The organism is Nocardia colli (assembly GCF_008704205.1).
Lineage (GTDB): Bacteria > Actinomycetota > Actinomycetes > Mycobacteriales > Mycobacteriaceae > Nocardia > Nocardia colli.
Map to the genome: position 1 here is coordinate 1 of NZ_VXLC01000037.1, position 93,959 is coordinate 93,959.

General features: G+C 68.0%; 91 protein-coding genes and 2 pseudogenes. 39 read left to right on the plus strand and 54 right to left on the minus strand.

Going from position 1 to position 93,959, the window contains the following annotated elements:
- Positions 1-285: pseudogene (locus F3087_RS47010) on the plus strand (hypothetical protein); the annotation flags it as partial.
- Positions 286-542: 257 nt separating this feature from the next.
- Here F3087_RS47010 and F3087_RS42250 read toward each other — a convergent pair.
- Positions 543-1,259 (minus strand): LppP/LprE family lipoprotein, encoded by a 717-nt coding sequence (locus F3087_RS42250; RefSeq protein ID WP_191094422.1) that lies wholly within the window; start codon positions 1,257-1,259, stop codon positions 543-545.
- 344 nt (positions 1,260-1,603) lie between these two features.
- On the opposite strand from F3087_RS42250, the gene F3087_RS42255 reads away from it, so the two are divergent.
- Complete coding sequence (locus F3087_RS42255) at positions 1,604-2,503, plus strand: serine hydrolase (RefSeq protein ID WP_223885770.1); 900 nt, start codon at positions 1,604-1,606, stop codon at positions 2,501-2,503.
- A 1-nt stretch (position 2,504) separates the two neighbouring features.
- Here the strand turns inward: F3087_RS42255 and F3087_RS42260 are convergent, their stop codons facing one another.
- The 6 genes from F3087_RS42260 to F3087_RS42285 all read right to left on the minus strand — a co-directional run bounded on the left by F3087_RS42260 (position 2,505) and on the right by F3087_RS42285 (position 5,704).
- On the minus strand, positions 2,505-2,969 hold the full coding sequence (locus tag F3087_RS42260; RefSeq protein ID WP_150407822.1) for a group II truncated hemoglobin: 465 nt from the start codon (positions 2,967-2,969) through the stop codon (positions 2,505-2,507).
- A 143-nt stretch (positions 2,970-3,112) separates the two neighbouring features.
- The gene (locus F3087_RS42265; protein ID WP_150407823.1) at positions 3,113-3,688 is read right to left on the minus strand and encodes a F0F1 ATP synthase subunit B family protein; all 576 of its coding nucleotides are present in this window, start codon (positions 3,686-3,688) and stop codon (positions 3,113-3,115) included.
- Positions 3,685-4,197, minus strand: coding sequence for a F0F1 ATP synthase subunit B (locus F3087_RS42270; RefSeq protein WP_150407824.1), 513 nt, complete (start codon positions 4,195-4,197; stop codon positions 3,685-3,687). The genes F3087_RS42265 and F3087_RS42270 overlap by 4 nt, the downstream gene beginning before the upstream one ends.
- 6 nt (positions 4,198-4,203) lie before the next feature.
- Complete coding sequence (locus F3087_RS42275) at positions 4,204-4,461, minus strand: F0F1 ATP synthase subunit C (RefSeq protein WP_040742384.1); 258 nt, start codon at positions 4,459-4,461, stop codon at positions 4,204-4,206.
- A gap of 47 nt (positions 4,462-4,508) precedes the next feature.
- Positions 4,509-5,306 carry a F0F1 ATP synthase subunit A gene (gene atpB, locus F3087_RS42280; protein ID WP_223885771.1) on the minus strand — a complete coding sequence of 266 codons (798 nt, stop codon included), beginning with the start codon at positions 5,304-5,306 and terminating at the stop codon, positions 4,509-4,511.
- A complete protein-coding gene (locus tag F3087_RS42285) occupies positions 5,303-5,704 on the minus strand; it encodes a hypothetical protein (protein WP_150407825.1) in 402 nt (133 codons plus the stop codon). The genes atpB and F3087_RS42285 overlap by 4 nt, the downstream gene beginning before the upstream one ends.
- A gap of 660 nt (positions 5,705-6,364) precedes the next feature.
- On the opposite strand from F3087_RS42285, the gene F3087_RS42290 reads away from it, so the two are divergent.
- From F3087_RS42290 to F3087_RS42305, 4 genes are read left to right on the plus strand one after another with little or no spacing between them, the layout of a single operon-like run.
- Positions 6,365-8,209, plus strand: a complete 1,845-nt coding sequence (locus F3087_RS42290) for a hypothetical protein (protein ID WP_150407826.1) — start codon at positions 6,365-6,367, stop codon at positions 8,207-8,209.
- On the plus strand, positions 8,206-8,406 hold the full coding sequence (locus tag F3087_RS42295; RefSeq protein ID WP_150407827.1) for a hypothetical protein: 201 nt from the start codon (positions 8,206-8,208) through the stop codon (positions 8,404-8,406). Before F3087_RS42290 ends, F3087_RS42295 begins: the two co-directional genes overlap by 4 nt.
- Positions 8,403-8,801: a hypothetical protein gene (locus tag F3087_RS42300; RefSeq protein ID WP_150407828.1), complete on the plus strand. Its 399-nt coding sequence runs from the start codon at positions 8,403-8,405 to the stop codon at positions 8,799-8,801. The genes F3087_RS42295 and F3087_RS42300 overlap by 4 nt, the downstream gene beginning before the upstream one ends.
- Positions 8,798-10,135 (plus strand): hypothetical protein, encoded by a 1,338-nt coding sequence (locus tag F3087_RS42305; protein ID WP_150407829.1) that lies wholly within the window; start codon positions 8,798-8,800, stop codon positions 10,133-10,135. Before F3087_RS42300 ends, F3087_RS42305 begins: the two co-directional genes overlap by 4 nt.
- On the opposite strand, the gene F3087_RS42310 is transcribed toward F3087_RS42305, so the two are convergent.
- The 6 genes from F3087_RS42310 to F3087_RS42335 form a co-directional block, all read right to left on the minus strand.
- The gene (locus F3087_RS42310) at positions 10,136-11,413 is read right to left on the minus strand and encodes an ABC transporter permease (protein ID WP_223885772.1); all 1,278 of its coding nucleotides are present in this window, start codon (positions 11,411-11,413) and stop codon (positions 10,136-10,138) included.
- Positions 11,413-12,597, minus strand: a complete 1,185-nt coding sequence (locus F3087_RS42315) for an ABC transporter permease (RefSeq protein ID WP_223885773.1) — start codon at positions 12,595-12,597, stop codon at positions 11,413-11,415. Before F3087_RS42315 ends, F3087_RS42310 begins: the two co-directional genes overlap by 1 nt.
- Positions 12,590-14,104, minus strand: a complete 1,515-nt coding sequence (locus F3087_RS42320) for an ABC transporter ATP-binding protein (protein WP_150407831.1) — start codon at positions 14,102-14,104, stop codon at positions 12,590-12,592. The genes F3087_RS42315 and F3087_RS42320 overlap by 8 nt, the downstream gene beginning before the upstream one ends.
- Positions 14,105-14,129: 25 nt before the next feature.
- Positions 14,130-15,224 carry a BMP family lipoprotein gene (locus F3087_RS42325; protein ID WP_150407832.1) on the minus strand — a complete coding sequence of 365 codons (1,095 nt, stop codon included), beginning with the start codon at positions 15,222-15,224 and terminating at the stop codon, positions 14,130-14,132.
- A gap of 135 nt (positions 15,225-15,359) precedes the next feature.
- Positions 15,360-16,502: a metallophosphoesterase gene (locus F3087_RS42330; RefSeq protein WP_150407833.1), complete on the minus strand. Its 1,143-nt coding sequence runs from the start codon at positions 16,500-16,502 to the stop codon at positions 15,360-15,362.
- A 126-nt stretch (positions 16,503-16,628) separates the two neighbouring features.
- On the minus strand, positions 16,629-17,546 hold the full coding sequence (locus tag F3087_RS42335) for an aldose 1-epimerase family protein (RefSeq protein ID WP_150407834.1): 918 nt from the start codon (positions 17,544-17,546) through the stop codon (positions 16,629-16,631).
- A gap of 183 nt (positions 17,547-17,729) precedes the next feature.
- Here F3087_RS42335 and F3087_RS42340 point away from each other — a divergent pair, with 183 nt between their 5' ends.
- Positions 17,730-18,416 carry a TetR/AcrR family transcriptional regulator C-terminal domain-containing protein gene (locus tag F3087_RS42340; protein ID WP_150407835.1) on the plus strand — a complete coding sequence of 229 codons (687 nt, stop codon included), beginning with the start codon at positions 17,730-17,732 and terminating at the stop codon, positions 18,414-18,416.
- Between the two features lie 269 nt (positions 18,417-18,685).
- Positions 18,686-19,915, plus strand: a complete 1,230-nt coding sequence (locus tag F3087_RS42345) for a fatty acid desaturase family protein (protein WP_150407836.1) — start codon at positions 18,686-18,688, stop codon at positions 19,913-19,915.
- On the opposite strand, the gene F3087_RS42350 is transcribed toward F3087_RS42345, so the two are convergent.
- Positions 19,916-20,725 carry an SAM-dependent methyltransferase gene (locus F3087_RS42350; RefSeq protein WP_150407837.1) on the minus strand — a complete coding sequence of 270 codons (810 nt, stop codon included), beginning with the start codon at positions 20,723-20,725 and terminating at the stop codon, positions 19,916-19,918.
- 178 nt (positions 20,726-20,903) lie between these two features.
- On the opposite strand from F3087_RS42350, the gene F3087_RS42355 reads away from it, so the two are divergent.
- The 5 genes from F3087_RS42355 to F3087_RS42375 all read left to right on the plus strand — a co-directional run bounded on the left by F3087_RS42355 (position 20,904) and on the right by F3087_RS42375 (position 25,271).
- Positions 20,904-22,001, plus strand: coding sequence for a cytochrome P450 (locus tag F3087_RS42355; RefSeq protein WP_223885774.1), 1,098 nt, complete (start codon positions 20,904-20,906; stop codon positions 21,999-22,001).
- Positions 22,002-22,064: 63 nt separating this feature from the next.
- A complete protein-coding gene (locus tag F3087_RS42360; RefSeq protein ID WP_150407839.1) occupies positions 22,065-22,670 on the plus strand; it encodes a M23 family metallopeptidase in 606 nt (201 codons plus the stop codon).
- A gap of 31 nt (positions 22,671-22,701) precedes the next feature.
- Positions 22,702-23,670 carry a DNA polymerase domain-containing protein gene (locus tag F3087_RS42365; protein ID WP_150407840.1) on the plus strand — a complete coding sequence of 323 codons (969 nt, stop codon included), beginning with the start codon at positions 22,702-22,704 and terminating at the stop codon, positions 23,668-23,670.
- A 105-nt stretch (positions 23,671-23,775) separates the two neighbouring features.
- Positions 23,776-24,258 carry a hypothetical protein gene (locus tag F3087_RS42370; RefSeq protein WP_150407841.1) on the plus strand — a complete coding sequence of 161 codons (483 nt, stop codon included), beginning with the start codon at positions 23,776-23,778 and terminating at the stop codon, positions 24,256-24,258.
- Between the two features lie 137 nt (positions 24,259-24,395).
- On the plus strand, positions 24,396-25,271 hold the full coding sequence (locus tag F3087_RS42375; protein WP_150407842.1) for an alpha/beta fold hydrolase: 876 nt from the start codon (positions 24,396-24,398) through the stop codon (positions 25,269-25,271).
- On the opposite strand, the gene F3087_RS42380 is transcribed toward F3087_RS42375, so the two are convergent.
- From F3087_RS42380 to F3087_RS42410, 7 genes are all read right to left on the minus strand, one after another.
- Complete coding sequence (locus F3087_RS42380; protein WP_150407843.1) at positions 25,268-26,749, minus strand: alpha/beta hydrolase; 1,482 nt, start codon at positions 26,747-26,749, stop codon at positions 25,268-25,270. The genes F3087_RS42375 and F3087_RS42380 overlap by 4 nt on opposite strands.
- Positions 26,750-26,782: 33 nt before the next feature.
- Positions 26,783-27,346, minus strand: coding sequence for a phospholipase D-like domain-containing protein (locus F3087_RS42385; protein WP_150407844.1), 564 nt, complete (start codon positions 27,344-27,346; stop codon positions 26,783-26,785).
- A 62-nt stretch (positions 27,347-27,408) separates the two neighbouring features.
- Positions 27,409-28,311 (minus strand): N-acetylmuramic acid 6-phosphate etherase, encoded by a 903-nt coding sequence (gene murQ, locus F3087_RS42390; RefSeq protein ID WP_150407845.1) that lies wholly within the window; start codon positions 28,309-28,311, stop codon positions 27,409-27,411.
- 130 nt (positions 28,312-28,441) lie between these two features.
- Positions 28,442-29,317 carry a MurR/RpiR family transcriptional regulator gene (locus F3087_RS42395; protein WP_150407846.1) on the minus strand — a complete coding sequence of 292 codons (876 nt, stop codon included), beginning with the start codon at positions 29,315-29,317 and terminating at the stop codon, positions 28,442-28,444.
- Positions 29,304-30,476: an anhydro-N-acetylmuramic acid kinase gene (locus tag F3087_RS42400; RefSeq protein WP_150407847.1), complete on the minus strand. Its 1,173-nt coding sequence runs from the start codon at positions 30,474-30,476 to the stop codon at positions 29,304-29,306. Before F3087_RS42400 ends, F3087_RS42395 begins: the two co-directional genes overlap by 14 nt.
- Positions 30,476-32,005 (minus strand): sodium:solute symporter, encoded by a 1,530-nt coding sequence (locus tag F3087_RS42405; protein ID WP_150407848.1) that lies wholly within the window; start codon positions 32,003-32,005, stop codon positions 30,476-30,478. Before F3087_RS42405 ends, F3087_RS42400 begins: the two co-directional genes overlap by 1 nt.
- A 73-nt stretch (positions 32,006-32,078) precedes the next feature.
- A complete protein-coding gene (locus F3087_RS42410; protein WP_150407849.1) occupies positions 32,079-33,005 on the minus strand; it encodes a BadF/BadG/BcrA/BcrD ATPase family protein in 927 nt (308 codons plus the stop codon).
- 93 nt (positions 33,006-33,098) lie between these two features.
- On the opposite strand from F3087_RS42410, the gene F3087_RS42415 reads away from it, so the two are divergent.
- Positions 33,099-33,461: a cupin domain-containing protein gene (locus tag F3087_RS42415; RefSeq protein ID WP_150407850.1), complete on the plus strand. Its 363-nt coding sequence runs from the start codon at positions 33,099-33,101 to the stop codon at positions 33,459-33,461.
- Between the two features lie 18 nt (positions 33,462-33,479).
- Positions 33,480-34,235 carry a helix-turn-helix domain-containing protein gene (locus F3087_RS42420; protein WP_150407851.1) on the plus strand — a complete coding sequence of 252 codons (756 nt, stop codon included), beginning with the start codon at positions 33,480-33,482 and terminating at the stop codon, positions 34,233-34,235.
- 44 nt (positions 34,236-34,279) lie between these two features.
- On the opposite strand, the gene F3087_RS42425 is transcribed toward F3087_RS42420, so the two are convergent.
- The 3 genes from F3087_RS42425 to F3087_RS42435 all read right to left on the minus strand — a co-directional run bounded on the left by F3087_RS42425 (position 34,280) and on the right by F3087_RS42435 (position 36,471).
- Entirely contained in the window at positions 34,280-34,834 is a 555-nt protein-coding gene (locus F3087_RS42425; protein WP_150407852.1) for a hypothetical protein, read from the minus strand.
- Positions 34,835-35,005: 171 nt separating this feature from the next.
- Complete coding sequence (locus F3087_RS42430; RefSeq protein ID WP_150407853.1) at positions 35,006-35,611, minus strand: NADPH-dependent F420 reductase; 606 nt, start codon at positions 35,609-35,611, stop codon at positions 35,006-35,008.
- A 41-nt stretch (positions 35,612-35,652) separates the two neighbouring features.
- On the minus strand, positions 35,653-36,471 hold the full coding sequence (locus F3087_RS42435; RefSeq protein WP_150407854.1) for an inositol monophosphatase family protein: 819 nt from the start codon (positions 36,469-36,471) through the stop codon (positions 35,653-35,655).
- A gap of 116 nt (positions 36,472-36,587) precedes the next feature.
- Between F3087_RS42435 and F3087_RS42440 the strand changes: the two genes are divergently transcribed.
- The 5 genes from F3087_RS42440 to F3087_RS42460 all read left to right on the plus strand — a co-directional run bounded on the left by F3087_RS42440 (position 36,588) and on the right by F3087_RS42460 (position 41,382).
- The gene (locus tag F3087_RS42440; RefSeq protein WP_150407855.1) at positions 36,588-37,523 is read left to right on the plus strand and encodes a LysR family transcriptional regulator; all 936 of its coding nucleotides are present in this window, start codon (positions 36,588-36,590) and stop codon (positions 37,521-37,523) included.
- 115 nt (positions 37,524-37,638) lie between these two features.
- Complete coding sequence (locus F3087_RS42445) at positions 37,639-39,246, plus strand: peptide ABC transporter substrate-binding protein (protein ID WP_223885775.1); 1,608 nt, start codon at positions 37,639-37,641, stop codon at positions 39,244-39,246.
- A 131-nt stretch (positions 39,247-39,377) separates the two neighbouring features.
- A complete protein-coding gene (locus tag F3087_RS42450) occupies positions 39,378-39,809 on the plus strand; it encodes an ATP-binding protein (protein ID WP_150407856.1) in 432 nt (143 codons plus the stop codon).
- Positions 39,799-40,614 (plus strand): RNA polymerase sigma factor SigF, encoded by an 816-nt coding sequence (locus F3087_RS42455; RefSeq protein ID WP_150407857.1) that lies wholly within the window; start codon positions 39,799-39,801, stop codon positions 40,612-40,614. Before F3087_RS42450 ends, F3087_RS42455 begins: the two co-directional genes overlap by 11 nt.
- A 12-nt stretch (positions 40,615-40,626) precedes the next feature.
- Positions 40,627-41,382, plus strand: a complete 756-nt coding sequence (locus F3087_RS42460) for an NYN domain-containing protein (protein WP_150407858.1) — start codon at positions 40,627-40,629, stop codon at positions 41,380-41,382.
- 6 nt (positions 41,383-41,388) lie between these two features.
- Here F3087_RS42460 and F3087_RS42465 read toward each other — a convergent pair whose 3' ends face one another.
- Positions 41,389-42,876: a multicopper oxidase family protein gene (locus tag F3087_RS42465; RefSeq protein WP_223885776.1), complete on the minus strand. Its 1,488-nt coding sequence runs from the start codon at positions 42,874-42,876 to the stop codon at positions 41,389-41,391.
- Between the two features lie 197 nt (positions 42,877-43,073).
- Here F3087_RS42465 and F3087_RS42470 point away from each other — a divergent pair, with 197 nt between their 5' ends.
- The 3 genes from F3087_RS42470 to F3087_RS42480 all read left to right on the plus strand — a co-directional run bounded on the left by F3087_RS42470 (position 43,074) and on the right by F3087_RS42480 (position 46,799).
- Entirely contained in the window at positions 43,074-44,252 is a 1,179-nt protein-coding gene (locus F3087_RS42470; protein ID WP_150407901.1) for a sensor histidine kinase, read from the plus strand.
- The gene (locus F3087_RS42475) at positions 44,249-44,884 is read left to right on the plus strand and encodes a response regulator (protein ID WP_150407860.1); all 636 of its coding nucleotides are present in this window, start codon (positions 44,249-44,251) and stop codon (positions 44,882-44,884) included. Before F3087_RS42470 ends, F3087_RS42475 begins: the two co-directional genes overlap by 4 nt.
- Positions 44,885-45,032: 148 nt before the next feature.
- Positions 45,033-46,799, plus strand: a complete 1,767-nt coding sequence (locus F3087_RS42480; protein ID WP_150407861.1) for a gamma-glutamyltransferase family protein — start codon at positions 45,033-45,035, stop codon at positions 46,797-46,799.
- Here F3087_RS42480 and F3087_RS42485 read toward each other — a convergent pair.
- The 3 genes from F3087_RS42485 to F3087_RS42495 all read right to left on the minus strand — a co-directional run bounded on the left by F3087_RS42485 (position 46,781) and on the right by F3087_RS42495 (position 51,526).
- Positions 46,781-47,665: a hypothetical protein gene (locus tag F3087_RS42485; RefSeq protein ID WP_150407862.1), complete on the minus strand. Its 885-nt coding sequence runs from the start codon at positions 47,663-47,665 to the stop codon at positions 46,781-46,783. The genes F3087_RS42480 and F3087_RS42485 overlap by 19 nt on opposite strands.
- A 63-nt stretch (positions 47,666-47,728) precedes the next feature.
- Positions 47,729-50,425 (minus strand): discoidin domain-containing protein, encoded by a 2,697-nt coding sequence (locus F3087_RS42490; RefSeq protein WP_150407863.1) that lies wholly within the window; start codon positions 50,423-50,425, stop codon positions 47,729-47,731.
- Positions 50,426-50,578: 153 nt separating this feature from the next.
- Complete coding sequence (locus tag F3087_RS42495; RefSeq protein ID WP_223885777.1) at positions 50,579-51,526, minus strand: SMP-30/gluconolactonase/LRE family protein; 948 nt, start codon at positions 51,524-51,526, stop codon at positions 50,579-50,581.
- Positions 51,527-51,655: 129 nt separating this feature from the next.
- Between F3087_RS42495 and F3087_RS47015 the strand changes: the two genes are divergently transcribed.
- From F3087_RS47015 to F3087_RS42510, 3 genes and pseudogenes are all read left to right on the plus strand, one after another.
- Positions 51,656-51,820: a hypothetical protein gene (locus F3087_RS47015; protein WP_223885778.1), complete on the plus strand. Its 165-nt coding sequence runs from the start codon at positions 51,656-51,658 to the stop codon at positions 51,818-51,820.
- Between the two features lie 423 nt (positions 51,821-52,243).
- Positions 52,244-52,570, plus strand: a pseudogene (locus F3087_RS42505) (transglycosylase family protein); the annotation flags it as partial.
- A 317-nt stretch (positions 52,571-52,887) separates the two neighbouring features.
- Positions 52,888-54,834, plus strand: a complete 1,947-nt coding sequence (locus F3087_RS42510) for an MFS transporter (RefSeq protein WP_150407865.1) — start codon at positions 52,888-52,890, stop codon at positions 54,832-54,834.
- Between the two features lie 8 nt (positions 54,835-54,842).
- On the opposite strand, the gene F3087_RS42515 is transcribed toward F3087_RS42510, so the two are convergent.
- From F3087_RS42515 to F3087_RS42560, 10 genes are all read right to left on the minus strand, one after another.
- Positions 54,843-55,052 (minus strand): TOBE domain-containing protein, encoded by a 210-nt coding sequence (locus tag F3087_RS42515; protein ID WP_150407866.1) that lies wholly within the window; start codon positions 55,050-55,052, stop codon positions 54,843-54,845.
- 53 nt (positions 55,053-55,105) lie between these two features.
- Positions 55,106-55,684: a pyridoxamine 5'-phosphate oxidase family protein gene (locus F3087_RS42520; protein WP_150407867.1), complete on the minus strand. Its 579-nt coding sequence runs from the start codon at positions 55,682-55,684 to the stop codon at positions 55,106-55,108.
- 89 nt (positions 55,685-55,773) lie between these two features.
- The gene (locus F3087_RS42525; protein ID WP_150407868.1) at positions 55,774-56,514 is read right to left on the minus strand and encodes an SDR family NAD(P)-dependent oxidoreductase; all 741 of its coding nucleotides are present in this window, start codon (positions 56,512-56,514) and stop codon (positions 55,774-55,776) included.
- Positions 56,511-57,530 (minus strand): phosphotransferase family protein, encoded by a 1,020-nt coding sequence (locus F3087_RS42530; protein ID WP_150407869.1) that lies wholly within the window; start codon positions 57,528-57,530, stop codon positions 56,511-56,513. The genes F3087_RS42525 and F3087_RS42530 overlap by 4 nt, the downstream gene beginning before the upstream one ends.
- Positions 57,527-58,696: a thiolase family protein gene (locus F3087_RS42535; RefSeq protein WP_150407870.1), complete on the minus strand. Its 1,170-nt coding sequence runs from the start codon at positions 58,694-58,696 to the stop codon at positions 57,527-57,529. Before F3087_RS42535 ends, F3087_RS42530 begins: the two co-directional genes overlap by 4 nt.
- 126 nt (positions 58,697-58,822) lie before the next feature.
- The gene (locus F3087_RS42540; RefSeq protein WP_150407871.1) at positions 58,823-59,872 is read right to left on the minus strand and encodes an ABC transporter ATP-binding protein; all 1,050 of its coding nucleotides are present in this window, start codon (positions 59,870-59,872) and stop codon (positions 58,823-58,825) included.
- Positions 59,869-60,681, minus strand: a complete 813-nt coding sequence (gene modB, locus F3087_RS42545) for a molybdate ABC transporter permease subunit (protein WP_150407872.1) — start codon at positions 60,679-60,681, stop codon at positions 59,869-59,871. The genes F3087_RS42540 and modB overlap by 4 nt, the downstream gene beginning before the upstream one ends.
- Positions 60,678-61,457, minus strand: a complete 780-nt coding sequence (gene modA, locus F3087_RS42550; RefSeq protein WP_150407873.1) for a molybdate ABC transporter substrate-binding protein — start codon at positions 61,455-61,457, stop codon at positions 60,678-60,680. Before modA ends, modB begins: the two co-directional genes overlap by 4 nt.
- Positions 61,458-61,468: 11 nt before the next feature.
- Positions 61,469-61,867: a TOBE domain-containing protein gene (locus tag F3087_RS42555; protein WP_150407874.1), complete on the minus strand. Its 399-nt coding sequence runs from the start codon at positions 61,865-61,867 to the stop codon at positions 61,469-61,471.
- A gap of 476 nt (positions 61,868-62,343) precedes the next feature.
- Complete coding sequence (locus F3087_RS42560; protein ID WP_150407875.1) at positions 62,344-63,609, minus strand: PucR family transcriptional regulator; 1,266 nt, start codon at positions 63,607-63,609, stop codon at positions 62,344-62,346.
- A 267-nt stretch (positions 63,610-63,876) separates the two neighbouring features.
- On the opposite strand from F3087_RS42560, the gene F3087_RS42565 reads away from it, so the two are divergent.
- From F3087_RS42565 to F3087_RS42600, 8 genes are all read left to right on the plus strand, one after another.
- A complete protein-coding gene (locus tag F3087_RS42565; RefSeq protein WP_150407876.1) occupies positions 63,877-65,010 on the plus strand; it encodes an esterase/lipase family protein in 1,134 nt (377 codons plus the stop codon).
- A 145-nt stretch (positions 65,011-65,155) separates the two neighbouring features.
- On the plus strand, positions 65,156-66,508 hold the full coding sequence (locus F3087_RS42570; RefSeq protein ID WP_150407877.1) for a lipase family protein: 1,353 nt from the start codon (positions 65,156-65,158) through the stop codon (positions 66,506-66,508).
- A gap of 223 nt (positions 66,509-66,731) precedes the next feature.
- Entirely contained in the window at positions 66,732-68,666 is a 1,935-nt protein-coding gene (locus F3087_RS42575; RefSeq protein ID WP_150407878.1) for a hypothetical protein, read from the plus strand.
- Positions 68,667-68,692: 26 nt separating this feature from the next.
- Positions 68,693-70,291 carry an ABC transporter substrate-binding protein gene (locus F3087_RS42580; RefSeq protein WP_223885779.1) on the plus strand — a complete coding sequence of 533 codons (1,599 nt, stop codon included), beginning with the start codon at positions 68,693-68,695 and terminating at the stop codon, positions 70,289-70,291.
- Positions 70,292-70,365: 74 nt separating this feature from the next.
- Positions 70,366-71,730: a glutamine synthetase family protein gene (locus tag F3087_RS42585; protein WP_150407879.1), complete on the plus strand. Its 1,365-nt coding sequence runs from the start codon at positions 70,366-70,368 to the stop codon at positions 71,728-71,730.
- The gene (locus F3087_RS42590; protein ID WP_223885780.1) at positions 71,711-72,475 is read left to right on the plus strand and encodes a gamma-glutamyl-gamma-aminobutyrate hydrolase family protein; all 765 of its coding nucleotides are present in this window, start codon (positions 71,711-71,713) and stop codon (positions 72,473-72,475) included. Before F3087_RS42585 ends, F3087_RS42590 begins: the two co-directional genes overlap by 20 nt.
- A complete protein-coding gene (locus F3087_RS42595; protein ID WP_150407881.1) occupies positions 72,472-73,833 on the plus strand; it encodes an aldehyde dehydrogenase family protein in 1,362 nt (453 codons plus the stop codon). Before F3087_RS42590 ends, F3087_RS42595 begins: the two co-directional genes overlap by 4 nt.
- Positions 73,834-73,847: 14 nt before the next feature.
- A complete protein-coding gene (locus F3087_RS42600; RefSeq protein ID WP_150407882.1) occupies positions 73,848-74,627 on the plus strand; it encodes a 3-oxoacyl-ACP reductase in 780 nt (259 codons plus the stop codon).
- 117 nt (positions 74,628-74,744) lie between these two features.
- Here the strand turns inward: F3087_RS42600 and F3087_RS46340 are convergent, their stop codons facing one another.
- The 8 genes from F3087_RS46340 to F3087_RS42640 all read right to left on the minus strand — a co-directional run bounded on the left by F3087_RS46340 (position 74,745) and on the right by F3087_RS42640 (position 83,303).
- Positions 74,745-75,257, minus strand: a complete 513-nt coding sequence (locus F3087_RS46340) for a hypothetical protein (RefSeq protein WP_191094424.1) — start codon at positions 75,255-75,257, stop codon at positions 74,745-74,747.
- A gap of 400 nt (positions 75,258-75,657) precedes the next feature.
- Positions 75,658-76,239 (minus strand): hypothetical protein, encoded by a 582-nt coding sequence (locus F3087_RS42610; RefSeq protein WP_150407883.1) that lies wholly within the window; start codon positions 76,237-76,239, stop codon positions 75,658-75,660.
- Positions 76,240-76,662: 423 nt separating this feature from the next.
- Positions 76,663-77,232, minus strand: a complete 570-nt coding sequence (locus tag F3087_RS42615; protein WP_150407884.1) for a hypothetical protein — start codon at positions 77,230-77,232, stop codon at positions 76,663-76,665.
- A gap of 294 nt (positions 77,233-77,526) precedes the next feature.
- Positions 77,527-78,828: an MFS transporter gene (locus F3087_RS42620; protein WP_150407904.1), complete on the minus strand. Its 1,302-nt coding sequence runs from the start codon at positions 78,826-78,828 to the stop codon at positions 77,527-77,529.
- A 301-nt stretch (positions 78,829-79,129) separates the two neighbouring features.
- Entirely contained in the window at positions 79,130-80,551 is a 1,422-nt protein-coding gene (locus F3087_RS42625; protein WP_150407885.1) for a nitrilase-related carbon-nitrogen hydrolase, read from the minus strand.
- 75 nt (positions 80,552-80,626) lie between these two features.
- Positions 80,627-81,292 (minus strand): response regulator, encoded by a 666-nt coding sequence (locus tag F3087_RS42630; RefSeq protein ID WP_150407886.1) that lies wholly within the window; start codon positions 81,290-81,292, stop codon positions 80,627-80,629.
- Positions 81,289-82,437 carry a sensor histidine kinase gene (locus F3087_RS42635; protein WP_223885781.1) on the minus strand — a complete coding sequence of 383 codons (1,149 nt, stop codon included), beginning with the start codon at positions 82,435-82,437 and terminating at the stop codon, positions 81,289-81,291. The genes F3087_RS42630 and F3087_RS42635 overlap by 4 nt, the downstream gene beginning before the upstream one ends.
- A 104-nt stretch (positions 82,438-82,541) precedes the next feature.
- Positions 82,542-83,303 (minus strand): SDR family oxidoreductase, encoded by a 762-nt coding sequence (locus tag F3087_RS42640; RefSeq protein ID WP_150407887.1) that lies wholly within the window; start codon positions 83,301-83,303, stop codon positions 82,542-82,544.
- 217 nt (positions 83,304-83,520) lie between these two features.
- Here F3087_RS42640 and F3087_RS47580 point away from each other — a divergent pair, with 217 nt between their 5' ends.
- The gene (locus F3087_RS47580) at positions 83,521-83,763 is read left to right on the plus strand and encodes a hypothetical protein (protein WP_191094425.1); all 243 of its coding nucleotides are present in this window, start codon (positions 83,521-83,523) and stop codon (positions 83,761-83,763) included.
- Here F3087_RS47580 and F3087_RS42645 read toward each other — a convergent pair.
- Complete coding sequence (locus F3087_RS42645) at positions 83,673-84,065, minus strand: hypothetical protein (RefSeq protein WP_150407888.1); 393 nt, start codon at positions 84,063-84,065, stop codon at positions 83,673-83,675. The genes F3087_RS47580 and F3087_RS42645 overlap by 91 nt on opposite strands.
- A gap of 95 nt (positions 84,066-84,160) precedes the next feature.
- Positions 84,161-84,727 (minus strand): TetR/AcrR family transcriptional regulator, encoded by a 567-nt coding sequence (locus F3087_RS42650; protein ID WP_150407889.1) that lies wholly within the window; start codon positions 84,725-84,727, stop codon positions 84,161-84,163.
- 98 nt (positions 84,728-84,825) lie between these two features.
- Between F3087_RS42650 and F3087_RS42655 the strand changes: the two genes are divergently transcribed.
- A complete protein-coding gene (locus tag F3087_RS42655; protein WP_150407890.1) occupies positions 84,826-85,263 on the plus strand; it encodes a DoxX family protein in 438 nt (145 codons plus the stop codon).
- Between the two features lie 133 nt (positions 85,264-85,396).
- Positions 85,397-86,608 carry an MAB_1171c family putative transporter gene (locus tag F3087_RS42660; RefSeq protein ID WP_150407891.1) on the plus strand — a complete coding sequence of 404 codons (1,212 nt, stop codon included), beginning with the start codon at positions 85,397-85,399 and terminating at the stop codon, positions 86,606-86,608.
- Here F3087_RS42660 and F3087_RS42665 read toward each other — a convergent pair.
- The 6 genes from F3087_RS42665 to F3087_RS42690 all read right to left on the minus strand — a co-directional run bounded on the left by F3087_RS42665 (position 86,529) and on the right by F3087_RS42690 (position 91,866).
- A complete protein-coding gene (locus F3087_RS42665) occupies positions 86,529-86,930 on the minus strand; it encodes a PaaI family thioesterase (RefSeq protein ID WP_150407892.1) in 402 nt (133 codons plus the stop codon). The two genes, F3087_RS42660 and F3087_RS42665, sit on opposite strands and share 80 nt — an antisense overlap.
- A gap of 54 nt (positions 86,931-86,984) precedes the next feature.
- Positions 86,985-88,184, minus strand: coding sequence for an MFS transporter (locus tag F3087_RS42670; RefSeq protein WP_223885783.1), 1,200 nt, complete (start codon positions 88,182-88,184; stop codon positions 86,985-86,987).
- Positions 88,185-88,260: 76 nt separating this feature from the next.
- Complete coding sequence (locus F3087_RS42675) at positions 88,261-89,427, minus strand: transcription termination factor Rho, short form (RefSeq protein WP_150407893.1); 1,167 nt, start codon at positions 89,425-89,427, stop codon at positions 88,261-88,263.
- Between the two features lie 334 nt (positions 89,428-89,761).
- Positions 89,762-90,454, minus strand: coding sequence for a hypothetical protein (locus F3087_RS42680; RefSeq protein WP_150407907.1), 693 nt, complete (start codon positions 90,452-90,454; stop codon positions 89,762-89,764).
- Positions 90,455-90,716: 262 nt separating this feature from the next.
- Positions 90,717-91,466: an SDR family oxidoreductase gene (locus F3087_RS42685; protein ID WP_150407894.1), complete on the minus strand. Its 750-nt coding sequence runs from the start codon at positions 91,464-91,466 to the stop codon at positions 90,717-90,719.
- A 28-nt stretch (positions 91,467-91,494) separates the two neighbouring features.
- The gene (locus F3087_RS42690; protein WP_150407895.1) at positions 91,495-91,866 is read right to left on the minus strand and encodes a hypothetical protein; all 372 of its coding nucleotides are present in this window, start codon (positions 91,864-91,866) and stop codon (positions 91,495-91,497) included.
- Positions 91,867-92,055: 189 nt separating this feature from the next.
- On the opposite strand from F3087_RS42690, the gene F3087_RS42695 reads away from it, so the two are divergent.
- Positions 92,056-92,634, plus strand: coding sequence for a sigma-70 family RNA polymerase sigma factor (locus F3087_RS42695; protein ID WP_191094426.1), 579 nt, complete (start codon positions 92,056-92,058; stop codon positions 92,632-92,634).
- A 143-nt stretch (positions 92,635-92,777) separates the two neighbouring features.
- Positions 92,778-93,959, plus strand: a 1,182-nt coding sequence (locus F3087_RS42700; protein WP_150407896.1) for an N-acetylmuramoyl-L-alanine amidase, incomplete at its 3' end; no start/stop codon positions are given.

Consider the following 93,959-nt stretch of genomic DNA (forward strand, 5'->3'; position numbering starts at 1 on the left):
TGCGTTGACCGCCTGAGCCCGCACCGCGACCCGCGCGTTGGTCATCGGTCCAAGCCGTCTCGTCGACAGCACATCCCAACGCATGCCTATGCTTTGGCCGAGCGGCTCCGGGCGCGCTGCCCCGCGGCGGATGTCGAGACCGGGACTGCGGAGTCCGTGCCGCTGGCGGTCGCAACCTTCGATCTCGCGGTCGCGGCGACGGCGGTGCACTGGATCGCGCACTGGCGCCCGGCGGCTATTTTGTGGTGTGGCGCAACGCCTTCGGTGATCCGTCGATGGCGTTGACGCCGTTTCGGGAACGGGTCGCCGAGATCACGGCCCGCCGTATCGAACAATCGCCGCGGTCCGCTCCCGGCGAACTCGACACCGACAGATGGGTGGATCGCCTGACCCGCGACGGGCACTTCGCCGCTATCCAGGTCGAAGAGTTCGCGTGGTCGATCACTATGTCACTCCGCTGATCGTGCTGAGACGTGTACCGCAGTGACCGAAAGCCCCTGCCCTTCGAACATGAAGGGACAGGGGCGTTTTCGTAGCTGGGATTACTTGTCCGGGTCGGGCGGGAACTCGCCCTTGGCGGTCACGGTGTTGCCTTTCAGGGTGTACGTGACGACGTTCGGCCCGCCGGACGGGCAGCAGAGCGCATCCTGGGGCAGTGCCCAGCGGTACTGGACCGAGACGGTGTTCTTGGTCTTGCCGAGGACCGTTGTGTAGCCATAGTACTTGGACGTCGCTGTGCCGAGGTAGGTGCCGTTGGTGAAGAACAGGACGTGGTAGCCGGGGTGGCTGCCGTTCCAGTCGACCAGCATCCAGGACAGGACGCCGGAGCAGCCCGCGTCGATCGGGTCATTGCTCGCCTCGAGGATCACCCACGGGTAGCCCTCTTTGTTCGGCGCCAATCGGCCCAAAGCGTTATGGGCGAGCTGGGAGTTCGAGTCGAAGCACAGGCCGTGGCCGCTGCCGTTGGGCGGCTGATTCGCGGGCGGCTGCGGGGCGGGCGCGGGGTCTTTCTGCTCGACCGGCACGCTGACCGGCGGTGCGTTGTCGCTCCCCGGTGCGTTGGGTTGGGCCTGCGGCGGATTGGCGGGCCGATCGGTGTCGCCGGGCTGGGCCGGCGCCGACGCACCGGGTGACGCGGGCGCGGCCGACGGGATCGGCGTCCTGGACGCCACCTGCGGCGTCGAGCTGGAACCGCAGCCGGTGGCGCCGAGGACGACGCTGGCGGCTAGTGCGGCAAAAGCCCATGACTTGACGTTCATTGAACCCCCGGAATCGGTATGGTCGGTTGTCGTTTTCCGTACTGCTGCGTCCTCGCGACGGCTTTGGTCTCCCGAAGCCCGGACACGGTCCTCCATCCGTGAACCCGCGACGACACAGTGGTCATCGGGCGGATTCCGGTGCGTGTTACTAAGTTTCACGTAAGTTGAGGCATCGAAAAAATAGTGCCCCTACTGTCGGGGGCACCGCGCGCACGAGTTCGAATTGACGCCGCCTCCGAGTGTCGGGTTGCTCCCGCGCCGTCCGCTGGGAAAGATGCAGAACACCGAGCACTACCGGTGACCTGCGTTTTTCCGTCTAGCGACACAGCGAGGGATGGGCGTTCATGCGGAAGTCGAGGGTGCCGTTCGTGCTATCCGGTCTACTGGTGGCCGGCTCATTGGTCGCGGCCGCGCTGATGTACGAACCGCGGGGGACCGAGCATCCCGGGCCGGTACGGGAAAGTCCGGCGCGAGAGGAGCCGAGCGTGGCGCGTGGTTTCGATGCCGCGTTCAAGTCGCGGATCGCCCAGGCCGAGGCGTATGCGAAGAGCCGTCCGGGGTTCACCGGGATCGTGGTGCGCGACCGCCGCACGGGGGCGGTGTGGCGCAACGCGGATGCGGCGACACCGATCTGGGCCTGTTCCACCCCGAAATTGGCGATGGCCACCGACCTGCTGCTGCGCGACGACCTGGGCGCGATCACGCTCGGCGCCGAGGACCGCGAGCTGATGCACCGGATGCTGCACTCCAGCGACAACGACGCGGCGACCACCCTGTGGGACCGCTACGGCGGGGAGAAGACATTCGCGCCGCGGTTCCGATCGTTCGGCATGGCGGGCATCAGATTTGCCGACCGGCACCCGGATTCCTGGGGCTGGATCCTGGCCACCGCGAACGATCTCGAGCAACTCGTCGACTTCATCCTGGAGAAGATGCCCGCCCGGCACCGCAACTATCTGGTCGGCGAGATGCGCTCGGTCGACGGCGGGGATTCCCTGGACACCAATCAGCAATGGGGCGTGTGGGGTGCGGGGGATCGGGCGGCGCCGGGGAACAAGAACGGCTGGTCCGATGACAACGACGACGGCTCGTGGCTGATGAACTCCGTGGGGTTCGTCGGTCCGCGTGAGCAATTCACCGTTGCCATCATGAACAACACCCAGGTGGTCGACGATGGCTACCAGGTCGGCAAGGAGACCGTCACCAAGGTCAGCGAAATCCTGTTCAAGGACTACTTCAGCTAGCTCAGGGCTGATACGGCGGCGCTTCGCCCCAACCCCAGTGCGGCATCGGCGCTTTCAGCGGCGGCGTGGCATCGGGCTGGGAGTTCGAGTGGGCGAGGCGGGTGCCCCATTCGATGTAGGCGAAGAACGCGGAGCGGAACTCGGGGTCGTCCGGCATGCCCACCTCGTCGGCGGCGTCCATGAGCAGATTGATCCAGCGGCGGCGCTGCGGTTCGGTGATCGCCTTGCCGAGGTGCTGGCGCACCATGTGCGCGTAACCGCCGCGGTCGGTGCTGTAGGCCTCCGGTCCGCGGAAGACTTCGGCCAGCCACATCGCGACGTATTTCGGATGTCCCGGATCCATGCCGGCGAACAGCGGGCCGACCAGCTCGTCCTTCAGGACCTCGCGATAGAAAACTTCGGTGAGCGCCTCGAAAGCCGCTGTGCCCCCGGCCCATTCGTAGAGAGTGGGCGTTGCCTCCGTCATTGTTGAACTCCGATCCATAACGGCATGGCGCCAATCGAACATGCGTCAGCATAATGGCCGCAGCCGGAGGAGGCCGAGCGATTTTCTTGCCGGAGGGCCCCGCTCGAATGCGGTGAGTAGGGCTCAGGTCCGTCGAGGGTCTATCAGTTCCACTGGGACTGCGTGTGGGTCCGGCCGGAGGAGCCGGTGTTCGCCATCGCCTGCAGGTCGTCCAGGAACCGCTCGACCGCGTCGGACTTGATCTGCGGCGATTGGACCTGCTCGCGCACGCTCTCGGTGGTGTGCGCCATGACCTGCTTGGAGAAGTCGGCCTTGAGGTCGCGGATCAGCTGCCTGCGCATCAGCTCGATCTGGTCGCGGCCCTGCTTGCCGACGCGTTCGACCTCGGCGGCGGCGGCTTCCCGCATCTTCACCACGATGTCCTCGGCGTCGGCGTGCGCGTCCTCGAGCAGTTGGGCCAGTTCGGCTTTCGCTTCCGCCATGCCCTCGTCGTAAACCTGCTTGGCCTTGCTCAGCCGGGCGGCCGCCTGCTCGTTCTCTTCGATCTGTTTGCGGATGTCGTTCTGCGCCTTGACCATCATCTTCTTGACCGGCGGCGCAACGTATTTGACGATGACCCAGATGATGACGGCGAAGCCGAACAACTGGCTGAAGAACACCTGCCATTCGAAATGGATCTGGTAGATGCCCTCGGCAAGGATGTCGCTGCTAGGAGTCATGACGACGCCCGTCCTGTCTGCCGGCCTCGACTTGTCTCGGCCCGCCGCTCATCATCGACACCGACCACGCGGTCGGCCAGCGATCGAGCCAGCGGCTCGACCGTCTCGCGCAACTCCGCGGCGATCTGATCCGCTTGTGCCCGCAATTGCGCCTCGGCTTCGGCCACGATGCCGTTGGCTTCCTGCTGCGCCTGTCCGCGCATCTCCTCGAGAATTTCCCGGCCCTCGGCGCGTGCCTTGCTCCGGATCGCGGCCGCCTCCGACCGCGTCTTCTCGACTGCCGCGTGATGCTTGGCTTCGGCCTCGGCGAACAATTGCCTCGCCTCTTTGGTCGTCGCCAGGGTCTCTGCGGCCCGCTCTTCGCGTTCCTCCAGAACCTTGCGGATCGGCGGAACCACGAAGAACCAGATGACGCCGAGCACGATCAGGAAGATCAGCAACTCGACGAAAAAGGTGCCGTTGGGGATGAGGAAGTTCTCCGCGGCAACTACATCGGTTCTCGGAGACATGCCCGGTTACTTGCCGGGAGTCGCGAATACGAAAAGCGCCATGAAGGCTAGATTGATGAAGTACGCCGCCTCGACCAGACCGACGGTCAGGAAGAAGATGCCGCGCAACCGACCCTCGGCCTCCGGCTGACGGGTTACACCATTGATCAGCGCCGCGCCGGCCAGGCCGTCACCGATGCCTGCGCCGATGGCGCCGCCGGCCATGATGATGCCGCCGCCGATGAGGGCGCCCTGGATGATGGACGCGGTGGTTGGGTCTGCCATTTTCTACTTCCTATTCTCGGATGTGGACTCGATCGGCACCTCGCCGATCAGTGGTGTTCGTCTTCCAACGACATCGACTGACTGAAGTACAGGACGGTCAGCAGCGAGAAGATGAAAGCCTGAATTGCGCCGACGAACAAGTCGAACAGTTTCCAGACGGCATTGGGGCCCCAGCTGATCCAGAAGGGGAACAACGTGATCACGGAGAGCATCACGCCGCCCGCGAACATGTTTCCGAACAATCGCAGCGACAGCGACAGCGGCTTGGCGATTTCCTCGATGACGTTGATGAACACCATCGGGCCCCAGCCCGTATGTCCCTTGAGCAACTGCTTCACGTGCCCGAACGGGCCGCGCCGCGCGATGCCCGCGGACTGATAGGCAATGAAGACGAACAGGGCCAGCGCGTAGACGAAGTTGACGTCCGAGGCCGGCGGGGCGAGCAACTCGCCGTCACCGATCTGCACCGGCAGCACCGACAACCAGTTCGACAGCAAGATATAGACGAACAGGGTGACCGCGAGCGGCAGCGCGAACGGCGCGACCTTCATGCCGATGGCGCTTTCCACCTGACCGCGCATCTGGACCGTCACGGCTTCGAAGAACAGCTGCACGCCGTTCGGTACCCCGGAGGTGATCTTCAGGCGCAGGAAGAACGCCAGGCCGAGCACGATGAGCGCGGCGACCGAGGTCGACACGATGGTGTCGACATTGAAGGCCATGCCGAAGACGTGCGCGACCGCGTGGTGACCAACTTTGATCTTCGGTTCTTCCGCGGGGGCCTCTTGGGCGAGCAACGTGACGCTCGAGGCCAGCTGGGCAAATGAAATGGCTGGGATCGTCATGGCGTCTGGCGAAGCCCTTTCAATTCAGGCAGGACAGTGTTGAGGACCAGGGCGACTTGAAAGAGGGCCAAGCCGAAGAAGATACCGACGCCATTGGGGCGAGCAAGGAATGCCACCAGGAGAGCGACGGCGGTTATGCCGAGCAGTCGTAGCGCGGAGGAACCTACCAAACGCTGCTTGCTCGGCGCTTCGGAACTGGCAATTCGGGTGATGGCCCACAACGTGAGTTGGGCATTCAACCAACCGACCGCGAGTCCGGCGCAGATGAAGGTACCGAGCAACAGTCGGTCGATCAGCCCGGTAATCCCCAGGGCCAGCACACCCAGAGCGATCGCGGCAATGGCCGCGCGCCGTATTTGGATCTTATTCACGTCCACACCGACACCGCCCTCGCCCATACCCCCACCTCATAGTGGGGGACGTGATGAATCGATAGCATACACATGCCAACCACCCTGCGTGGCAAGGTTTTTGATCTTTCTTGACTTGATCTTGAAATTGGTTACAGACATCATCTGGTTACTCTTGCAAACCGTTCTTCGCACACGCGCGGCACCATTCCTGAAGTGCCGCATGGGCTTTTCGGAACGGGCTGACGTGGGAAAACTCTGGTGCCCATGGAATCTACTCGGAGGCGACCGAGGGGGCGGGGTTCTGCGTGCGAGGAGTATAGTCACAGGTGCGGTGAATCGGCGGCAACATACCGACTTTCGGCAAAGGGCTTGACAATGACGCGTCACCACCGACTTTCGATTTGTCCCAACTTATGTAATTTGTCCGATTTGTCCGAATTAAGGATGCTGATTACTTGCTACCGGTAACCGGTTGATCGACCGATCACGTAAGTCCTGCTCGGGCAAGTGCACAAGAATGCCCGGCGACCGTTCTGTGCCGAAACCGTCGGCAAGATCGACAAACTGGGGAACCGGCACCATTTCGGGGCTGGTCGCGCTGTGAGTCCTCCCAGATCTGCGCATGTCCCGTATCCCGCCGCATACCTGCGCGTTCGATGGGCATTCGAAGTTGAAGAGACTTCGAGTAACAGAGAGAAGTTCGCGATGAGGGCTCAGTTCGCGGTGCTGGCAAAGGGTTCGGAGGGCGGCGGGGCCGCGTTGAATCAGGTCATCGGCCTGACCGCCGCCGCGCTAGTGATCGCGGCGGGCCTGTTCTGGCTGGCCTATCTCCATCGCACCAGACGGATCACCTGGCTGAAGAACGCGGCGGATCGGCTCGGGCAGTGGGGAAACCGGCCCGGCTGGGTCGCATTGCCGCTCGCGCTGTTCATCACGACCATCCTCACCGCGCTGTTCGGCTTCATCTGGGATGTGAGCCTGCACATCGGCAAAGGGCGCGACCCCGGGCCACTGGCCAATCCGGCGCACTACTTCATCCTGATCGGACTGTTCTTCCTCTTCATCGCGGGGATGCTGGCGGTGATCCTGCCGCTGGACGGGCAGCCGGGCCCGGCGGCGATCCGGATCACCCGCACATGGCACGCACCGGTGGGCGGGGTACTGATGGCGGCGGTCGGCCTGTACGCCCTGATCGGCTTTCCGCTGGACGACATCTGGCATCGGCTGTTCGGCCAGGACGTCACGCTGTGGGGACCGACGCATCTGATGCTGATCGGCGGCGCCGGGCTCTCGCTGGTCGCGGTGCTGCTGCTGGAATTCGAGGGGCGGCTCGATCGGCCTGACCCGGATCGGGTCGACGGTCCGTTCCTGTGGGTGTTCCGCTCGCTCGCCTTCGGCGGCCTGTTGATCGGATTGTCGGTCTTCCAGGTCGAATTCGACTTCGGCGTGCAGCAGTTCCGGCTGGTTTTCCAGCCGATGCTGATCGTCGCCGCGAGCACGATCGCGCTGGTCTCGGCGCGGTACACACTCGGGCGGGGGAGTGCGCTGGTCGCGGTGGTGTTCGCGTTCCTGGTCCGCGGGGTGGTCGCGGTGCTGGTCGGGCCGATCCTCGGCGAGCCGCACAACGTGTTCCCGCTGTATCTGGGCATCGCGGTAGTGGTCGAGCTGATGGCGCTGCTGCCGTTCATCGATAAGCCGCTCCGGTGGGGCGCGCTCACCGGGCTGGTCGCCGCCACCGGCGGGCTCTGGCTCGAATCGCTGTGGGTCGACGCGATGTCCGTCGATCGATGGCCGGCGAGCATGTGGCCGGAGCTGCTGGTCACGACGGTGCCGGTGGGTATCGCCGGCGGCGCGCTCGGTGGGTTGCTCGGCCTGGTTCTGCGGGGTGAGCCGTTGCCGCGGCCTGCGCTGCGGCGTGGTCTGGTCATCGCGACGGTGCTGATCGCCGCCGCGGCGACCGCGAACGGCTTGCGCATCCATGTCCCCGAGAATGCTTCCGCGGCAGTCCGGTTGCAGGATGCCGAATCGGTGCACGGTGGCCGGATGGTGACCGCCGATGTCACGCTGAGCCCGGCGGACCTGGTGCGCGATGACCCGGAGTGGGTGCAGTTGCTCGCCTGGCAGGGCGGTGTCGGTTCCGGGCGGCCGGGTCGCGGGCTGGTGATCGATCAGTTGCAGCGGGTCGGAGCGGGGCACTATGTCAGCACGAAACCCGTCCCGGCGGACGGCAACTGGAAGACGGTGCTGCGGTTGCAGGACGGCCGCATGCTGACCGGGTTGCCGGTGTACCTGCCCAGCGACCCGGGCATCGACGCCCGGGAGGTGCCCGCGCTTGCCGAGTTCACCCGTCCGTTCGTCTTGGAAACCACCGTGCTGCAACGGGAACGTTCGTCCGACTATCCGTCGTGGCTGTTCACTCTGGCGTCGTTGATCGTGCTGGTCTGCTCGCTGGCGATCATCTGGGCGCTGGCCTGGGGCGCGGCCCGGATCGACCTGGCCTATCGCGCCGACGTGCGCGCGGAGCGGATGGCGCGGGCGGTGCGCCGGTGAGCTACGCGCAGGACGTTGACGTGCTCGCCAGTCACTCCATGCTGCTGGCGATCCCGGCGTTCGTGCCCGCGCTGGCGGTGGTCGGCGTCATCGTCGGCATAGCTATGCGTGATCGGCGGGCCGAGCGGCGCGAGGCCGAGCAGTCGGGGAGCGACGCCGCGGTATCCGATCCGCTCGATCGGGAGGAGAACCGATGATCCGTGCAGCCCGAACCAGTGCGCTTGCCGCGCTGCTCGTCGTGTCGGGGACGATGACCGCGTGTGGCTCGTCGGTCGATGCGCCGGCCGCGCGCACGTCGGCGAGTGCGTCGGTCGATGTCCCTGCCGAGGTCATCCTCTCGGTGCGGATCGCGAACGGGTCGGTCACGCCGACCAATACCAGGACCGATGCCAGGCAGTTCCAGCCGATCGTCATCAAGGTCGACAGCGATGTGGCCGACGAGTTGCATGTGCATTCCGAGCCGAGCCAGACCTTCGCCGTCGAACCCAAGGCGGGGCAGGAGTTCCGGTTCATCGTCACCGTGCCGGGACGGGTCGATGTCGAGCTCCATCACGCCGGCAAGACGGTGACCACGCTGCTGATCCGGCAGTGAGTCCGCCGCTCGCGCACGGGCTCAACGGCTCGGCGGATCTGCCGATTCCGCTGACCTACGCGCTGATCGGCGCGGCGTGGGCGTTGACGTTCTCGTTCGCGATACTGCTGGTGGCGTGGCGGCGGCCGCGGTTGGATCCGGACTCGCCCGGTCTGCTGCTGCCGTCCGGGCTGCGGGCGGTGATCGATTCCCGCGCGGTCCGGATCGTGCTTGCCGTAGCCGGTGTCGCGGCCGCGATGGTGGTCGGTCTGGTCCTCGTGTTCGGATCTGCTTCGCCGCAACGCAATCCGATCCCCGGAGTGTTCTATATCTACATCTGGGTCGGGGTGATGCTCGCGTCGCTCGTGGTCGGTCCGGTCTGGAAGGTCATCTCGCCGATGCGAGCGCTGCATCGGTTCGGCTGCTCGATCCTGCGCCGCAATCCCGAAGACGGCGTTCGCGAGTATCCGTCCGGCTGGGGATGCAGGCCCGCGGTGCTGGGCTTGTTCGCCTTCGTCTGGCTCGAGCTCGCGTCGCCCGATCCGGGTTCCATTGCGGCGGTGGGCTATTGGCTGCTCGGGTATTCGGTGGTGACGCTGACCGGCCTGGTTGTGTTCGGCACGACCTGGGCCGAGCGTGGCGACCCGTTCGAGGTCTACAGCAGTCTGCTGGCGCGGCTCAGCCCCCTCGGCCGCCGCCCTTCGGGTGAGCTGGTGCTGCGCGCACCGCTGCACAATCTGGCGGGGACGCCGGTGCGGCCCGGATCGGTGGCGCTCGCAGCGACGCTGCTCGGCTCCACCGCCTTCGACAGTCTGTCCGCGCTACCCGGTTGGCGCGATCTCGTCGATTCACTCGGCGGTGGTTCGGTTTTCGGCGCGACGCTGGTGCGCAGTGCCGGCCTGTTCGTCGTCATCCTGATTGTCGGCACGGTCTTCACGATCGCCGCGCGGGCCACCGGCGGTCTCGACCGTGACGAACGAGCCGAACTCCCAGGGTTGTTGGCGCACAGCGTCACGCCGATCATCGCCGGATACATCGTCGCGCACTATCTGACCTTCCTGGTGGAGAAGGGACAGTCCACGCTGGTGCTGTTCGCCGATCCGTTCCAACGCCGTTGGGACATCGGTGGATTGGCGAGCTACCAGGTGCATTACCTGCTGTCCGAGCATCCGACGGTGCTCGCCACCACCAAGGTGCTCGCGGTGCTCACCGGCCACGTGCTCGGCGTGACCGCCGCGCACGACAGGTGCTTACGGCTCCTGCCGCCCGCGCATCGCGCCACCGGCCAGCTCGCCCTCATGCTGACCATGGTCGGTTACACCTTCACCGGCCTGTACCTGCTGTTCGGTGGCTGATCACCCGGGAACGTACGGTTCGCCGTCGGCCTTCGGCGGCCGCACCTGCCCGACCGCGCCCGCCACGGCGATCACCGTCAGCAGGTACGGCGTCATCTGCAACACCTCGGTCGGAATCGGCGTTGCCAGCACCTGCAACTGACCCTGGAGGGCCTTGGTGAAACCGAAAAACAGTGCCGCACAGGTCGCGCCGAGCGGATGCCAGCGACCCATGATCACCGCGGCCAGCGCGATGAACCCGTTGCCCGCGGTCATCTCCTTGGTGAAACCGCCGGTCGAGCCGATGGTGAAGTACGCGCCGCCGAGCCCGGCGATCGCCCCCGCGAGCAGCACGGCCTGATACCGGACGCGCAGCACCTTGATCCCGACGGTCGCGGCGGCGCGCGGATGCTCGCCGACCGCCCGCACCCGCAACCCCCACCGGGTCCGGTACAACACGAACGCGAGCGCGACGACCGCGACGACCATCGCGTACACCAGCGCGGTCTGATCGAACACCGTCGGTCCGATGATCGGGATGGACGACAGCACCGGAATCGCCAGCGGCTGCATGGTTCCGGGGTTGTTGAACCGGGCCGGTCCGTCGGTCAGATTGGTGAACTGATCGAAGAGGAACCCGGTGATGCCGGTGGCGAACACCACGAGCACCACGCCGAGCACGATCTGATTCACCAGATAGCGGATGGAGAACACGGCGAGCAGCCAGGCGACGAACACACCCGCCACCACCGCGGCCACCGCGCCGACGAAGAAGCTGCCGCTGACCGTCGCGATGATCGCGGCCGCGAACGCGCCGGCCAGCAGCTGACCCTCGATGGCGATATTGATGACACCCGCGCGTTCACACAGCACGCCCGCGAGCGCGCCCAGAATCAGCGGCGTCGACAGGGCGAGGGTGCCTTGAATCTGGTTGGTGAGCGGGAAGATCTTGCCCGAGGCCGCCCAGCACACGAACGTCACCACGAACGCGACGCCGAACACGGTGAACAGCACGGCCGCCCACCGTCCGGTCAGGCCGCGCCACAGATGGGCGATCGCGATCGCGAGGGCGACCACCGACAGCAGCAACGCCGCCGGTTTGGCGGGCACGTCGAGATCGGACGGACTCGCGGCATCCGGTGCGCCCAAACGGAAGTCGACGGTGCCCGACTTGGTGAACACCGCGAGGGCGACCGCGGTGACCGCCAGGACCAGCAGCAGGATCCCCAGGCGGAGTCGTTGCTGATGCTTCTCCGGTGATTCGAGCCCGCGGGCGGCACCGGTCGTGGTCGTCACCATCAGTTCCACCCCTTCGCGAGAACCGCGTCCGCGCGCTCGGCCCGGATCCGGAAGACGGTGCGCACCAGGGCCGGCGCCGCGACCAGCACGACGATCACCGCCTGCAGCACGGTCACCAGGGTCAGCGGTGTGCCGGTCGCCGCCTGCATCTCGTTGCCGCCCGCGTTCAGCGCGCCGAACAGCAGCGCCGCGTACACCGTGCCGATCGGACTACCGCGGCCGAGCAATGCCACGGTGATGCCGTCGAAGCCGAACGATCCGGCGATTCCGTTGGTCAGCGGCAGATCGGTGCCGAGCACCTGCTGCGCGCCGGCGAGTCCGGCCAGCCCGCCCGCGATGAGCATCGCCAGCACATACGCCCGGCCGACGTTCATTCCGGCCGTGCGCGCCGCATCGTGATTGGCGCCGACCGCGCGCAACTGGAAACCCAGCGTCGATCGCGAGAGCAGCCACCACACGAACACGGCCGCGCCGAGGGCGACCAGCAGTCCGAGATTCAGCCGGGTGTCGCCGAATCGGGGGAGCTGCGCGGTCTCGTCGACCACCGGGCTGATCGGCTCGTTGCGGCCCGGCCGCTGCAACCACGAGGTGGTGAGCAGCCAGGTGAGCGCGTACAGCGCGACGTAGTTGCCCATGATCGTCGTGATGACCTCGTGCGCGCCGGTGCGCGCCTTCAACAGCCCGACGATCCCGCCCCACAGCGCGCCACCGGCGATCCCGGCCACCAGCGCGACCGCCACGTGCAGCACCGGCGGCAGATGCACCGCGAAACCGACCCAGCCGGCGAACAGCGCGCCGGCGATGAGCTGGCCCTGCGCGCCGATATTGAACAGACCGGTGCGGAACGCGAGCGTGACCGCCAGCCCGGTGCAGATCAATGGTGTTGCCGCGACCAGGGTTTCGGCGATCTGATGCTTGCCGCCGAACGCGCCGAGGAACAGCGCCCTATACGTATCGCCCACCGCGGTGGCGGCCGCCGACACCGTATCCATCGGCCGCGCGAAGAAATAGCCGAACGCACCCGTCACGTTCGGATCGCTGACGATGATGAGCAGCGCGCCGACCACGAGCGCGAGCACCACGGCCAGCGCGCTGACGATCAGTTCGCGCACCCACGGCCGGTCGAGCGCACCCGGCACCCGGCCACCACCCCGCGGCGAATCGCTGCGCGCTGCCTCAGTCACGGTCCCCTCCCGGATGCGCGCCGGCCATCATCAGGCCGAGCTGGTCACGCGGGGTGTCCGGGCCGACGATGCCGACGACCCGGCCGCGGTACATGACGATGATGCGGTCCGAGAGCGCGTAGATCTCGTCGAGCTCGGTCGAGACGATCAGCACCGCGGTGCCCTGATCCCGTTCGCGGACAATGCGTTTGTGCACGAACTCGATCGATCCGACGTCGAGGCCGCGGGTGGGCTGACCGGCGATCAGCACCTCCAGCGGACGCGACAGCTCCCGGGCCAGGACGACCTTCTGCTGGTTGCCGCCGGACAGGGTGCTCACTGGATCCGCGCTGGAGCGAGTGCGGATGTCGAACTCCTCGATCCGTTGTGCGGCATTGCGTTTCACCGCGGACGGGGACAGCACGCCGTGGCGGGAGAATTCGGGTCGATCGATCAGGTCCAGTACGAGGTTCTCGGCGACGCTGAACGTGCCGATGCAGCCGTCGTGCGAACGATCCTCGGGCACATAGCCGATGCCCGCGTCCAGGTGCTGGCGCGGCGACCGGCCGACCACCTCCCAGCCGCCGACCGTAATGGCGCCCGCCACCGGCGTCCGCAGCCCGAGCAGCGCGCTGACCAGTTCGGACTGCCCGTTGCCGACCACGCCGGCGATGCCGACGATCTCGCCGCCGTCGACCCGGAAGGACACCTTGTCGACCACCACCGCTCCGGCCGCGTCCACCACGGTCAGATCGGTGACCACCAAGGTCGGTCCGGTCGGCGCGGCCGGGGTCTTGGCGACCACGAGCTCGACCGACCGGCCGACCATCAGTTCGGCGAGTTCGGCTTCGGGAGTGGCGGGTTCGACTGTGCCGACCACCGCGCCGCGGCGGATGACGGTGATCCGGTCGGCGATCCGGGTGACTTCCTTCAGCTTGTGCGTGATGAAGATGATCGAGGTGCCGTTCGCGGCGATGGCGCGCAAGACCTCGATCAGCTCGTCGATCTCCTGCGGGGTGAGCACGGCGGTCGGCTCGTCCAGGATCAGCACCTCGACGTTGTTGGCCAGTGCCTTCAGGATCTCCACCCGCTGTTGCTCGCCCACCGAGAGGTCGGCCACCAGGGCGTCCGGATCCACCGGAAACCCGTAGCGCTGGGACAATTCGCGCACCTGCGTGCGCGCCGCGGCCCGATCGAGCACGGCGAAACCCTTGGTCGGTTCCCGGCCGAGGATGATGTTCTCCGCGACGCTGAACACCGGCACCAGCATGAAATGCTGGTGCACCATGCCGATTCCGGCGGCGATGGCGTCGCTGGGCGACAGGCAGGTGACCGCCTTGCCGTCCAGCAGGATCTCGCCGTCGTCGGGCTGCAACAGCCCGTAGAGCATGTTCATCAGCGTGCTCTTGCCCGCGCCGTTTTCGCCGAGCAGGCAATGGATTTCGCCAGGCTCGACCACCAGGTCGATCTGGTCGTTGGCCAGTAAGGTGCCGAATCGTTTGGTCAGACCGCGTAATTCGAGCCGCATAGCGCTCCCGTGTGACGGCCGCGGCTCACTTGGCTGCGGGCTGGGCCTTCGACGTGAGGGTGATCTTCCCGCTCGCGATATCGGCGGCGAGCGCGGTGATCTCGGTCTTCAGCTCGGCCGGGATCTTGTCGTCGAACTCGTGGTACGGCGCGAGACTGACCCCCTTGTTCGCCAGCGTGCCGACGTAGGCCTGGTTGCTGAACTGCTTGTGGTAGGCGTCGGTGATCGACTTCGTCACCGCGACATCCATCAGCTTCTCCACGCTGCTCAACAGGGACGAGCAGTATTCGGCGGCGCTCACGCAGCCGTCGGTGTCGACCCAGATCGCGGTGACCTTGCCGCCGGAGGAGTGCGCCGCCTCCAGCGCGCCGAGGCCCGCCGGACCGGCCACCGGGAGAATGATGTCGGCGCCCTGGCTGATCAGATCGTTGGCCTTGGTCTTGCCGATGTTCTTGTCCTGGAAGTCGTTGGTGATGACGCCCTGCTGGGTGGCCTCGTCCCAGCCGAGCAGCTGGACCTGCTTGTTCTTGGCCTTGTTGTAGTACGCGATGCCCTCGGCGAAGCCGTCCATGAAGATGGCGACGGTGGGAATGTTGATCCCGCCGAACGTGCCGACCTTGCCGGTCTTCGTCTGCGCCGCGGCCAGGTAGCCGGCCAGGAACGACGGCTGGGCCGAATTGAATGTCAGCCCCTGCAGGTTCGGCAGCGGCGGGTTCTTCGCGGTGTCGGTATAGGCGTAGTCGACGATGGCGAAGTTGATGTCCGGGTTGGCCTTCGCCGCGGCGTAGGTGGCGTCGCCCTGCTTGAAGCCGATCGTGACGATGATGTCGCACTTCTGCCGGACCATCGTGTTGATGTTGGTCGGATAGTCGTTGTCCGACTTCGACTCCAGCTGGGCCTTCGAGATGCCGAGTGCGGCGACCGCGTCCGTGACCCCCTTGAAGGAGGTCTGGTTGAACGACTTGTCGTCGAACCGGCCGGAGTCCGACACCATGCAGGCCTTGAAGTCCTTGGCGCCCGCGTCGCCGTTCTTGCCCTGCTCGGACGGCGGACTACCGCACGCCGCCACGGTCAGCACGAGCACACCGGCAGCGGTGAGGGTCTGCGACAACCTACCCATTTTTGCCTCCTGAAACGCGATACCCCGCAACCCAACTCACCGAACCTGCCGAAGAGAGTGCAGTGGTGGTGGGAGTTTAGGACGCGGAACCGATCTTGGCTCGGTTTCCGCGTCATCGGGACAATCGGGACAGGGTCAGGCGCGGGCGGGGGCCGATCGCAGGACCAGGACGGTGACCTCGCTGGGGGCGAAGACCCGCAGCTGGGGACCCCAGAAGCCGGTGCCGCGGCTGGTGTAGAGCTGGGTGTGCTCGCCGTGGCGGCTGAGGCCGGCGACGACCGGCTGGTCGAGGCGGACCAGGTAGTGGAACGGCCAGATCTGGCCGCCGTGGGTGTGGCCGGAGATCTGCAACGCGACCCCGGCGGCCGCGGCGGCGGTGATCTGCTTGGGCTGGTGGGCCAGCAGCACGACCGGCAGCTGCGGGTCGGCGCCGGCCAGGGCGGTGGGCAGGTCGGGTCCGTGGCCGGGCAGGCCGACGCCGGTCGGGTCGTCGATGCCGGCGATGACGAGCCGGTCGCCGCCGCGGGTCACCGTCTGGTGCTGGTTGTGCAGCGGCTGCCAGCCGATCGAGGCCATGTGGTCGATCCAGCCCTGCGCGTCGCCGAAGTATTCGTGGTTGCCGGTGATGTAGAACCGGCCGAGCGCGGCCTCGACCTTGCCGAGCGGGTCGACCTGCGGGTGCCGCTTCGCGACCGAACCGTCCGCCAGATCGCCTGCGTGGCAGGCGATGTCGGGGCGCTGCTCGTTGACGACCGCGACCACCTTCTCCGACCAGCGCAGCCGATCCAGCGCCGCGAAATGGGTGTCGGTGACGATCACCATGCGCAGTCCGTCCAGGCCCTGGCCGAGTCCGGGGATCGACACATCGACCGTGCGTACGCGAGGTATCCGCCGCGCCTCGATAATGCCCCAGACCACCAGGGCGACGGACACCACGAGCACGCCCGTCGCGACGATGCGCGAGCGGTCCGGGTCGTGCACGCCGCCGACCGCCAGGGCCAACCCGGCGATGTTGCCGATCACCGACCAGCTGAACACCACCCACGCGATGCCGAGCAGGGTGTCGCCGACGATGGACGCGGCATCCGACTGCGCGGGGCCGTGTCCGAGGAACATCGACGCGGGCAGGGCGACGAAGGCCAGCGCGAATGTCGCGGTGCCGAGCCAGAACAGCGGGCCGGTGCCCTCGGTGGGCGCGCCGACCAGGGTCCACCACGGGACCAGGAACAGGATGGCGGGGATCGCCAGGAACAGAGCAACGCGGGGCACGTATTTCAAGAGACCATCCTCGTCGGCGCGGGTGTGCTTCGCGCGGTCCCTCCGCCCGGCGCGGGCGCTATCGACGATAACAGCGCCTACGAGGAAGTCCGGCGACGAACCACACCACTCGGTCTGTGCGGGTGGTCAGCGAGTCAGCCGGGCACCCCACCGGGTCTGCACGGTAGCGCCCGGAGTCAACTGGATCAGGCGGTCGCCGCTCTGAAAAGCGTTGGGCGGGCAGGTCATCGGCTCGGCGGCGAGACTCGTCCGCTGCCGGGACGGGGCCAGGGTATCGGCGGTGAACAGCTGGAGCACCGGATAGGAGTCGTCGACCCACAGTTCGGCCACGGCACCGTCGGTGCCCCGCAGCCGAACCCAGGCCCGTCCGTCGTCGTCGCGGGCGAGATCGGTGAAGGGATGGTCCATCGTCAACTCGCCCAACGGCTTCGGCGTCGCGAAGTCGAACGGCGTGCCGCGCACGGCTTCGGTGCCGATCGGAAGTTGCCGCTCCGGATCGGTGACGATGCGCGTCGCGGCGTCGAACTGGAGGACCGCGTCGTCGATGCGGCCGGCACCCGGAGAGAGATAGGGATGGTGACCGCAGCCGTACGGCGCCGCGGTATCGCCGAGATTGGTCGCGGTGGTGGTGACCGTCAGGCCGGCGTCGGACAGCGCGTAACCGATGGCGACGTCGAGGTAGAACGGGTAGCCCTTGCGCGGGTGCAACGTGGTCCGCATGGTGACCTCGTTCTCCTGCGCGTCGGTCGCCCGCCACGGCCGCCAGCGCAGCAGCCCATGAATAGCGGTGTTCTTCGCCGGCTCGGTCAGCGCCAGCTGATGCTCGACGCCGTTGAACCGATACTTGCCGTCCGCCAACCGATTCGGCCACGGAATCAGCGCGGCGCCGCGTCCGCTGTCGGCCATCATCTGCACGTCGTACGGCTCGAGCACGTCGCGGCCACCCACCCGGAACTCCCGGATGCCGCCGCCGACCTCGACGATCACGGCCCGCTGGTCGCCGTGGCTGATCGAGAACTGCTGTCCGGACGGTGGCGGAGTCATAACCGACGACGCTACCGTCGCCCGCTCGGCCACCCTCGGCCACCGTGCGGTTCCCGGATCCGTCACCGGATTCGAGAACTCAGAGCTCGGCAAGGCCCTGGTCACCGTGTGTGGCATAGTGTCAACATCGTAGGTCTACACTCGCGACCTGCTGGCGACGCTGACGGAATGAGGCCTGCTGGTATGACTGAGCCGCCCGCTAAGCGCGGTAAAGGCGAGAGTCCGGTCACCAGGGCGGCCGTGCTGGACGCGGCGTTGGAGATCGTCGACGGTGACGGGGTCGACGGGTTGTCCATGCGGCGGCTGGCCGATGCGGTCGGGCGGGATCCGATGGTGATCTATCGGCATGTGCCGAACAAGGCCGCGGTGCTGGACGGGGTCGCGGAGATCGTGTTCGCGCAGCTGTCGGTCGATGCGACCGACGCCGACTGGCAGCGTCAGTTGCGCGCCGTCGCGCGGGACTTCCGCGGACTGGCGCTGGCGCATCCGAAGGTGGTGCCGCTGTTGGTGACTCGGCCGCTGGCGACGCCGCTCGGGATGCGGCCGACCTCGGTGGTCCGGCCGTTGGAGGACATACTGGCCCTGCTCACCCGGGCCGGGTTCGCAGGGGCGGACGCGCTGCATATCTATCGGGCGCTGTTCGGGTTCCTGTACGGGCATGTGCTCAACGAGTTGCAGGAGATCGTCGAACGGCCGGAGGAGACCGACGAGGTGCTGCGCCTCGGGCTGCATCGGCTGCCGATCGCCGAGTTCCCGCTGCTGCGCGAGCTCGCGCCGGTGCTGGCCGCCTATGACGGCGCGGCCGAACTCGAACGCGGACTGGATATCTTGCTGTCCGGCCTAACCGCGACCTTGCCCGGTCCGGCTTAGCCGGCTCGCCTTCCGGGCCCCAACGCTCCTGTGCGGCAATCGATTCCGCATTTTCGCCGATCGGGACACGGTGGTGGTGAGACCGTTGATCAGGATGTCGAGCCCGAGTTCGGGTTCGGCGCGGCCGTCGTAGGCGGCGAGGTCCGAGGCGAGGCCGTGGAGCAGGGGAATTCGCCGATGGGAAGCAGCGGAACCATATTCGGTGCGTTGTCAACGATGTCCGCCTACGCTGTAGACAGGCGCTGCGGCAGAACTCGAGGGCACCAAGCATGGCAATCACCGAAGTCGCGGCCTACGCGCACCTGAGCGCGGCGGATGTCGAGGCGCTCGGACTCGAACTCGAGCTGATCCGCCGGGACATCCAGGAGCAGCGCGGCGCCCGCGACGCGGGCTATATCCGGCGCACGATCGCGTTCCAGCGTGCGCTCGACGCCGTCGCCCGGCTGACCATCGGGCTCAGCCGCGGCCGGACCGGCTGGCTCGCCGGCACCGCCGGACTGGCCCTGGCGAAGAGCATCGAGAACATGGAGATCGGCCACAACGTCTGCCACGGCCAGTGGGATTGGATGAACGACCCGGAGATCCACTCCAGCACCTGGGAGTGGGACATGGCCGGGGTGTCGGCGCAGTGGCGGTATTCGCACAACTATCGCCACCACGTGTACACCAACGTGCTCGGCATGGACGACGACATCGGATTCGGTGTCATGCGGGTGACCCGCGACGAACGGTGGAAGCCAGGGCATTTGCTGCAACCGCTGCGAAACCTGTTGCTGGCGGCCACTTTCGAGTGGGGAATCGCGCTGCATGGGCTGTATTCCGAGCGCGATCGGGCACAGGGCGCGGCGGAGAAGGCCGCGCAGACCAGGCTGTTCCTCGGCAAGATCGCCAGGCAGGCCGGCAAGGACTACCTGCTGTTCCCCGCGATGAGCGGACGCCGCTGGCGTCGCACGCTCACCGCGGACGCGAGCGCGAACGTGCTCCGCAATCTCTGGGCCTACGTGGTGATCTTCTGCGGCCACTTCCCGGATGGCGCGGAGAAATTCGAGCCGGCGGCGGTGGCGAACGAGACCAAGGGTGAGTGGTATCTGCGGCAGATGCTCGGCACCGCGAACTTCGACGCGGGCCCGATGCTGGCCTTCCTCAGCGGCAACCTCTGCTACCAGATCGAGCATCACCTGTTCCCCGACCTGCCGAGCAATCGGTACGCCGAGATCGCGCTGCGGGTGCGCGCGCTGTGCGACAAATACGACTTGCCTTACACCAATGGGTCATTGCTGCATCAGTACCTGCTGACCCTGCGCACTATCCACAAGCTGGCGCTGCCGGACAGCTTGCTGACCGCCACCTCCGACGACGCGCCGGAAACCGCCTCGGAACGAAAGTTCCACGGTGACAAGACCTTCGATGTGCCCGACACCGGCCGCCCGCTGGGCCGCGCCGGTTTGCGCACCGCGCTGCGCCGCGCCGAGAAATCGCGCGTGGACCGGTTCAGCTGATCAGGGGATGCGGGCCACGCCGCTGAGCATGGAGACCGCTTCCGGGCGCGGGTGCGGGCGCCACTCGCCCGGACGCCAGGTCATCACCGAGCCGATGCCCGGCGGGATCAGTTCGAGGTCGGTGAAGAAGCGGGTGAATTCCTCGGTGGTCCGTAATCGGAACGGCACGCCGCTGCGCTGATTGGCCGCGTTGTTCTCCGCGAGTTCCTCGGCGGAGAGATGGTCGCTGGTGGCGTGGGTCATCACCAGGTAGCTGCCGGAGGGCAGCGCGTCGCACAGCTTGCGCACCAGCTCGTACGGGCTGTCGTCGTCGGTCATGAAGTGCATGATCGCCACCAGCATCAGCGCCACCGGCTGGTTCATGTCCAGCACCCGGGCCAGGTCGGGGTGGCCGAGGATGCGGTCGGGTTCGCGGATGTCCGCGTCGAGGTAGGCGGTCGCGCCCTCGGGGGAGCTGTTGAGCAGTTCCCGGGCGTGGGCCAGCACGATCGGGTCGTTGTCCACGTAGACGACGCGCGACTCGGGGGCGATGTTCTGCGCGATCTCGTGCACATTGCCCGCCGTGGGCAGCCCGGCGCCGATGTCGAGGAACTGCCGGACACCCTCGTCGGCGAGGTAGGCCACGGCCCGGCGCAGGAAGCTGCGATTCTCCAGCGCGGCCAGGCGAACGGTCGGAAAAGCCTCCGCGACCATGTCGGCCGATTCCCGATCCGACGGGAAATTGTCCTTGCCGCCCAGCCAGTAGTCGTAGCGGCGCGCCGGATGCGGCTTCGACACATCGATCTTCCCGACCGGCGGTTCCGAGTTCACTACGCCCTCAATTCATCTCGTCTATTGTCATCATGTCAGTTCGAGTTGCGAACCGGTAGCGATGGTGATGTCGCACCGCCCGGAAGGCTCCGCCATGTCACTGCAGTACAGCCCATACGATTTTGACGTACACCGCGACCCATACCCGTACTACGCCCGGCTGCGTAGCGAGTCGCCGGTGTATCGCAACGATACCGACGACTTCTGGGCGCTGTCGCGGCACGCGGATGTCCTTGCCGCGCTCCGTGATTCGGATCGATTCTCCAGCGCGAACGGGGCGATCCGGATGGAACCGGCGTTCTGGGGACCGCAGGCGGAGCAGATGTTCTCCTTCGTCGCGATGGACCCGCCGCGACACACCCGGCTGCGTGGGCTGGTGACGCGGGCCTTCACCCAGCACCGGGTGCAGGGCCTGGAACCCCGGCTGCGGGAGATCGCTCGCCGGCTGCTGGACCCCCTGCTCGAGCGCGGCAGCTTCGATTTCATGGCCGATTTCGCCGGGCCGTACCCGACCGAGGTGATCGCCGAACTGGTCGGCGTGCCCGAGCGCGACCGCGACATGCTGCGCAAGCTCGGCATGGAAATCATGTACAACGACGAGCAGTCCACCGACCTGCGCCCGGAGGCGATCCAGGCGATCGGCGCGATCATCGGCTACTACACCGAACTGACCATCGAACGGGCCAACGACCGGCGCGACGACCTGCTCTCCGGCCTGCTCGACGCGGCCGACGGCGACGACCGGCTCACCCCCGAGGAAATCGTCAGCGTGCTCATCCTGCTGATCGGCGCGGGCATCGAGACCGTCATGCTGACCCTCGGCAACCTCTGGCACACCGCGTGGCTGCACCCCGAACAGCGCCGCAAGGCGTTCGACGGGCGGATCGAGGACTGGATCGCCGAGTCGATGCGCTACGAACCGTCCTCGCAGACCTCGCTGCGCACGGCCACCGAGGAATTCGAGCTGCACGGGGTGACCGTTCCGGCCGGTGCGCGGATGCTGCTGCTGATCGGCTCGGCCAACCGCGACCCCGAGGTCTTCACCGACCCGGACACCTTCGACCTGGACCGGGACACCAGCGCGTCGCTGGTCTTCGGCAGCGGCCGCCACCACTGCCTGGGCGCCAACCTCGGCCAGCTGGAGCTGCGCGTCGCGCTCGAGGAGATCGTCGGCCGGATCGCCGACTACGACCTCGACGCCGACGGCATCCGCCGCATCCACGCGTCCAACAACCGCGGCTTCGCCGCCCTGCCCACGACCGTCACGGCCCGCTGAGCGGACCGCAACCGCACGTCCGGCGCCCTCCTGCCGATGTATCTGTCGGAGAGGAGGGCACCCATGACCCGATACTGGCCCATAGCCCGAGACATACTCACGATCGGTTCGCCGTTCGGCCCGCGCGCGGGCGGATTCCATTCCGGACAGGACTTTCCGGCACCCGACGGGACCCCGATCTACGCCTGCGCCGGCGGCACCGTGCTGTACCTGGGACCCGCCGCGGGGTACGGCGAATGGATCGTCATCGACCATCCGGCCGCGGACGGCGGCGGGGTGAGCGAATACGGGCACATGTGGGACGCGAGCGCCACCGGACTGTCGGTCGGTGACCGCGTCGAGGCGGGACAGCTGATCGCCTACGTCGGCAACAACGGCGGATCCACCGGACCGCATCTCCATCTGAGCGTCATGCCGTTCGGATACGACCCCGGGGCCAAGACCGACCCGATGGCCTGGCTGAGCGATGCCGACTTTCCCGACGACTTCCTGTGCGCACTCGACGCCGCCGAACAGCGCGAACTGCTCGACCGGACCCGCGCGGTCTGGACCCAGCTGTGCGGCCCGCACGGCCGGGGCTGGCCACAACTCGGCCGCAACGCCGACGGCGAGTACCGCACCGTCGTCGATGCGCTTGCGACGCTGCCGCCGGTGAAACAGCCGGGTTGACCATGCTGTCCGCGGCGGGCAAGGTGAGCCGATGGGCAGTGCAGAGGTCCGCGCCGGGGTGACGCTGACCAATCTCGACAAGCCGTTGTTCGACGGCGCCGAGGCGACCAAGCGCGATCTGGTCGACTACCTCGAGGCGGTCGGCGACCGGATGGTGCGGCACCTGCGCGACCGGCCGCTCTCGGTGCTCCGGGTCCGGCCGGGGCAGCAGCCGTTCATGCAGAAGAACCTGCCCAAGTTCACGCCGGACTGGATGCACCGGGTGACGGTGTGGGCCGAGAGTTCGCACCGCGAGGTGACGTACGCGCTGTGCGACGACGTGCGCACGCTGCTGTGGTTCGGCAATCAGCGCGCGGTCGAATACCACCCGACGCTGCTGCTCGCCGATCGCAGCCAGGGTCCGACGCATCTGATCCTCGACCTCGACCCGCCGCCGGATCAGCCGTTCCGGCAGGCGGTGCTGGCCGCGAAGCTGATCCGCGAGGCGCTGGCCGGCGACGGACTCGCCGGTGCGGTGAAAACCAGTGGGGCGAAGGGCGTGCACGTGTTCGTGCCGCTGCGGCCCGGCCTCGCGATCGATGACGTGGCGGCGGCGACCCGTGCGATCGCCGCCCGCGCCGAGCGGCTCGACCCGGACCTCGCCACCACCGCCTTCATCGTCGAGGACCGGGGCGGTCGCGTCTTCCTCGATTCCACCCGGGCGGGCGGTGCGACCGTGGCCGCCGTCTACAGTCCCCGGATCCGGCCGGGTACCACGGTGTCCTTCCCGGTCGCCTGGAGCGACCTCGACAACATCACGCCCAAGGATTTCACCGTGCGCACCGCCGTCGATCAATTGGGCGGCCGTGATCCATGGACCGAGGAAATGCCCGAGCCGCAGGATCTGCCCGCTGATCTGGTTGCCGAAGGGCACACCATTCCGATTGCCCGCGTCCAAGCAATGCACGAGGGTAAACGCCGGGCGCGGGCGCGGCGGGAAAATCCGGAACCGGAATCATAAATCGCTGGTTATCCGGTCCGCGTGCCCGCTGCGGAAAACATGAATTCCCTTGCCATACTGGCTGGTCGCCTATATCGACCACCGGAAATGGAAGGATTCGAAACAGTGCTACCTGGAAATATTCTGAGGTCCGGCAAGGGCTCGGTGCTGGTGTTCGCGGGTGTGTTCGGCGTGGCAATGCTGGTCGGGGTCACCCCCGCGGCCAATGCGGCAACCTGCACCGCGGTCTCGGATCGCAACGCTTATGACGGGGGTTGGAAAGGGGGCGAGGGCAATACGCTGGTGACCGGATTCAATGGTCACATCGGTTTCGGGGAGACGAAGTACACCAGGGCGGGGACGGAGCCGGTGGTCTGGCTCGGCCAATTCACGACGGACGCGAAGAATGTGCTGACGAAATGGAGCGGAACGCAGTACATCGGTGACGGCAGCACCGTGGACGCCATCGTCTCGACGGTGACCTGCGACGCGAACAACGTGCCGACCAGCTTTACCGCCAGCGTCGTCAATACGACCACCGACCACAAGAAGACCGATCTGGGCACGTTCACCCTGAATCGGGTCGCGATGGGTTCGTCGGCGCGGTAACCGCTTCGGCGATCGGCCCCAGCCGGCGTGCGACATCGAGGTGGCTGGGGCCTCGGGAATGTCCGGGTATCTCCGGAGGTTTCACCAACGCCAGCGCTGCGGCGCCGGCTGTGAGCCATCGGGAGATAGGGGCAGCGATGCCGGTTAATGACTTACCTCGGGTCGAGCACAGGTTCGTCGAGGTCGACGGCGTCCGGGTGTTCTACCGGCAGGCCGGACCCGACGACGCGCCGGTGCTGTTGCTGCTGCACGGTTTCCCGTCGGCGTCGCACCAGTTCCGCCGGCTGATCGACGCGCTCGGTGGCAGCTACCGGCTCATCGCGCCCGACTATCCGGGCTTCGGGCACACCGAAGCGCCCGACTCCTTCACCTACTCCTTCGAGCGGCTGGCCGACATCGTCGAAGGCTTCCTGGAGCAGTTGGAGCTCACCCGGTTCTTCCTGTACGCCTTCGACTTCGGCGCGCCGGTCGGCTTCCGCATCGCGACCCGGCACCCCGAATGGGTCGCGGGCCTGGTGATCCAGAACGGAAACGCGTACGAGGACGGGCTTTCCGACGGTGCTCGTGACTTCGTCGCACTGCGCCCGGACCAGCCGGAGGCCGAGCCCGCGATCCGCGACCTGCTCACCCTCCCCGGCACCCGCGGCCAGTACGAACACGGCGTCTTCGACCCCGACCTGCTCGCACCCGACGGCTGGACCCTCGACCAGCACTTCCTCGACCTACCCGGCCGCAAGGAAGCCCAAGTGGCCCTCGCCTTCGACTACCACTCCAACGTCGCGCAGTACCCGCAGTGGCAGGAATGGCTACGCACCGCGACCCCGCCGACCCTGATCATCTGGGGCCGCAACGACCCCTTCTTCCCGGAACCCGGCGCACACGCCTACCTCTACGACGTCCCCGACGCCGAACTGCACATCTTCGACACCGGCCACTTCGCCCTCGAGGAAAACCTGCCCGACATCGCCCCCCTCATCGCCGACTTCCTGGATCGGCACTGGCCGAAGGACTAGTCCGGTAGCACCAGACCGGCGGCCGGTGCGGTGCCGTCGAGGAGATAGCGGGCGATGGCGTCCTGCGTGCGGCCCGGGCGGAAGAAGGACGTGTGCCCGTCACCGTCCCGGGTCAGCAGGACGGCGCCGCGGATCTGGGTCGACAGGAGTTTTGCCCAGCTGTACGGCGTCGACGGATCATGGGTCGCGTTGACGATCAGCGGGGCGATGGTCGGTTCGGCGCTGGTTTCCCTTGGGGGATTGGTGAATTCGGTCGGCCAGCCCTGGCAACGGGTGATGTAGCTGTAGGACTGGCTGATGCCGCGGGTGTGCGGTGCGACGGTGGCCAGCAGGGTCTGCTGGGTCTTCAACGCCGGATAGGTGTCGAACTCGGCCCGCGAGTCCGCGCATCCGACGGCCAGGTCGGCATAGTTGTGCACTTCCGCGGCCAGGCCGCTGGCGTCACCGTTGCGGGCTTGGTCGAGCAGCCTGGCCAGGCCGGGCCAACCCTCGAAGCCCTCGCCGGGGAGGGGGTCCGGGAACATCAGTTGCGCCTGGAGGTTGGTCAGCAGGTCCACGGCGTCGGCCACGTGGCGGCACGCGTCGGCGGGCCGGCAGTTCGGCGCGGGAATCAGCTGATGCTCGGCCCGGGTGATCAGATCGTCCAGAATCTTGGTGGGATCCTGTTCGCGCAGAACGCATTCGGCGGTGGTTCGGCACCATTGCGCGAAGCGGTTCCAGCTGTCCTCGAAGGCGACGGATTCGTCGTAGCTCATGGTGCCGGCCGGTTGCGAATGGACGAGGGCGCTGTCCAAGGCCAGGGTGCGGCTCTTGTCCGGGAACAGGCGGGCGTACTCCGCGCCGATCGCGGTGCCGTAGGACAGGCCGAGATAGTTCAGTGGCGCCCCGCCGAGCCGTTGGCGTAGCGCCTCGAGATCGCGGGCGACCTGCCCGGTGTCGACATGTTCGAGCAGGTCACCGGTCTTTTGCCAGCACGATATGCCGAATGCTCTGTTCGCTTCCCGCAGATCGTCGAATTCCTTTTGACTGCTCGGAAATTGGTTCAGATGGTGAGGGAAGGTCGAATCGCAGCCGATGGCCGGTCGGCTGGCGCCGACGCCGCGCGGGTCGTAACCGATGAGGTCGAAGCGCTGCCGGATGCTCGCCGGAAACACACCGGGGTGGGCGGCTTCGGCCGCCACGTATTCGGTGCCCGCGATACCCGGGCCGCCGGGGTTGAAGACCAGGTCGCCGATCTTCCGGGCCTGGTCGGTCGCGGGCAGCCGGTTGATGCCGAGCCGAATCTTCTTGCCGCCCGGGTCGTTCCAGTCGAGTGGCACGTCGACGATCGCGCACTGCACAGCGGCGCTGTACCTCGGTGGGCAAGCGCCCCAGTCGATGGGCCGGGCCTCGTCCTTCTCGTCGGAGCCGCAGCCGGTGCAGTAAGCGACGGCAGCCAGCGCGCAGAGCGTCAGACGTGCCGCGTTCTTGATCCCCATCCCGGAACCCCCTCCGAGAATATTGTGCCGCGCTCAGACGGAGAGGGGAAGCATGGGGAGGGACTCGTCGCTGAAATCGACCGGTGGGGCGGGCATGAGCTGGATTTCGCGTTCTTCGGTCCAGGCGTAGTGGCGCAGGGTGTTGAACTGGGCGACGAAGTGGTCGCGCCAGATCTGCGCGCCGAAGTTCATCGCGGTGTTGACCTGTAACCAGCCGGTGGTGCTGAAGTTGACCGAACCCTCCCAGCATTGCGGGCCGCTGGGCGTGTCCACAACCAGACCCTTGGTGTGGCAGATGTATTTTCGGCCACTGGTGCTGGTGCCGATGGTGACCTCGACGCCGGCGTCGACGAGGCGCTGCACGATCGGCTTCTGCGTCTTGCCGGAGGACTGGGTGTGATCCAGGTAGATATGCAGCGGGACGCCGCGCCGGTGCGCGGCGATCAGGTTGTCGGCGGCATCGGTGAGGGTGAAACCGTAGGCGATGAGCCAGGTTTCGCCCGGCGCCGCGACCAGCTCCAGGAACCGTTGCTCGGCTTCCGCGTGGTCGTCGGGCATCAGGTAGCACGTCATCGGACCATCGATCACGAAGGGCATGGCTGCACCGTACCGGCGCGGACGGGCGCGGAGCCGGAGGCGGCGGGCAAGTTGCTGCTGTTCTAGCCTTCGCCTCGAACGGCGGCGCGGACGAAACCGTCGGTGCCGGCCAGCAGCCGCCGGGCCGCCGCCACGTCGACGCCGGCCAGCTGCATGACGATGGCGGTCTTCGGATGTCCGTCGGCGGCGTCCAGCAGCGCGGCCGCGATGACCAGGTCCACGCCGGTGGCGTCGGCGATGATGCGCCGGGCCCGGTCGACGAGCTTGGCGTTGGTCACCTTCACGTCCACCATGCGGTTGCCGTAGACCTTGCCGGACTGCACCATGGTCGCGGTCGAGAGCATGTTGCAGACCATCTTCTGCGCCGTGCCCGCCTTCAACCGGGTGGACCCGGTCAAAACCTCGGGGCCCGTTTCGATTTCGATGCCGACGTCGGCGTAGCGGCTCAACTCGGCGTTGCGATTGCAGGAGACGCCGACGGTGGCGGCGCCGATGGACCGGCCGTGCTGCAACGCGCCGATCGCGTAGGGGGTGCGTCCGCTCGCGGCCAGCGCGACGATCACGTCGTCGGCGGTCAAGTCGATGCGGGTCAGATCGTCGACCGCGCGGGACGGGTCGTCCTCGGCGCCCTCGACCGCGTGCGCGAACGCGACCGAGCCGCCCGCGATGAGCCCGATCACCTCGTCCGGCGCGGTGCCGAAGGTCGGCGGGCACTCGACCGCGTCCAGCACGCCGAGCCGGCCGCTGGTGCCCGCGCCGACGTAGATCAAGCGGCCGCCGTGCCTGCGCGCGGCGACGATCAGCTCGACCGCCCTGGCGATCTCCGGGATCGCCTGCGCCACCGCCGAAGCCACCCCCGCGTCCTCGGAGTTCATGGTGCGCAACAACTCATCGACCGACATGGAGTCGAGCGCGGCGGTCCGCGGATTCGCTTCCTCGGTGGTCAAAGTGCCGATGTCGCTCATGACTCCACCTCGCTGGCGCTCGGCTCCGTCATGCCCGACGGCGCGCTGTGTCTTTGGTTCATTCGCTGACGCTCATTCACTTCGCCTCCTGTAGCCGTACAGGAACGCCGGTCGAACGAGAATGCAGTGGTCACGGTGCCTTTCGTGCGCCGCGGGAGATCCGTCGATCCGCGACAGCGTCATAAGTTCGGCGCAATGCGACGGCGGCCGATGGTGTGCGTTGCAGGACGCCGATGTAGAGCGCGTCGACGATGAGCAGCTGGCTCATCCGGCTGGCCATTGCGGCCGAACGGAATCCGTCCTCGCGCCCGGCCACCAGCACCGTGTGCGCGGCCGCCCGGGCGAGCCTGGACTGCGCGCCCGCGGTGACGGCGACGGTTGTCGTCTGCCTGCCGACGGCCCGGTCGACGGCGTCGATGATCGCGGCGGTCTCGCCGGAGTGGGAGAACGCGATGATCACGTCGCCGGCCTCGAGCAGGCTGGCCTGGACCAGCGCGTCGTCCTCGGAAGTGCAAGCGTTGCACCACATTCCGATTCGGGTCAGCTTCTGCGCCATGTCCATCGCGACCAGCCCGGACGCGCCGATCCCGATGAGTTCCACCCGCCGGGCGCGGACCAGGGCGTCGACCACCGCGGCCATCGTCGCCGGATCGGCCAGGTCGGCGGTCGCCACCATGCCCTCTGTTTCGAACGCGGTGAGCTTGTGCAGCACCTTCGACAGCGGGTCGTCGGCGTCGATGTCGGTGGCGAAGACCGGCGAACCGTCGTCCTTGCTGGTCGCCGCCAGAGCCAGCCGCAACTGCGGATAGCCCTCGTAGCCAAGGGCTTTGGACAGCCGGACCACCGCGGACGTGCTGGTCGAGGCGCGCTCGGCCAGCTCGCTGACGGTCAATTGCGCTGCGGCGGCGGGATCGTCGCGAATGACCTGGGCCACCCGCAGTCCGGTCGGTGTGAGCCGCGGGATCGCCCCGAGCAGCCGCGTGCGTACGTCGTCACCCTCGGACATGGCTCACCAGCCTCAGCTGTCGCGGTGCCGCGGTGGGGGATTCGGGCAGTGTGAGCCGCCCGGCACCCGGCGTGATCGAGCCGAGGACCGACGCTTTGGTCGCGCCGGTGCACCCCGCATCGCTACCCGCGAGCCCGTGCACGGTGAGGAAGCCGAGCACGGCGAACGCCGCGGCTTCCTTGGCGGCCGAGGGCAACCCGAGCTCGTCGGAGGTGCATAGGGTCGCGGTACCCAATCGCGCGCCGAGCATGCTCATCAGCGTCGGATTTCGGGTCCCGCCGCCGGAGGCGATGACTTCGTCCGGCTCGAAGGGGGCCAGTGCGTCGGCGATCGTATGAGCGGTCAGCGCGGTCATGGTGGCGACGATATCGTCAGCGGGCAACCGGTAGTCCGGCAACACCCGTTCGATATAAGCGCGGTTGAACAGCTCTTTGCCGGTCGTTTTCGGTGGCGGCGCGGAGTAGTAGCTATCGCCGAGAAGCGCTTTCAGCAGCGGCTCGTGCACCGTTGCGCGGGCCGCGCGCACGCCGTCCCGGTCGAAATGCTCCGCGCCGCCGGTCGCCAGTTCGACGGCCGCATCGATCAGCGTGTTGCCGGGGCCGGTATCGAAGGCGACGGGGGAGTCGCCGGTGACGGTCGCGTTGGCGATGCCGCCGATGTTCAACGCGGCCGAACGGCCGGGGCGTCCGGCGAGCCACAGCAGGTCGAACAGCGCGACCAGCGGGGCGCCCTGCCCGCCCGCGGCGATGTCGCGCGAACGGAAGTCGCTGACCACCGGGAGCCCGGTCAGTTCGGCGATCCAGGCCGGTTGGCCGAGTTGCAGTGTGCCGTAGGTCTTTCCGTCGGCCACCCAGTGGTACACCGTCTGACCGTGCGACGCGACGAGATCGGCTGTGCCGTCGAACAACTCGCGTGCCGCGGCCTCGGCGGCCGCCGCGAATTCCTGCCCGATCGCGGTATCGAGCCGGCACACCGCCGCCATGTCGATCCGGCCCGGCGGCAGCGCGGCGATGAGTTCGGCGCGCAACGGATCCGGGTAGGCCCGGCTCAGCTGACCGACCACCTCGACATGAATAGTGCTGTCCCGCAGCTGAATATCCGCGCCGACCGCATCGATCGCGTCGTGCGACGTGCCGGACATCAATCCGATGACGCGCACTAGGCCACCGCCTCGACCGGCTCGGCCGGAATCGGCTCGGGCGCCGGATGGAAGAAGCTGGACACCCCGCCGACGACCAGCGTGACCAGTACGCCGATCGGCACCAGCCACTGTGCGGCGATGCCTTTCTCGGTCACCTTGCCCGCGACGGTCACGTCGATCTTGATCACCCGGACGATGACGGTCATCACGATCACCGTGACCACGAACGCCAGCACCGCGTCGAACTGGTTGGCGCGCTTGATGAGTCGCCCGAGCAGGAACGCGCCGAGCAACGCGCCGTAGGTGTACCCGGCGATGGTCAGCGCGGTCAGGTAGACGTTGCCGGTCGTCGCGCTGAAGCCCATGGCGAACAGCGCCATCAGCACCGCCCAGACCAGGGTCATGTAGCGGGCCAGCTTTAGCAGCGCGTCGTCGGAGATCTCCCGGCGGGAGAAGCTGCGGATGATGTCGGCGACGGTCGAGTTGGCCATCGAGTTCAGCGCCGAGGACAGCGATCCCATGGCGGCGCCCAGGATGCCGGCCACCAGCAGCCCGGAGATCACCACCGGCAACCCGTGCAGGATGAAGTTCGGGTACAGGTTGTCCGAGGTGGCCAGGCCGAGTTCCTTCGGCGACTTGCCGCCGTTGTAGGACCACAGCAGCGCGCCGACCAGCGAGAACGCGGCGAACTGGATGGCGACGAAGATGCCGGAGCCGATCATCGCCTTCTGGCTGTCGCGCAACGATCGGGTGGACAGAATGCGCTGCACGATCAGCTGATCCGAGCCGTGCGAGGCCATCGCGAAGATCGCGCCGCCGATGATCGCCGTCGGCAGGGCGAACGTGCTGGTGAGCACGTGGGCCAGGCCGAAGTCGGTATCGAAGATGTGGAACTTGCCGTTGTGCAGCGCGTCCGACCAGCCCTTGGCCCCGACGTGACCGGTGAGCACGCCGATCGCGATGATCGCGCCGGACAGGTACAGGCCCATCTGCAACGCGTCGGTCCAGATGACCGCCTTGATGCCGCCGAGGTAGGTGTAGACGACGGTCAGCAGCGTCAGCACGATGATGATGATGTCGTAGCCGAGATCGAGGCCGAACTCGGCGAGCAGCAGCTTGATCGGGATGGCCGAGGCGAACAGGCGCACGCCCTCGGCCAGCAGCCGGGTGAACACGAACGTCACCGACGCGACGCCTTGCAGGTAGCGCCCGAAGCGCAACTCGAGATACTGGTAGGCGCTGACGAACCCGCCGCGCTTGTACAGCGGGATGAGCGCGGTGGCCACTATGGTGCGGCCGATGATGTAGCCGATGGCCAGCTCGACATTGCCGAACGCCTGGTCGGTGTACGCGCCGCCGGGCACCGAGATGACCGTGAGCACGCTGGTCTCGGTGGCCACGACGGAGAAGCACACCGTCCACCACGGCATCTTGCCCTCGCCGACGAAGTAGTCGTTGCTCGACTTCTGCTTGCCGGAAAGGCGCAGGCCGATCCATGCGACAACGACGAGGTAGACGACGATGACGGCGACGTTGAGTGCGTTCATCGCAGCTCCTCGGTAACGCGACTGGCGGATTGAAAGTAAGTGTCAGGGTCGATGTAAGTTCTGTCAATGAGTGTCACGTGATTCGCACCACTAACGTTTCCAGCACCGTGGTGGGGTCGACGGCCAGTAACGCGGCACCGTCGATCGGCCCGCCGAGCGCGGTCCGGCGATCGATGACCTGGCCTATTGCCGCGTCCAGCGGATCGAGCAGCGCCGGTCCGAGGTTGGCCAGCCCGCCGGTGATCGCGTAGGGGACCGGCGGGGTGATGCCGGAGCGGTCGATCGTGGCGAGGACGGTGCGCGCGAGGGCGCGCCCCGCGGCGGTCATGATGGCGGCCGCGGTGTCGTCGGTCGCGGCGGACGCGGCGACGACCGGGGCGAAGCGCGCCGCGAGCAGGGCCGGATTCTCATGCTGGCCAAGGTGTTTCGGCAATTCATCGAGCTGTACCCCGTACTGCTCGACGGCTTTCTCGGCGAGTTCGGTGTGTGTGCCGCGGCCGTCGAAGCAGCGCAGTGCGGCGCGCAGGCCCTCGGTCCCGATCCACGCGCCGCCGCCCTCGTCGCCGAGCAGCGGACCCCAGCCATCGGTCCTGGTGAACCGTCCCGCTGAGTCGACCGCGGTGGCCACGGCCCCGGTCCCGGCGGCCAGGACCACGCCCGGTGCGCCGCCGAGCGCTCCGGCGTGCGCGGTGACCGCGTCGGAGGTGACGGCAACCGATTGCGCGCCGGGGATATCGGCCAGTTGCCGCGCGAGCAGCTCCGCCGCGTCCGGCGCGGCGGCAGCGCCCGCGGCCCCGACGAACAGCGTGAACGTGGTCCCGGACAGCGCGAGTCGATCGACGACGACGCGGATCGCCCGGTCCGCCGCCGCGACACCGCCCGCATTGGCCAGCCCGGGCGCCCCTGGCCCGTCGGCGGATCGCGTCTCGCGTCCGTCGAGCCGAAGGGAACCCCGGCAGCCGGTTTTACCGAGGTCGATCGCGAGAACGTGGTCGGTCATCCGACCATCCTCGCGCGGTTGCCCGCGTTCCGGTGTCCTACGCCGGGAACATTCGTTCAAGACGGAACTGGGGAAGACGGCGACAGTGTGGGCATGCACAGTTATGACCCGCTCGCCATCGCGAAGCGCCTCGACCTGTTCGACTTCCACGAGTTCGCCGGCTTCAACGGCGCGTCGTTCGCCGTCTTCCACGGCAGCGACCTGGCCAGTTCCGACTGGGAGTTGCATCCGGACACCGATGAACTGCTGATGGTGCTCGACGGCAGCGTCACCGTGGAGATCCTCACCGACATCGACAGCCATCGCATCCCACTCACCGCAGGCCAGTTCGCGATCGTGCCGAAGGGGCACTGGCACCGGCACACCGAGGTGCGCGACCTGGTCGAGATGTTCTTCACGCCGGGCGCGACCGAGGAATCCACCGCGGTCGATCCGCGCGTGCGGACCGGCGCCTGAAGGTCGTAGCCTGGGCAGATGAGCGACTGGGAGGCGGTGCGCTCGGTCGCGGGGCAGCGGATCGACGGCGTCGAAGTACTCGGGTTTCGCGATCGGGGCGGGGTCGGCTTGGACCTGCGGGTGATCCCGCGACCGGTGGTGATCGTGGTGATCGAGTTCGGCGACGGGCTGACCGTCGAGGGTTCGACCGAGCGAGTGCTGGGGAGTCTGGTCGCGGGGCTGTCGCCCGGTGCGGCACGCATCCGAGGCGAGCGGGTCCAATGTGTCGAGCTGCAATTGTCGCCGGTGGCGGCGTATTCGCTGCTCGGCGTCGCGCTGTCGGATCTCGACGACGCGGTGGTCGATCTGGACGAGGTGTGCGGCGGCGATGCGCGGCGGTTGCGCGAGCAATTGGCCGCCAGCACAACGTGGTCCGAGGCGTTCGCGTTGACCGACGCGTTCCTGGTGCGCAGATTCGGTGTGGCCGAAGTGGATCCGGAGGTGGCGATCAGCTGGGACCGGATCGTCGCGAGCCGCGGCCTGGTCCGGATCGGCGAACTGGCCGCCGACTGCGGATGGAGCCGAAAACGGTTGTGGGCCAGGTTTTCCGCGCAACTCGGCCTGACGCCCAAGCGCGCGGCGATGCTGGTCCGCTTCGATCACGCGGTCGCCGGGCTGACCGCGGGCGCGGACACCGCCGAGGTCGCCTTCGCGTGCGGATACGCGGATCAGTCGCACCTGCATCGCGATGTGCTGAGCTTCACCGGGCGCACCCCGGCGGCGCTGCTCGGCTGACGCGGGCAGTCTGCGGGTGCCCGCGCCAGCCGAGGTTCAGCGAATCACGGTGTGGAGTAACCGATCAGGGCGCCGATGCCCGCGCCGATCGGAATGGTGACCAGCGCGCCGACGCCGCCGAGGAAGAAGCCGATCACCGCGCCGATGCCGGCCCCGATCAAGGCGCCGATGCCCGCGTTGTACTGCTTGCGGGCGATCGTGTCATCCTGCTGATCGACGAGTTGGGCCAGGTGTGAACTGATTTCCGGGGCGCTGACGGGGGTCATGGTCAGGGTGCGCCCGGTGTCGCTGATTTGTGGCCGCAGGCCGAAGGTTTGGCCGTTGGCGGTGATGGACGTGGGTAATGTCGCGATGACATTGCCCGCGTGATCGGTGAGCGTGACCGCGGCGGCGTCGCTGGTCAGGGCGAAGGCACCCGCGTCGATGGTGGTGATCACCCCGCGCCCGTCCGTCGCCGTGGTGTATCCGATTCCGTGATCGACGCTGTGCACGCTGACCTCGGCCGATGGCTCGATTACTGGTTGGGCGTTGACCACGCCCGCAGTGATTCCGGTGGCCCCTACTGCGAGAAGGGCGGTGGCAAATCCTTTGACTTTCATCGTGTTTCCCCACATGTTCGGTCGGCCACGACAGCCGATACGTCCCCGTGAAGCCGGATCAGGCCACTTCCATTCTCACTCCGCGACCCGCATCGAGTGATCGATTCCGCGAATTCCGCGCAACGAATTCCGGCGAAATTGGCTGTCGTAATTCACCACGGCGCAAGGTATTCAGGCCGCGACGGTGAGCGCGAATGGGACGAATCCCCGATTTCGAATCAGCGAGGGGACAAGCAGCATCAGGGCTTCCGGGCCGCGGGCGGTGGTGATGTCGCCGAGGTCTTCGATCCAGTCGGCGGGCCAGCCAAGGTCGGCGAGTAGTGCGGTGACCACTGCTTTCGCCGAATCGTCGTTACCGGACAGGAATGCGGTGGGTGGGATGCGCAGACTGTGCGGATCGGTCATCACTGTAAAGAACATGGTGTTGAGCGTCTTCACCACGCGGGTTCCCGGCAGCGCGGATTGGAGTCGCTCGGCGAGGCTGGGTTCGGATCCGCTGGGGCTGTGCGGGTTCGAGACATCGATGAGGAGCTTGCCGTCCAGTGCCGCGGCGAGCGCGCCGAGTCGTTCGAGCGCGCCGTCGCCGGGAGTGGCGTTGATGACGATCTGTGCGGTGCGCGCCGCCGACTCGTAGTCGGCGATGGTGACCGGTGCGCCGGTCCAATTCAACGCGGCGGGGTTTCTGGTTCCGAGGGTGACCTCGTGTCCGGCGGTGGCCAGTTTGTTGGCCAGCGCGCTCGCTACGCGGCCGGAGCCCAGGATTCCGATGGTGCTCATGGTGTCTTCCTCAGTGCTTGTGGGACAAAAGGTTTCGGTGATCAACGGATTTCGGCGAGCACCCGTTGCGCCGCCGCGTGCACTCCGGGGGCGGCCGCGAGGAAGTCCTGGCTGCCCAGTTGCCATGGGGCGCCGAGGATGTCGGTGACGATGCCGCCCGCCTCGCCGATCAACAGCGCACCGGCCACCAAGCCCGACCGGACATCGCTGAACTGCCAGAACACATCCGAGCGTCCGGCGGCGATCTGGATCAACTGCAGGGTCGACGGCACCGAGACCTTGGTGACGAGCGCGGCGTCGAGCATGGCGGCGACCGATTCGCCGATGCGGCGGAACGTATTTCGGTCCTCGCCCGGCTTCGCCTGCCCGGTGCCGACGAGGGCGGCGTCGAGGTTCGTCTTGGCCGAGGCGTGCATCGCGACTCCGTTGCGGAAGGCGCCGCCGCCGCGCACCGCGGTGAAGGTCTCGTCCAGCAGCGGCAGGTACACCGCGGTCAGGACCGGCTGGTTGTCGCGGACGAGGGTGGCGGTCACCGCCCAGTCGGCCATGCCGTGGATGTAGTTGATGTTGCCCTCGACCGCGTCGGCGACCCACCATTCGCCGGCCGGCAGGTCGCCCGCGGACTGTTCGTCATCGATCCACCCGGAGCCCGGCCGGGCCGCCAGCAGCGGTTCGCGCAGGTACCGGAGGGATTCCGCGTCGGCGGCGTGGATCGCGGTGACCACGGCGTCGAGGCTGTCCAGCTCGGTCCGTGGCACGAAACGTTCGCGCAGGTGGGCCCCGGCGGAGCGCACCGTGGATACCACCGCGGGCAGCAGTTCGAGGTCCGCTTCGACGGTGGCGTTCAGCAAGTTCGACATGATGATCCTGTTCGAAAGAGATATCGGGATAAGTGTTTTCGTGAGTTGCTGCCTCAACGCTAGAAACCTGGACCGTTGTCGTCAAATGCATTCCAGTAAGTAATAGAATTACCCACATGCAATTGGATTTGAACCTGCTGACCGCGCTGGACGCGCTGCTCGAGGAGGGCAGCGTGGCCGGCGCGGCGGATCGGCTGCATCTCACCGCGCCCGCGGTGAGCCGGGCGCTCGGCCGGATCCGCCGGGTGATGGGCGACGAGATCCTGGTCCGCACCGGACGGACGATGACGCCGACGCCGCGCGCGCTCGCGGTCCGCGAACAGGTGCACGCGCTGGTGCAGCAGGCGCAGTTGGTGCTGTCCGCCGAACACGATCTCGACCTGGCCACGCTCGAACGGACGTTCACGCTGAAATGGCATGACGCCGTGGTCAATACGATCGGGCCCGACCTGCTCGCCGCGGTCCGCGCGCAAGCGCCCGGCGTCCGGCTGCGCCTGCTGGCCGAGGCGGACGCCGACACCGACGAACTGCGGCACGGTCACGTCGATCTCGAGATCGGTTCGAATCCGCCTGCGTCGGCCGACATCCGGCACGAGATCATGGCCAGTGACCGGCTCGTGGTCGCCGTGCCCGCGGACCATCCGGCGCAGCCCTTCGCTATCGAGGATTACGTTGCGGCGGAACACATCACGGTATCCAGGCGCGGCCGCCTGCACGATCCGATCGACGACCTCCTGCACGCGCGCGGGCTGTCCCGCCGGGTCGTCGCCACCGTGCCGACCGTCACGGCGGCCCTGCGGTTCGTCGCGCGCGGCGACCTGGTCGCCACCATTCCGGAACGCATGACCGGCGCGATGGCCACCGATCTCGGCCTGCGCCTGGCGCCGCTGCCGCTCGACCCGATCTCGATTCCGGTGATCGCGGCCTGGCACCAGCGCTACGACGGCGACCGGGCGCACAGCTGGCTGCGCGAGCGGATTCGCACCGCCATCCACGCGGCCATCACCGGTCCGGACAAAGCCGACACCGGCCCGGAGCCGTCGATCTCATGACAGCGCTCGGCGGAATCGCTACTGTCCGAGGAAATCAAGGCAGATCTTGTCGGCACGCGCTGGTGACCTCACGCATGTCGCGGGTTCTGCCCCTTCTCTATCTGGGGAGAACGCAGTGAGATTCACAAGAGCTGGTGCGTTGACGGCGGCGGTGTTACTGGCCACGAGCCTGGGCCTGGCCGGGTGTTCGTCCGATGACAGCACCGACGCGAGCATCGTCACGACCAATATCACCGAGCCGCAGAACCCGCTGCTGCCGGCCAACAACAACGACAACAACGGCAGCCGCATCGTCGACCGGCTCTTCGCCGGGCTGAAGTACTACGACGCCGACGGCGTCGCCCACGACGACATGGCGCAGTCGATCGAGTCGTCGGACCGGAAGAACTACAAGATCACGCTCAAGCCGGACTGGAAGTTCACCGACGGCACCGCGGTGACCTCGAAGTCCTACGTCGACGCGTGGAACTACGCGGCGCTCGGCAGCAACACGCAGTTGCAGGGCTACGTCTTCTCCAACATCGTCGGCTACGACGAGGTGGCGGCGGAAAAGCCGACGGCACAGACGATGTCGGGGCTGAAGGTGGTCGACGACCGCACCTTCACCATCGCGCTGAAGAGCCCGTCGATCGACTTCGAACTCGCGCTCGGCTTCACCCCGTTCTATCCGCTGCCCGAGGCCGCGTTCAAGGACATCAAGGCGTTCGGCGAGAACCCGATCGGCAACGGCCCGTACAAGCTGGCGCGGACCGGCGCGTGGGAGCACAACGTCAAGGTCGATCTGGTGCCCAACCCGGACTACAAGGGCGCGCGCCCGGCCAAGAACAAGGGCCTGCGGTTCACCATGTACCAGTCGTTCGACACGGCGTACGCGGATCTGCTGGCCGGCAACCTGGACGCGCTCGACACGATCCCGGACAGCGCGGTGTCGTCCTACAAGAAGGACCTCGGCGACCGGGCGATCACCAAGCCGACCGCGCAGAACCAGCACATCAGCAGTCAGACCAACATCCCGCACTTCGCCGGCGCCGAGGGCGTGCTGCGGCGCAAGGCGCTCTCGATGGCGATCAACCGGGAACAGATCTGCGAGAACATCTTCCACGGCACCAGGGTGCCGTCGAAGGACTTCACCGCGATCACGCTGCCGGGCTTCAAGGCGGATCTGCCCGGCGCCGAGGTATTGAAGTTCAACCCGGAAGAGGCCAAGAAGGTGTGGGCGCAGGCCGACGCGATCTCGCCCTGGTCGGGTCGGTACGAGATCGCCTACAACTCCGACGGCGGGCACCAGGCCTGGATCGAGGCGGTGGCCAACAGCATCAAGAACACCCTCGGCATCGAGGCGATCGGCGCGCCGTACCCGACGTTCAAGGACATCCGGACCGCGATCACCGCGCGGACCATCGGTAAGGCGTTCCGCTACGGCTGGCAGGGCGACTACCCGACGATGCTCCAGTTCCTCACCGCGTTGTACTACACCGGCGCCGGGACCAACAACGTCGACTACGCGAACCCCGAGTTCGACAAGCTGATCGACGCCGCGCTGGCCGCGCCGTCGCTGGAGGAGTCCTACAAGCTGGTCGGGCAGGCGCAAGGCCTGCTGTTCCGGGACATGGCCGACATCCCGGTGATCGATTTCATCGCCACCGCGGGGCTGGGCGAGAAGGTGAAAAAGGGCGAATTGACCTGGAACGGCCAGTTCGATTTCGAGAATATCGAGAAGTGATCGCGGGTGCCCGCCGCGCCGTCGCCGCCGGCGGCGCGGCGGGCACGGGTGTGCCAGCTCCCGGGTCCGGCTCGGTCCGGGTAGGCTGACCCGTCGATCGGACACGCGCACGTAAATGAGGTGGTGGCGGAATGAGTGAACGGGTATCCGAATCCGTGACGGGGACAACCACGGTCGCCGTCACGGTGCCCGCGTCACCGGAGCAGTTGACGATGCTGCGCGCGCTCGCCGAGACGGTGCTGCTGATCGCCGATTTCGGGCTCGACGAGGTGACCGATATCCGGCTCGCGCTCGACGAGATCGCGACCGTGCTGTTGCAGGACGCGGCGCCCGGGTCGACGATCGATTGCGCGTTCTCCTATCGCGAAGGCGTGCTGAACGCCAACGTCCGCGCGGTGGTCACGTCCGAAACCGAGGTCGGCTCAGGCAGTTTCGGCTGGCACATCGTGCAGACCCTGACCGACTCGGTCACGGCGACCAAGGCGCCGTTCGACGCCGCCGTGTCCGGCTACCCGACTGTCGTCGACTTCGTGTGGGTCCGGGGCGACCTCGATGAACAATGAGGCAACGACGTCCGGCGTAGGCCACGAGCCGCGCCGACGTGGTGGGGACAGCTATGACAACATCGAGCCGCTGTTCCTCGAGCTGAGCCGGCTCGACGCCGACGATCCGCAGCGGGCCGTCGTGCGGGACGAGCTGATCAGTCGCTGCTTGCCGCTGGCCGAGCACATCGCGCGCAAGTTCACCGGGCGCGGCGAGAACTTCGACGACCTGCTGCAGATCGCCCGCGTCGGCATGGTGGCCGCGGTGGACCGGTTCGACGCCTCGCACGGGTCGCCGTTCCTGGCGTTCGCGGTGCCGACCATCATGGGCGAGGTGCGCAGGCACTTCCGCGACTACACCTGGTCGGTGCGAGTTCCGCGGCGGCTCAAGGAGATTCAGCAGACCATCGCGCCGACCATCGAGACGCTGGCGCAGCGGCTCGGCCGGATGCCCAAGGCGCGCGAGATCGCCGAGGAGCTCGGCGCCGACCTGGTCGAGGTCACTCAGGCCTTGATCGCCCGTAACGCCTACCAGACCTCCTCCATCGACGTGGGCCTGGACAGCGACGACGACAACGCGCCGCGCTCGCCGCTGGACACCCTCGGCGCCGAGGAGCCGGAATACCAGACCGTCGAGGACTATCTCGCGGTCAAACCGCTCATCGCCGCGCTGCCCGAACGCGAACGTCAGGTGCTGGTCATGCGATTCTTCGAGTCGAAGACCCAGGACCAGATCGCCGCGCAGCTGGGCGTGTCGCAGATGCAAGTCTCCCGGATTCTCGCCAAAACATTGAGTACGCTGCGGGAACAGGCTCTGCGCGACTGAACGGGGAATGGCTTGAGCAGCGACAACGCTACGCGGCTCGCGGTGCTGATCGATGCCGACAACGCGCAGCCCGGGATCGCCGACGGGCTGCTGGCCGAGGTGGCCAAGTACGGGACGGCGCACGTCAAGCGGGCCTATGGTGACTGGACCAGTACCAATCTGAAGGGGTGGAAGGATCAGCTGCTCGCGCAGTCGATTCAGCCGATCCAGCAGTTCGGTTACACCACCGGCAAGAACGCCACCGACTCGGCGATGATCATCGACGCGATGGATCTGCTGTACACCGGCAACCTCGACGGGTTCGTGATCGTGTCCAGCGACAGCGATTTCACCCGGTTGGCCAGTCGCATTCGCGAATCCGGTTTGACCGTCTACGGATTCGGTCAGCACAAGACGCCGAAGCCGTTCGTCGCCGCGTGCGACAAGTTCATCTATACCGAAAACCTCACCGGCACAACGGATGAGTCGCCGACGCCGACTCGGCGGCCGGCCGCCAATCAGCTCAAGGGTGACGCCAAGCTGATGAACCTGCTGCGGAACGCGGTCGACGCGGCCTCCGACGACTCGGGGTGGGCGACCCTGTCCAGCGTCGGGTCGATCATCAACAAACAGCGTCCCGACTTCGATCCGCGCACCTATGGATACAGCAAGCTCGGTGAACTATTCGCGGCCACAACACTTTTCGATTTGGATACGCGTAGTCCGGGCGAAGGTAAGCAGGCCGTCACCTATGTCCGCGACGTTCGGAATCGGCCCGCTGCCAAGTAAGGCGGCTCAGCCGTGGTGGCCCATGCCCGGCATGTCCATTCGCATCGGCGCGGGTTGCTCGCCGGGGGCGAGGACCAGGAATTGGCCCATCATGCCGTGGTCTTCGTGCAGCAATAGGTGGCAGTGGAACATGTACGGGTAGGTCGGATCGCTGTGCTGCGCGAACCGCATGGCCAGCCGGTAGGTGTATTGCGGCTCGGTGTAGAGGGTGTCCTTCCAGCCGGCCAGGGCGGGCGGCGGGGCCTGGCCGTCGATGTCGACCACTTGGAACTGGACGTCGTGCACGTGGAAGTTGTGCGGCCAGTTGTCGTTGTTACGGACCGACCACACCTGGGTGGTGTCGACCGGGATGGTCATGTCGATGCGGTTCATGTCCATGCGCTTTCCGTTGATCATGAACCACTTCAGTTCGAAGGTGTAATCCGGTTTCGCGCCCGCGGGGGCGAGGGCGGGGATAGTGGCGAGTGAGTTCGGCACGGGTGCAGCGGGTTTCAGGGTGTTCGCGGCCCGCAGCTGGAGGATGTCGAAAGTGTCGTCGAAGCCGAACGCGGCGGCGCGATCGATGTCCCGGCGCTGCTCGATCGGCAGTGAGCGCAACCTGATTCGCTCGTTGCCGCGCAGGTCCACCACCAGTTCGACGCGCTCGCCCGGGCTCACCTGGATCGTGCGCAGGGTGACCGGTGCGGTGAGCAGGCCGCCGTCGGTGGCGATGAGCTGGAAGGTGCGCTGGTCGTCGAAGGCCAGGTTGTAGATTCGGCCCGACGATCCGTTGAGAATGCGCAGGCGGACCCGGTCGGTGCGCACGTCCAGATGCGCACCCGTGATGCCGTTCACGACTATGGTGTCGCCGAGCAGACCGACGTCGGTCGGATCCGATTCGTCCAGTGCGCCGTCGGCGGTGAAGCGCCGGTCCTGGATGACGAGCGGAATGTCGTCGACCCCATACTCTTTCGGGAGATCGAGGGCGTCTGTCGTCTCGTCGTCGACGATGAACAGGCCCGAAAGTCCGCGGTAGACATGCTTTTCGGTCGCGCCGTGCGGATGCGGGTGGTACCAGAGCATGGCGGCCTGCTGGTCGATGGTCCACGCCGGTGACCAGGTGCCGCCGGCCTCGATCGTCTGATGCGGGCCGCCGTCGAACCGAGCGGGCAGGTGCATGCCGTGCCAGTGCACCGTGGTCGACTCCGGCAGAGAGTTCCGGATGGTGAAGGCCACCGATTCGTGGCGCGCGGCGCGCACGGTCGGTCCGAGGATCGCGCCGTTGTAGCCCCAGGTGGGGGTGTGCGTGCCCGCGCGGATTTCCGAGGTGCCCTGCTGGATGTCGAGGGTGAAGTGGCGCACGCCGTCGGCTCCGACCGTCGAGGAAGCGAGCGGCGGTATCGGGAGGGGCCTGGTCGTCGCCGACCCGGGGATCGGTGCGCCCGGTCGCGCCACACATCCTGCGGCCAGCGGCACTATGGCCAGTCCGGCGAGGAAGCCTCGTCTCGAGACCACGTTTCTACTCCTTCGATCGACGTCCTCTCCAGCTTCGATTGCCGATGGGTTGCGGAGATCGTCCGCAGAGCCGCCTTTCGGCGGGTGTGACTCCGCCCGCGGACCCTTGTGGCGGAGGATTCGAGGTGCTAGTAGAGCTCGCGGCATCGGGAGTGTCCGGTCGCGGTGAATCCGCCGTCCCCTACCGTTGACGTGTGATGGAGATCCAGTTGCGGCGTGATGTGCGGCTGGTCGTGCGTTGCCTGCCGCTCGTGCTGGTCCCGGTGCTGCTGGTGGCGAGCACGTTCCCCGGGCAGTATCGGGTGCCGTGGAGTTACTGGGTGCTTGCCATGGTGGCGAGCGGGCTGTTCGTGGTGGGGAATCGGTGGCCGCTGGCCGTCTCGGTCGCGCTGTCGGTGCTCGCCGTTCCGATGTTCCGCACGCCCGCGTGGGGGCTGTCGGGGCTGGTGCCGTTCCTTGGCGCGGTCGCCTTGGTCGAGGTGGCGATGCGGACTCGGCAGAACGGGCGGGTGGCGTTCGCGGCGGGGTGCTGGGCGCTGGCCGTCGTGCTCGGGCGGTGGGGTATTCACGACGCGTCGCTGTGGGGTGCGGCGACCGTGGTCGAGGCGGGGACCTACGTCGGTGTGCCGTTGTTGCTCGGGCTGTACCTGCGCGGGCAACGCGATCTGGCGGCGAGCCTGTACCTGCGCGCCGCCGACGCCGAAACCCGCAGGGCCGAAGCGGAATCGCGCACCCGGGCGGCCGAGCGCAGTGCCATGGCGCGCGAGTTGCACGACCTGATCGCGCATCACATGGCCTCGATCGTGCTGCGTGTCGGCATCGCCCGCCACGTGGTGGCCGATCAGGATCCGCGGGTGAACGCGGTGCTCGACGACGTGCGGGACACCGCCGCCGACGCGCTCGCCGACATCCGCCGGCTGCTCGCCGCACTGCGCGATCCCGCGCTCGGCGAGGTCGCGCTGGTGGACGCGGACGCCGTGCGCACCGAGATCTCGGCGGCGGTGCGCCGGGTCGAGGTGGCCGGGTTCACCGTCGAGGCCGACCTCGCGCCGGATCTGGGCGGACTGGACGCGATCGGCAGGCTCACCCTGCTGCGGTTGGTGCAGGAATCGCTCACCAACGTGATGAAGCATGCCGACCGCGAGGTATCGGTCCAGGTCAGCGTGGTTCGTCGGAGCGGGGGGATCGCCGTCCAGGTGCGCAGCGGCGTCGGCCGGTCGGGCTCGAACCCGGCCGGGCACGGCATCATCGGCATGCGCGAACGAGTCGAACTCGCGGGCGGCACCTTCGCCGTCGGCGCCACCGCGCGAGGATGGGAAGTCGACGCCTGGCTACCCGGCGTCGCCACCCTGACCGAAGCGGAGGCCGCGCAGTGATCACCGTCTTGCTGGTCGACGATCAACGCCTGGTCCGCGCCGGCCTGCGCATGCTCATCGAATCCACCCCCGATTTCGCGGTCGTCGGCGAGGCCGCCAACGGCATCGAGGCCATCCGCCTGAACGCCGAACTGACCCCCGACCTGATCCTGATGGATCTGCGCATGCCCGGACTCGACGGCGTCGCCGCCACCGAGCAGATCGTCGCCGCCCGGCCGAGCGCAAAAGTCTTGGTACTCACCACCTTCGACGACGATGACCACCTCTTCCCCGCCCTGGCCGCGGGCGCCACCGGCTACCTCGTCAAAGACACCGCCCCCACCGACCTGCTCACCGCCATCCGCCGCACCGCCGACGGCGACCTCCTCTTCTCCCCAACCCTCATGCGCCGCTTGGTCTCCCGCGCCATCGAAACCCGCCCCACCCCGAAACCCCCAGCCCCCCAACCCACCCTCACCCCCCGCGAACACGAAGTCCTCACCCTCATCGGCGAAGGCCTCAGCAACCAAGAAATCGCCACCCACCTCCACCTCGGCGTAACCACCATCAAAACCCACGTAGCCAACCTGATGGACAAAACCGCCTGCGACAACCGAGTCCGCCTAGCCGTCTACGCCCACAAACTCCACTGAGACCTATTCGTTAACGGTTTATTTGCTGGGGTTGGGGCGGCGCTCCGGGGGATGGCGGGTGCGGGGGGAGTGGGGGTGGGGTCTGTAGGTTTTCGGGGGATCCGTGCTGGTTGGGGTGCGGAGGGACTTCGGGGATGGAGGCGTTGACGTGTTCACTACCAGGCCGACATTGCGGGGGGCGTTCGGGATGGTGTCGTCTACGCATTGGCTTGCTTCGCAGGCGGCGATGGCGGTGCTGGAGGGTGGGGGGAACGCGTATGACGCGGCGGTGGCCGCGGGGTTTGTGCTGCATGTGGTGGAGCCGCATCTGAATGGGCCTGCGGGGGAGGTGCCGATGATTCTCGCGCCGGTGGGGGCGCCGGTGCGGGTGTTGTGTGGGCAGGGGCCGGCTCCGGCGGGGGCGAGTGCGGCGCACTATCGGGGGCTCGGGCTGGAATTCGTTCCCGGGACCGGTCCGCTGGCGGCGGCGGTGCCCGGTGCGTTCGACGCCTGGATGGTGTTGCTGCGGGATTACGGGACAAGGTCTTTGGCGGAGTTGCTCCGCTTCGCGATCGGGTATGCGGAGGACGGGCATCCGCCGGTTCCGCGACTTCAGCAGCAGGTGGAGAGCGTCCGGGAACTCTTCACCACCGAGTGGACGTCCTCTGCGGAGGTCTATCTGCGTGACGGCACGCCGCCGACACCCGGTGTGCTGTTTCGCAATCCGGCTCTGGCCCGGACTTGGCGGCGACTGATCGAGGAGTCCGTCGCCGAGGGTGGTGGCGATCGGGTCGCCGAAATCGAAGCGGCACGCCGTATCTGGCGCTCGGGGTTCATCGCCGAGGCGATGCTGCGGCAGTCGGCCCGGCCCACCCTCGACACCAGCGGCGAGCGGCACGTCGGCACGCTGACGGCGGCGGACCTGGCCGACTGGTCGGCGACCTACGAGGAGCCGACCACCTACGACTGGCGTGGCTGGACGATCTGCAAGGTGGGCCCGTGGAGTCAGGGGCCGGTCTTCCTGCAACAGCTCGCCCTGCTGCCCGAGGACCTGCCCGCCTACGACTCCGCGGACTACGTTCATCTGCTCATCGAGGGCTGCAAGCTGGCAATGGCCGACCGCGAGGCCTGGTACGGCGACGTCCCCGATGTGCCGGTGTCCGTACTGCTTTCGCCGTCGTACAACGCGCAACGCCGCGCGCTGATCGACGCGAAGGCGTCCTACGCACTGCGCCCCGGCAGCCCGGACGGGCGCCCGCCACTCCTCAGCTCCCACATCGCCGGCTCGGCTCCGGCGTCCGAAGCGACCGGCGCCGGCGAACCCGCACTCGCGAGCGCCGGTGAAACACGAGGCGACACCTGCCATTTCGACATCGTCGACCAGTGGGGCAACATGATCTCGGCGACCCCGAGCGGCGGTTGGCTGCAATCCAACCCGGTCATCCCCGAGCTCGGCTTCCCACTCGGCACCCGCCTGCAGATGGCCTGGCTGGACGAGGGATTGCCGAATACCCTTGTGCCAGGCCGCCGTCCGCGCACCACCTTGACGCCCACGCTGGCGCTGCGCGACGGCGTTCCGGTCCTGGCCTTCGGCACCCCCGGCGGCGATCAGCAGGACCAGTGGCAACTGCACTTCTTCCTGTCCGTCGCCTACGGCGGCCTGGACCTGCAAGCCGCGATCGACGCGCCGAACTGGCACAACTCGTCGTTCCCCGGCTCGTTCTATCCGCGGGACATGGAACCGGGCCACGTCGTGGTGGAGTCGAGGATGGACGAGTCGGTCATCGACGACCTGCGTAGTCGCGGCCACGACGTCACCGTCGGCGGCGCCTGGTCGGAGGGCCGCCTGTGCGCGGTCGCCCGCGATCCGGAGTCGGGTCTGCTGTCCGCGGCGGCGAATCCCCGTGGCATGCAGGGTTACGCGGTCGGCCGCTGATCCCGCGACCGCACGGTGCGGGCGGTCCGGATCCGGCGATCCCCACGAGCCCGGGTCGCGGCCGCCATCACCCGGGTCAACGCGTCGGCCTCGAGCAGCGTCGGGTCCACGCTCGGTCCGCCGTACCGGAACAGGTCACCCGCGACCAGCGTCGCGATGCGCGGTTCACCCAGGCTGGCCGCGGCGAACGCGTAGACCGGGACCCGTTTCGGCAGGATCAGGCCGAAGTCGATGGCCCGGGCCGCACGCCCTTCGTCGGCGAGCAACTGCTGAATCGAGTAGCCGTGCAACGGATATCGCCGCGGGAAGACATTGCGCAGATCCAGGAACAGCCCGACCGAACTGCCGCGCGGATCGGCGACGCGCGGACCGAGCCGGGCGAAGCGGCCGAGCGCCAGGCCGGGGCATTCGATCAGGGCGTGGGTGAACAGCACCCGGGCCAGCGTCACATTGATCATGAGTCGTTCGACATCCAGCTCGGCCTCGGCCAGCGACTGGTTCTCCAGGTAGCCGGAGACGATGCTGAGGTTGTGCGCGCGGTACCAGGTGATCGGCGACGGCGCGGCGAGAAACCGCTGCCATAGTCGCGCACCGGGTGTCGAGGCGTCGCCGTTTCCGTCGAGCAGCTTGGCTTCGAGTTGGTCGTGCAGGAGGCGATCGTTGATCGCGCGCCACCAGGGGCTGCCGGAGGTGGGGTGCAGGACGCCGCGGGTCAGTTCCCAGCGCAGAAAGGTCGATTCGGCGCGGGCATAGGCGCTGAGCTGTGGCGGGTAGCAGCTCTCGGTGAGCGTCAACCGGTGATCGGGGTCCGCGTGCGCGGCGCCGACCTGTTGCGCGGCAAGCTCGCTGGCACGATCGGGGTTCATCGTCGCTCACTGTACCGACGCGGCGCGGAGTCGGCTGGGCACGCGAACGCGGTCGGTGTTGGCTTACTTCTGCGGGGCCGAGATCTCCAGTTCGCGCAGGCCGGGATGTGCGGCCGGGTCCGCGGCGGCGATGTCGAGCCGGATGTAGCGGGCGGCGATCGGACTCGCGGTAGTGCCGGTTGCCGGGTCGATGGCGACGGTCGTCCAGGTCTGGTTGTCGCGGGACACCGAGACGGTGGCCGCCGGCGCGGGATCCGACCAGCGCGGAAGTATCCGGCCCACTGAGGTTTCCGCGCCCAGATCGACGGTGAGGGTGCCGCGGTCCGCGTCGGGCGCCCAGCCGGTGGCAATGCTGCCGTCGACGGCGGCCTCGGCGTATCGACCGGGCTCGGCCGAACTCGCGGAGACGGACTTGCAGCGGGCGAGGTTGTCGGTGGGTGCCAGGTCCGGCCGGCGGGTCTTGACGATCAGCGGATGGTCACGGCTGACCAGCTGCGTGCCTGCGGGGGTCCGGACCTGCATCGCCGCCCCGTCTTTCAGCGTGATCGTGGTGTTGTCGAGTCCCAGCTCTGCGTCGAAAGTCCTTCCCTGCCAGTGCATGCCGCGAATGTTCAACCCGGAGCTCAGTTCCGGCGGCAGGGTCGGATCGATGCGCACCTCGTCGGCCCGCAACCGCAACCCGAGCAACCCGTTGGTGAACGTTTGCAGGAATCCGCCCGCCGCGGTGACGAAGGTGAAGGCAGGCGCTCCGGCCAGCGCGTCCTTGACGCCCGCCTTATTGCCGCGGGCCTCCGCGAACTGGCCGAACGGCGCACGCTCGAACGGCCGGACCGCTCGTTCGAGGTAGGTATCCGTCGCGCAGCCGGGTGCGTCGATCGCCGCGGCGTCGATGGCGTGCACCGAGTCGGTCATCGCGGGGCCGTCCGGATCGGTGCGCTCGGCGTAGTAGCTGAGCGTGTTGCTCGAAACTGCTTGCGACATAGGCCATTCCAGCGGATAGATCAGCAACACGGTGTCCGCCTGCTTGATCGGCGTCCCCGCGTAGCCGTCGTACTGGGCGAAGATCTGCCGCGCCGGATCGAAGGGCATGCGCAGGTGGTCGGCGATCGCGGTCCACTCGGGCGGGGCTGGCTCGCCGAGGATTTCGGCGGCGCGGGCCGCATTGCGCAGTGCCAGTGCGGCTACCGCGTTGGTGTAGACCCCGTCCTTGACGCCATTGCTGTATTCGTCCGGGCCCGCGACATTCTCGATCGAGTAGCTGCCGTCCGGATTCGGCGTCACCCGGGATGCCCAGAATTGGGCCAGGTTCCGCATGATCGGCCAGCTGCGGCCGCGCAGGTAACCGGTGTCGCCGGTGGCGAGGAAGTACTGCCAGGCGGCGAGGGAGATGTCGCCTTGCAGATGGATCTGGGTGAGGCAGTGCGGCGGATCCCAGCTGTGGCATTCCGCAAGGGCGCCACGGCTTTCGCTGGTCCAGGGATAGAACGCGCCACGGTAGCCGAGCTGTTGGGCGTTCGCCTGCGCGGCGGGAAGGGTCTTGAACCGGTACTCCACCACGGATTTGGCGAGATCGGGCGCCATCTGGAGCAGGCCGGGGAACATCCAGATGTCCGCGTCCCAGAACACCGCTCCCGCATAGTTGTCGCTGCTGAGGCCGACGGGCGAAATGCTGTTGTCCTGTTGGGAATTCGTGCTCGAGTAGAGCGAGTAGAGCGCGCCGCGCGCCCAGGTCTGCAAGTCCGCGTTGCCGGGCGCCTCGATGTCGCCGCGCCACAGCGCGCGCCAGGCCGCCGCGGTGCCCGCCAGCAGTTCCGGCCAGCCCTTGCTCGCCGCCCGCTGCGCCGCGTCGTGCGCCGCGGCCACCGGATCGCGGGCGGTGAGCGCGGTGTCGACGCCGACGAATTTGGTTACCTCGTAAGTCCTTCCGTCGCGCACGGAGAGGTGGTTCTGCTGGCTGATGGTGAGATCGCGCGCCGGGGCGGGCTGCTGCGAATTCCCGGTGCTCAGCACCGAAGCCACCGAGCCGACGACGCCGGTGCCCTCGGTGCGGAACCCGACCTGGATATCGCCGTCGCTCGCGCCGCCCTCGGTCTGCGTCATCCGGCGGGCGCCCGCGCCGTCGAGCAGGTCGGTCACGGTCAGCTCGCCGGACCAGTGCGGCACCAGCGTCAGATGCACCGCGCCCACATGCTGATCGACGCGATCGGTGACGACGTCGTACACCAGGTCAGTGGCCTTGCCATCGCGGCTGGTCCAAGTGAGCTCGGTGCGCACCAGCCCACAGCGCAGGTACTGCGTCTGCTTGAAGTTGGTGATCCGATCCGCCGGCGTACTCGCGGAGTACGTGTCGTCACCGACGCCGACGGAGAGCGCGGACCAGTTCGGGATCGCAGCGGCGACCTCACGATCGTCGGCCAGCCCCGGCGTGTGCCCGTACAGCCCGGCGACGAACGCGCCGTCATAACGCGGCGTGTACAACGGCCAGCCGCTCATCTCGCCGGTCAGCGCGTAGCCCATACCGCGCGGCGGCACCCGCAGCCCGAGATAGCCGTTGCCGACGAACGGATGCTGCTCGAACGCGGCGTCCACGTCGGTATTCGACGCCGACCATCCCGGCGCGGACGCGGCATCGTCGTCCGGGCACACCGGCGCGGCCGCGTCCCGCGAAGCATGCCGGACGGCGAACACGACCCCGCCGGCCACCAGGGCGACGGCCACGACGAACGCGATGCCGATCAGGACTTCGGTGCGAGAACGCAAGCCGTACCTCCATGTGACGCATGGACGATCGTGTCGTGCTCGGCTACCCGGCCCGACTTCCATGCGACCACGACCCGGGACGGTCCACCAGAAGCCATCCTAAGATCGACTGCGATAACCGCAGCTATGGCGTTGTCCGAGCGCGCGCGAGCATCACGGCGTGGCGGTGCGGGCGTTCGGGTCGAAGCCGCCGGGGATTTCGTAGACCACACCGGTGAAGGTGGCGCCGAAGAGGCGGCCCGCAGAGAATCCGGTAGTACCGCGGCCGTAGGTGAGCACGCTGGTCATCGGGTTGCCGCCGCCGAGAACGCAGTACTGGTTCGGGGCGTCGATCCGGATGACCTGGCCGGCCGTATTGAGCGGGACCACCGGGCGATCCAGCGAGTCCAGGGTCAGGCCGTCCGGTGCGGCGAGCGCATCCGCGCCGCCGAGGTCGAGCAGCGACTGCGGCGCGCCCGGGTTGGCGGTGGGGATCCGGCTCACTCCCGGGTTGACGAATGTCCTGCTGACGTACAGGTATTCGTCATCCCTGCCGAGGACCGCGCCGTTCGCGCTGGGGAACGAGGTCCAGTCGGCCTGGACCGCGCCGTTCGGGTAGACGCGGCCGACCAGACTGCCGAAGTCGTTGGTGGCGTAGATAGTTCCGTCCTGCGCGACATCCATGCCGTTGGCGGCGCTGAGCCCCGCGGCGACGGGGCGGACCGCGCCGGTGTCCGGGTCGAGCTCGATGATCCCGGCGTGGCGCAGCGAGTCGCCGACGAACGACCGCGCGTCCGCGCCGTAGCCGACCAGCAGCTTGTCGTCCGGGGTCCAGGCCAGCGCGCCGCCACCGCCGCTCGGCACGGTCGCGATCGGGACCGGCGCCGCGCCCGGCGCGTCGATCCGATACACCCGGCCGCTCGCCAGGTCCGTTGTATAGGCCCGCCCCCGGGCATCGACGGTGAGCCCTTCCAGCGCGCCCGGCAGGGTCGCGGCCACCAGCGTCGGCTGGCCCGCGCCGCCGCACACCGGCGCGGCGCTCGCCGCGGGCGCGGCAACCGCCGACAATGCGGCGAAGGTCAGTGCCGCCACGGCGACCGTGGCCTTGTCCATGCTGGTCATTGCACACCTCGGCTGTCTCTGGTGGGTGCGATTCACCGGGAATCGCCGAATCGGGGGCTGAGCCTGTGCAGTATGCGCTCGTAGCGGGGGAGAACGAGGCAACATCGGTGGTGCTGGCGTGGCCGACCGGTGAGACGATCAGCGGCGCACCGGTTTGCGCTCGGCCGGATCGCCGAAGAAGCCGCGCGCAACGGAAAATCGAACTTCACCGTGCACGCCGTTGTCACCGATTCCGCCGGCGTCGTGGTCACGGAGACCGAGGGGCTTTATCAACTGCGGGCGCTCGGTAAGTAGCGCATTGCCGCCTGGTCGATCACGAATGATTGACGCTTGAATCGAGGCGTGCACAGCGAAGTTCTCATTCCTGTCCCGCTCAGTGGGACGTCGACGGGTCCGCATGCGACCGATGACACAATTCGAGAGTGATCTCGGGCACATAACGTAACAATTACCGTTTGCCTGGACGATTCTTTTTGCCTGCTCGAGATGCATAAACGGCATAACCCTCGACTATCGGTTAAGCAATGGCTCCGTGATCACGGCGTGATTCGTGGCGACTTCTTCGCTACCGTCGCCGGAGCCCGATCGATGACGGGCTCGAACTCGAACCGCTGAATGCCGGCGACCCTGTCCCGCGGTTGGAGGATCCCCGACACACCTGGGGGCAGGGACACGGCGAGCAGGTGCCGTGCCGGTGGGCGCAGGCAGGAATCCCACATGTCGCATAACCGCAAGTTCAGCACCCGCGTCCTCGGCTTCACCGCCGCCCTGGGCGCCCTCGTGGCCGTCCCGTTCGGCCTGTCCACCGCCACCGCGTCGGCCCACGACTGGGACGCCGTCGCGCAGTGCGAGAGCGGTGGCAACTGGGGCATCGAGACCGGCAACGGGTTCTCCGGCGGTCTGCAGTTCACCCAGAGCACCTGGTCCGCCAACGGCGGCACCGGCAGCCCGAGCAACGCCAGCCGCGCCGAGCAGATCCGCGTCGCGGAGAACGTGCTCGCCACCCAGGGCCCCGGCGCCTGGCCGGTCTGCGGCGCATACCTCTAAAGCGCCACCGGCGCCTACCGTGAATCACGGTAGGCGCCGGGCTATTTCGGGGCGACCGATCGATCGATGCAATGGCTTGATTTCGATACGGTCAACTCCCGATGGCAGCCTTTTTCGTAGTACCCGAATTCAATGCGCCCAGCGAGCGCGCAGGAATTTCATCCCACGAATCCGAACTAGAACACGTTTCGGTCTCGTGTCGCGAAATGCCTGCGGGTGGTGATGCCGATCACTAGCCTGTTGCCACCCGGCTCGTTCGTGCCGGCTCGCTGTTGAGCCGGACGAGATGCCGTGGCTAGAAAGGCATCTCGACCATGAGTTCGACCACGACCGCAGCCCCGCCGACTATTCTCACCGGGCTGTGGCAGCGCAAGCTTCCGCACTACCCCGATACCCCCGCCCGATCCTGGTATCTGACCGTTGTCGTCATCGCCTCGATCGCGCTCTACTACCAGTTGTTCGTCACCGGCGCGGTGGGCAATGAGCTGATCGCCTATTTCCACCTGTCGTTCGCCTACTTCGTCTGGATCTTCATCATCGGCGCCGCGTTCGGCGCGGCCGCCTCGGTGCTGGCCGGGGTGCTCGACCGGTGGGGCCGGGCCAACATCGTCGCCTACGGCGTGGTGATCTGCTCGCTGCTGACCCTGTTCGCGGTCCCGGCGACCACCACGAAGGAGCAGTACCTCTTCGTCTACGTCGTGGTCAGCATCGTCGAGGGCGCGGTGCTGGTGGCCACGCCCGCGCTGATCCGCGACTTCTCCCCGCAACTCGGCCGGGCCTCCGCGATGGGCTTCTGGACCCTCGGCCCGGTGATCGGCGCGCTGGTCACCACCGGCATCTCCACCCGTACGCTGGATTCGCACCCGGACTGGCAGTACCACTACCGGCTGTGCGGGGTGATCTGCCTGGTCATCGCGGTGATCGCGGTGATCGGCCTGCGCGAGCTCAGCCCGCGGCTGCGCGACCAGATCATGGTGTCGCTGCGCGATCGCGCGTTGATCGAAGCACGGGCCCGCGGACTGAACGTGAGCGAGCTGGAAAAGGGCCAGTGGCGGCAGATGCTGCGGCTCAACATCGTCGGCTCGGCGCTGGCGATCAGCCTGTTCCTGGCCTTCTTCTACACCATCGTGTCCTTTCTGCCGGTCTACATGGCGACGAACTTCGGCTTCAGCCCGGCCAAGGCCAACGCGCTCGGCAACTGGTACTGGACCGCCAACGCGGTCGCGCTGGTCGCGGCCGGGATCGCCTCGGACTATCTGAAGGTGCGCAAGCCGTTCATGATCGCCGGGGCGCTGATCAGCATCGTCGGCATGTATCTGTTCATCGGGTACACCGATGAGCCGGGCACGGACTACTACACCTTCGCCTGGGTGTTCGTCATCATCGCGGTCGGCACGGGCATCGCCTACTCGACCTGGATGGCCAGCTTCACCGAGACCGTGGAGGAGCGCAATCCGGCGGCGACCGCGGTGGGGCTCGCGGTGTGGGGCGGCACGTTGCGCAGTGTGGTGACCGTCGTGTTGTTCGGCTTGCTGGTGGTTGTGAACGCGGCGGGCCCCCTGGTCAACTTCGGTCCGCGACTGCAAGAGATCCAGGCGCAGTACGGGCCGCAGCTGGCGACGATTCAGCAGGTCGGGCCGGAAACCCTTGCGGCACTGGGCAAGAACCCGAACGATCCGGTCGCTCAGGTGACCGCGCTGAACAAGCTGACCGGAGCGTCACCGGCCGAGATCCAGACGGCGTTCGGGCTCACCACCCGCTACCGCGAGGAACTCGCGACCTTGCAGGCCATCGAACCGGCCACCCAGGCGGCGCTCGCCGCGAACCCCAGCGACGGGAACGCCGGGCTGGCGGCGGTCGGGCAGGTCGCCAAGAAGTTCGGCATCCCGGTGGATCAGGCGATCGCCCGGCTGACCGCCGTGCAGCAGATCCCGCCCGCCGACCTCGCGATCCTCGGCACCGTCGGCCCGAAACTCGCGCAGGCGGGTGCGCAACTCCAGGCGGTCGGCACCATCCCGGCCGAGGATCAGGCATACCTCGCCGAACACGGCAAAGAGGTGCAGCAGGCCAAGGCCGACTCGCCGCAGCAGTGGGAGCGCTGGTGGTGGATCTGCCTGCTCGGCCAGGTCGCGTTCCTGCCGTTCGTCTTCCTGATGGCCGGGCACTGGAACCCGAAGAAGGCGGCGGCCGAGGCCGCGGCGCACGACCGGCTGGTGCAGCAGGAGCTGGCGGAACTGACGCCGCTGCCGGCCGAGCGGTAACCGGCGGGCTACTCGATGCCGAGGGTGACCTCGGTCGACTTGATCAGCACCTGCACCCGCACGCCGTCGGCGAGTTCGAGGTCGTCGACGGCGTCGCGGGTGATCGAGGAGGTGATCTCGTCGCCGCCCGCCAGGCGCACGCGGACCACGGCCATGGCCTCGCCGCGGGTGACCGAGATGACGGTGCCGTCCATTTGATTGCGGGTGCTCAGTCGCATGTCGGCGAGCATACGCAGGGCAAACCCGGCACCGCGGGATCGGCGCGCGGCGTCTACCGGGGAATGGCGGACGGCAGCGGGTGGTCCGGCTCGAGCGCGGGCAGGCCGTCGAGGCTGGCCGAGTTGTCGCCGGCGATGCGCCGGGCGAAGTCGTCGTCGGTGCGGCGGCGGTGCAGCGCGTCGAGCACCGGGCGTTCGTCGACGAGTTCGAGGTAGGGCACCGAGTAGCCGCAGGAGTCGGCGATGCGGTCGATCTCGACCACGATGGCCGCCCGGATGCCGGGGTGTTGCAGGCCGAAATGCGGTCGCAGCGCGTCGAACTCGGCGGAGTCGGGGCGGATCACGCGGCCGGTGCCGAACAGGCGCAGGATCTTCGAGGTGCGGGTGAACGAGCAGAACATGATCGTGATGCGCCCGTTTTCGCGCAGGTGGGCAATGGTTTCCGCGCCGCTGCCGTACAGGTCGAGGTAGGCGATGGTGCGGTCGTCGAGGATCGCGAAGGTGTCGCGATACCCCTTGGGGGACAGGTTGACTCGTCCGCCTTCGACCGGTGCGGTCGCCACGAAGAACATCGACTGCTCCTCGATGAACTTGCGTAGCGCCTCATCGAGGTGCGGGAAGACCTTCGCCATCAGGGCCCCTTTCTCGGTCGTCCCATGACAGGACTCCTGAGGGGAGCGTAACTCCGGGGAGGCGTCGCGATGGGCGGCTGAGGCTCAGATCACGCGCGCCAGAGTTGGTCGCCCGCGCGGGAGATCACGATGTTCGGCACCACCGCGTTGCGGGACAGGCGGGTGAGAGCGAGGACGAGTTCGGCGATGTCGCCGGTGCTCAGCATGGCCGACTGGTCGAGGACGTCGCGCTTCCAGGCGGTCATGTCGGTGTCGACGTAGCCGGGGGAGATGGCGGTCGCGCTGACGCCGTTGGCCGACTCCTCCAGCGAGACGGTTTCGCACAGCGAGATCAAGGCGGCCTTGGTCGCGCCGTACGCGGCCAGACCCGCCTCGCCGGCGACGCCGGTGATGGAGGCGAGGGCGATGATCTTCGCGCCGCGCCGCGGATCGTCCTGGGCGCTCTTGCGCAGCAACGGAAGTGCGGCCTGGATGAGGGTGATGGGGGCGCGGAAGTTGACGTCGAGCATGCGCTCATAGGTCTTCACCGGCATGTCGGCGACGGCGCCCGCGGTGCCGGTGCCCGCGCTGAGGACGAGGGCGTGCAGGCCGTCGAACCGATCGGCGTGGGCCTGGACCAGGGCGCGGACCTGGTCCAGGTCGTTCATCTGGGCGACAACGGGATTCACCTCGACGCCGGTCTCGTCGCGCAGGCGGGCCGCGGTCTCGTCGAGCACGTCCTGGTTACGGGCGGCGATGGTCAGCTGGAAGCCCTCCTCCGCCAGCCGACGGGCCACCTCGGCGCCGATGCCGCGCGAGCCGCCGGTGACGAGGGCGCTGCGGATCGTCATGCGAGGCTTTCCAACCCGGCGTCCAGCAGCAGCGGGACGGCCGCGCCGATGGTGGCGAATCCGTCGCCGACCGTCTTGCCGGCGAGGAAGCGCTGGTGGATGCCCTCCGCGATGACCGCCAGCTTGAAGTAGCCGAGCGCGCGATAGAACGACAGGTGGTCCAGGGGGTAACCCGTTGCGGCGGCGTAGCGTTCGGCGATCGCGTCGACGGACAGGAAGCCCGGATTCGCGCTCGGTGCGTGCCGGACGCCGAGCACCGGCTCGCAGCGGTCGTCCCAATAGACCTGGAGCAAGCCGAGATCGGCGAGCGGGTCACCGAGAGTGGCCATCTCCCAGTCGACTACGGCGGCGATCGTGCCGAAGTCGTGGCGGTCGACGATCGTGTTGTCCAGGCGGTAGTCGCCGTGCACGATGGTCTCGGCCACCTGGTCCGGCAGTGCGGTGCGCAGTGCGCCGGTGAGCTGGTCGAGGGCGGCGAGTTCACGGGTGGCGACCCGGTCCCACTGGCCGCGCCAGCGTTTGACCTGGCGGGCGAGATATCCGGCGGGACGGCCGAATTCGGCGAGCCCGACCGCGGTGTAGTCCACCGCGTGCAGCGCGGCCAGGGTGTCGATGAGCGCTTCCGAGCAGGCGCGCGCCTGCTCGGTGGTGAGGGCGGCGGTCTGGTCGCCGTCCTGGAGGACGTGGCCGTCGACGAAGGAGACGACGGCGAACGGCACGCCGATCACCGCGGTGTCCTCGCACAGCGCGATCGCCTGCGCGACCGGGACATTCGTGTCCTGCAACGCCGCGACGATGCGGTATTCGCGGGCCATGTCGTGCGCGGTGGGGGTGAGCGGGCCGAGCGGCGGGCGGCGCAGCACCCAGTCGTTCGTCCCGTCGTTCAGCCGGTAGGTGAGGTTGGATTTGCCGCCCTTCAACAGCGCGGCCGTCAGCGGGCCCGCGGTCTGCGGGACGTGTGCCTCGAAATACCGTTGCAGCGCGGGGAGATCGAGGCCGGCCAGGGCCGCCGTCATCCGAGGCGCTCGATGATGGTGGCGTTGGCCAATCCGCCTGCCTCACACATGGTTTGCAGGCCGTAGCGGCCACCGGTCTGCTCGAGATGATTGACCATGGTGGCCAGGATACGGGTGCCGGAGGCGCCGAGGGGGTGACCGAGGGCGATCGCGCCGCCGCGCGGGTTCAGTTTGGCGAGATCCGCGCCGAGTTCGTGCTGCCACACCAGCGGCACCGGGGCGAACGCCTCGTTCACCTCATAGGCGTCGATGTCGTCGATGCTCAGCCCCGCGCGTTCCAGGACCTTGCGGGTCGCCGGGATGACGGCGGTGAGCATGAGCAGCGGATCGTCGCCGACCACGGAGAAGGAATGGAAGCGGGCGCGGGGACGCAGGCCCAGCTTGTTCGCCGCCTCCTCGCTCATGATCAGTGCGGCCGAGGCGCCGTCGGTGAGCGGAGAGGAGTTGCCCGGCGTGATCGACCATTCGATCTCCGGGAATCGTTCGGTGAACTGATCATCCACGAACGCGGGCTTCAGCCCCGCCAATCCCTCGGCGGTCGTCGCCGGGCGAATGGTCTCGTCCGCGGTCAGGGTGCCTGCCGCGACCAGCTCGTTCGAGAACCCGCTTGCCGCAGCCGTTTCCGCGGCCAGCCGATGCGAGCGAGCGGCGAACTCGTCGAGCGCGACCCGGTCGAACTTCCACCGGGCGCTGATCACCTCGGCCGCGATCCCTTGCTGCACAAGCCCTTCCGGATACCGATGGGCCAGCGGCCCCTGATTCGCGTCCTTGCCCTGCGCGTTGGAGAACATCGGCGCCCGGCTCATCGACTCCACACCGCAGGCGATGGCGATGTCATAAGCCCCCGAGATCACGCCCTGCGCCGCGAAATGCGCCGCCTGCTGGCTCGACCCGCACTGCCGATCCACCGTCGTCGCCGGCACCGACTCCGGGAAGCCCGCCGCCAGCGCGGCCGTCCGGCTGATATTGAACGCCTGCTCCCCGGCCTGCGTCACGCACCCGCCGACCACGTCGTCGACCAGCGCCGGATCCAGCTCGCTGCGCGCCACCAACTCCGACAACACCCCGGCGAGCAGGGTGGCCGGATGCACCCCCGACAACCCACCCCCGGCCTTCCCCTTGCCCGCCGGGGTACGAACGACATCGACGATGACGGCGGACCTCATAGCCCTCTCCGATCAGCTAAGTTAGTTGCGATTCTCATCTAAGTTAACACGGATTCGCTACCGGGCGGCACGGGAATGCCCGGTCCACCCCGAGACCGTGCATTCGTACTGAACCCGGGGCGCGAGTCAGGCCGGATAGGTATGCGTTTCCGTGGCTTTCACGGCGGCCCACAGTCGCAGGCCCGGCCGGAGGCGTAGATCGGCGACGGTGGCGGGGGTGACGTCGGCCAGGACCGGCGGGGCGCCGTCGAGGCGGAGGCGGATGGTGTGGGCGTGCTGCTCGATGCCGGCGATGGTGACCGGCCAGGTGTTGCGCGGGCTGCCGGTGGGGTGCTCGAGGTGCAGGCCGACGGCGGTGGGGGAGAACGCGATGTGCACCGGGCCTTCGGCGGGTTCGGCGGCGGTGAGGGTGCCGCCGGTGTCGAGTTCGACGGTGGTGCCGTGCGCGGTGCCGCGATAGAGGTTGAGGCCCACCAGGTTTGCCACGTAGTCGGAGCGGGGGCGGTGGGCGACCTCGCTCGGGGAACCCTGCTGGACGACGACGCCGTTTTCCAGGATGACGAGGCGGTCGGCCAGCACCATGGCATCGAGCGGGTCGTGGGTGACCAGCACGGTGTGGCCGGGGTAGTCGGCGAGGTGATGGGCAAGGTCGGAGCGCACGCGCAGGCGGGTGCTGGCGTCGAGCGCGGCCAGCGGCTCGTCCAGGAGCAGCAGGGCTGGGTCGGTGGCGAGGGCGCGGGCGAGGGCGACGCGCTGGGCTTGGCCGCCGGACAGGGCTCGCGGTTTGGCGTGCGCGTGGTCGGCGAGCCCGACCTGATCCAGCCATTCGGCGGCGCGCGCTCGGGCGGCGGTGCGGCGCTGTCCGCGGGCGCGCAGGCCGAACGCGACGTTGTCCAGCGCGCTCAGGTGGCCGAACAGCAGGTAGTCCTGGAAGACGACGCCGACCTCGCGCTGTTCGGCGGGCACGAACACCTTCGGCGGTGCGTCCCAGGTCTTTTCGCCGATCCGCAAGCTGCCGCCGGTCAGCGGCGTGAGCCCGGCGAGCGTGCGCAGCGCCGTGGTCTTGCCCGCGCCATTGGGTCCGAGCAAGGCGACGACTTCACCCGCCGCCACGGACAGTTGGATATCGAGCTCGAATCGACCTCGGGTAACGCGCAATTCCGCGTCGAGGGTCATACCGCGCCCCGAATCCACCGCTCGCGCAAGGCGACCAGAACCGCGACCGACACCGTGAGCAATACCAGGCTGAGCACGATCGCATCCTCCGGATCGGCTTCGAGCGCCAGGTAGACCGCCAGCGGCATGGTCGTCGTCTTGCCGGGAAAGTTGCCCGCGAACGTGATGGTGGCCCCGAATTCGCCGAGCGCCCGGGCCCAGCACAGCACCCCGCCCGCCACCACGCCGGGCAACACGGAGGGCAAGGTCACCCGCCGGAAGGTGAGCCACCGCGACGCCCCCAGCGTCGCCGCCGCCTCCTCGAACCGCGGATCCGCCGCTCGCAGCGCGCCTTCCACCGAGATCACCAGAAATGGCATCGCCACAAAGGCTTCCGCGACCACCACACCGGCCGTCGTGAACGGCAGTGAGACGCCGAACCATTCGTACAGATACCGGCCGAACAACCCGCGCCGGCCGAGCACCAGCAGCAGCGCCACGCCGCCGACCACCGGCGGCAACACCAGCGGCACGGTGACCAGCGCGCGCAACACCCCGCGCCCCGGCACGTCGCCGCGCGCGAGCAGCCACGCCAGCGGCACCCCGAATATCAGGCAGAGCACCGTCGCGAGACTCGCGCACTCCAGCGAAAGCCGCAGCGCCTGACCGACTTCGGCGTTCAGCAGCCGATCCGGCAGGCCCCGCCACGGCGCCCGCCACAGCAGCCCGATCAGCGGCACGAGCAGAAACGCCAGCGCGCACAGCGCGGGCAGCACCAGAACGAGCGGTCGCCTTCCCTGTGCTGCCCGTCGCCGCGGCACCCGGGTCACGGGGCGTCGAATCCCGCCTTGGCGAACACCGTCTTCGCCTGATCGGACTTCACGAACTCGACGAACGTGGCGGCCGCGGCCGAGTTCGGCGCGTGCGCCAGCGGCGCGACCGGGTAGTCGTTGATCGCCTTGGCCGCCTCGGGGAAGTCGATGCCCTCCACCTGGGCGCCGGCCGACAGCACGTCGGTGCGGTACACCAGCGCGGCGTCGACCTCGCCGAGCTTGACCTTGGTCAGCACCGCCTTCACGTCGGCCTCCCTGGTATCGGGCTGCGGGTTGACGCCCGCGACCTCGAACACCGTCTTGGCGGCGGCGCCGCACGGCACCTGCTCGGCGCACAGCGCGATCTTCGGCTCGGTCTTGCCGAAGTCGGCCAGGCCGGTGATGTGGCCGGGGTTGCCCTTGGGCACCGCGATCTCCAGCCGGTTGCGCACGAAGGTGACCGGTGCGCCGGTCACCTCGCCCTTGTCCTGCACCTGCTGCATGTTCTTCGGCGCGGCGGAGGCGAACACGTCGGCGGGGGCGCCCTGGTTGATCTGCTCGGCCAGCGCCGAGCTGGCGCCGAAGCTGTAGACCACCTTGACGCCGGGGTGCGCGGCCTCGAACTGCTTGCCGAGTTCGGTGAAGGTCTCGGTCAGCGAGGCCGCGGCGAACACCGTGACGGTGCCGCCGAGCCTGTCCGTGCCCGCGGGCGCCGCTTTGTCGTCGGAGCCGCAGCCGACCAGGGTCAGCGCGGCCACGCCGGCCAGGGCGGCGGCACTCAGCGAACGAATCATTTTCGACCTCATCAACTTTCCGGAATCTCGACTACGACATGTGTCGACTTGACCGACGCCACCGCGACGCTGCCGACCTCGAGCCCGAGCTCGTCGACCGACTCCCGGCTCAGCAGCGAGACCAGCCGGAACGGTCCGGCCTGCATCTCGACCTGCGCCATCACGGTGTCCTTGAGCACCCGCGTCACGATGCCGCGCATCCGATTGCGGGCGGACGCGGCCACGGTGACGCCCGGTTCCGGGGTCTCCGCGGTGGCCTGGAGGAATTCGGCCAGCTCCCGGCCGCGCACGCCCTTGCGCCCGTTGCCGAGCTGGATCGCGGTGAGCTTGCCCTGATCGATCCATCGCCGCACGGTGTCGTCGCTGACTCCCGCCAGCACCGCCACCTCACTGATCCGCAAATTCGACACGATTGGCAGTTTATTGCCGTATCTGCGGAAAGCAAGGGGCGATCGTCGGGCGGCGCGGCGGGGCGTCGCCGGCCGCGCAGGGCTTGCGGCGGTCGGGTGGAGGTGACCGTCAGACGCGGGGCCGCCGGATTCTTCCGGTCTGTGCCTGCTGTGATTGCTGGGGCGGAATTTCCGGTGAACTCTCTCACAACGAGCGCACGCCGAAGCATGGGCAAAATTCCATCGGGAAGCACATAAATGCCTGCTGGCCATAACTTTTCGCGCCGAATCCGGGGAATCGGGCCGTGCCGTATTTCACCGATCGAACAGTTGAGCACGCTCCGCGATCACTACATTGGAAGGGATTTCGCAGTCCCATCTGATGGAGGAATTTCGGTGCCGATTATCGATCTGGGTTCGTCAGCGTTGAATCTCGCGAACGTCGTGACGTCCATTGCCGCCAACATCACCTACCTGTTGCAGGCCTGGCACGTCATCTAGTCGACCCCGTGACCCGGCGGCGTCGCGGCCTTCGCGTCGGCCGCCGGGCACAGGCGATGGATCGTCAACGCCGCCGCGAGCAGCCGGGAATCATGCGGCTCGGTGGGATCGATACCGGTGAGTTCCGCGATGCGGCGCAGGCGATAGCTGAACGTATTGGGGTGGACGTGGATCTCGGCGGCGGCCGCTTTGCGGTCGGATCCGTGGCGCAGATGCGCGTCGAGCGCTTCGATCAGATGGGGGCTCGGCAGGATCGGCGCGATCCGTTCGACCAGTCGCTCCCGCGCGGGGCCCGGCCGGGTGAGCTGGTGTTCCAGTAATAGATCGTCGAGCCGGTAGACGCCCGGCGGTTTGCCGAGCAGGCGGGCCAGTTCGGCCAGATCGGTCGCCTCGTGCGCGGTCTGTGGCACGGATTCCCTGGTGACCGAACGATATTCGGCGATGAACACCGCGACGCCGAACTGTTCGGCGAGTTCGGCGGCCAGTTGTTCGTAGCGCTGCTCGGCCGGGTCCGCGTCGGCGACGTCCGGCAGCAACGCGATCCCGGTCGAGCCGTCGAACGTGGCCAGCGCGGTGGTGCCGGTGCGGCCGTCCAGGGCGCGTTGCAGGATCCTGATCCGCCGCCTGCTGATCAGCGTGGCCACCGTGCTCGGCTGCTCGTCGTGGCGAATGTGGATGGCCAGTACGGTGTATCGCTCGGCCAATGCCGTATCCGCCCGCGCGGCAAGCTCTTCGGCGGGCAACCCGCCGAGTAGCGCGGCGCACAGCGCGCGCCGGGCCTCGCGTTCGGCGTTGTAGATCGACTGCTCGACCTCGGTGTAGGTCTCGACCACGGTGATGTTGATGTGCATCAGCAGGTCGAGCAGCCGGCCGCCGATGACGGTCAGGTCGTGCATCTCCGCCGTCGTGGCCAGCGCCACCGCCTCCTGCAGCACCGATTGCGCCGAGCCGTGGATGGCCTCGATCAACAGCGGCAACGGAATTCGGTCCTCCGCGTGCCGTTGCGCGACCGGGACGACGAAGGCCGCGACCTCGGCCCTGGTGAACTCGCGCTGCTCGCCGATGGCCTGTAAGACCGCTCGGCCGCACGCGTAGATCGCGGGCAGCACCTCGGCGGTGAAGTGACCCTTCGGCAGATCCGCGGCGGGCCGGGTGGCGCCGAGTCCCGCGGCCAGCATGCGTTCGGAGATCTGCGGCCAGCGGGTGAGCAGCCGGGTGACCAATGGTGCGTTGCCGGTCGGCGGGGAAAGGGCGAGGGACATGAGCCGATTGTTTCCAACGACAGGTTTTGCGGCAAGGTAACCGGCACATCGGCCGGAACTTTGGCTCGGACAACAACTTCCCGCTCGGATTCTTCTCCCCGGCGTGCAGTGACAATGGCATCGGGGCGGCCATAGATTCGACCTGTCCCGATATGGTGCGCATCACATTCGAACGGTGATGTGGCGCGGGAAACACGGTGCGGCGGTCGGCAATTCAGGTCCCGGACGCGCAAATCGCTGGAATGGGAAGTGAACTGAATGTTTGCAATGACGCAACACGCCAAGCGGGCCGTCTGTGGTGCCGCGGTGATCGCCGGGTTGACCGTGGCGGCGGTCCTCGGTTCCGGTGTGGCGGGCGGTGATCCGCGCATCGATCCGACGGAGCAGTCGCTCGCCGATGCCATCAGTGCGGGACTGGTGCCGGCCGCCGACGGCCGGCAGCCGCGGGCGGTAGCGGATTCCGGCAGCAGTCCGGGTCTCAGCCATGCCTCCGATGCGCTCGGCGAGGGGCCGGAGATGTCGGCGTATCTGGCGGCGTTCGCTTACGGCCTGACGCACCCCGACGCCGCGCCGCCGGGCGCGAATCGCTGGAACTGCGTCCCGACCGCCGAGCATCCGCGCCCGGTGGTGCTGTTGCACGGCACCTGGCTCAACGCCTATGACAGTTTCGCTTACCTCTCGCCGCGCTTGGCGCGCGCCGGATTCTGTGTGTTCGCTTTCAATTTCGGCCGTTCGGGGCTGCTCGACGGCGGCGGTCTCGGGCCGATCCTGCCCGGCCGCTACGGCGTCGGGCGGATCGAGGATTCCGCGCGGCAGCTCAGTGAGTTCGTCGACCGGGTGCGGGCGGTGACGGGCGCCGAGGCGGTGGACATCGTCGCGCATTCGCAGGGCGGGACGGTGGCCGATCAGTACCTGAAGTTCGACGGTGGCGCGGGCAAGGTGCGCAAGCTGATCTCCTTCGGCGCCACCTATCACGGCACCTCGCTGCTGGGCATCGCGACGCTGGGGCGCATGATCAACAATCTCGGCGTCGACATCCTCGGCTTCTATCAACCGATTGTCGGGTACGCCAATATCCAGCAGGCCGTGGGCTCGTCGTTCTACGCGACCTTGAATGCGCAGGGGGACACCGTGTCCGGCGTCGACTACACCTCGGTCGGTTCGCGCCTCGACCAGGTGATGAATCCCTACGACTGGTCGTTCCTGCGGGCCGGACCGGGTGCCACGGTGGACAACATCACCCTGCAAGCGGGTTGCGAGCAGGATCTCTCCGACCATCTGACGATCATGTATTCGCCGCGCGCGGCCTCCATCGCGCTGCACGCGCTCGATCCGGTCGCGTATCCGAACCTGGAGTGCGCGTTCAACCCGTGGTTGATCGGCGGCGGTGGCGGTCTCTGAGCGCGATCCGGTGACGAAGAATCGGCGCGCGAATTGTCCTCCGCGACAATTCTTTTCCGGTCGATGAGTTCGATAGCGTGAAAGCGGGCATGCAGCGGCACCGGCGGCGCGACGATGCCGGACGCCAGTGGAGAGGATGAACACCATGAGTGCCGACCCCGCTGCGGGTGTCATCGGTCCGCTCGTCGAACCGCGCTCCACCTATCCGCTGTTGCCCGAGGCGGATCCGTTCTACGCGCCACCGCCCGCGCTCGGGCAGCTGCGGCCCGGTGCCATCGTCCGTACCAGGGAGGTCGAGATCGCGCTGTTCGGCGTTGTGCCGCAGCGGGTCTCGGCCTGGCAGCTGCTTTACCGCACCTGCGACCTGGACAACGTCCCCGAGGTCGCGGTCACCACCGTGCTGCTGCCATGGGGCGTGGACCCCGCCGCGCCGCGCCCGCTCGTCTCGTTCCAGTGCGCGATCGACGCCGTCGCCTCGAAATGCCTTCCCTCCTATGCGCTTCGGCGCGGCGCGCGAGCGGCCGGGTCGATTCCGCAGCTGGAGTTGCCACTCGTCGTCAGCGCGCTGGCCCGTGGCTGGGCGGTGTCGGTGCCCGATCACGGCGGAACCGCGGGCCGATTCGGGGTGGCGCGCGAGCCCGGCTACCGGGCGCTCGATGCGATCCGGGCGAGCCTGGGCTTCGCGCCGCTCGGCCTCGACCGGGCCACATCCGTTGCGCTGTGGGGTTATTCGGGCGGCGGCCTGGCCACCGCGTGGGCCGCGGAGCTGGCCGCCGAATACGCACCGGAACTGAACATCGTCGGCGCGGTCGCCGCCTCGCCGGTCGGTGACCCCGCCGCCGCATTCGTCCGGCTCAACGGTTCGCTCTTCGCCGGCTTCGCCGCGGTCTTCACCGCCGGACTGCGCCGCGCGTATCCCGATCTCGACCTACTCCTGCGCACCCACCTGGACGCACGCTACCTCGGCTGGCTCGCCCAGACCGAAGCCACCGCGACCTTCCAGCTCCTGTACCGCTTCGCCCGCCGCGACATCGACAAGCACTGCCGCGGCGGCCTGACGGCACTCCTGGATTCGCCCGAACTCCAACGGGTTCTGGGCGACATCCAGCCCGGCCGCCGCACACCGGCCATGCCGCTGCTCGTTCTACAGGGCGTCTACGACGAGGTCATCGCCGTCGCCGACGTGGACGCGCACGTCGCCCGCTACACCGCCGCCGGCACTCACGTGCGCTACCTCCGCGACCGCCTCAGCACCCACCTGCTCCTGCAATACATCGCCCTCCCGGTGATGATCGACTGGCTCGCGGACCGCTTCGCCCACCGCGAACCGGCCCCGGCCGTCACCGAAACCGTCTGGTCACTCGCCTTCTCGCGCAGCGCCATTGCCGGTCATCTCGACTTCGCCCGCGTCGTCACCCGCATGCTCTTCGGCCGCCCGATTCGGGCGTTGCGGCAACCGGCCGGGGAAGCGCGGATTCGACTCGCCGGTAACTCCTGAGTAATCGCTGCGCACGGATAAGCCGTCGTTGTATTTCGCACAGCCCGAACTCGCTCGAAGAAACCGGATACGCCCCCTTTAACGTTCGGGCTGGTTGGTTTGAGTGGTCTGTTATCGGCGGGCAGTCTGATTTTTACCCCTAATTACGTTGTCTCAGAGCTGGATACGGTTGTTGCGCCGAATAGTTGTTGTTAGGGTGGCGCCAAGCCCAGGGAGGCGATGCTTGGTGTTTGTGGGGCGCACCGATCTACTCGAACTGATCGATAATTTGATCACTATTCCGGCGACGTCCGCTGCGGCGACGCCGAAACCGGTTCTGGTCGTGGAAGGTTGCGGCGGTTCCGGACGGACCGCCGTACTGAACAAGGTGCTCGAGAAGTGGCAAGGACACACGCCCTCGGTGCTGGTCCGGCCGCTCGAGTTGCCCTTCAACGTCACCGATCCGGTGCGGACGGTGCTGGCCGCCGTCATGCTGGGGCTGAGCGTGGATATCCCCGGCTACGCCGTTGCGTTCCCCAGGGTGCTCATCGCACAGATCGTGATCGCCGAGGACTTCTCCGGTCTGACCACGCAGGCGCAGCTGGAGCGGCTGACCGAGCTGCTCGACCGGTACCAGGACCGCGCCGCACTGATGGGGTTCGTCCGCGACCTGATCGAGATGGCCGGTGCGCTGGCGGCCAACATCAATGTGCCCGGGGTCGGTGTGATCCCGCCCGGCATGGTGAACCGGTTGGCCGGCGCGCTGGTCGGCCGGTTGATGCGCGGGCGGCTGCTGAGCCGATTCACCTGGCGCCCGAAGGCCGCGTGGTTCGGGCACCAGGATCTCGGCCTGCTCTTCAACTGGGAGCCCGCGCTCATCGGGCTGAGCCGAAACGCGCGGAGCACCGACCCGGCCATCCGCCGCGACGTCGACGACGTCCTGGTCGGCGCGCTGCTCGCGGACCTGCGGCACAGTGTCGCCAAGGTCGGCCGGCGGACCTCGAACGTCCTGGTGCTCATCGATGACGGCGACGCACCCGCTGCCGCCTCGTTCACCGGTTCCCTGCTGCGGGTTCGGGAGTCGATCGCGGCCGTCGGCACCGGGCTGACCGATCCGCTGACGGTGGTGACCACCAGCTCCGGCGTCCTGGTGGACGAACTGGCCGGGCAGGTGCCCCCGCCCGCGGTGTGGACGGCACCGCTCGATCCGGCGCGGATCGGGACGGCCGACGCGCCGTGGGCCCGAGTGCGACTGCCCGAACTGAGCGAGCGCGACGTACGGCTGATGGCCAAGGAGGTCGACCAGTACCAGTCGGAGCGCATCGGCGAGTCGGTATACCGGCTGACCCGAGGACATCCGGCGGCCACGGATTACCTGCTCCGCAGGATCAAGCGCGAGCGGGACCTGCTCGGCGACCTGGACGCACTGCTACGCAGCCCGGGTCCAGAGGCAGGCACCACCGTCGAGCAGTACCTGCTGCGCATCTTCGGCCGGGGTTTGAGCGTGCACAAACTGCTGCGCCGGGAGCTGGCGACCGCGCTGGTCACGGTATCCGCGGCCCGCGGCAAGAACGAGGCGCTGGGATTGGTCGCACTGCTGCCCGGCGGGGTCGAACACGATTCGCCGTTTTACAAGTCCCGGTCGCTCTGGGCACCGGCCGCGCCGGGCGCCGAGGAGAAGCTGCCCGCACTGGCGCGGCTGCTCGGTCTGCGCGCGCTGCACGCCCGGACCGACGGACAGGGGTGGGCGCAGGTGCTCGGCCGGTTGCGCGACGGTGTCGCCGCGGACGATCAGGCGAGCAGATTGCATCACGCGCGGCTGCTGGACGGTCGTGGCGCGGTAGTCGGTGAACTCGCGGAGAAGTTGCCGCAGCTGGCTTCGTCGCAGTGGCTGCGGCTGTTCGACGAGATCGTCGAAACCCCCGATCCGGGGCGGCGCGACAGCGATCTCATCGATGGTCCCGGTCGTCCTCGGTCGCTGGAGGATCACATCGCGGTGCTGGTCGCATTGGTGCCTGCGTTCGAATCGGATATCCGGATCAGCGCACCGGAGCAGAAATCGACGCTGTGCTCGCGGATCGCGCACAGCTACGAACAGGTGTCCGATCACGCACCGGACAGCGCGCCGTTCCTGTTGCGCGCCACCAGATATCGCCGCCTGGCGAACCAATTCCAGTAACTCGCTTCGGCAGAAGGAGGACGGTCGTGGCATCGCGATACTGGTTGTGGATCATTCCGAAGCCGGACCGATCCTTCCCGCGCCGCTGGACCGACTGGGCGAGGGTGGCTTTGGTGCTCACGCTGCTGGTAGCGGCGGGTACCGGGCTGGTCTTCCGGGGGCCGATTCATCGCTTCGTCACCTGCAACGAGGGCAGGCTGCCCGACTCGGACGCCTGGCAGGCCGGCGACCGCTGTGTCGGATTGTCCGATGGTCCTTACGCTTTCGGCCTCGACGCGTTCGCGCCGGTGTTGCGCGTCATCGCCGAGCAGAACCGCGCGGCCACGAACGTGTGCCCAGGCACCCCCGCGACCGTCGGCGTACTGCTGACCATGACCGACCAGCTGGCGGGCAGCCGAGCCGTGCACGAATTGGAGGGCATGGCCGCCGGGCAGCGCCGGGCCAACGGCACCGGGTGCCTGCATCCGATGAAGCTCGTCGTCGGCCAGCTCGGTGACTACGGCGGCAACGGGGACCCGATCGGGGTCGCGCGCAAGCTGGCCGGCCGCTCCGAGGTGATCGCCGTCGCCGGCATCGGCCTGAGTCACCAGACCACCGCCGATGTCGCGGAAGTGCTTGCCGCGGCGAAGATTCCGATGGTCGCGGACGTGGTCACCGCGGAGGGCTTCGATCAGGACGGCTCGCGCGGCGACCAGCCGGTCTTCGACGGCTGCGACAAGGACATCACCTACTGGCGCGGCATCGCCCGGGACTACTACTACCGGGTCGCGTTTCGATCGGCGGTTCAGGTGCAGGCGATCGGCGCGGTGGTGAGTGCCAGGCCGGACTTCATCATGGTGCCGATCGGCGGATCGGACCCGTACACCTGCACCACCTTGCCGTTCCTGCAACGCCAGTACGGCGGCAATCTGGTGGAGGTCAAGTTCGACACCACGGAGCCGAGCACCGTGCCGCAGACGGCGAAACGCCTGTGCGCCACCGCGAAAGACGTGACGGTCGCCTATATCGCCCGCGGACGCGATCTGGGCCGGCTGCTCTACGCGCTCGACGAGGCCTACACGAACGGCCAATGCGCGGCGACCTCGGTGACGGTGGTCAGCACCTCCGACGGCAACCGCGTGCGCACCGTCGAGTCGGAATCTGCGCTGGAGGATCTGCGGACGAAGGCTCTCGGCTCGCGCAGCTTCGCCGACGGCCGGGTGCGGATGCTGTTCACGCTGGTGGCGGGCGCGGACGGACCGCAGCCGGGCAATCCGAACTGGACCGTGTTCGAGAACGCCTATCGGGAGGCCGGTTTCGATCTCGCGCACGTCGGCGACGGCTGGGCGGTCAACGCCTACGACGCCCTGACCACCATCGACACGGCGTTGCGTGGTGGTGGCATCGCCAGCACCACGCCGGTGCGGCGCAGCGAGGTGAACACGGCCATCAGCGGGTTCACCTCGCCGGACTCGGCGGTCCCCGGCGCGGGCGGTCCGATCGTCTTCGACAACAGCGGCAACCGCACCGGCCCCGGTCCGCGGGTCGTCCGGCTGTGCCCGATCGCCACCGCGGTGGACCGGCCGCCGTTCGTGCCTACCGTCGAGGCCAGGCCCGGCGAATCCGTCCCGGCCTGCCCGCGCTGAAGTTTGTGTGTCCGATCACAAATGTCCGGCTTTTGCTCTAGCGTGGGCACGGTTGGTGCCGAGAGGGGCTGTGGATGCGTAGCGGGATGTTGAGTCTGGCGCGGTTGCGGGAGCTGGTCGCGGTCGGGGAGATCGACACGGTGTTGGTCGCGATGACCGACATGCAGGGTCGATTGCAGGGAAAGCGTTGCGCGGCACAGTATTTCCTGGACGAGGTGGTGCGGCACGCAACCGAGGCGTGCAACTATCTGCTCGCCGTCGACGTGGACATGGCGACGGTCGACGGGTATGCGATCTCGTCGTGGGACACCGGATACGGGGACTTCGTGCTGCGCCCGGACCTGGACACGCTGCGGCTGGTGCCGTGGTGGCCCGGCACCGCGCTGGTGCTGTGCGATGTCGAGAAGGTCGCGCCCGAGGGGGAACCCGTCGGGGTGTCGCCGCGGCAGGTGCTGCGCGCGCAACTGGATCGGCTGGCCGAGCGCGGGCTGCGCGCGTTCGTCGGCACCGAACTCGAATTCCTGGTGTTCGACGACAGTTACGAGGCGGCCTGGTCGGCGGGCTATCGCGATCTGCGCCCGGCCAATCAGTACAACGTCGACTATTCGCTGCTCGGCACCGGGCGCATCGAGCCGCTGCTGCGCCGCATCCGCACCGAAATGGACGGCGCGGGAATGTATGTCGAGTCGGCCAAGGGGGAGTGCAACCCCGGTCAGCACGAGATCACGTTCCGCTTCGACGAGGCGCTGAAGACCTGCGACAACCACAGCATCTACAAGACCGGTGCGAAGGAGATCGCCGCCCAGACGGGGCGCAGTCTGTCCTTCATGGCGAAATACAATGAGCGCGAGGGGAACTCGTGCCATATCCATATCAGCCTGCGCGGCGAATCCGGCGAGGCGGTGCTGGCCGGCGACGAGGAGAACGGATTCTCCCCGCTGATGCGGCATTTCGTCGCGGGGCAGCTGGACTGCCTGCGCGAGTTCACCTACCTGCTCGCGCCGAACATCAACTCCTACAAGCGATTCGTGCCGGGCAGCTTCGCGCCGACCGCGGTCGCCTGGGGCCGGGACAACCGGACCTGCGCGCTGCGCGTGGTCGGGCACGGGCAGTCGCTGCGGCTGGAGAACCGGGTGCCCGGCGGCGACGTGAACCCGTATCTCGCGGTGGCCGCCGCGATCGCGGCCGGGCTGCACGGCATCGAGCAGCGGCTGCCGCTGGAGCCGGAGTTCAACGGCAATGCCTATCGGTCGGAGCGGCCCCGGGTGCCGCGCACGCTGCGCGAGGCCGCGCAGCTGTTCGGGGACAGCAAGGTGGCGCGGACCGCGTTCGGTGATGATGTAGTGGAGCACTACCGCAATGCGGCGAAGGTCGAGCTGGACGCCTTCGACGCCGCCGTCACCGACTGGGAGCGTATTCGTGGATTCGAACGACTCTGAGGCTCAGCCCACCGGAGTTGTGCACAGCGGGCCGCGGCCCGTGATCGGCTTGCCGACCTACCTGGAGCCTGCGCGTTTCGGTTCCTGGAATGTCGACAGCGCCGTGCTGCCCGCCAGCTATGTGCAGATGGTGGTGGAGGCCGGCGGGATTCCGGTGCTGTTGCCGCCGGTCGGGGTGGCCTGGGCGGAGCTGATCGCGCGGCTGGACGGGCTGGTGCTGACCGGCGGCGCCGACGTGTCGCCGGCCCGCTACGGGGCGGCCGAGCACGCGCTCACCTACACCCGGCCCGATCGGGACGAGTCCGAGTTCGAGCTGTACGCGCTGGCCCGGGCGGCGCAACTGCCGGTGCTGGCGGTCTGTCGCGGTTTGCAGGTGGTCAACGTCGCGCTGGGCGGCACGCTGAGCCAGCACCTGCCCGACCTGGTCGGGCACGCCGAGCATTCGGGCACCGTCGGCGGCTTCACCGTCACCGAGGTGGTGACCGTGCCCGGTAGCAAGGTCGCGGCGATCGCGGGGCCGCAGGTGAAGGCCAACTGCCACCATCATCAGGCGATCGACGTGCTGGCCGCGGAGCTGGTGGCCACCGCGCACGCGGCGGACGGCACCATCGAGGCGGCGGAGGCGGCGGACGGCCCGTTTCTGGTCGGCGTGCAATGGCATCCGGAGGTGGATGCGGTCGACCGCCGGTTGATCAGGGCGCTGGTCGCGGCGGCCGAAGACTATCGAAGGGAGCGGAATTCGTGACGACAGCGCAGGTGGTCAACCCGGCGACCGAAGAGGTGGTGGCGCGGGTCGACCTGGTCGGCGAGGCCGAGACGGACGCCGCGATCGAGCGGGCGCAATGGGCGGGGGTCACCTGGCGTGAGGTGGCGCCGGGGGAACGGGCCCGGATGCTGCGCCGGTTCGGCGACGTCGTCGACGCGCATCTGGAGGAGCTGGCCCAGCTCGAGGTCGCCAACTCCGGGCACACCATCGGCAACGCACGCTGGGAGGCGGGCAATGTCCGCGACCTGCTGCACTATGCGGCCGGCATCCCGGAACGGTTGCTGGGCAACCAGATTCCGGTCGCGGGCGGGGTGGACATCACCTTCCACGAGCCGCTCGGCGTGGTCGGGATCATCGTGCCGTGGAACTTCCCGATGCCGATCGCGGCGTGGGGATTCGCGCCCGCGCTGGCGGCGGGGAACACGGTGGTGCTCAAGCCTGCCGAACTGACGCCGTTGACCGCGATCCGCCTGGGTGAGCTCGCGCTCGAAGCGGGCTTGCCGGAGCACGTCTTTCAGGTTCTGCCGGGTAAGGGTTCGGTGGTCGGGCATCGGTTCGTCACCCATCCCGCGGTGCGCAAGGTGGTGTTCACCGGTTCGACCGAGATCGGCACGCAGATCATGGCCGGTTGCGCGCAGCAGGTGAAGCGGGTGACCCTCGAACTCGGCGGCAAGAGCGCGAATATCGTGTTCGCCGATTCGGATCTGGAGCGGGCGGCGGCCACCGCACCGTACGGGGTGTTCGACAATGCGGGGCAGGACTGCTGCGCGCGGTCGCGGATTCTGGTGCAGCGCAGTGTCTTCGACAAGTTCCTGGAGCTGCTGGAGCCCGCGGTGCGCGGGGTGAAGGTCGGCGATCCGACGCAGGAGTCCACCGAGATGGGGCCGCTGATCTCTGGCGCGCACCGCGAGCGGGTGGCCGGGTTCATCGAGGCGTCGACCAAGATCGCGTTCACCGGCGAGCAGCCCAACGGGCCCGGATTCTGGTATCCGCCAACGGTGGTGCTGCCGGACTCGCCCACCGACCGGGTGCTCACCGAGGAGGTGTTCGGCCCGGTGGTCGCGGTGCTCCCGTTCGAGGACGAGGCCGACGCCATCCGGATCGCCAACGACACCGAGTACGGGCTGTCCGGCTCCATCTGGACCAACGACGTCGGCCGGGCGCTGCGCGTCTCGCGCGCGGTCGAGGCCGGGAACCTGTCGGTGAATTCGCATTCCTCCGTGCGGTATTGGACGCCGTTCGGCGGCTTCAAACAGTCCGGGCTCGGGCGTGAGCTCGGACCCGACGCCGCGCTGGCGTTCACCGAAACCAAGAACGTTTTCATCGCCACCCAGTGAACCGATCGCTGAATATGACAGGAGATGCCTTGCAGCGCTTACAGGATCGAGTCGCCGTCGTCACCGGCGGCGGGAGCGGCATCGGCCTCGCCACGGTCCGCCGCTTCGCCGCCGAGGGGGCGAAGGTGGTGGTCGCCGACATCGACGCCACCAGCGGTGAGGCGGCCGCCGCCGAGGTCGGCGGCTTGTACGTCAAGGTCGACGTGACCGACGAGGCACAGGTCGAAGCACTGTTCCAGGCCGCCGTCGACACCTACGGCGGGCTCGATATCGCCTTCAACAACGCGGGAATCTCACCGCCGGAAGACGATTCGATCCTCACCACGGGGCTCGACGCGTGGAAACGGGTGCAGGAGGTCAACCTGACCTCGGTGTACCTGTGCAGCAAGTACGCCATCGGGCACATGCTCGAACGCGGTAAGGGGTCGGTGATCAATACCGCCTCGTTCGTCGCGGTGATGGGCGCGGCCACCTCGCAGATCTCCTACACCGCCTCTAAGGGTGGTGTGCTGGCGATGAGTCGTGAGCTCGGAGTTCAGTTCGCGCGCAACGGCATCCGGGTCAACGCGCTGTGTCCCGGGCCGGTGAACACGCCGTTGTTGCAGGAGCTTTTCGCCAAGGATCCGGAGCGGGCGGCCCGCAGGCTGGTGCACATCCCGACGGGACGTTTCGCCGAGCCCGAGGAAATCGCCGCCGCCGTAGCGTTTCTCGCCAGCGATGATGCCTCGTTCATCACGGCGTCGCAGTTCCTGGTGGACGGTGGTATCTCCGGCGCTTACGTGACGCCGCTGTAGGATCTGTCCAAAAGTGAACTCCCGCAACACTTCCTGAGGAAGGTTGCGGGAGTTCGCGGTGGTCGGCCGGCGAATCGCAGAATCGTGCGTCGCGGAGACGACCGGATGGTGAAGTCGCTAAGGCGTCGCCGCCGGCGGAGCGGCGGGCGTTGCCTCCGGCGGGGGTGCCGGGGCAGCCGGGGGCTTCAACAGGTTGTTCAGTTCGGTCAGGCTCTGCGTCAGCTTCTCCACGTTGGCTGCGAGACCGGGGTCTGTCGGGCTGCCTGCGCCACCCGATTTCAGCTGTTCGCTTTGGGATGGTGCACCGCCGCCACCCGGTGCGGCTTGCGGCGAGCCGCCGCCCGCACCGGCACCGCCGTCTGTACCTGGCTGGGTCGCGCCGCCTGCGCCGCCTGGCTGGGCCGCACCGCCGCCCGCGCCGCCCGGTTGAGCTGCACCGCCGCCTGGCTGAGCGGCGCCGCCGCCCGCGCCGCCTGGCTGCGCCGCACCGCCGCCCGCGCCGCCCGGCTGGCTGGTGCCGGGTGTGGACGGGGCGCCCGCGGCGGGCGGCTGGTTGGCCTCGGCGACGCCGCCGAACAAGAGTGTCGCGGTGACGCCTGCGGCGGCCGCGGTTCCTAGCAGAATCTTCATGTGTAGCCCCTTCTCGTCTCGAAGTGGTACATGAGTGCATGTTTATTCAAACGCTCAACCGCCAGCGGCTCAGCACAATGCGAAAAACCGCCCGCCTTGCAGGGGACATGCCGTCGACGAATTCGGGCGCCGTCCCCGCGGGCATCGGTTCACTATCGGGTCGGCAGGTCGTCGCCGAGTGTCGGACTCGGCGACGACGCCGACCAATTCGGCTTTGCTTCGACGCGCAATCCTTACGGCTCGAGTGAGCCGCCGCTGCCGCACCGGCGGCACCGTAGATTGTCGATGAATGCGTCGAGCGGGCCGATCGCCAGTTCGGGCATCGAATTGCACCGGGGTGCATTCCGACGATGAGCCGGTTTGATTGCCCGGCTGCACTGGCTGCGTTGCCTCACTGCGTTCAGCCGCCGAAGCCGAACATGTTGCTCAAGTTCGGCAGTGCGGGTGCGCCCGCCGCCGGTGCACTGGGTGCGGCTCCGGCACCGCCGGGAGCCGGTGCGGGTGCGCCCGGCAGGATGCCCGGAGGCAGGAGATTCGCGCCCGGCAGGCTGTTCAAGTCCGGCATGGGCGGCGTTTGGACACCGCCCTGCGCGCCGCCGCCATTGGGGCCGACTTGTGCGCCACCCTGGCCTCCGCCGCCGGGGGTCTGGACGCCACCCTGTGCGCCGCCACCCTTCGGGTCGACCTGGCCGCCGCCCTGTGCGCCGCCGCCTGGGGTCTGGACGCCACCTTGTGCGCCGCCGCCGTTGGGGCTGACCTGCCCACCGCCTTGAGCGCCCGCACCGGGGGCTTGTGCGCCGCCCTGTGCGGCTCCGCCGTTCGGGCCGACCTGCGCACCGCCTTGAGCTCCGGCCGCCGGGGGAGCGGGATCGCTGGCGGCCGCGAATCCGCCGACCTGCGGGGTTTCGGCACCGGCGACGCCGGCGAATACGAGAGACGCGGTCAGCGCTGCCGCTGCCGCGGTTCCTAGCATGATTTTCATGTGGAGCCCCTTCTCTAATCGAAGTGGTACATCCGTACATGTGATCAAACGTTCAACACGTTAGTGGCTCACATCACAATGAGCAAAACTGGTCGGTATGAAATGGGCTCGGCGTGGCGGACTGTACTCGGGTCACCGAGGGGTCGCCGCGTCCACTTTTGGCGTGACGACCGGGGGTAATGGGACGGATCGGTTGATCTGAAGAATTTGACCGACTTGTTGCGTCGGAGGGCGGAGCTGAAACCGGTGTGCGTCGTCGCCGAGCAGCAGCACGGCGACGACGCCGAACAGTTCCGGGTTCGCTTCGACGCCTGACCCTTACCGCTCGAAGCGGCGATTGCCGCCGCGGTGGCGCGGGTGGTTGGTGAACACGTCGGGCGGGCCGATCGTCTGTTCAGTTGCTGGGCTACACCGAGGTGAGTCTCAGTGGGTTGTGCGCGAGGTGTTGCCCGGGGCCGGCACAGGAACTGTGTCGCCGGTGCTCGGGGCGGTGCTGGTGCCATCGGTGGTGCCGGTACCGGTGCCGGTCTGATCCTGGGTGCCCGTGCCCGTGCCCGTGCCGGTGCTCGACTCATCCTTGGTGCCGGTGCCGGACTCGTCCTTGGTGCCGGTGCTCTTGCATTCCTTCTGCGGGGCAGCCTTCTCCGCTTCGCCGGGCTCGCGGGTGGTCTTGCCGGTCGCGCTGCCGGTGCTCGGCAGGATGCCTGCGGCCGGCTCGGACGCCGGCGGATTCGACGGCGAATTCGCGCCGGACTGGTCGGATCCGGACTGGTCGCTGCCGGCGGCACCGGGGTCACTCGGCGCCGTGCCGCTCGGAGCGGGATCGCTCTTCGTCTTGCCGTCTTCCTTGCACTTCTCGGGGTCCGGCTTGCTGACCACCGTGAATCCACCGACCGATTGATCGTTGTGGAATGTATTCGCCCCGGCGGCGCCGGTTAGCAATAGTGTCGCGGTCAGCCCAGCGGCGGCCGCGGCTCCGATCTTGCAAATCATATGTGTAGCCCCTTCTCGTTTCGAAGTGGTACATGCTGATCAAACGCTCAACACGTTAGTGCCGATCCTTCGAAATGAGCAGGACGCCGGTAGTGCAGGCAAGTCACCCGTCATCGGGGCCCGACCGCGTACCCGGTCGAATTCGAATAGATTTGATCCGGCCATTTACCGGAGCGCGCCGCTTTCCCCAATCGAACGAAATCAAACCTCGAAATCGAAACGAGATGGCAGTGAACGGGACACGGCTGCGGCGAACATCGAGAAGTCGCTCAGCCATGTCCCATTCGGTGCCGTTTACGGGGCTACTGCGGCCTTGCCGGGCAGTATCGAGTCCAGGGGGAGGTCGTCGCCTGCGTCGGGGACTTCGGTGCCGCGCAGCGACGTTCCGGCGGTTTCCCGCAGGAAGCACCAGGCGACCAGGCCGACGATGCTCGCGCCGACCATGTAGGCGGCGGGGAACAGCGACCAGCCGGTCCATTCGATCGCGGCCTCGTTGACCAGCGGGGCGGTGCCGCCGAACGCCGCGGTGGAGACGTTGTAGGCCAGCGCGAAGCCGGCGTAGCGGACCTGGGTCGGGAAGATCGCCGGGAAGGTGGAGCTGATCGTGGACAACTGCGGGACGTACAGCAACCCGAGCACGACGAAGCCGGTGATCGCCCACGCGGTGCCCTGACCCATCAACCAATACAGCGGAATGGCCAGCAGACCCAGACCGACCAGCGAGAACAGCCACATCGGCCGCCGGCCGATCCGGTCGGACAGCATGCCGAAGAACGGCAGCACCACCATCATCACGGTCTGGCCGATCAGCATCATCGTGGTCGCGCCGGATTCGCTCATGCCGATGGTCTTCTGCAGGTAGGTCGGCTGATAGGTGAGCAGCGTGTAGTTCACGACATTGAGGGCGACGACCAGCCCGGCCATGGTGAGCAGCTCGCGCCGGTAGGTGGTGACCAGTTCGCGCAGGCCACGCAGGCCGCCGGGCGGATGCTTCGTGTCCTCCTCGGCGACCTCGCTGAACACCGGGCTCTCGTCGAGTTTCGAGCGCAGGTACCAGCCGACCAGGCCGAGCGGGACGGCGAGCAGGAACGGGACGCGCCAGCCCCAGCTGTGCATCGCGTCCGAGCCGAACGCGAGCTGGCAGACGAGCACCGTCGCCGAACCGCCGACAAAGCCTGCCAGCGTGCCGAATTCGAGGAAGCTGCCCAGGAATCCGCGGCGTTTGTCGCTCGCGCATTCGGCCAGATATGTTGCGGCGCCGCCGTATTCACCGCCGGTGGAGAAGCCCTGGACGACGCGCAGCGCGATGAGCAGGATCGGCGCGAAGACGCCGATCTCGGTATGGGTCGGCAGCAGGCCGATGGCGCCGGTGGCCGCGGCCATCAGCAGAATCGTGGTGGCCAGCACGGCCTTTCGGCCGATCCGGTCGCCGAGCGGACCCCACACCATGCCGCCGAGCGGGCGCAGCAGGAACGAGACGGCGAAGCCGAGCATGGTGCCGAGCGTGCCGAGGTCGCCGGGGAAGAAGGCGTCGGTCAGGTAGGTTGCCGTCGCCGCGTAGACGCCGTAGTCGAACCATTCGGTGGCGTTGCCCATCGCCGAAGCGGCGACCGATCGCCGTAGTGGAAAACTCTCGGGGTCCCCGTCAGTCACGTGCGCGTCCTCTCCAGCCCGACGAACGGACCTCGTTTCGGCCCGCCTCCGGAGTTCTGACACCAGAGGCCGGGCACGAATTAGACCGATACCCACGTTTCGTTTCGCGCAAACAGCGGCCCGCCGATGCGTACGCGCCGGACGAACGTCGCTACCTGCGGTGAAGTGCGTGAATGTCAGAATGGTAACGACTTGATAACGGTGCCGCAACCGGGCAGCGCCAGCTCGTCGCCGAGGCCGCCCGTCAGTGCGGGCCGAAGGTCGTTCGCCTGCGCCACGCCGCCCCGCCGAGGGTGACCCCGAACAGAGCCACGCACGTCCAGCCGAACCAGTTCCCGAACCGGGTGTACACCGTGCCGCCCGACGTGAGCGGGATATCGGCGAGTATGGCCCGCGTCACTGTGACATCCGTTGTCGCGGAGGCGAGTACGTGCCCGCGCGAATCGCTCGCCACGAGTTCCCCGAGTTGCGGAGCGCGCGCGACGCCCATTCCGGATTCGACGCCGCGCAGCACGGCCATCCGGCTGTGCAGCCAGTAGTCGCTGGTGAAATCGAGTGCGGGAACAAGCAGTAACGTCGCGCCGCGGCGCTGGTTCGCCAGCACGAGGTCCGGATGGTCGAGGTCGTAGCAGATCGCCAACGCCCACGGCCGGCCGGGGACGTTCTGCCATCGAGTGCCCGGCCGGTGCTCGTCCTCCAGCCCGGTGATCAAGTAGTGCTTGGCGTACTGCACCCCGGACGGGTAGTCGATCGCGGCGTTGTAGCTGATGCCGCCGGTGGTGAGGATCAGCCCGGCGACAACCTGAATATTGCGTCGCGTCGCCACCTCCGTCAGCGGCCCGGACAGCACCGCGAGCGTGGAATCATCGGCCCGCCAAGCTTTTTCCGGCAGTACCACCGCTTGCGCACCTGCGTCGGCCAGTCGTTCGATCTCGTCGACGGTCCGCATCAACATGTCGCGACCTTCCGCCGAATCGACGGGCACGTAGTCCGGCGGCTGCGCCACCGCGACCAGTCCCACCCGCACCGAATCGTGTTCCTGCGGAACGGCTAGCCGCCAGAAACCGAACGCACCGACCGCAATCAGCGCAACCGCAGTCGTGCCGAGCACCCGAAGACGTTGTGCCCGAGTGACTTCTGGAACGAACAACACCGCGACCGCGGACGGCACCAGCAAGATCAGGAAGGTGACACCCCACGCCCCGGTCAGTGCGGTCGTCTGGATAACGGGCAACACATCGGCCTGCGTGTAGGCGATGCTCCACCACGCACCGAACGGACCCGCAACTGCGAGTAGGAATTCCACCGTCACCCAACCGGTGGGCAGTGCCACGACTGCCAAACCTGCCCGCCCGCCGAGCAACAGCCTGCGCGTCACCGTGACGATGCCACCGAACAGCAACGCGGTTCCACCGAGCAGCAGCACCGTCACCGGGACCAGCTGTTCGAGCGTCTCGGTGAAGTACGGCCACATCTGCAGCTCGCCACCGAGCCAGGACAGGTACCCGGCGAGGAATGCCGTCACCGCGGACACCCTCGGCGCCAGCAGCAACACCGGTAATGGAGCAAGAAAGGCCAAGCCGGGCAACGGACGCAAGCCGGTACCGAAATGCCAGAGCAGCGCGGAAGTCACGATCGCCAGCGCGGCGAACAGAAAGCGTTTCACCACTTAGATGTTCGGCACCCGACCCGTCCCGCACATCGCCGAAACGACCGAACCACGCCTCACTCGTGCGACGGATCAACCGGCCACAGCCCCCGGCTTCACCAGTCCTGCCTCATACGCGAACACCACCGCCTGCACCCGATCCCGTAGCCCGAGCTTCGCCAGCACCGAGCTGACATGCGTCTTCACCGTGTGCTCGCTGACCGACAGCGCCGCCGCGACTTCGGCATTGGAGAGCCCACGCGCCAACTGCCGCAACGTATCTCGCTCCCGTTCGGTCAGCTCGCCGAGCCGCCGCGCGAGCTCGGGCCGTGGATGTCCGCGCCCGGTGAGCTCGGCGATCAGCCGCCGGGTGACCGTCGGCGCCAGCAGGGCCTCGCCGGCCGCGACGACGCGGACCGCGTCGACCAACTCGTCGCGGCGCACATCCTTGAGCAGGAATCCGCTGGCTCCCGCCCGCAGGGCATCGAAGACATATTCGTCGAGGTCGAACATGGTGAGCACCAACACTTTCGCTGAGGTCTCGGCACAGATCCGGTGGGTAGCGGCCACGCCGTCCAGGCGCGGCATCCTGACGTCCATGACCACCACATCGGGGGTCAGCGCGCGGGCTTTCTCGATCGCCTCCAGTCCGTCGGCGGCCTCGCCGACCACGGTGATATCCGGTTGGGCGCCGAGGATCAGGCCGAAACCGGCCCGGAACAGGTCCTGGTCGTCTACCACGAGCACGCGCACGCTCAACTCCTTTGTCCGAGAGGCAGTTCGGCGGCGACGTCGAAACCGTTGTCCGAGGGGCCATGTCGCAACGTTCCGCCGGCGCCGGTGACTCGTTCGCGCATCCCGAGCAGTCCGTACCCGCCGGGCGCCGACCGCGCCCGGCCCGCGCCGTCGTCGGAAACCCGCACCGTCAGCAGCTGATCCGACCAGCGCAGCGACACCCGCACCGCGGTCGCGCGCGCGTGCTTCATGGTGTTGGCCAACGCTTCCTGCACCACCCGGTACGCGGTGACCGCTACGTCGTCGGACACCGCACGCCGCGCGCCGTCCTCGTCCAGCGACGCGGCCAGCCCGCCCCGCCGCGACAGCTCGACCAGGTCGGCGATCGCCTCGATGCCGGGTTGGTGTCGCGGATCGGCGGATTCGCCGCGCAACGTATCGAGACTGCGCCGAAGCTGTTGCACCGCAACCCGGCCGGTATCCGCGATGCTCGCGAACGCGGCGTCCGCCCGCGCTCGATCGGTGAGCAGCGGACCGGTCTCGGCCTGGACGATCATCGCGCCCACCGAGTGGGTGACGATGTCGTGCATGTCCCTGGCGATCCGCAGGCGCTCCCGGTCCAAGGCCGCGAGGCGTTCCTCGTCGAGTCGCCGGGCGCGCTCCTCGAGCATCTCGATCTGCGCCCGCCGCGCGCGAACACCGGTACCCAGCGACCACGCGGTGAGGAAGGACATCGCCGCGTACGCATAGGAATCCGGGCTCTCGGCCGGAATGACCAGGGAGATCAGGATGCCGGCCACACCGGCCACGAACGCCCCTCGCCGCCGCACCGGCGGGCTGTACGCGGCGATGGTGTACGCGCAGACCACGGTGCCGTAGGGCAGTTCGGGCATGGCGTGCAGGCAGGCGAGCACGGTCATGGCCGGGCCCACCACCAGGAACACCGTGAGCGGTGCGCGCCGCCGCCACAGCACCGGCACGGACGCGACCGCCGACAGCGCGATCACCCACCAGGGCTGGTCCGCGAAGACCGCGGGCCCGACGGTGACGAGGGTGACCACCACGGTCAGCACGACATCGACCGTGCCGGGCGGGAAGCGCTCGACCCGTTCGATCAGCCGCCGCGTCGCGTCGTCCGCGGCCCGGGTGGCCGCACGGATTAGCCTCACAAACAATCAGTCTGGACCGTTCGGCCGCCTGATCGCCTCACTCTCCGGATTGATACCCCCTCACCCCTGCGGATGAGGTTGCGGCAGCGCGACTTCGAGCGGGCTCAGCCGATCTGCTCGGCGAGGAACTCTTCCCAGGTCCGCGTGCCGAGCTGGGTGCCGTCGAAGGTCATGTTCGCGCCGGCCCGGTACACCTTGCCTGCCTTACCCGGCATCCGCACCGGCAGCAGCGGCCGCCGCTTCCCGGTCGCGTGCAGGTAGACGCGCACCAGCTCGGCCAGCTCATACACCCGCGGCCCGGCCAGATCCGGCACCAGCCCGGCTGGTTCGTCCAGCACCAGTTCGACCAGCCGCGCCGCGACGTCGCGCGAATCGACCGGCTGCAACCGCACCCCGCCCGGAATCGGCACCACCGGCAACTTCGCCAGCGTGCGCACCGCGTTCAACACCAGATCGTGGAACTGCGCGGCGCGCAACGTCGTCCACGGCACCCCCGACCCGGCGATGATCTGTTCCGCCTCCGCCTTGGCCCTGAAGTAGCCCAGCGGGATCGCGTCCGCCGCGATGACCGAGATGTACACGATGTGGCCCACCGCCGCGCGTGCCGCCGCGTCCACCAGATGCGCGGTGGCCACGTCGTCACCCTTCGGTCCGCCCGCGAGGTGCAGCACGGTCTCGACCCCGTCGACCGCGGCCGCCACCCCTTCGCCTTTGAGCAGGTCGCCGGTCACATATTCGATGCCGTCCACCGGCTCGTGCGGGTTGCGGCTCAGCAGCCGCACTTTCGCCCCCGCGGCCACCAGCAGCGGAACCACATGCTGCCCCAACGTGCCGGTCCCGCCGGTAACCAGAATCGTCCCAGTCATTGTCGTTCCCTCTCGTCCCGGGCCGGGAGTCGCCTCCCGGCCACCGCAGCAGCTCTTCACCGATATGACGAAGCAGCGTGCGCGGGTGTGACAATCCGGGGTCGGCCACCTGCTCGTCGACCATGCGGACCTGTTCGATCGGAGCTGGTCGGCCGATACGGTGGCCGCGCCGCAGCCGGGGGAGGAGCCGGCGCGGCTACCGCGGCCGGTCGATTCGATGACGCCGAATCCGGCCGTAATCCATGACGGCCGTTTCGATTTCGTGGTCTGGAACGACGCGTCCGTGCGGTGGTCGGCCGTCGCCCCGGCGACGAGCGGCCGGCCGCCCTCGATAACGACCGGCACCGGATCACCGCCGCGCTGGCGTGATCAGCTACTCGCAGGCCAGGTTTCCTCGATGATCAGCCGGTCGGTGCGCACCGCCGCGGCGTGGTGCTCGGCGACCAGGTCGGGCGGGTAGGTCGGCCACAGGGTGATGGCGCCGCTGGCCTTGTCGATGGTGCTCACCGTGCCGCCGATGGGCAGCGGGCTTGGCGGAGTGCGGGTTTCGGTGGGTGGCGGCGGGGTGAAGATGGCGACGACGACGAAGCAGCTGTCGAATTCGGTGATCCGATTGGTGATCCCGCGTCCGGCGTCGTCGTCGAAGGACAGGTAGCGCTCGGTGAGGCGTTCGGCTTCGGCGAGGGTCACCGGGGTGGTGCACTCGGTCGGGTAAGCATGGATGTCCATGGTGTCGACGGCGGCCACCGGCGGTGGCGCCAACTCCTTTCCGCAATCCTGGTGCCCCACTGTGCCGTACGCGCGCGCGGGTTGTTCGCGTTGTCCGGGATTTGCTGCCGGACGGCGGAGTTTGCCGGTCAGTCGAAGCGCACGGTGGCGAGCATACGGCGCGCGAGGACCTCGGGGTCGGCGTCCCCGGCCAGGCTCGAATTGTCCAGCGCCCCTTCGCGCCACAGCGCGGCGAAACCGTGCACCAGCGACCAGGCGGCCAGCTGCGTGGCCTGCTGTTGCTCAGCGTTGCCGGGAGCGACGACCGACACTCCGGCGCGCAGCGCGGCCGCCGACCGCAGGCGCGCCTCGTCCAGGCGCGGATCGTCGGCGCGTAACAGGCTGTGCCGGAACATCACGTCGAAATGCCCGGGATGCTCGCGCGCGAACCGGATGTAGGCGACGGCGACCTCGCGGAAGTCGCCGGCGGCCTGCGCGAGCTCGGCGCTGAGCAGTTCGAATCCCTCGATGGCCAGCGCGGTCAGCACGCCGGACCGGTCGCCGAAGTGGTGTGCGGGCGCCGCGTGCGAGACGCCCGCCCGCCGGGCCAGTTCGCGCAGGGACACCGCGTCGACGCCGTCGCTCGCGATCTGGTCGGCCGCCGCCGCCAGGATGGTGGCCCGCAGATCGCCGTGGTGATAGCCGCTCTTCGCCATGTCTCGATGGTGCCCGAGAATCTAGCCATTGACAAGTTTGCGGCCTCGTTCTAATCTTTCCACTGTCAAGATTGATCGTTAGAACGTAGGAGACCCTGATGGCACCGCTGGTTGTACTCGCCGTCGTGACCGCACTGGCCCGGCTCATCGGCTGGTTGGCCGGACCCGAATGGCTGGATTCCTGGCCGCACGCCGTGGCACTCGGACTGGCGGCCATGTTCGTGCTGACCGCCAGCGCGCACTTCCTGTCCCCGCGGCGGGAGGCGTTGGTCGCGATGGTGCCGCCGAAACTGCCGAACCCGGCCGCGCTGGTCGCCCTCACCGGCGTCCTCGAACTGGCGGGCGGTGCCGGGCTGCTCATCCCGGCCACCTCGAAGCTCGCCGCCGGCGCACTGATCGTGATGCTGATCTGCTTGTTCCCGGCCAACATTCGAGCCGCGAAGGCGGACCTCGGCATCAAGACCATGCCGCTCCCGCTGCGCGCCGTCGTCCAGGTCGTCTTCCTCGCGGCCCTGGGTGTGGTCCTGTTCGGCTGAACGCACAAAGCCCGCTCCGGCAACGAGAACTGTTGCCAGAGCGGGCTTTGCCGTGTTGTCGTGAGTCCATGGCGAGTCGAGGCCGGCGGTATACCGCTGGAGTGCAGGCAGTGTCGGGTTCCGGGGACCGGCATTGACGACGTGGCTGACCTCTGGACCGGTTGCCTGGTCGGTGATCGGCTACATCGCGGTCATCGTGGGCGGGCGGCTGCTTCTGGTCCGGGACACACTGCTCGACCAGGTGATCAATCGGCTGTTCCTGTGGAGTCTGGCCGGCCTGCTGCTGTACCGGTGCACGCTGACCCCGACCCTCACCGCGCTGGCGAATCAGCTCGCGCTGGGCTGCATCGTGATGACCACGACGTACATGGCCACGATCGCCAGGTCGGCGGAAGTGTCGGCGGACGCCGATCCGGGCGCCGTGTGGCGATACCACCGGGTCCGCAGCCTGATTGCGCTGGCTGCGACGGTGACGATCGTTGTCGCGGGAACGTCGGCCCGCAACGAAGGACGGCTGGTCGCGATGAAACCCGATTGGGAAGGCATCGTCACCGGCATCGCCTTCGGCGTGCCGCTGCTGTGGCACACGGTGCTGTTCAGCCGAGTCGGTGTCCGCGAATTGCGGTCCGGCGATCTGCCCATCTGGGAGCGGATCGTGCTCTACGTCATGGTCGTCGCCACCGCGTACATCTGGGTCGGCCAGGCACTTTCGATCAGCCAGACGTTCACCGGGTGGCCTGCGCTGGGTCCGCAATTGCCGCGGATCGCGGCGATCTTCGCGCTCTGCGTGATCGTCAACGTCACCATCGTCGCCGTCCCGCTGGTCCGGGTCCTCGGCACGAAGGCGGGCCTGGACAGTGCGGCGCGCTCGTGTCGCAGACTGTTGCCGCTATGGCGAGATCTGACTGCGGCGGTGCCCGAGATCGTGCTGTCCCCGGCCGCGCCGCGGCGCGTCGACGCCACGGCACGGCTGCTCCGGATGACCGTCGAGATCCGGGACGCGCTGCTCCATCTCGGACCGTATCTGCCTGCCGCGCCGGGTGTTCCGCGATCTGACCCGGTCAGGAACGTCCAATCTGACTGGACGACAATCACTTACGCGCAACAGCTGGCCCATGCCGCACACGCCAGGAAGAACGGGCTGCGGCCGGTCGGTTCCGGCAATGCGGCGCAGTTGCCGTGGCTCGCCGACGATTTCGACACCGAACTCCGGCAACTACTCGATCTGGCCCGGGTGTGGTCGGCGACAACTCCTTCCGGCTCGCCTACAGCACGGCCTGGGTCTGCGTCACCTTCCCGACCAGCTTGCCTGCGTCATCGCGGATTTCGGTCTCCACCACGATGAACGTGCGCCCGGCGTGCAGCGCGGTCGACGAGGCGGTGGCGTAACCGGAGCGGACCGCCCGGACGAAGTTGGTCTTCGACTCGACGGTGGTGGTGCCCGCCTTGCCCTCGGGCAGGTTCAGGTAGGCGCAGACCGCGCCGGTCGCGTCCGCCAGCGACATCAGCACGCCACCGTGCAGCATCCCGCCCAGGGTGCACAGTGACTCGTCCCAGGCGATCCGGCTGCGCACCACGTCGGGCCCGTGCTCGAGCACCTCGATGCCGAGCCGCTCGGTGAACGGCATGGTCTGGTGGAACAGCTTGGTGCCCGGCTCATCGATCATGGTGGCGATCCTGCCCGATCCGATGCCGCTGGTCGATTACCCGCGAGGTAATCGCTATCGATCAGGCCAGGTGTATCGCTGCGCGGCGTGGGCCAGCACCGCGACGATCGTCAGTGTCGCGACGAATCCACCGACGAACATCACGGCGGTCGGCGAGCCACGGTCCACCACCAATCCGCCGGCCAGCGCACCGAGGGCGAATGTGGCCTGGAACGAGGCGGTGAACAGGACCGAGGCCGCTTCCGGCGCGTGCGGCACCGCCTTGGCGAACCAGGCCTGGGTGGACACCGGTATCGCGCCGTAGCCGATGCCCCAAATGATCAGCAGGACAAACGCTCCCGCCTCCCACCGGCCGAACACCGGCAGCAACAGCATGGCGGCGGCCAGCATCGCCGCGGCGCAACCGAGGGTGGCGTGCGGGCGTACCACGATCGCGGCACCACCGAGGAAGTTGCCGAGAACGCCTGCGGTGCCATAGATCAGCAGTAGCAGTGTGATCATGCCCGGTCCGAGCCGTGGCACCTGTTCGAGGAACGGCGTCACGTAGGTGTACGTGCCGAAATGTGCGAGCACGACGAGAAACGTGGTCAGCAAGGCGAATCGAACATCGATGCCGCGAAGTGACCCGCGCAGCACGGCCGCCCGGGTGACCGTACCGGCTGGCAGCGGCGGCAGGAACGCCATCAGCATGCCGAGCACCACCGCCGTGAGCACCCCGACGACCACGAATGTCATTCGCCACCCGGCGATCTCGCCGAGCAACGTGCCCGCGGGCACGCCGAGCACGGAGCCGAGCGGCACCGACGAGAAGATCACCGCATTGGCCCGGCCCACCGAGGCCTCGGGCACCAGTCGACGAGCCAGCCCGGCGGCGATGGACCAGAAGCCGCCGATGGTCACGCCGACCAGCACCCTGGACGCCAGCACCACCCAGTACGCGGGCGCGACGGCCACCAGTGCATTGGCCAGCACGAGCAGAAACATAAACAGGCACAACATGATTCGCCGGTCTATCCGGCCGGTGGCGACGGTGGCCGGCGGCGCGGTGACGGCGGCGACCAGACCGGGCATGGTCATCATCAGCCCGGCCATGCCGTCGGAGACGGTGAAGTCGGCGCCGATCGAGGTGAGCAGGCCGATCGGCAGGATCTCGGTGGTGACGATGGCGAAGATCGCGATCATCACCGAGACGACGGCCAGCCAGCCGGTCCGGCGGCCGCGGATGGGTGCGGGAGTAGTGCGAAGTGTGGACACACCGGCCAGTTCAGCAGCGGTGCGGCGGCCGATCCGGCGGGTTTACGCCACCACCGTATCGAGGGCGAAAACCCGCTCAGCCGCGTCCGGCGCGCATCGGGGCGAGGAATTCGGCGTTCGTCTCGGACTTGCGCAGTCCTTCGAGGAGCAGGTCGAGGGCCTGCTGATTGTCCAGTGTGGCAAGGGTTTTGCGCAGGGTGTGGGTCGCGGCCAACTCGTCGGGGCCGAGCAGCAGTTCGTCCTTGCGGGTGCTGGACTGGCCGATATCGACGGCGGGGAAGACCCGGCGGTTGGCGGCGCCGCGGTCGAGTTTGAGCTCGGCGTTGCCGGTGCCCTTGTACTCCTCGAAGATCACCGTGTCGGCCAGCGAACCGGTTTCCACCAGCGTGGTGGCGATGATGGTGAGCGAGCCGCCGTTCTCGATATTGCGGGCGGCGCCGAGGAAGCGCTTGGGCGGGGCGAGCGCGGAGGCCTCCACGCCGCCGGACAGGACTCGGCCGGAACCGGGACCGGCCAGGTTGTAGGCGCGGGCGAGGCGGGTGAGCGAATCGAGCAGGACGACGACGTCGCGGCCCATTTCGACGAGTCGTTTGGCGTGTTCGATGGCCAGTTCGGCGACCGCGATGTGTTCGCGGGCGGGCTGGTCGAAGGTGGCGGCGGCGACGTCGGCGGGGACGGCCCTGGTGAGGTCGGTGACCTCCTCGGGGCGCTCGCCGACCAGCACGAGCATCAGTGCGCATTCGGGGTGGTTCTTCGCGATGCCGTGCGAGATGGCTTGCAGTACAGAGGTTTTGCCTGCTTTGGGCGGTGCGACGATCAGGGCGCGCTGCCCCTTGCCGATCGGCATGACGAGGTCGGTGACGCGGGTGGTCATGGCGTGCTGTTCGGTTTCCAGCCGCAGGCGTTCGTTGGGGTAGATGGGCACCAGGTCGGCGAAGGCGGGGCGGTTGCGGATCTTGTCCGGGTGCTGCCCGTTGACGGTGCCGACGGTGCGCAGAGGCGCGGGTTTGCCGTTGTTGTCTGCGGATTGCGTTGTGCCGGTGAGGAAGTCACCTCGGCGCAGTTTGTGTTCGCGGATCAGGCGCTGCGGCACGGCGATATCGTCCGGGCCGGGCAGGTAGCCGTCCAGGCGCAGGGTGCCGCGATTGTCGGTGAGGTCGAGGATGCCGGTGACGGTGCGGGCCGGTGGTGCTTCGGCCGCTCTGTCATCGGTGTCGATGTCGTTGATTGTGTTGGTGTTCATGGGATTTCCTTCTGGGGAGTGAGTTTTGGGTACGGCGAACGGCCGTGAATGCGACGGCATGATGCACGTCGCGGGGTAGGGATCCTCGGGGTATTCCGGAACGGTTCTGTCGACCGGGTCGGAAGGGGGATCTCGAAATTCTTGTGGGAGAACTACCTACATCCACAAGGAGAAGACGTGGCCGAGAGTACAGGTTCGATCATCGGCGCGCAATGGTCTCGGTCAGCTCAACGACCGTCGTCGCAGAAGTATTCCCTGGAATGCCGGTAACGACGAGAAGGCCCGGCAGGCGACGAAGAGTCACCTGCCGGGCCTCGGCGGTTATCGGTGTTGCTTACCCGTAGACCGAGCTGAAGAACTGAACCGCGCTGGCGATGCCGACCGGGACGCCGAGCAGGATCATGCCCGCCGCGGCACCGAGCGCGATGCCGACGCCGGCGCCCGCGATGCACAGGCCGATCGGGCCGGCGAAGAACGTCGGCACCACGAGCGGCGCGCCGATGATCGCACCCGCGACACAGCCGAGGACGCCGCCGACGAGCGTGCCGACCAGCGTGCCGATGGCGGTCGCCAGGCCGAACTGGGTGGCGGCCGTGCTCAACGCGGTGTTGAAGTCGACGCCCGCGACATCCTTGGCCGCGACCGGCTGGAGCATCGTGGCGGGGTGTGCGTCCGCCGCGTCGGTGCTCGGCGTGAAAGTGGCGGTGTTGCCGTCGATCTGGGCCGCGATCGGCCATTCCAGGCCGTCTTTGAGATAAGTCAGCGGCATGCCAGCAACCAGGTTGCCCTGATTATCCAGAACCTGGAATTGCGTGCCCTGTGTCGTCAACGACCCGGCGTCGGTCTTCAGCACGACCGATTTGTCGACCACATTCGCGGTGTAGTGGATGCCGGGCAGAATGTCGGTCTGCACGGTCGACCCCGGGACGGGGGCCGGTGCGGCAGGCTCTGCGTAGGCGGTGCCACTTGTGATCCCGACAGCCGCGATAACCAGCGTGGACGCGGCAGCGAACTTCTTGACCCTCATACTTTTCAAACACTTTCCTCAGCAGGAGCACCGTCGGCACTTCGGGGAGCACGAGCCGGCGCGGCCCATCGTTACGAACCTGTGCAAAGGCTCGTCGCACTTTATTGCGAACGTGTAACAGGAGGCGCTAGGGAAACGTCAATTAGAAGTTGAATGTGTTAAAGAAACATAAAATCGGACATTTGGCTAACTTTTAGCATCCGATAATGTGGCGCGCGACACTCTATTTGTTATTTATGCCGAGCGGCCGAGCGGCCGCGACTCAGCTGATGCGCGCGACGATCGCGCCCGGCAATACCGGCAGCACCCGATCCAGCACGCGCCACGGCCACGCCGGCACGCATGCCCGCCGCTGTTCCTTCTCGATCGCGCCGACCATCGCGGCCACGCCCTTGTCCAGCGGCGCCACCAAGCGTGCATCGCCCGCCTTGGCGGCCATATCGGTGGCGATGAACCCCGGCAGCAGCGTGGTGACCGCGATCGGCGACTTCGCCAGTTCGGTGCTCAGCGCCTGCCCGAGCGCGGCCAGCCCCGCCTTGCTCGCCGAGTAGGCGGCCTTCTTGCCCGGCAACCCGCGCACCGCGCTCATCGAGGACACCAGCACCAGATGCCCGGCGTTCTGCTCGCGGAAGATCTCCAGCGCCGCCTCGGCCTGCGCCAGCGCGCTGACGAAATTGGTTGTCGCCGTGGCGATATTGGCGCGCGCCCGGCCGGTGCCGAGCACCGCGCCCTTGCCCAGCCCCGCATTGACGATGACCCGGTCCAGCCCGCCGAGCTCGGCGCGCAACTCGCCGAAGACCCGCGGCACGGCTTCGTGCTCGTCCACATCGAGCGCGCGCACCGCGACCGTGATGCCGGGATGCGCCGCGACGAGCTCGTCCCGCAGCTCTTCGAGCGCGGTCAGCCGGCGCGCGCACAACGCGAGGTCGCGGCCCTTGCTCGCGAAGTCGCGGGCCATCGCGGCGCCGAGGCCCGCGCTCGCGCCGGTGATCAGAATCTTGGTCCTCGTCATGGGGCCTGACCCTAGCGAGGCGCCGGCGTCAGCCGCCGAACGATCCCGTGCGCGGCGGCGGGGGCAGCAGCCGCCACGCGCCGCAGTTGGTGGTCTTGAAGCCCACGTCGGTCGGCTTGATCTCCACCCGGATCGGGCCGTGCCGGGTGAAGTTGTTGCCGATGATGTATTCCATCTCGGTGTTGTCGCCCTCGACCTTCCAGAGCCTGCGCCAGTCGCAGCCGTAGGCCGGGTCGGGCGTGCCGGGGGCCTCCCAGACGCCCGGGAAGATGTCGACGCCCACCAGATAGACGCCGTCTCCGGGCATGGTGTTCGCGGGTTCGGCGGCCGCGGTCCCGGCGCCGAGCAGGGTGGTCGCGGACGTCAGGGCGCCGGCGATGAGCAGCGTGCTTGCGCGCATGGCGATGTTCTCCTCGAATCGTGCGGCAACCGCCGCGCAGCGGCTGACCAGGGAGATCCCCGAAATCTCCGGGCCAAGATCTACCAGAGGACCCGGCCGGATGTGCCGCATTCCACATTTCTTGTGTGGATGCATTACCAAATCGCGCACGATGTTGTCATCGGTCGAGTCGGCCGCGATATCCGAGGTATGACATGTGCTCGGTTGGAGTCCGTCCGGACGGTTCGACGTTCCCCGTCGTGCGGCACGCAGTGCGCGGGCCTGTGCACCGATGCCGGGCTGGCCGCGGTGCTGGCCACCGATCGAGCCCTATTGCATTGGCGGGCAATGCATGCGCTGGGCGATAGCGGACTTGCCGAGCAGGCCGTGCAGGAGTCGCTGCTGCGCGCGTGGCGTTCCTGCGGATTCTTCGATGCGACCAAGGGCAGCGTGCGGACCTGGCTGCTGGCTATCCTGCGCAACGTCATCATCGACATGGTCCGGGCGCGGGCCGCCCGGCCGGGGGACACCGGCTGGGACGAGGTCGGCGAGCTCAGCGACGTCCGCTACGCCCATCCCGACTTCGCCGACGGCCTGATCGACGGACTGCTGGTCGCGGAGCTGCTGGCACTGCTGCCCGAACCGCAGCGGGAGGCGGTGATCGAGGTGATCCTGCGCGATCGCGCCTATCAGGAGGTGGCCGACGACATCGGCGTCCCGGTCGGCACGGTGAAGACGCGGGTGCACTATGCCCTGCGTTCGCTGCGCCGGCTGCCACGCGGCGCCTGATTGCCGGTGAACACACCGCAGCAGCGGTAACGGTTGGATAACTGGGGTTGCTATGCTGGTGCTCGCGTTGCGAGAGTGAACCACTGGGTTTGGTGTTACTAATGGGAAGGGAGGGGTGCCCTGTCCCGGGGCACCGACCGAACATGAAGCAGCCAAGCATCATCAGGGCCGGAATCTGTTCCGCCGTCACGGCCGCGGTCACGGTGACGCTGTCCGGGTTCGTGCCGGTCACCGCTATGGCCGAGCCGGCGCAGCCGGACCTGGCGACCAAGCTCGCAGGCAAGACCGTGTTCCTCGACCCCGGCCATCAAGGACCCGGCCACAGCGAGAACGTGGCCAAACAGGTCAGCGACGGTCGCGGCGGCACGAAGGACTGCCAGACCACCGGCATGGTCACGGTCAACGGCGTCCCCGAGCACACCATCAACTGGAACGTGGCGCAGTTGGTGAAGACCGCGCTGGAGCAGTTCGGCGCGCAGGTGAAGTTGAGTCGCCAGGATGACCAGGGCTGGGGCGGTTGCGTCGACGACCGCGCCAGGGCCGCCAACGAGTCCGGTGCTGCCGTCGCGGTGAGCATTCACGCCGACAGTGCGCCCGCCGACCAGCGCGGCTTCCATCTGATCGTGCCCGAGCTGCCGATCCCCGACGCGACGATCAACGCGATCCAGTCCAATGCCGGGCTGGCCGCGTCCACGGCGATGCGCGACGCCTACCTGGGGGCCGGGTTCGTCCCGGCGCCGTACGCGAGCGCGGATGGCTTGATGCCGCGCCGCGACATCGCCGGACCCGCGCTCACCGCGGTGCCGGACGTGTTCATCGAGATGGGCAACGGGGCCAACGCCGAGGACGCGGCCATGCTGGAGAGCAAGGAAGGGCAGCTCAAGCACGCCGTCACCATCACGACCGGACTGGTCGGGTATCTGCTCGGCGCGCATTCGGTGACGCCGAATGTGAGCGGCGAGCAGCCCGCCGCGGCGCCACTGCCGCAGCAGCATCCGGCCGCGGATCCGGCCGTGCCGCAGGCGCAGGCAGCGCCGCAGGTCCAGCCGAATTCTTCGCCGTTGCCGCAGCATCCGGCGTCGACCGAGCCGCCGGCGGGTGCGACGGCACCGCAGGCGTTGGCCGAGCCGCAGATCCAGGCACCGCTGAATACGGCGCCGCTGCCGCAGCGTCCGGCGTCGACCGAGCCGCCGGCCGGTGCTTCGGCACCGCAGCTCCAGTCGAATACGCCGCAGTTCCAGCCGAATCCGGCGTCGACCGAGCCGCCGGCGGGCGCGACCGCACCGCAGGCGCTGAACACCCCTCAAGGTCAAGCTCAGCAAGGG

Excerpts from the sequence above, each read along its gene's own strand:
- F3087_RS42250 (WP_191094422.1), bottom strand. The coding sequence starts at position 1,259 with ATGAACGTCAAGTCATGGGCTTTTGCCGCACTAGCCGCCAGCGTCGTC.
- F3087_RS42255 (WP_223885770.1), top strand. The coding sequence starts at position 1,604 with ATGCGGAAGTCGAGGGTGCCGTTCGTGCTATCCGGTCTACTGGTGGCC.
- F3087_RS42260 (WP_150407822.1), bottom strand. The coding sequence starts at position 2,969 with ATGACGGAGGCAACGCCCACTCTCTACGAATGGGCCGGGGGCACAGCG.
- F3087_RS42265 (WP_150407823.1), bottom strand. The coding sequence starts at position 3,688 with ATGACTCCTAGCAGCGACATCCTTGCCGAGGGCATCTACCAGATCCAT.
- F3087_RS42270 (WP_150407824.1), bottom strand. The coding sequence starts at position 4,197 with ATGTCTCCGAGAACCGATGTAGTTGCCGCGGAGAACTTCCTCATCCCC.
- F3087_RS42275 (WP_040742384.1), bottom strand. The coding sequence starts at position 4,461 with ATGGCAGACCCAACCACCGCGTCCATCATCCAGGGCGCCCTCATCGGC.
- atpB (WP_223885771.1), bottom strand. The coding sequence starts at position 5,306 with ATGACGATCCCAGCCATTTCATTTGCCCAGCTGGCCTCGAGCGTCACG.
- F3087_RS42285 (WP_150407825.1), bottom strand. The coding sequence starts at position 5,704 with ATGGGCGAGGGCGGTGTCGGTGTGGACGTGAATAAGATCCAAATACGG.
- F3087_RS42290 (WP_150407826.1), top strand. The coding sequence starts at position 6,365 with ATGAGGGCTCAGTTCGCGGTGCTGGCAAAGGGTTCGGAGGGCGGCGGG.
- F3087_RS42300 (WP_150407828.1), top strand. The coding sequence starts at position 8,403 with ATGATCCGTGCAGCCCGAACCAGTGCGCTTGCCGCGCTGCTCGTCGTG.
- F3087_RS42310 (WP_223885772.1), bottom strand. The coding sequence starts at position 11,413 with ATGGTGACGACCACGACCGGTGCCGCCCGCGGGCTCGAATCACCGGAG.
- F3087_RS42320 (WP_150407831.1), bottom strand. The coding sequence starts at position 14,104 with ATGCGGCTCGAATTACGCGGTCTGACCAAACGATTCGGCACCTTACTG.
- F3087_RS42325 (WP_150407832.1), bottom strand. The coding sequence starts at position 15,224 with ATGGGTAGGTTGTCGCAGACCCTCACCGCTGCCGGTGTGCTCGTGCTG.
- F3087_RS42335 (WP_150407834.1), bottom strand. The coding sequence starts at position 17,546 with ATGACTCCGCCACCGTCCGGACAGCAGTTCTCGATCAGCCACGGCGAC.
- F3087_RS42340 (WP_150407835.1), top strand. The coding sequence starts at position 17,730 with ATGACTGAGCCGCCCGCTAAGCGCGGTAAAGGCGAGAGTCCGGTCACC.
- F3087_RS42345 (WP_150407836.1), top strand. The coding sequence starts at position 18,686 with ATGGCAATCACCGAAGTCGCGGCCTACGCGCACCTGAGCGCGGCGGAT.
- F3087_RS42360 (WP_150407839.1), top strand. The coding sequence starts at position 22,065 with ATGACCCGATACTGGCCCATAGCCCGAGACATACTCACGATCGGTTCG.
- F3087_RS42365 (WP_150407840.1), top strand. The coding sequence starts at position 22,702 with ATGGGCAGTGCAGAGGTCCGCGCCGGGGTGACGCTGACCAATCTCGAC.
- F3087_RS42375 (WP_150407842.1), top strand. The coding sequence starts at position 24,396 with ATGCCGGTTAATGACTTACCTCGGGTCGAGCACAGGTTCGTCGAGGTC.
- F3087_RS42380 (WP_150407843.1), bottom strand. The coding sequence starts at position 26,749 with ATGGGGATCAAGAACGCGGCACGTCTGACGCTCTGCGCGCTGGCTGCC.
- F3087_RS42385 (WP_150407844.1), bottom strand. The coding sequence starts at position 27,346 with ATGCCCTTCGTGATCGATGGTCCGATGACGTGCTACCTGATGCCCGAC.
- murQ (WP_150407845.1), bottom strand. The coding sequence starts at position 28,311 with ATGAGCGACATCGGCACTTTGACCACCGAGGAAGCGAATCCGCGGACC.
- F3087_RS42395 (WP_150407846.1), bottom strand. The coding sequence starts at position 29,317 with ATGTCCGAGGGTGACGACGTACGCACGCGGCTGCTCGGGGCGATCCCG.
- F3087_RS42405 (WP_150407848.1), bottom strand. The coding sequence starts at position 32,005 with ATGAACGCACTCAACGTCGCCGTCATCGTCGTCTACCTCGTCGTTGTC.
- F3087_RS42410 (WP_150407849.1), bottom strand. The coding sequence starts at position 33,005 with ATGACCGACCACGTTCTCGCGATCGACCTCGGTAAAACCGGCTGCCGG.
- F3087_RS42415 (WP_150407850.1), top strand. The coding sequence starts at position 33,099 with ATGCACAGTTATGACCCGCTCGCCATCGCGAAGCGCCTCGACCTGTTC.
- F3087_RS42420 (WP_150407851.1), top strand. The coding sequence starts at position 33,480 with ATGAGCGACTGGGAGGCGGTGCGCTCGGTCGCGGGGCAGCGGATCGAC.
- F3087_RS42425 (WP_150407852.1), bottom strand. The coding sequence starts at position 34,834 with ATGAAAGTCAAAGGATTTGCCACCGCCCTTCTCGCAGTAGGGGCCACC.
- F3087_RS42430 (WP_150407853.1), bottom strand. The coding sequence starts at position 35,611 with ATGAGCACCATCGGAATCCTGGGCTCCGGCCGCGTAGCGAGCGCGCTG.
- F3087_RS42435 (WP_150407854.1), bottom strand. The coding sequence starts at position 36,471 with ATGTCGAACTTGCTGAACGCCACCGTCGAAGCGGACCTCGAACTGCTG.
- F3087_RS42440 (WP_150407855.1), top strand. The coding sequence starts at position 36,588 with ATGCAATTGGATTTGAACCTGCTGACCGCGCTGGACGCGCTGCTCGAG.
- F3087_RS42450 (WP_150407856.1), top strand. The coding sequence starts at position 39,378 with ATGAGTGAACGGGTATCCGAATCCGTGACGGGGACAACCACGGTCGCC.
- F3087_RS42455 (WP_150407857.1), top strand. The coding sequence starts at position 39,799 with ATGAACAATGAGGCAACGACGTCCGGCGTAGGCCACGAGCCGCGCCGA.
- F3087_RS42470 (WP_150407901.1), top strand. The coding sequence starts at position 43,074 with ATGGAGATCCAGTTGCGGCGTGATGTGCGGCTGGTCGTGCGTTGCCTG.
- F3087_RS42485 (WP_150407862.1), bottom strand. The coding sequence starts at position 47,665 with ATGAACCCCGATCGTGCCAGCGAGCTTGCCGCGCAACAGGTCGGCGCC.
- F3087_RS42495 (WP_223885777.1), bottom strand. The coding sequence starts at position 51,526 with ATGACCAGCATGGACAAGGCCACGGTCGCCGTGGCGGCACTGACCTTC.
- F3087_RS42510 (WP_150407865.1), top strand. The coding sequence starts at position 52,888 with ATGAGTTCGACCACGACCGCAGCCCCGCCGACTATTCTCACCGGGCTG.
- F3087_RS42515 (WP_150407866.1), bottom strand. The coding sequence starts at position 55,052 with ATGCGACTGAGCACCCGCAATCAAATGGACGGCACCGTCATCTCGGTC.
- F3087_RS42520 (WP_150407867.1), bottom strand. The coding sequence starts at position 55,684 with ATGGCGAAGGTCTTCCCGCACCTCGATGAGGCGCTACGCAAGTTCATC.
- F3087_RS42525 (WP_150407868.1), bottom strand. The coding sequence starts at position 56,514 with ATGACGATCCGCAGCGCCCTCGTCACCGGCGGCTCGCGCGGCATCGGC.
- F3087_RS42530 (WP_150407869.1), bottom strand. The coding sequence starts at position 57,530 with ATGACGGCGGCCCTGGCCGGCCTCGATCTCCCCGCGCTGCAACGGTAT.
- F3087_RS42535 (WP_150407870.1), bottom strand. The coding sequence starts at position 58,696 with ATGAGGTCCGCCGTCATCGTCGATGTCGTTCGTACCCCGGCGGGCAAG.
- F3087_RS42540 (WP_150407871.1), bottom strand. The coding sequence starts at position 59,872 with ATGACCCTCGACGCGGAATTGCGCGTTACCCGAGGTCGATTCGAGCTC.
- modA (WP_150407873.1), bottom strand. The coding sequence starts at position 61,457 with ATGATTCGTTCGCTGAGTGCCGCCGCCCTGGCCGGCGTGGCCGCGCTG.
- F3087_RS42560 (WP_150407875.1), bottom strand. The coding sequence starts at position 63,609 with ATGTCCCTCGCCCTTTCCCCGCCGACCGGCAACGCACCATTGGTCACC.
- F3087_RS42565 (WP_150407876.1), top strand. The coding sequence starts at position 63,877 with ATGACGCAACACGCCAAGCGGGCCGTCTGTGGTGCCGCGGTGATCGCC.
- F3087_RS42570 (WP_150407877.1), top strand. The coding sequence starts at position 65,156 with ATGAGTGCCGACCCCGCTGCGGGTGTCATCGGTCCGCTCGTCGAACCG.
- F3087_RS42585 (WP_150407879.1), top strand. The coding sequence starts at position 70,366 with ATGCGTAGCGGGATGTTGAGTCTGGCGCGGTTGCGGGAGCTGGTCGCG.
- F3087_RS42600 (WP_150407882.1), top strand. The coding sequence starts at position 73,848 with ATGACAGGAGATGCCTTGCAGCGCTTACAGGATCGAGTCGCCGTCGTC.
- F3087_RS46340 (WP_191094424.1), bottom strand. The coding sequence starts at position 75,257 with ATGAAGATTCTGCTAGGAACCGCGGCCGCCGCAGGCGTCACCGCGACA.
- F3087_RS42610 (WP_150407883.1), bottom strand. The coding sequence starts at position 76,239 with ATGAAAATCATGCTAGGAACCGCGGCAGCGGCAGCGCTGACCGCGTCT.
- F3087_RS42615 (WP_150407884.1), bottom strand. The coding sequence starts at position 77,232 with ATGATTTGCAAGATCGGAGCCGCGGCCGCCGCTGGGCTGACCGCGACA.
- F3087_RS42620 (WP_150407904.1), bottom strand. The coding sequence starts at position 78,828 with ATGGGCAACGCCACCGAATGGTTCGACTACGGCGTCTACGCGGCGACG.
- F3087_RS42640 (WP_150407887.1), bottom strand. The coding sequence starts at position 83,303 with ATGACTGGGACGATTCTGGTTACCGGCGGGACCGGCACGTTGGGGCAG.
- F3087_RS47580 (WP_191094425.1), top strand. The coding sequence starts at position 83,521 with ATGACGCCGAATCCGGCCGTAATCCATGACGGCCGTTTCGATTTCGTG.
- F3087_RS42650 (WP_150407889.1), bottom strand. The coding sequence starts at position 84,727 with ATGGCGAAGAGCGGCTATCACCACGGCGATCTGCGGGCCACCATCCTG.
- F3087_RS42655 (WP_150407890.1), top strand. The coding sequence starts at position 84,826 with ATGGCACCGCTGGTTGTACTCGCCGTCGTGACCGCACTGGCCCGGCTC.
- F3087_RS42665 (WP_150407892.1), bottom strand. The coding sequence starts at position 86,930 with ATGATCGATGAGCCGGGCACCAAGCTGTTCCACCAGACCATGCCGTTC.
- F3087_RS42675 (WP_150407893.1), bottom strand. The coding sequence starts at position 89,427 with ATGAACACCAACACAATCAACGACATCGACACCGATGACAGAGCGGCC.
- F3087_RS42680 (WP_150407907.1), bottom strand. The coding sequence starts at position 90,454 with ATGAGGGTCAAGAAGTTCGCTGCCGCGTCCACGCTGGTTATCGCGGCT.
- F3087_RS42685 (WP_150407894.1), bottom strand. The coding sequence starts at position 91,466 with ATGACGAGGACCAAGATTCTGATCACCGGCGCGAGCGCGGGCCTCGGC.
- F3087_RS42690 (WP_150407895.1), bottom strand. The coding sequence starts at position 91,866 with ATGCGCGCAAGCACGCTGCTCATCGCCGGCGCCCTGACGTCCGCGACC.
- F3087_RS42695 (WP_191094426.1), top strand. The coding sequence starts at position 92,056 with ATGACATGTGCTCGGTTGGAGTCCGTCCGGACGGTTCGACGTTCCCCG.